114 protein-coding genes (1 of these 114 only partly in view) are annotated in these 115,343 nt (G+C 38.6%); 71 read left to right on the forward strand and 43 right to left on the reverse strand.

The window, feature by feature from the left end; genetic code table 11:
* The 6 genes from QCQ61_RS09815 to QCQ61_RS09840 form a co-directional block, all read left to right on the forward strand.
* Positions 1-197, forward strand: the 3' end of a protein-coding gene (locus QCQ61_RS09815) for an acyl-CoA carboxylase biotin carboxyl carrier protein subunit (protein ID WP_279447471.1). It extends 295 nt beyond the left edge of the window; only the last 197 of its 492 coding nucleotides appear in the window; its start codon lies beyond the left edge, outside the window; its stop codon occupies positions 195-197.
* Positions 193-1,632, forward strand: a complete 1,440-nt coding sequence (gene accC / locus QCQ61_RS09820; RefSeq protein WP_279450256.1) for an acetyl-CoA carboxylase biotin carboxylase subunit — start codon at positions 193-195, stop codon at positions 1,630-1,632. The genes QCQ61_RS09815 and accC overlap by 5 nt, the downstream gene beginning before the upstream one ends.
* 80 nt (positions 1,633-1,712) lie before the next feature.
* On the forward strand, positions 1,713-3,254 hold the full coding sequence (locus QCQ61_RS09825; RefSeq protein WP_279447472.1) for an acyl-CoA carboxylase subunit beta: 1,542 nt from the start codon (positions 1,713-1,715) through the stop codon (positions 3,252-3,254).
* A gap of 167 nt (positions 3,255-3,421) precedes the next feature.
* The gene (locus QCQ61_RS09830) at positions 3,422-5,944 is read left to right on the forward strand and encodes a cation-translocating P-type ATPase (protein ID WP_279447473.1); all 2,523 of its coding nucleotides are present in this window, start codon (positions 3,422-3,424) and stop codon (positions 5,942-5,944) included.
* Positions 5,945-6,045: 101 nt separating this feature from the next.
* Positions 6,046-6,624, forward strand: coding sequence for an outer membrane beta-barrel protein (locus QCQ61_RS09835; protein WP_279447474.1), 579 nt, complete (start codon positions 6,046-6,048; stop codon positions 6,622-6,624).
* Between the two features lie 27 nt (positions 6,625-6,651).
* Positions 6,652-7,740, forward strand: coding sequence for a DUF6544 family protein (locus QCQ61_RS09840; RefSeq protein ID WP_279447475.1), 1,089 nt, complete (start codon positions 6,652-6,654; stop codon positions 7,738-7,740).
* A gap of 94 nt (positions 7,741-7,834) precedes the next feature.
* Here the strand turns inward: QCQ61_RS09840 and QCQ61_RS09845 are convergent, their stop codons facing one another.
* Positions 7,835-8,113 carry a hypothetical protein gene (locus QCQ61_RS09845; RefSeq protein WP_279447476.1) on the reverse strand — a complete coding sequence of 93 codons (279 nt, stop codon included), beginning with the start codon at positions 8,111-8,113 and terminating at the stop codon, positions 7,835-7,837.
* 58 nt (positions 8,114-8,171) lie between these two features.
* Here QCQ61_RS09845 and QCQ61_RS09850 point away from each other — a divergent pair, with 58 nt between their 5' ends.
* Complete coding sequence (locus QCQ61_RS09850) at positions 8,172-8,936, forward strand: exodeoxyribonuclease III (RefSeq protein WP_279447477.1); 765 nt, start codon at positions 8,172-8,174, stop codon at positions 8,934-8,936.
* Here the strand turns inward: QCQ61_RS09850 and QCQ61_RS09855 are convergent, their stop codons facing one another.
* Positions 8,937-9,707, reverse strand: coding sequence for a patatin-like phospholipase family protein (locus QCQ61_RS09855; RefSeq protein ID WP_279447478.1), 771 nt, complete (start codon positions 9,705-9,707; stop codon positions 8,937-8,939).
* Between the two features lie 206 nt (positions 9,708-9,913).
* Here QCQ61_RS09855 and QCQ61_RS09860 point away from each other — a divergent pair, with 206 nt between their 5' ends.
* From QCQ61_RS09860 to QCQ61_RS09890, 7 genes are all read left to right on the forward strand, one after another.
* Positions 9,914-10,696 (forward strand): MlaE family ABC transporter permease, encoded by a 783-nt coding sequence (locus QCQ61_RS09860; protein ID WP_272856368.1) that lies wholly within the window; start codon positions 9,914-9,916, stop codon positions 10,694-10,696.
* Positions 10,697-11,446, forward strand: a complete 750-nt coding sequence (locus QCQ61_RS09865) for an ABC transporter ATP-binding protein (RefSeq protein ID WP_279447479.1) — start codon at positions 10,697-10,699, stop codon at positions 11,444-11,446.
* A gap of 5 nt (positions 11,447-11,451) precedes the next feature.
* A complete protein-coding gene (locus QCQ61_RS09870) occupies positions 11,452-12,438 on the forward strand; it encodes an MlaD family protein (protein WP_279447480.1) in 987 nt (328 codons plus the stop codon).
* Between the two features lie 53 nt (positions 12,439-12,491).
* Positions 12,492-13,124 carry a Crp/Fnr family transcriptional regulator gene (locus tag QCQ61_RS09875; protein ID WP_279447481.1) on the forward strand — a complete coding sequence of 211 codons (633 nt, stop codon included), beginning with the start codon at positions 12,492-12,494 and terminating at the stop codon, positions 13,122-13,124.
* Between the two features lie 102 nt (positions 13,125-13,226).
* Complete coding sequence (locus QCQ61_RS09880) at positions 13,227-14,252, forward strand: c-type heme family protein (RefSeq protein ID WP_279447482.1); 1,026 nt, start codon at positions 13,227-13,229, stop codon at positions 14,250-14,252.
* Positions 14,253-14,255: 3 nt separating this feature from the next.
* The gene (locus QCQ61_RS09885; RefSeq protein ID WP_279447483.1) at positions 14,256-14,852 is read left to right on the forward strand and encodes a methyltransferase domain-containing protein; all 597 of its coding nucleotides are present in this window, start codon (positions 14,256-14,258) and stop codon (positions 14,850-14,852) included.
* A gap of 79 nt (positions 14,853-14,931) precedes the next feature.
* Positions 14,932-15,384 (forward strand): methyltransferase family protein, encoded by a 453-nt coding sequence (locus QCQ61_RS09890; protein ID WP_279447484.1) that lies wholly within the window; start codon positions 14,932-14,934, stop codon positions 15,382-15,384.
* Positions 15,385-15,515: 131 nt separating this feature from the next.
* Here QCQ61_RS09890 and upp read toward each other — a convergent pair whose 3' ends face one another.
* Entirely contained in the window at positions 15,516-16,184 is a 669-nt protein-coding gene (gene upp / locus QCQ61_RS09895) for a uracil phosphoribosyltransferase (RefSeq protein WP_279447485.1), read from the reverse strand.
* Positions 16,185-16,324: 140 nt separating this feature from the next.
* On the opposite strand from upp, the gene QCQ61_RS09900 reads away from it, so the two are divergent.
* From QCQ61_RS09900 to QCQ61_RS09935, 8 genes are all read left to right on the forward strand, one after another.
* On the forward strand, positions 16,325-16,723 hold the full coding sequence (locus QCQ61_RS09900; protein WP_279447486.1) for a hypothetical protein: 399 nt from the start codon (positions 16,325-16,327) through the stop codon (positions 16,721-16,723).
* A gap of 145 nt (positions 16,724-16,868) precedes the next feature.
* Positions 16,869-21,200: a CusA/CzcA family heavy metal efflux RND transporter gene (locus tag QCQ61_RS09905; protein ID WP_279447487.1), complete on the forward strand. Its 4,332-nt coding sequence runs from the start codon at positions 16,869-16,871 to the stop codon at positions 21,198-21,200.
* Between the two features lie 10 nt (positions 21,201-21,210).
* Entirely contained in the window at positions 21,211-22,371 is a 1,161-nt protein-coding gene (locus QCQ61_RS09910; RefSeq protein ID WP_279447488.1) for an efflux RND transporter periplasmic adaptor subunit, read from the forward strand.
* A gap of 112 nt (positions 22,372-22,483) precedes the next feature.
* Entirely contained in the window at positions 22,484-23,623 is a 1,140-nt protein-coding gene (locus QCQ61_RS09915; protein ID WP_279447489.1) for a geranylgeranyl reductase family protein, read from the forward strand.
* 66 nt (positions 23,624-23,689) lie between these two features.
* Positions 23,690-24,388, forward strand: a complete 699-nt coding sequence (locus QCQ61_RS09920) for a hypothetical protein (RefSeq protein WP_279447490.1) — start codon at positions 23,690-23,692, stop codon at positions 24,386-24,388.
* Between the two features lie 15 nt (positions 24,389-24,403).
* Positions 24,404-25,285 (forward strand): hypothetical protein, encoded by an 882-nt coding sequence (locus QCQ61_RS09925; protein ID WP_279447491.1) that lies wholly within the window; start codon positions 24,404-24,406, stop codon positions 25,283-25,285.
* Positions 25,286-25,406: 121 nt separating this feature from the next.
* Complete coding sequence (locus QCQ61_RS09930; RefSeq protein ID WP_279450257.1) at positions 25,407-25,778, forward strand: VOC family protein; 372 nt, start codon at positions 25,407-25,409, stop codon at positions 25,776-25,778.
* Between the two features lie 254 nt (positions 25,779-26,032).
* Complete coding sequence (locus QCQ61_RS09935; protein ID WP_279447492.1) at positions 26,033-26,782, forward strand: hypothetical protein; 750 nt, start codon at positions 26,033-26,035, stop codon at positions 26,780-26,782.
* Positions 26,783-27,018: 236 nt separating this feature from the next.
* Here the strand turns inward: QCQ61_RS09935 and QCQ61_RS09940 are convergent, their stop codons facing one another.
* Positions 27,019-28,491 carry a T9SS type A sorting domain-containing protein gene (locus QCQ61_RS09940; protein WP_279447493.1) on the reverse strand — a complete coding sequence of 491 codons (1,473 nt, stop codon included), beginning with the start codon at positions 28,489-28,491 and terminating at the stop codon, positions 27,019-27,021.
* Between the two features lie 322 nt (positions 28,492-28,813).
* On the opposite strand from QCQ61_RS09940, the gene QCQ61_RS09945 reads away from it, so the two are divergent.
* From QCQ61_RS09945 to QCQ61_RS09990, 10 genes are all read left to right on the forward strand, one after another.
* Positions 28,814-29,710 carry a hypothetical protein gene (locus QCQ61_RS09945; protein WP_279447494.1) on the forward strand — a complete coding sequence of 299 codons (897 nt, stop codon included), beginning with the start codon at positions 28,814-28,816 and terminating at the stop codon, positions 29,708-29,710.
* A 44-nt stretch (positions 29,711-29,754) separates the two neighbouring features.
* Positions 29,755-30,723: a 5'-nucleotidase gene (locus QCQ61_RS09950; protein WP_279447495.1), complete on the forward strand. Its 969-nt coding sequence runs from the start codon at positions 29,755-29,757 to the stop codon at positions 30,721-30,723.
* A gap of 1 nt (position 30,724) precedes the next feature.
* Positions 30,725-32,398, forward strand: coding sequence for a site-specific DNA-methyltransferase (locus QCQ61_RS09955; RefSeq protein ID WP_279447496.1), 1,674 nt, complete (start codon positions 30,725-30,727; stop codon positions 32,396-32,398).
* Between the two features lie 54 nt (positions 32,399-32,452).
* Positions 32,453-33,442 (forward strand): virulence RhuM family protein, encoded by a 990-nt coding sequence (locus tag QCQ61_RS09960; RefSeq protein ID WP_279447497.1) that lies wholly within the window; start codon positions 32,453-32,455, stop codon positions 33,440-33,442.
* 3 nt (positions 33,443-33,445) lie between these two features.
* Complete coding sequence (locus tag QCQ61_RS09965; RefSeq protein ID WP_279447498.1) at positions 33,446-36,094, forward strand: DEAD/DEAH box helicase; 2,649 nt, start codon at positions 33,446-33,448, stop codon at positions 36,092-36,094.
* Positions 36,095-36,170: 76 nt separating this feature from the next.
* Entirely contained in the window at positions 36,171-37,166 is a 996-nt protein-coding gene (locus tag QCQ61_RS09970) for a hypothetical protein (protein WP_279447499.1), read from the forward strand.
* A 294-nt stretch (positions 37,167-37,460) separates the two neighbouring features.
* The gene (locus QCQ61_RS09975) at positions 37,461-39,803 is read left to right on the forward strand and encodes a sensor histidine kinase (RefSeq protein WP_279447500.1); all 2,343 of its coding nucleotides are present in this window, start codon (positions 37,461-37,463) and stop codon (positions 39,801-39,803) included.
* Positions 39,793-40,890, forward strand: a complete 1,098-nt coding sequence (locus tag QCQ61_RS09980) for a hypothetical protein (RefSeq protein WP_279447501.1) — start codon at positions 39,793-39,795, stop codon at positions 40,888-40,890. The genes QCQ61_RS09975 and QCQ61_RS09980 overlap by 11 nt, the downstream gene beginning before the upstream one ends.
* Before the next feature lie 2 nt (positions 40,891-40,892).
* Positions 40,893-41,681, forward strand: coding sequence for a hypothetical protein (locus QCQ61_RS09985; protein WP_279447502.1), 789 nt, complete (start codon positions 40,893-40,895; stop codon positions 41,679-41,681).
* 9 nt (positions 41,682-41,690) lie between these two features.
* Entirely contained in the window at positions 41,691-43,589 is a 1,899-nt protein-coding gene (locus QCQ61_RS09990) for an Eco57I restriction-modification methylase domain-containing protein (RefSeq protein WP_279447503.1), read from the forward strand.
* 184 nt (positions 43,590-43,773) lie between these two features.
* On the opposite strand, the gene QCQ61_RS09995 is transcribed toward QCQ61_RS09990, so the two are convergent.
* Together QCQ61_RS09995 and QCQ61_RS10000 are read right to left on the reverse strand one after the other, a co-directional pair.
* The gene (locus QCQ61_RS09995) at positions 43,774-44,187 is read right to left on the reverse strand and encodes a helix-turn-helix transcriptional regulator (RefSeq protein WP_279447504.1); all 414 of its coding nucleotides are present in this window, start codon (positions 44,185-44,187) and stop codon (positions 43,774-43,776) included.
* A 647-nt stretch (positions 44,188-44,834) separates the two neighbouring features.
* The gene (locus QCQ61_RS10000; protein WP_279447505.1) at positions 44,835-46,262 is read right to left on the reverse strand and encodes an ATP-binding protein; all 1,428 of its coding nucleotides are present in this window, start codon (positions 46,260-46,262) and stop codon (positions 44,835-44,837) included.
* A 245-nt stretch (positions 46,263-46,507) separates the two neighbouring features.
* On the opposite strand from QCQ61_RS10000, the gene QCQ61_RS10005 reads away from it, so the two are divergent.
* The 7 genes from QCQ61_RS10005 (at position 46,508) to QCQ61_RS10035 (ending at position 56,666) form a co-directional block, all read left to right on the forward strand.
* Positions 46,508-47,188, forward strand: a complete 681-nt coding sequence (locus QCQ61_RS10005; RefSeq protein WP_279447506.1) for a hypothetical protein — start codon at positions 46,508-46,510, stop codon at positions 47,186-47,188.
* Positions 47,189-47,561: 373 nt separating this feature from the next.
* On the forward strand, positions 47,562-49,112 hold the full coding sequence (locus QCQ61_RS10010; RefSeq protein WP_279447507.1) for a hypothetical protein: 1,551 nt from the start codon (positions 47,562-47,564) through the stop codon (positions 49,110-49,112).
* Positions 49,113-49,478: 366 nt separating this feature from the next.
* Positions 49,479-51,086 carry a hypothetical protein gene (locus tag QCQ61_RS10015; RefSeq protein ID WP_279447508.1) on the forward strand — a complete coding sequence of 536 codons (1,608 nt, stop codon included), beginning with the start codon at positions 49,479-49,481 and terminating at the stop codon, positions 51,084-51,086.
* A gap of 446 nt (positions 51,087-51,532) precedes the next feature.
* Positions 51,533-53,956 (forward strand): TonB-dependent siderophore receptor, encoded by a 2,424-nt coding sequence (locus QCQ61_RS10020; protein ID WP_279447509.1) that lies wholly within the window; start codon positions 51,533-51,535, stop codon positions 53,954-53,956.
* A 58-nt stretch (positions 53,957-54,014) separates the two neighbouring features.
* The gene (locus QCQ61_RS10025) at positions 54,015-55,154 is read left to right on the forward strand and encodes a PepSY-associated TM helix domain-containing protein (RefSeq protein ID WP_279447510.1); all 1,140 of its coding nucleotides are present in this window, start codon (positions 54,015-54,017) and stop codon (positions 55,152-55,154) included.
* A gap of 317 nt (positions 55,155-55,471) precedes the next feature.
* Positions 55,472-55,828, forward strand: a complete 357-nt coding sequence (locus tag QCQ61_RS10030) for a hypothetical protein (RefSeq protein WP_279447511.1) — start codon at positions 55,472-55,474, stop codon at positions 55,826-55,828.
* A 49-nt stretch (positions 55,829-55,877) separates the two neighbouring features.
* The gene (locus tag QCQ61_RS10035) at positions 55,878-56,666 is read left to right on the forward strand and encodes a hypothetical protein (RefSeq protein WP_279447512.1); all 789 of its coding nucleotides are present in this window, start codon (positions 55,878-55,880) and stop codon (positions 56,664-56,666) included.
* A 469-nt stretch (positions 56,667-57,135) separates the two neighbouring features.
* Here the strand turns inward: QCQ61_RS10035 and QCQ61_RS10040 are convergent, their stop codons facing one another.
* The 3 genes from QCQ61_RS10040 to QCQ61_RS10050 form a co-directional block, all read right to left on the reverse strand.
* Positions 57,136-57,798, reverse strand: a complete 663-nt coding sequence (locus QCQ61_RS10040) for a nucleotidyl transferase AbiEii/AbiGii toxin family protein (protein WP_279447513.1) — start codon at positions 57,796-57,798, stop codon at positions 57,136-57,138.
* A 10-nt stretch (positions 57,799-57,808) separates the two neighbouring features.
* The gene (locus tag QCQ61_RS10045) at positions 57,809-58,291 is read right to left on the reverse strand and encodes a helix-turn-helix transcriptional regulator (protein ID WP_279447514.1); all 483 of its coding nucleotides are present in this window, start codon (positions 58,289-58,291) and stop codon (positions 57,809-57,811) included.
* A gap of 66 nt (positions 58,292-58,357) precedes the next feature.
* Positions 58,358-58,657 carry a hypothetical protein gene (locus QCQ61_RS10050; RefSeq protein ID WP_279447515.1) on the reverse strand — a complete coding sequence of 100 codons (300 nt, stop codon included), beginning with the start codon at positions 58,655-58,657 and terminating at the stop codon, positions 58,358-58,360.
* A 289-nt stretch (positions 58,658-58,946) separates the two neighbouring features.
* On the opposite strand from QCQ61_RS10050, the gene QCQ61_RS10055 reads away from it, so the two are divergent.
* Together QCQ61_RS10055 and QCQ61_RS10060 are read left to right on the forward strand one after the other, a co-directional pair.
* Positions 58,947-60,530: a hypothetical protein gene (locus tag QCQ61_RS10055; protein ID WP_279447516.1), complete on the forward strand. Its 1,584-nt coding sequence runs from the start codon at positions 58,947-58,949 to the stop codon at positions 60,528-60,530.
* Between the two features lie 534 nt (positions 60,531-61,064).
* Positions 61,065-61,520, forward strand: a complete 456-nt coding sequence (locus QCQ61_RS10060) for a hypothetical protein (RefSeq protein WP_279447517.1) — start codon at positions 61,065-61,067, stop codon at positions 61,518-61,520.
* 54 nt (positions 61,521-61,574) lie between these two features.
* Here QCQ61_RS10060 and QCQ61_RS10065 read toward each other — a convergent pair whose 3' ends face one another.
* The 5 genes from QCQ61_RS10065 to QCQ61_RS10085 form a co-directional block, all read right to left on the reverse strand.
* Entirely contained in the window at positions 61,575-62,162 is a 588-nt protein-coding gene (locus QCQ61_RS10065) for a DUF1989 domain-containing protein (RefSeq protein WP_431605813.1), read from the reverse strand.
* A gap of 10 nt (positions 62,163-62,172) precedes the next feature.
* The gene (locus tag QCQ61_RS10070; RefSeq protein ID WP_279447519.1) at positions 62,173-62,622 is read right to left on the reverse strand and encodes an MgtC/SapB family protein; all 450 of its coding nucleotides are present in this window, start codon (positions 62,620-62,622) and stop codon (positions 62,173-62,175) included.
* Positions 62,623-62,638: 16 nt separating this feature from the next.
* On the reverse strand, positions 62,639-63,307 hold the full coding sequence (gene gntA, locus QCQ61_RS10075) for a guanitoxin biosynthesis heme-dependent pre-guanitoxin N-hydroxylase GntA (protein ID WP_279447520.1): 669 nt from the start codon (positions 63,305-63,307) through the stop codon (positions 62,639-62,641).
* A gap of 113 nt (positions 63,308-63,420) precedes the next feature.
* Positions 63,421-63,681 carry a lipid-A-disaccharide synthase N-terminal domain-containing protein gene (locus QCQ61_RS10080; protein ID WP_279447521.1) on the reverse strand — a complete coding sequence of 87 codons (261 nt, stop codon included), beginning with the start codon at positions 63,679-63,681 and terminating at the stop codon, positions 63,421-63,423.
* Between the two features lie 2 nt (positions 63,682-63,683).
* Positions 63,684-64,205 carry a DUF421 domain-containing protein gene (locus QCQ61_RS10085; RefSeq protein WP_279447522.1) on the reverse strand — a complete coding sequence of 174 codons (522 nt, stop codon included), beginning with the start codon at positions 64,203-64,205 and terminating at the stop codon, positions 63,684-63,686.
* 260 nt (positions 64,206-64,465) lie between these two features.
* Between QCQ61_RS10085 and QCQ61_RS10090 the strand changes: the two genes are divergently transcribed.
* From QCQ61_RS10090 to QCQ61_RS10100, 3 genes are all read left to right on the forward strand, one after another.
* Positions 64,466-64,678, forward strand: coding sequence for a hypothetical protein (locus tag QCQ61_RS10090; protein WP_279447523.1), 213 nt, complete (start codon positions 64,466-64,468; stop codon positions 64,676-64,678).
* Between the two features lie 158 nt (positions 64,679-64,836).
* Positions 64,837-65,556 carry a leucine-rich repeat domain-containing protein gene (locus QCQ61_RS10095; protein ID WP_279447524.1) on the forward strand — a complete coding sequence of 240 codons (720 nt, stop codon included), beginning with the start codon at positions 64,837-64,839 and terminating at the stop codon, positions 65,554-65,556.
* Between the two features lie 223 nt (positions 65,557-65,779).
* Positions 65,780-66,367 carry a hypothetical protein gene (locus QCQ61_RS10100; RefSeq protein WP_279447525.1) on the forward strand — a complete coding sequence of 196 codons (588 nt, stop codon included), beginning with the start codon at positions 65,780-65,782 and terminating at the stop codon, positions 66,365-66,367.
* Between the two features lie 190 nt (positions 66,368-66,557).
* On the opposite strand, the gene QCQ61_RS10105 is transcribed toward QCQ61_RS10100, so the two are convergent.
* From QCQ61_RS10105 to QCQ61_RS10130, 6 genes are all read right to left on the reverse strand, one after another.
* Positions 66,558-67,154 carry a TlpA family protein disulfide reductase gene (locus QCQ61_RS10105; RefSeq protein WP_279447526.1) on the reverse strand — a complete coding sequence of 199 codons (597 nt, stop codon included), beginning with the start codon at positions 67,152-67,154 and terminating at the stop codon, positions 66,558-66,560.
* A 77-nt stretch (positions 67,155-67,231) separates the two neighbouring features.
* Positions 67,232-68,887: a bifunctional metallophosphatase/5'-nucleotidase gene (locus tag QCQ61_RS10110; RefSeq protein ID WP_279447527.1), complete on the reverse strand. Its 1,656-nt coding sequence runs from the start codon at positions 68,885-68,887 to the stop codon at positions 67,232-67,234.
* Positions 68,888-68,897: 10 nt separating this feature from the next.
* Positions 68,898-69,284, reverse strand: coding sequence for a sulfur reduction protein DsrE (locus QCQ61_RS10115; protein ID WP_279447528.1), 387 nt, complete (start codon positions 69,282-69,284; stop codon positions 68,898-68,900).
* Positions 69,285-69,296: 12 nt separating this feature from the next.
* Positions 69,297-69,716 (reverse strand): DsrE family protein, encoded by a 420-nt coding sequence (locus tag QCQ61_RS10120; RefSeq protein ID WP_279447529.1) that lies wholly within the window; start codon positions 69,714-69,716, stop codon positions 69,297-69,299.
* Between the two features lie 5 nt (positions 69,717-69,721).
* A complete protein-coding gene (locus QCQ61_RS10125) occupies positions 69,722-70,120 on the reverse strand; it encodes a DoxX family protein (RefSeq protein ID WP_279447530.1) in 399 nt (132 codons plus the stop codon).
* 110 nt (positions 70,121-70,230) lie between these two features.
* A complete protein-coding gene (locus QCQ61_RS10130) occupies positions 70,231-70,581 on the reverse strand; it encodes a hypothetical protein (RefSeq protein ID WP_279447531.1) in 351 nt (116 codons plus the stop codon).
* A 198-nt stretch (positions 70,582-70,779) separates the two neighbouring features.
* Between QCQ61_RS10130 and QCQ61_RS10135 the strand changes: the two genes are divergently transcribed.
* The 9 genes from QCQ61_RS10135 (at position 70,780) to QCQ61_RS10175 (ending at position 79,803) form a co-directional block, all read left to right on the forward strand.
* A complete protein-coding gene (locus tag QCQ61_RS10135; RefSeq protein WP_279447532.1) occupies positions 70,780-71,169 on the forward strand; it encodes a DUF302 domain-containing protein in 390 nt (129 codons plus the stop codon).
* Between the two features lie 32 nt (positions 71,170-71,201).
* Positions 71,202-71,774, forward strand: coding sequence for a cytochrome b/b6 domain-containing protein (locus QCQ61_RS10140; RefSeq protein WP_279447533.1), 573 nt, complete (start codon positions 71,202-71,204; stop codon positions 71,772-71,774).
* A gap of 206 nt (positions 71,775-71,980) precedes the next feature.
* On the forward strand, positions 71,981-73,285 hold the full coding sequence (locus QCQ61_RS10145) for a TolC family protein (RefSeq protein ID WP_279447534.1): 1,305 nt from the start codon (positions 71,981-71,983) through the stop codon (positions 73,283-73,285).
* A 130-nt stretch (positions 73,286-73,415) separates the two neighbouring features.
* Complete coding sequence (locus QCQ61_RS10150; protein WP_279447535.1) at positions 73,416-74,495, forward strand: efflux RND transporter periplasmic adaptor subunit; 1,080 nt, start codon at positions 73,416-73,418, stop codon at positions 74,493-74,495.
* Between the two features lie 2 nt (positions 74,496-74,497).
* On the forward strand, positions 74,498-77,710 hold the full coding sequence (locus tag QCQ61_RS10155) for an efflux RND transporter permease subunit (protein ID WP_279447536.1): 3,213 nt from the start codon (positions 74,498-74,500) through the stop codon (positions 77,708-77,710).
* Between the two features lie 112 nt (positions 77,711-77,822).
* Entirely contained in the window at positions 77,823-78,128 is a 306-nt protein-coding gene (locus QCQ61_RS10160) for a hypothetical protein (protein ID WP_279447537.1), read from the forward strand.
* 79 nt (positions 78,129-78,207) lie between these two features.
* Positions 78,208-78,414 (forward strand): YgaP family membrane protein, encoded by a 207-nt coding sequence (locus QCQ61_RS10165; RefSeq protein WP_279447538.1) that lies wholly within the window; start codon positions 78,208-78,210, stop codon positions 78,412-78,414.
* A gap of 241 nt (positions 78,415-78,655) precedes the next feature.
* On the forward strand, positions 78,656-78,955 hold the full coding sequence (gene hpf, locus QCQ61_RS10170) for a ribosome hibernation-promoting factor, HPF/YfiA family (protein WP_279447539.1): 300 nt from the start codon (positions 78,656-78,658) through the stop codon (positions 78,953-78,955).
* A gap of 11 nt (positions 78,956-78,966) precedes the next feature.
* On the forward strand, positions 78,967-79,803 hold the full coding sequence (locus QCQ61_RS10175) for a universal stress protein (protein ID WP_279447540.1): 837 nt from the start codon (positions 78,967-78,969) through the stop codon (positions 79,801-79,803).
* Between the two features lie 63 nt (positions 79,804-79,866).
* Here the strand turns inward: QCQ61_RS10175 and QCQ61_RS10180 are convergent, their stop codons facing one another.
* The 7 genes from QCQ61_RS10180 to QCQ61_RS10210 form a co-directional block, all read right to left on the reverse strand.
* Positions 79,867-80,313, reverse strand: coding sequence for a hypothetical protein (locus QCQ61_RS10180; RefSeq protein WP_279447541.1), 447 nt, complete (start codon positions 80,311-80,313; stop codon positions 79,867-79,869).
* Between the two features lie 42 nt (positions 80,314-80,355).
* Positions 80,356-81,165 (reverse strand): helix-turn-helix domain-containing protein, encoded by an 810-nt coding sequence (locus tag QCQ61_RS10185; RefSeq protein WP_279447542.1) that lies wholly within the window; start codon positions 81,163-81,165, stop codon positions 80,356-80,358.
* Between the two features lie 18 nt (positions 81,166-81,183).
* Positions 81,184-81,885 carry a purine-nucleoside phosphorylase gene (deoD, locus tag QCQ61_RS10190; RefSeq protein WP_279447543.1) on the reverse strand — a complete coding sequence of 234 codons (702 nt, stop codon included), beginning with the start codon at positions 81,883-81,885 and terminating at the stop codon, positions 81,184-81,186.
* On the reverse strand, positions 81,869-82,540 hold the full coding sequence (gene deoC, locus QCQ61_RS10195; protein WP_279447544.1) for a deoxyribose-phosphate aldolase: 672 nt from the start codon (positions 82,538-82,540) through the stop codon (positions 81,869-81,871). Before deoC ends, deoD begins: the two co-directional genes overlap by 17 nt.
* Positions 82,540-82,842 carry a thioredoxin gene (gene trxA / locus QCQ61_RS10200; RefSeq protein ID WP_279447545.1) on the reverse strand — a complete coding sequence of 101 codons (303 nt, stop codon included), beginning with the start codon at positions 82,840-82,842 and terminating at the stop codon, positions 82,540-82,542. Before trxA ends, deoC begins: the two co-directional genes overlap by 1 nt.
* A 154-nt stretch (positions 82,843-82,996) precedes the next feature.
* On the reverse strand, positions 82,997-83,863 hold the full coding sequence (locus QCQ61_RS10205) for an RsiV family protein (RefSeq protein ID WP_279447546.1): 867 nt from the start codon (positions 83,861-83,863) through the stop codon (positions 82,997-82,999).
* A gap of 72 nt (positions 83,864-83,935) precedes the next feature.
* Positions 83,936-84,340 carry a hypothetical protein gene (locus tag QCQ61_RS10210; RefSeq protein WP_279447547.1) on the reverse strand — a complete coding sequence of 135 codons (405 nt, stop codon included), beginning with the start codon at positions 84,338-84,340 and terminating at the stop codon, positions 83,936-83,938.
* A gap of 102 nt (positions 84,341-84,442) precedes the next feature.
* Between QCQ61_RS10210 and QCQ61_RS10215 the strand changes: the two genes are divergently transcribed.
* From QCQ61_RS10215 to QCQ61_RS10225, 3 genes are all read left to right on the forward strand, one after another.
* On the forward strand, positions 84,443-85,678 hold the full coding sequence (locus QCQ61_RS10215; RefSeq protein ID WP_279447548.1) for a PAS domain-containing sensor histidine kinase: 1,236 nt from the start codon (positions 84,443-84,445) through the stop codon (positions 85,676-85,678).
* Between the two features lies 1 nt (position 85,679).
* The gene (locus tag QCQ61_RS10220) at positions 85,680-86,732 is read left to right on the forward strand and encodes a response regulator (RefSeq protein ID WP_279447549.1); all 1,053 of its coding nucleotides are present in this window, start codon (positions 85,680-85,682) and stop codon (positions 86,730-86,732) included.
* 96 nt (positions 86,733-86,828) lie between these two features.
* Positions 86,829-87,668: a universal stress protein gene (locus tag QCQ61_RS10225; RefSeq protein WP_279447550.1), complete on the forward strand. Its 840-nt coding sequence runs from the start codon at positions 86,829-86,831 to the stop codon at positions 87,666-87,668.
* A gap of 29 nt (positions 87,669-87,697) precedes the next feature.
* Here the strand turns inward: QCQ61_RS10225 and QCQ61_RS10230 are convergent, their stop codons facing one another.
* Positions 87,698-87,976 carry a hypothetical protein gene (locus QCQ61_RS10230; protein WP_279447551.1) on the reverse strand — a complete coding sequence of 93 codons (279 nt, stop codon included), beginning with the start codon at positions 87,974-87,976 and terminating at the stop codon, positions 87,698-87,700.
* A gap of 97 nt (positions 87,977-88,073) precedes the next feature.
* On the opposite strand from QCQ61_RS10230, the gene QCQ61_RS10235 reads away from it, so the two are divergent.
* From QCQ61_RS10235 to QCQ61_RS10275, 9 genes are all read left to right on the forward strand, one after another.
* On the forward strand, positions 88,074-88,919 hold the full coding sequence (locus QCQ61_RS10235) for a universal stress protein (protein ID WP_279447552.1): 846 nt from the start codon (positions 88,074-88,076) through the stop codon (positions 88,917-88,919).
* Positions 88,920-88,938: 19 nt separating this feature from the next.
* Positions 88,939-89,784, forward strand: a complete 846-nt coding sequence (locus QCQ61_RS10240; protein WP_279447553.1) for a universal stress protein — start codon at positions 88,939-88,941, stop codon at positions 89,782-89,784.
* Between the two features lie 133 nt (positions 89,785-89,917).
* Positions 89,918-90,769 (forward strand): universal stress protein, encoded by an 852-nt coding sequence (locus tag QCQ61_RS10245; RefSeq protein ID WP_279447554.1) that lies wholly within the window; start codon positions 89,918-89,920, stop codon positions 90,767-90,769.
* Positions 90,770-90,858: 89 nt separating this feature from the next.
* Entirely contained in the window at positions 90,859-91,710 is an 852-nt protein-coding gene (locus QCQ61_RS10250; protein ID WP_279447555.1) for a universal stress protein, read from the forward strand.
* Positions 91,711-91,725: 15 nt separating this feature from the next.
* Positions 91,726-92,556 carry an ATP cone domain-containing protein gene (locus tag QCQ61_RS10255; protein ID WP_431605787.1) on the forward strand — a complete coding sequence of 277 codons (831 nt, stop codon included), beginning with the start codon at positions 91,726-91,728 and terminating at the stop codon, positions 92,554-92,556.
* A gap of 2 nt (positions 92,557-92,558) precedes the next feature.
* Complete coding sequence (locus tag QCQ61_RS10260) at positions 92,559-93,929, forward strand: MBL fold metallo-hydrolase RNA specificity domain-containing protein (protein ID WP_279447556.1); 1,371 nt, start codon at positions 92,559-92,561, stop codon at positions 93,927-93,929.
* A 335-nt stretch (positions 93,930-94,264) separates the two neighbouring features.
* Positions 94,265-94,855, forward strand: coding sequence for a YceI family protein (locus tag QCQ61_RS10265; protein ID WP_279447557.1), 591 nt, complete (start codon positions 94,265-94,267; stop codon positions 94,853-94,855).
* A 38-nt stretch (positions 94,856-94,893) separates the two neighbouring features.
* Positions 94,894-96,189 carry a hypothetical protein gene (locus tag QCQ61_RS10270; protein WP_279447558.1) on the forward strand — a complete coding sequence of 432 codons (1,296 nt, stop codon included), beginning with the start codon at positions 94,894-94,896 and terminating at the stop codon, positions 96,187-96,189.
* A 66-nt stretch (positions 96,190-96,255) separates the two neighbouring features.
* Positions 96,256-96,831 (forward strand): YceI family protein, encoded by a 576-nt coding sequence (locus QCQ61_RS10275; RefSeq protein WP_279447559.1) that lies wholly within the window; start codon positions 96,256-96,258, stop codon positions 96,829-96,831.
* A 538-nt stretch (positions 96,832-97,369) separates the two neighbouring features.
* On the opposite strand, the gene QCQ61_RS10280 is transcribed toward QCQ61_RS10275, so the two are convergent.
* From QCQ61_RS10280 to QCQ61_RS10345, 14 genes are all read right to left on the reverse strand, one after another.
* Entirely contained in the window at positions 97,370-97,942 is a 573-nt protein-coding gene (locus QCQ61_RS10280) for a Pycsar system effector family protein (protein WP_279447560.1), read from the reverse strand.
* 12 nt (positions 97,943-97,954) lie between these two features.
* The gene (locus QCQ61_RS10285; protein ID WP_279447561.1) at positions 97,955-98,797 is read right to left on the reverse strand and encodes a restriction endonuclease; all 843 of its coding nucleotides are present in this window, start codon (positions 98,795-98,797) and stop codon (positions 97,955-97,957) included.
* A 17-nt stretch (positions 98,798-98,814) separates the two neighbouring features.
* Positions 98,815-99,714 (reverse strand): hypothetical protein, encoded by a 900-nt coding sequence (locus QCQ61_RS10290; RefSeq protein WP_279447562.1) that lies wholly within the window; start codon positions 99,712-99,714, stop codon positions 98,815-98,817.
* Positions 99,711-100,103, reverse strand: a complete 393-nt coding sequence (locus tag QCQ61_RS10295; protein WP_279447563.1) for a hypothetical protein — start codon at positions 100,101-100,103, stop codon at positions 99,711-99,713. The genes QCQ61_RS10290 and QCQ61_RS10295 overlap by 4 nt, the downstream gene beginning before the upstream one ends.
* Before the next feature lie 11 nt (positions 100,104-100,114).
* A complete protein-coding gene (locus QCQ61_RS10300; RefSeq protein ID WP_279447564.1) occupies positions 100,115-100,864 on the reverse strand; it encodes an LOG family protein in 750 nt (249 codons plus the stop codon).
* Positions 100,864-101,985 carry an ABC transporter permease gene (locus QCQ61_RS10305; RefSeq protein ID WP_279447565.1) on the reverse strand — a complete coding sequence of 374 codons (1,122 nt, stop codon included), beginning with the start codon at positions 101,983-101,985 and terminating at the stop codon, positions 100,864-100,866. Before QCQ61_RS10305 ends, QCQ61_RS10300 begins: the two co-directional genes overlap by 1 nt.
* On the reverse strand, positions 101,985-103,091 hold the full coding sequence (locus QCQ61_RS10310; protein WP_279447566.1) for an ABC transporter permease: 1,107 nt from the start codon (positions 103,089-103,091) through the stop codon (positions 101,985-101,987). Before QCQ61_RS10310 ends, QCQ61_RS10305 begins: the two co-directional genes overlap by 1 nt.
* A gap of 140 nt (positions 103,092-103,231) precedes the next feature.
* Positions 103,232-103,966 carry an ABC transporter ATP-binding protein gene (locus QCQ61_RS10315; RefSeq protein ID WP_279447567.1) on the reverse strand — a complete coding sequence of 245 codons (735 nt, stop codon included), beginning with the start codon at positions 103,964-103,966 and terminating at the stop codon, positions 103,232-103,234.
* Complete coding sequence (locus QCQ61_RS10320; RefSeq protein ID WP_279447568.1) at positions 103,966-104,868, reverse strand: ABC transporter ATP-binding protein; 903 nt, start codon at positions 104,866-104,868, stop codon at positions 103,966-103,968. The genes QCQ61_RS10315 and QCQ61_RS10320 overlap by 1 nt, the downstream gene beginning before the upstream one ends.
* Positions 104,869-104,954: 86 nt before the next feature.
* A complete protein-coding gene (locus QCQ61_RS10325) occupies positions 104,955-105,455 on the reverse strand; it encodes a hypothetical protein (protein WP_279447569.1) in 501 nt (166 codons plus the stop codon).
* A gap of 20 nt (positions 105,456-105,475) precedes the next feature.
* Positions 105,476-105,874 (reverse strand): VOC family protein, encoded by a 399-nt coding sequence (locus QCQ61_RS10330; RefSeq protein ID WP_279447570.1) that lies wholly within the window; start codon positions 105,872-105,874, stop codon positions 105,476-105,478.
* A gap of 93 nt (positions 105,875-105,967) precedes the next feature.
* Positions 105,968-106,855, reverse strand: coding sequence for an HlyD family secretion protein (locus tag QCQ61_RS10335; protein ID WP_279447571.1), 888 nt, complete (start codon positions 106,853-106,855; stop codon positions 105,968-105,970).
* Positions 106,856-106,864: 9 nt separating this feature from the next.
* Positions 106,865-108,127, reverse strand: a complete 1,263-nt coding sequence (locus QCQ61_RS10340; RefSeq protein ID WP_279447572.1) for a TolC family protein — start codon at positions 108,125-108,127, stop codon at positions 106,865-106,867.
* Positions 108,124-108,738 carry a TetR/AcrR family transcriptional regulator gene (locus QCQ61_RS10345; protein ID WP_279447573.1) on the reverse strand — a complete coding sequence of 205 codons (615 nt, stop codon included), beginning with the start codon at positions 108,736-108,738 and terminating at the stop codon, positions 108,124-108,126. Before QCQ61_RS10345 ends, QCQ61_RS10340 begins: the two co-directional genes overlap by 4 nt.
* 227 nt (positions 108,739-108,965) lie before the next feature.
* Here QCQ61_RS10345 and QCQ61_RS10350 point away from each other — a divergent pair, with 227 nt between their 5' ends.
* Positions 108,966-109,598 (forward strand): putative periplasmic lipoprotein, encoded by a 633-nt coding sequence (locus QCQ61_RS10350; protein ID WP_279447574.1) that lies wholly within the window; start codon positions 108,966-108,968, stop codon positions 109,596-109,598.
* Between the two features lie 13 nt (positions 109,599-109,611).
* Here the strand turns inward: QCQ61_RS10350 and QCQ61_RS10355 are convergent, their stop codons facing one another.
* Positions 109,612-110,439 (reverse strand): universal stress protein, encoded by an 828-nt coding sequence (locus QCQ61_RS10355; RefSeq protein WP_279447575.1) that lies wholly within the window; start codon positions 110,437-110,439, stop codon positions 109,612-109,614.
* 224 nt (positions 110,440-110,663) lie between these two features.
* Here QCQ61_RS10355 and QCQ61_RS10360 point away from each other — a divergent pair, with 224 nt between their 5' ends.
* The 5 genes from QCQ61_RS10360 to QCQ61_RS10380 all read left to right on the forward strand — a co-directional run bounded on the left by QCQ61_RS10360 (position 110,664) and on the right by QCQ61_RS10380 (position 115,169).
* Positions 110,664-111,167 (forward strand): c-type cytochrome, encoded by a 504-nt coding sequence (locus QCQ61_RS10360; protein WP_279447577.1) that lies wholly within the window; start codon positions 110,664-110,666, stop codon positions 111,165-111,167.
* 71 nt (positions 111,168-111,238) lie between these two features.
* On the forward strand, positions 111,239-111,814 hold the full coding sequence (locus QCQ61_RS10365) for a fasciclin domain-containing protein (RefSeq protein WP_279447578.1): 576 nt from the start codon (positions 111,239-111,241) through the stop codon (positions 111,812-111,814).
* A 32-nt stretch (positions 111,815-111,846) separates the two neighbouring features.
* On the forward strand, positions 111,847-113,817 hold the full coding sequence (nosZ, locus tag QCQ61_RS10370) for a Sec-dependent nitrous-oxide reductase (RefSeq protein WP_279447579.1): 1,971 nt from the start codon (positions 111,847-111,849) through the stop codon (positions 113,815-113,817).
* 202 nt (positions 113,818-114,019) lie between these two features.
* Positions 114,020-114,637, forward strand: coding sequence for a hypothetical protein (locus tag QCQ61_RS10375; protein WP_279447580.1), 618 nt, complete (start codon positions 114,020-114,022; stop codon positions 114,635-114,637).
* 100 nt (positions 114,638-114,737) lie between these two features.
* Positions 114,738-115,169 (forward strand): nitrous oxide reductase accessory protein NosL, encoded by a 432-nt coding sequence (locus tag QCQ61_RS10380; protein ID WP_279447581.1) that lies wholly within the window; start codon positions 114,738-114,740, stop codon positions 115,167-115,169.
* Positions 115,170-115,343 lie beyond the last annotated feature (174 nt).

Below are 115,343 nucleotides of genomic sequence, written 5' to 3' on the forward strand. Positions count from 1 at the left end.
CGGGCATTATTTTGGAGGTAAATGTCGCTGAAGGCGATAAAGTTGAAAAAGGCGATTTCCTCTGTGTTTTGGAGGCGATGAAAATGGAAAACACCCTGACTGCCCCGCGGGATGGCGTTATAAAATCTGTAAATATTTCCAAAGGCGAAACGGTAGATAAAGGGAAATTGCTAATTGAATTAGAAAACAATGATTAAAAAAATATTGATTGCCAACCGTGGCGAAATAGCGTTGCGCATAATGAAAACCGCCCAGAATATGGGTATTAAAACCGTGGCTGTATTTTCGGAGGCCGATAGAAATGCGCCCCACGTAAAATTTGCCAACGAAGCCGTTTGCATTGGGCCGCCGCCTTCAAACGAATCGTATCTTTTGGGCGATAAAATTATAGAAGTTGCCAAGGAATTAAAGGTTGATGCCATTCATCCGGGTTACGGGTTTTTGAGTGAAAATGCCGAATTTGGCGAAAGCGTGGAAAAAAGCGGGATGATTTTTATCGGCCCTAAATCGCACGCCATTCGCGTTATGGGCAGTAAGCTCGCTGCAAAAGATGCAGTAAAGGAATACAATATACCAATGGTTCCCGGCACCGATGAAGCCATAACAGATGTTGCTGCAGCGAAGGAAATAGCAAAGGAAATTGGATTTCCAATTCTTATAAAAGCCTCTGCCGGCGGTGGAGGAAAAGGTATGCGTATTGTTGAAAACGCCAAGGAATTTGAAGACCAAATGAAACGCGCCATCAGCGAAGCCGAAAATGCCTTTGGCGATGGTTCGGTTTTTATTGAAAAATTTGTCACTTCGCCCCGCCATATTGAAATTCAGGTTTTAGCAGATAATTTTGGGAATACGGTGCATCTTTTTGAGCGCGAGTGCAGCATTCAGCGGCGCCACCAAAAAGTGGTGGAAGAAGCGCCATCTTCAGTGTTAACTCCAGAATTGCGCAAACAAATGGGCGAGGCAGCGGTAAAGGTTGCCAAGGCCTGCGATTATGTGGGCGCGGGAACGGTAGAGTTTCTTTTGGACGACCAGCACAATTTCTATTTCCTCGAAATGAATACGCGGCTGCAAGTAGAGCATCCCGTTACCGAACTTATTACGGAACTCGATTTGGTGGAGCAACAAATAAGGATTGCCAAAAACGAAAAACTTGCCTTTTCGCAGGACGATCTAAAAATCACCGGCCACGCTTTTGAGCTGCGGGTATATGCCGAAGACCCGTTAAACAATTTTATGCCAAGTGTGGGCAAACTAGAAGTGTATCGCCCACCGAGCGGAAAGAATATTCGCGTGGACGATGGGTTTACCGAAGGAATGCAAGTACCCATCCAATACGACCCTATGCTCTCAAAACTTATAACCTACGGTAAAACGCGAAACGAAGCCATGCAAACTATGTTAAAAGCTATTGCAGATTACAACGTTGAAGGGGTTAGTACCACGCTGCCCTTCGGAAAATTTGTTTTTGAGCACGAGGCTTTCCGAAGCGGAAATTTCGACACCAATTTTGTAAAGAAATACTATTCCGAAGAAAAGCTTCAAGCCATCAATGAAGAGGAAGCTAGAGTAGCTGCACTTTTCGCATTAAAACACTATTTAAAAGATACAGAGAAACTCAGATTGCCAAAATAAATCCTTTGCGCACTCCGCGCCTCCACGGTGCATTTTTTACCGCAAAGCGGCAGAGGACTCAGAGAAAAAATATTAAAAGAATGACCGACAACAATAAAAAACTGCAAGAAATACTTTCCGAAGCCAAAATGGGCGGCGGCGAAAAACGCATTGCAAAACAACACGAAAAGAAAAAACTCACCGCTCGCGAGCGCGTGGAATATCTTTTAGACGAAGGCTCTTTTGAAGAGATGGGCATACTTGTAACCCACAGAACCACCGACTTTGATATGCAAAAAGAAGTGTATTACGGCGATGGGGTGGTTACTGGTTACGGCACCATTAACGGGCGTTTGGTGTATGTTTTTGCACAGGATTTTACGGTTTTTGGGGGCGCACTTTCAGAAACACATGCCGAGAAGATTTGTAAAATTATGGATCACGCGGTAAGCGTTGGCGCGCCGGTAATTGGTTTAAACGATTCGGGTGGGGCTCGCATTCAGGAAGGCGTACGATCTTTGGGCGGCTATGCCGATATTTTTTATAGAAATGTACAAGCTTCGGGTGTGGTGCCGCAGATTTCGGCAATAATGGGACCCTGTGCTGGTGGGGCCGTGTATTCGCCGGCGATGACCGATTTCACTTTAATGGTGCAGGACAGCAGTTATATGTTTGTTACGGGGCCGAACGTTGTAAAAACGGTAACCAATGAAAATGTTACTTCCGAAGAATTGGGCGGGGCACGAACCCATGCTACCAAAAGCGGAGTGACGCATTTTACCGCGGCAAACGATATTGTGTGTTTGGAACAGATTAAAACCTTGCTCAGCTACCTTCCACAGAACAACAAAACCATTACTGATAAACTTCCTTTTGAAGTTGGTGACGAATTTCGGGATGAATTGGAAACTATTGTCCCGGATTCCGCAAACAAACCTTACGATATGCACGACGTAATTAAGGGGATAATTGATGCGGATTCGTTTTTTGAAGTGCATAAGGATTATGCGGACAACATTATAGTCGGTTTTGCGCGATTGGGCGGCAGAAGCATTGGCATCGTCGCAAACCAACCGATGAGTTTGGCGGGAGTATTGGATGTGGATAGTTCAAAAAAAGGAGCTCGTTTTACGCGTTTCTGCGATTGTTTTAATATTCCACTGTTGGTTTTGGTGGATGTACCGGGTTTTCTTCCGGGCACCGATCAGGAATGGAACGGCATTATTCTGAACGGCGCAAAATTGCTTTATGCTTTAAGCGAAGCCACCGTGCCGCGGGTTACGGTAATTACAAGAAAAGCTTACGGTGGTGCTTACGACGTGATGAACAGCAAACACATTGGCGCCGATATGAACTACGCATGGCCAACCGCCGAAATTGCAGTGATGGGCGCAAAGGGTGCCAGTGAGATTATTTTCAGAAAGGAAATCGCCGAAGCTGCAAATCCCGAATTGAAACTTTCAGAAAAGGAAGCGGAATATGCCGAAAAATTTGCCAACCCTTTTAAAGCTGCACAACGCGGGTTTATCGATGAGGTAATCCAGCCCCGCGAAACCCGCAGAAAATTGCTGAAAGCTTTTGCCATGTTGGAAACTAAGGACGTTCCGCGGCCAAACAGGAAGCATGGGAATATTCCTTTGTAAATTTTTTTAGTGATATCTATGTCCTGTCGAGCCTACCTTCCTACGGAGAGCAGGCAGCCGCAGTCGAGACCTCGTTTTGGGAAATTTTCTTTTTTTAAATGATAGTTATCATAAATGAACGGGTGGGAAATTCATAATTTTAATGATTAACTAAGCCCGTTCCAAAAATGCCCATAACCAACTTCAACATAAAAGGTCTAACCGACGCCGAGGTCTTGGCTTCGCGGAAAAAATTCGGCAGCAATGTTCTTGAATCAAAAAAGAAAAACCACTTTCTTGAGGCTATAAAGGGCTTGGCAAAAGAGCCGATGGTCATTTTATTGCTGGTCGCCGCAACCCTCTACTTTTTCACGGGAAATACTGGTGACGGTATTTTCCTCGCCGCCGCCATTCTTTTGGTCGCTGCCATTTCACTTTATCAGGATGCAAAAACCCATAACGCCCTCGAAAAACTAAAGGAACTCTCCCAACCGCATTGTAAGGTAATCCGCAATGGGGAAGTCATTGAAATAATGAGCCAAGACGTGGTGGTGGGCGATTTTTTAATGGTCGAGGAAGGTTCAACCATTGTGGCTGATGGCATTATCGTCCATTCCAATGACTTTTCGGTAAATGAGTCCATTTTAACGGGGGAATCCTTCTCCGTTGAAAAAGATGCAAATTCCGCCGACAATAAGATTTATATGGGAACCCAAGTGGGGGGCGGCCTTGCCATTGCCGAAATAACCGCAATAGGCAACCAGACCAAGGTCGGGAAAATAGGGAAGAGCATAGAGGATATTTCTTCCGAAAAATCGACGCTTGAGCTCCAGATAAACAATTTCGTAAAAAAGATGGTAATCGCGGGAGCGGTTGTTTTTCTCTTGGTTTGGGGTATCAATTATTACAATTCCGAAGACGTTTTGGACAGTCTGTTAAAGGCACTTACCCTTGCCATGAGCATCTTGCCGGAGGAAATCCCGGTTGCCTTTACCACCTTTATGGCCATTGGCGCGTGGCGGCTGATGAATATGGGCGTGATCGTAAAACAGATGAAAACCGTGGAATCCCTAGGTAGTGCCACGATAATCTGTGTGGATAAGACGGGAACGATTACGGAGAACAAAATGCGGCTCGATAAAATTTTCACGCTGGAAACCGATAAGATTACTTCGGTAAAAGATGTACTTTCCGCCAGTGAAAAGGAACTCATAATTACTACCATGTGGGCCAGCGAGCCCATTCCTTTTGACACCATGGAGCAATCGCTGCACCGTTTTTATGAAACAATTTCTGGAAACGATGAAAGGCCCAATTTCAAAATGGTCCACGAATATCCTTTGGGGGGCAAACCCCCGATGATGACCCATATTTTTGAAAATGACAGGGGCGACAGAATCATCGCTGCCAAAGGCGCGCCCGAAGCTTTGATGGCAGTTTCAGGTTTAAGTGATAGTGAAAAGGAAATTTTAAAAAAGACCATAACTGATTTGGCAGCCCAGGGCTATCGGGTTTTGGGCGTGGGTATTTCAAATTTTGAAGGAATCGATTGGCCAAAAAAGCAACAGCATTTCAAATTTGAATTTAAGGGCCTCGTCGCTTTTTACGATCCGCCCAAGGGAAACATTTCAAAAGTATTCCAAGATTTTTACAATGCGGGCATTGCGGTTAAAATCATCACTGGCGATATTGCCGAAACCACTGCGGCCATTGCCAAAAAGGTAAATTTCAGGGGCAGTGGGGAGGTTATTGCGGGTGATGACCTTGTGCATCTGAGCGATTCGGAACTGGCAAGGATCACTTCGGAAAAAAATATTTTCGCGCGGATGTTTCCCGAAGCGAAACTTAAAATAATCAACGCCCTAAAAGCGCAGGGCCACATAGTGGCGATGACTGGGGATGGTGTAAACGACGGCCCGGCGCTAAAAGCCGCAAATATCGGGGTGGCAATGGGGAAGAAAGGCACCGAAATAGCCAAACAATCCGCCTCGCTTATCCTTGTGGACGACGACCTTTCCAAAATGGTGGAGGCCGTGGCGATGGGCAGAAAAATCTATTCCAACCTAAAAAAGGCCATTCAGTATATCATTTCCATCCACATTCCTATCATTCTTACCGTTTTTATCCCTTTGGTCTTGGGCTGGGTCTATCCCAATATCTTCACGCCCGTACACGTTATTTTGTTGGAATTGATAATGGGCCCCACCTGCTCGATAGTTTATGAAAACGAACCGCTGGAAAAGGATTCCATGCTTCAAAAACCTCGGCCTTTTTCCAGCACCTTTTTTAATTGGAGCGAGCTTTTTACCAGTATTGTCCAAGGATTGGCGATTACGGCCGGCGTGCTTGCGGTATATCAAATTGCTGTAGGCAATGGCGCAAATGAAGCGATAACCCGAACTATGGTATATACCGCGCTCATAACCGCCAACATTGTGTTGACCTTTGTAAACCGCTCTTTTATCTACTCCATTTTTACCACTTTCAAATATATAAACAACTTGGTGCCAATCATAGTGGGCATTACCGTGGGCATTACCCTTTTGCTCCTTTTTGTACCGCCCTTCACTAAGTTTTTTCAATTTGAAAGACTTGATATAAACCAGCTCGGCATCAGTGTTGGGATCGGGATGTTGAGTGTGTTGTGGTTTGAAATCGTGAAATGGTGGAAACGCAAACAAATTTCAAAAACAGTTATTTCCTCTTCTTAATTGGATTTAAGTTATTGATAAACAATAATTAACTGATTTTTGTCATAGTAAAAAACTGCGTTCCAATGTAAATTTGAGTGTTTCACGAAAACCTAAACATTATGAAAAAGTTCAGTTTTTTGTTTGTTGCCACCATGCTGCTGTTTTCAATTGGCGCGGAAGCACAGGAAAAATGGTCGTTGGAATTCAGGCCTGGACTTAATTTTACCACTGGTGACGTGGGCAATACCGACACTAAAATTGGCTTTGGTTTCGAACTTATGGGAGCCTATAAAATTATGCCCCATTTAGCAGCTTATGCGGGTTGGGGCTTAAACGAGTTCAAAGGTGAGGATAGTTTTTTATTGGAGGATATTACCTTAAAGGAAATGGGATACACATTCGGTTTTCAAATCATAAAACCTATCGGCACTTCCGCATTTTCTTACTTGGCAAGGGCTGGAGCGGTTTACAATCATATAGAAATTGAAAATAACAGCGGTAGTTTTGCCGCCGACACTTGCCACGGATTTGGTTGGCAAATTGCTGCAGGAGTAGATTATGAGTTTGCTCCCAACCTCGCGCTGCGCCCCATGCTTCGCTACCGTTCGCTTTCTAGGGATATAACGATTGAAAATACTTCAACTGAATTAAAACTGAATTATATCTCATTTGGAATTGGTTTGGCTTTGGACTTTTAAGACTGAAATCACGAAAAGTATTTTAAAATGAAAATCGCATTCTTCATTCTTCTTTTACTCCACGGGCTTATTCATTTGATGGGCTTTTTAAAGGCTTTTGGCTTTGCTGAAATTCCACAATTGTCACAAAATTTCTCAAAACCGCAAGGTCTTTTATGGCTCGCGGTCGCTTTGACTTTTATAACGATAGGAATTCTATTTCTGTTAAAAAACAATCTTTGGTTTTGGATCGCCGTAGCAACGGTTGTAGTATCTCAGGTCTTGATTATTGTGAATTGGCAGGACGCCAAATTTGGCACTTTCGCCAATTTGATCGTTCTTATTGTAGCCCTATTGGCAATGGCGAGCTGGAATTTTGAAAGGGAATTTAAAAAAGATATTTCCCAGTCCTTTAAAAATGTTGGTATTTCCGAAGAAATAATCTCCGAAGCCGATGTTGCCCAACTTCCTATTCCGGTTCAGAACTACCTGAAATACGTCGGGGCAATCGGTAAACCTAAAATAAAAACTGCGAAAGCCACTTTTAAAGGCGAAATGCGGGAAAAGGGAAAGGATTGGTTTGCGTTCACTTCGGAACAGTATAATTTTTTTGAAAATCCCACGCGCTTGTTTTTTATGAAAGCCAATTTCAAAGGCTTGCCCACCCAGGGTTACCATCGGTATAAAGAGGGAAAGGCATCGATGCTCATAAAACTGCTGTCCGTTTTTCCTGTGGTAAATATCGCGGAACCCGAAATGTTCAAGACCGAGACCGTCACTTTTTTTAACGATATGTGCCTTTTTACGCCAGCAGCCTTGACTGATAAAAGGATCGATTGGCACACCTTGGATAATAATTCGGTAAAGGCTGTTTTCCATAATGGAGAAGTTTCAGTATCGGCGATTTTGAAATTCGACGAGAGTGGGCGATTGATCAATTTTATTTCGGAAGACAGGGTGGATGTGAATTCCAACCAAAACGTCCCGTTTTCAACCCCCGTTACCGAATACGGTACGGTCAATGGCTATAAACTGCCCGTTGCTGCCGATGCCGTTTGGCACTTTCCCGAAGGCGATTTTGTTTACGGAAAGTTTTATTTACAGGATGTTCAGTACAATTTGAAAATTTCAGATTAGGAAAATGGCCTATTCAAAAAACAAGAAACTGCTGTTTATAAAAAGCCTCCACACGGTTATTTGGCTGTTTTTTAATGTGGTGATTTTCTATCTTTTATACGCCGCCATCGTCAATAAAATTGACAAATGGGTCTGGATCTGCATAGCCATTGTTTTGTTGGAAGGCTTGGTTTTGCTGGCTTTTAGAATGTTTTGTCCGCTTACGGTTATTGCCCGAAAGTACTCTGACTCCTCCAAGGCCAACTTCGATATTTTCCTTCCCAATTGGTTGGCGAAATACAATAAATTGATTTATACTACCATTTTTGGTATTGCGGTGATTATTGTAATTTATAGATGTGTCGCTTAAGTTGTGCAATTGCGAATATTTCACAGGTATATAATTGCAATTTCTCTCCACCTTTCAGATATTTACAAAAAGAACAGATGCTATGAAAATAATCTCGTGGAACATCAACGGCGTAAGGGCGATAACCAAAAAGGATTTCTTTGACGATTTTTCAACCATGGACCCAGATATTATCTGCTTTCAGGAAACCAAGGCCCAAGATGACGAGGTAAAAACGGCCTTGTCTAAAATTACCCACTATCACCAATATTACAATTCGGCAGCGCGGAAAGGTTATTCGGGCGTTGCGGTCTTGAGCAAAAAGGAACCCTTGGCAGTTACGTACGATATGGGCGTTGCGGAACACGACAACGAAGGCCGGGTAATCTGTTTGGAATTTGAGGCTTTCTTTTTGGTCAATGTATATGTTCCCAATTCCGGTCAACAACTGGAAAGGCTGGATTATAGAAAGACTTGGGATGACGACTTCCGAAGCTATCTCATTAACTTGAAAAAATCAAAGCCTGTAATTCTTTGCGGCGATTTAAATGTTGCCCACCGTCCCATCGACCTTAAAAATGACAAGGCCAATTACAACAAAACGGCAGGCTATACCCAAATTGAAATTGACGGAATGGACAACTTGCTCAACGCAGGTTTTGTGGATACCTATCGGCATTTCCATCCTGATAGCGTAGCCTACACCTACTGGAGCTATCGGTTTAAGGCTCGGGAGCGCAATAGTGGGTGGCGCATAGATTACTTTTTGGTAAGTGAACCCTTGCTCGAAAAAATAATAAATGTAGCGATATTATCGGAATATTATGGCTCCGATCACTGCCCAATCCAACTTGAAATTGAATTGTAGTCAATTCTTAAATAGGTTTTCGTTTTCCTTTAAAGCGGCCATCGCTTCAGAATACCCCATTTCAAAAATAGCATCTGTATTGCTCATACCGAATATGGCAAAGCCTCCCACATCTTTGGGCGCAATAACCAAATCGCATTCGGGGAATTTTCTTATAGAATCTGAAACCGCCCTAATTTTAAGCGCCCTATCGGCAACATTATAGGAATGGTTCAAATCCTTGATGCTGATTTTCTGTAGGGAGTTGATATACACCCCAATAATTGTATCACAGTGTTGCTTTAGCGGCTCCACGGGAAAGTTATTCAGTATTCCCCCATCTATATAGTACGAACCATTAATCTCGGTTGGGGTAAAAACGCCCGGAAAGGAAGCGGAAGCTATAACCGGTTTTATAAGCTGCCCTTTGCTGAAAATCTTTAAATTTCCCGAAATCACATTGGTCGCGGTTATAAAGAGCGATTTTTCAAGGGCGTCAAAATTATCCCTCGGGAAAAACACTTTTAGGTCGTCATAAAACTTTTCGGTATCCAAAAACCCCGGTTTGTTAAAGGCGAATCTTTTGGTGGTAAAAATTGAAACGGTTTTAAAGAATTTTAATATTTCAGACCAATGGACCCCCGCCGAATATAACGCCCCCACAATGGCGCCCACACTGGTGCCCGAAACGTGGGTGGGTGAAATGCCGTGCTCCTCCAATGCCTTTAATACCCCGATATGCGCGGCGCCCCTTGCTCCGCCACCGGAAAGGACTAAACCAAGATTCGTCATTGTTCTAAATTTTGATAACAAAATTGTAAAAATTAAAGCAAATAAACCCTGACCAAAATCATAATCGAGCTCAAAATTGATAGTTAAATTTGGATGGTATCTGTTTGCTAAGAATAAGATTTTGAATCTGTTAATTAAATTTATTGCTGATGTTTGTCATAGTTATTCCCTATTCGTAGGATTATCTTTGATTTTCCCTGTTGTATATGAAAAAAGAAAACTCCCTTATAACCCGCACAAAATCGTTTTTCGCTGAAATAGGCGATATGACCTTATTTGCCGGACGTTTTTTTCGGGAATTGTTCAGTCCGCCATTTGAATTTAGGGAATTGATACGTCAATGCTACAATATGGGCATTCGCTCCCTGTTTTTGGTAATGGTGACGGGTTTTATTTTGGGCTTGGTCTTTACGCTTCAATCGCGCCCCACTTTGACCGATCTTGGCGCGGCCTCGTGGATGCCATCCATGATCAGTATTTCCATAGTGCGGGAAATCGGCCCGGTAATAATCGCCTTGATCTGCGCGGGAAGGATTGGCTCCGGAATTGGTGCGGAACTCGGCTCCATGCGTGTAACCGAGCAGATAGACGCAATGGAGGTCTCGGGCACCAATCCGTTCAAATATTTGGTGGTTACCAGAATATTGGCGGTTACCTTAATGTTGCCCTTGCTCGTAATTGCGGGAGATACCGTCGCATTATTCGGATCTGCGATAATCGAGAATTTAAAGGGAGATGTTTCCTATACGCTCTATTTTAATAAGGTTTTTGATGCCTTAAGCTTTAGCGATGTGCTTCCCGCAACCGTTAAGACCGTATTCTTTGGTTTTGCCATCGGCCTGGTGGGTACCTACAAAGGCTACAATTGTTCCAAAGGTACCGTGGGGGTAGGGGAAGCCTCAAATTCAGCGGTGGTTTATTCCTCTATGTTATTGTTTATAATAGATTTTATTGCCGTATTTGTTTCGGATATATTTTTTGAAGTTTAAATGAAAAAAGAAAACCAAACCCCAGTCCTTGAGTTAAAAGATATCCACAAGAGCTTTGGCGAAAACCATGTGCTCAAAGGTTTCAATCTTCAACTTTTTGAAGGGGAAAATCTGGTGATTATGGGCAAATCTGGGTCGGGGAAATCGGTTATGGTCAAGTGTATTGTGGGCTTGATCCAGCCCGATAGCGGAAGCATTACCATTAACGGTCACGACATAATCACCATGGGCCAAAGGGAACTGGATTTTCTGCGGACGCAAATCGGTTTCCTCTTCCAGGGCAGTGCTTTGTACGATTCTATGACCGTTCGGGAAAACTTGGAGTTTCCATTGCGAAGACACAAAGATAAAATTGAGGATTTCAAAAGTACGGAACAATCCGTACATGATGCGCTAAAAAGCGTGGGACTGCTGCACACAATCGATTTGATGCCTTCCGAACTTTCCGGTGGAATGCAACGTAGGGTAGCACTGGCACGGGCGTTAATTTTAAAGCCGAAAATAATAATGTACGATGAGCCCACAACGGGCTTGGACCCTATTACGGCAAACGAGATTATCCAGCTTATGCGAAGCATCCAAAAGGAGTATAACACCTCCTCCCTCATTATCACGCACGATGTGGATTGCGCAAGGGTAATATCGAATAGAATAATATTACTGGTAGATGGAATCAACTATGCCGAGGGCACTTATGATGACCTGTCAAATTCCAGCGATCCCCAAACCCGGGCATTCTTTAAAAACTAAAAATTATGGCTAAATCAACTTCCCAAAAAATAAAAGTCGGCCTTTTCGTAGTGGTGGGCACCGCCATTCTTATTGCGGCGCTCTATTCCATCGGTAACCGACAGCATATTTTCAGCAAAAACATTGAGCTCTACGCTACCTTTGGGAACGTAAATGGTTTGATTATAGGCAACAACGTGCGTTACTCCGGTATAAACGTGGGCACCGTAAGCAAGATTGAAATGATCGAGGAGGGAAGCATCACCATCCAAATGATGATTGAGGAAAAAACGGCAAGATTCATTAAAACCGATGCCATTGCTTCCATCGGTTCCGATGGCTTGGTGGGAAGCATGGTCGTGAACATTATTCCGGGGAAAGTTGCCACTGCCAAACCCGTAATTTCCGGCGATACCATCCAGTCTTACAGCAAGATTGGCGCCGACGATATGCTCTCCACCCTGAACACGACCAATGAAAACGCCGCCTTGCTCACCGCCGATCTGCTTAAGATTACCAATAAAATCCTTGAGGGCAAAGGCACTTTGGGCGCTTTGGTAACCGATACCTTGTTGGCCCAGGATTTAAGGCAGACGGTAATTGAACTCAAACAAACGGCTGCGGGTACTTCCACGGCGGTTTCGCGCATCAACGCCCTTATTTCAAAAGTCAATTATGATGAAAGTGCCGCGGGCGTGCTTTTGAGCGATACGGTTTCTGCCAACCAAATAAGGGGCGTATTTAGCAATCTTGAAAAATCGAGCGAGGACATTAATGAAATAAGCCAAAATCTCGATGCCTATCTCTCCGAAATAAAATCGGGAAAAGGTGCTTTGAATTACATCACGCAGGATGAGGTTTTGGTCAAGAATATCGATTCCACGATGCTTGATATAAAGGAAGCTGCAGAGAAATTGAACGAAAATATGGAGGCGCTGCGGCACAATTTCCTTTTCCGTGGCTATTTCAGAAAACTGGAGCGACAGGAAAGGCGGGAAGCCAGGAAAAATTAATTTTAAAATCGGTATTTTCGTAAGTCAAAAAAAACCAACCAAACAAAGTGATAATGCTCGATAATTTAAAGGAAAACTTCTCCCATATTTTTGAGGACGCCCTAATTGAAGAAATTGGCCAAGTAGGTGTTTTAAAGGAAGTAAAGGAAGGCGAAAAGGTAATTGAGATTGGCGATTACGTCCGCTCCATGCCCTTGCTCCTCAAGGGGGCCATAAAAATTTTAAGGGAAGACGACGACGGCGATGAACTGCTTCTCTATTTTTTGGAGCGCGGCGATACCTGCGCCATGACCCTAACCTGCTGTTTGGGACAGACCAAAAGCGAGATCCGCGCCATCGCAGAGCTCGACACCACGTTGATAATGATACCCATCCAAAAAATGGAGGAGTGGACGGGCAAGTATAAAAGTTGGCGCAACTTCGTCTTTCAAAGTTACCACGGCCGCCTTACCGAAATGCTCGAAACCATTGACAGCATTGCATTTTACAATATGGACGAGCGCTTGGTGAAATACCTTCAAAACAAAAAAAAGGTAACCAATGATTCCCTGATCAATTCCACGCATCAGGAGATTGCGTATGAGCTTCACACCTCGCGCGTGGTGGTGTCGCGTTTGTTGAAGAAGTTGGAATCCATGGGGAAAATCGAGCTTAACCGAAATAGTATTAAAATAATCGCACTTTAGTTTTAAGATGACATATTTAAACCGTTGAAGTGTAACTTTTGTTACTGTCAAGCGTGAAGTTTCCCTTTATTTTTGAAGTGTCCACAACTTTATACTCAAAATATGAAACTTTTAGTCACATTATTTTTGATCAGTTTATTCACTTCCTGCAATACCAATACTCGTAAGGAATATTTGGCGATTGCCGAAAATGCAGAAAACTTAATACTTACAAGCCCTCAAGAACATCCCGGCAAGAAGCTGATGGAAAACAATTGCTACGTTTGCCACAATCCAAAAACTGCCGAAGATGCAATGATTGCCCCACCGATGGTAGCCGTAAAGATGCATTATATTTCTGAGGAAACTTCAAAGGAAGAATTTATTGAGGCAATGGTGGCGTGGGCCAAGAATCCTTCCGAAGAAAAATCAAAAATGCCGGGCGCGGTCAAGAAATTTGGCTTAATGCCCTATCAATTCTATCCGGAGGAAACTATCAAACAAATTGCAGATTATATGTTTGATAACGATATAGAAGAGCCCGAATGGTTTGACGCCCACTACAAGCAAATGCACGGCGACAGACCACAGATGAAGGGCCGAATTGGTCGCGGAATGGGAAATGGTAAAGGGATGGGTAAAAACCAAAATACAAATGCTCAACCTTTCGTAAAGGAACGCGGCATGCAAATGGCACAGACCACGAAGGCCGAATTGGGGAAAAATCTGATGGGCCAGATCCAGAAAAACGGGGTTATTGCCGCTTTGGACTTTTGTAATGTTCAGGCTATGCCAATATCGGACAGTATGGCTACCGTCCATAAGGCCCAAATAAAACGCGTTACCGATAAACCGAGAAACCCACAAAACAAGGCCAATGCCGCAGAACTGCAATATCTGGAAAACTTCAAAAAGCAAGTGGCTGCCGGAGACGAGGTAAACCCGATTGTGGTGGATATGGGCAGGGAAACAGAATTTTATTACCCCATCGTTACCAATTCCGTGTGCTTAAAATGCCACGGCACGCCCGGAAAGGAACTGGAAACGCTCACCTTGTCCAAAATACAGGAGTTGTACCCAATGGATAAGGCAACCGGTTACGGCGAAAATGAAGTGCGCGGCATTTGGAGTATCCGTTTTGAAAATTAGCATATGAATTATTACGAAGCTTTCTGGAACCACAAATACCTCAGTGGCGAAACAGGCTGGGATATAGGCCAGGTTTCCACACCCATAAAGGAATACATCGACCAACTTTCAGATAAAAATTTAAAGATTTTGATCCCCGGCGGCGGTAATTCGTATGAAGCGGAATATCTTTTTAACAACGGGTTTACCAATGTTTTTGTGGTAGATATTTCGTCTATTCCGTTACGGAATCTGGCCAAACGGCTACCATCATTTCCAAAGGAAAATTTATTGCACGCAGACTTTTTCGACTTGGAAGACAGCTTTGACCTTATTTTGGAACAGACGTTCTTTTGTGCTTTGCAGCCTGTGCTGCGGGAGGATTACGTAACTAAAATGCATCAGCTTCTAAAGCCGGAAGGGAAATTAGTCGGACTTCTTTTTAATATTCCTTTGAATAATGACAAGCCTCCGTTTGGCGGGAATAAAGCTGAATATAAAAATCTTTTTTCCGAAAGATTCAAGATACAAATAATGGAAACAGCTTATAATTCCGTTATGCCCCGTGCGGGGAATGAACTATTTATAAATTTTAAAAAAAGGGGAGAACAAATAGAATAATTAATACAAAAGCTGGATTGTATTAGCGGGACAAATTCCTAAAAGTGGTTATATTCGGTAATAATTTAAAAATGCATCCTTGAGAATTCCAATTGCAGATATAGTATTTGTTTTGCTACAATTTGTTTTGTTTGTGGCATTTGTGTTTGATGTTGGGTCAATGCGCATTTACTTTCCAGAATGGTTGTTTTGGATTGGGGTGCTACTGCTAATTTTAGGGGCGTTAACTACGCTAATTGCCGTTTTACAACTCAATGTGCATCTATCGCCTTTTCCGAGTCCGCTACCCGGATCAAAACTGATAGTTACGGGAGTTTATAAATTTATCAGGCACCCGATATATACAGGAATTATGATAGCTTTTTTTGGGTTTGCCATTATTGCCGACTCGGGATATAAATTATTGATAACATTACTGCTAATAGTTTTATTTTACTTTAAATCCAAATACGAAGAGAGGCGTTTAGCAGCTATATTTCCAGGTTATTTGGAATATAAAAGGAAATCGGGACGGTTTTTCCCCGGGTTGTAAGCCATCGTTTTTTATGGTGAAAACATAGGTTGTTAGTTATATTTAGCTAGGCTCACGAAGCTGCACAAGAAAGTAAGTAAGTATATTTCCGCCGAAGGGTGTATAAAGTTCTGAAGCTAATTTCAAAATCACTAATCATTATTCCCATCGAGGCGTGGGCCATAGCAAAGATCGCCGGCATCGCCGAGGCCGGGAACAATATAGCCACGTTCGTTTAATTGGTTGTCCACCGCTGCAATCCACAGTTCGGTATCTGAAGGGAAAACAGTATCGGCCAAAAAGATTCCCGCTTTGGCACCGATAATGGATATTAAATGAATTTTCTTTGGAATACCGTGCGTTTTTAGGGCGCGCAATACATTTTCAAACGTACGTCCGGTTGCCAGCATGGGATCTGCAAGGATTAGTGTTTTTCCTTCAATAGACGGGGAGGCGAGATACTCTACCTGTACTTCAAAATCGTCTGCTCCATTTGGGTGATGCCTATAGGCAGAGATAAAAGCATTTTCAACCCCATCAAACACATTGAGAATACCTTGGTGCAATGGCAATCCTGCGCGTAATACGGAACAGAGCACTATATCGGCATTTGGTACAGATACTTCCTTAGAGCCAAGGGGAGTTTTTACGGTGGTTGTTTGGTAGGGCAAGCTCTTGCTCATTTCGTAAGCCAGCAGTTCGCCCACGCGTTCTACATTTTTTCTAAAACGCAGGTAATCTTTTTGGATGGTAACATCGCGCATCTCGCGGATGTATTGATTGAGGAGGGAATTCTGTTTGCTGAAATCGTGAACTATCATGAGCGTAGGGTGTTTATGCGAATTTAAGGATTTATTCGGAATTTTAAAATAGTGGTTTTTAAGCTTGTCGGTTCTATTTAATATATAAAATTGACAACTATCATAAACCGATTGAAATAGATTTCATATTTTTGGAACTAGTGAAAACTATAATCGCCATATCGCTTTCTTTCCTCGTTTTATTTCAAAGCGCAGGGATTGGCGTAAACGATATTTTACTATTGGGGCATTTTATGGAACATGCCGAATACCACTCCGAAAATTACGGCGATGATTTTCTCACTTTCTTTGAAAAGCATTACGGGTCGTTAAAATCTGAGCACGAAAAAAATCACAAAGAGGAAAAGCAGGAACATGAGGAGTTGCCTTTTCAACATGCATCCTGCCATCACTTAAGTACCGATGTAGTGGTTTTTCCTTATGAAATTTCAATTTTAAGAGGAGAGATTCCCTTAAACCACAGCCACACTTTTTACTATTTAAACCTATATTCTTCCTTGGAGAGAGTTTCTATTTTCCAACCTCCAAAATCTGCATAACTAAATAGACCGTTTTTGGAAATACTATTTCCAAAATTTATTGCGGTCGGGTTAATTCTATCCCATGATTTGGGATGGCTTTAATGAATTCCATTGTTTCATTTTTTACAGGTTTCGCTGTTAAAATTCAAAGATCAATTTAGTTATGCTTTCTAAAATTATTCAATTCAGTATAAACAACAAGCTCATTATTGGGCTGTTTACCCTTTTGTTGATAGGCTTTGGCGTGTTTTCGCTAACGCAGTTATCCATTGGAGCCGTACCCGATGTTACCAACAATCAGGTGCAGGTAATTACCACTTCCCGCAATCTTTCTACCCAAGATATGGAGCAGTTTATAACCTATCCCGTGGAGTTGGAAATGGCCAATTTGCCGGGGGTGGTTGAAATTCGTTCTGTTTCCAAATTTGGACTTTCGGTGGTTACCATAGTCTTTGAGGAAGAAATGGGCACCTATTTACCGCGGCAGCTTATTGCCGAAAAGATTAAATCGGCCGCCGAAAATATTCCCGAAGGTTTCGGTTCGCCACAAATGGGTCCCATTACTACCGGCTTGGGCGAAATTTACCAATATATACTCGATGTAAGACCGGAGTTTAAGGACAATTATTCAATCACCGAGCTGCGAACCATTCAGGATTGGATAATTAAAAGGCAACTCTCGGGAATTCCGGGGGTGGTGGAGGTCAATACTTGGGGCGGCCATCTAAAACAGTACGAGGTAGCCATAAATACCCAAAAGCTGGCGGCCATGAATATTACGGCTTCTGAAATTTTTACCGCTTTGGAAAAAAACAACAGCGTGTCTGGTGGGGGTTATATTGAAAAGGAAAACCAAGCCTTTTTTATTCGGGGTGAAGGTTTAATTTCCACTTTGGCGGATATTGAAAATATAGTGGTAAAGAGTGAAAACGGCTTCCCTATTTATGTGAAGGATATCGCCAAAGTACAATTTGGCAGTGCGCCGCGGTTTGGGGCAATTACAGGAAATGGGGAAGGCGAAAAAATTCTCGGGCAGGTTATGATGCTCAAGGATGGCAACTCAAACGAAGTAATTAAAGCGGTACAAGAGCGGGTTGCCGAAATTGCAGAAACGCTGCCGGAAGGAGTTTATATAAATCCGTTTTTAGACCGGAGTGTGCTAATTGAAAAAACCACTTTTACCATAGCCGAAAACCTGATTCTCGGAGTGCTTATCGTAATTTTTGTAGTGGTGCTATTGTTGGGGAATTTCCGTTCCGGCTTGGTAGTGGCTTCGGTAATACCATTGTCGTTACTCTTTACGCTCTCTATGATGTATCTTTTTGGGGTAGATGCCAATTTGATGAGCATGGGCGCAATAGACTTCGGAATTATCATAGACGGCGCCGTGATTATCGTTGAATTTGTAGCTTTTAAAATCAGTTCCAATTCGTTAAAATTAAACGCACTGCCAGCTGCTGAAAGGCAAGGGGCAAAAGATGAGCTCACTGTAAAGAGTTCTTCAAAAATGATGAATTCCGCCATCTTTGGGCAGTTGATTATTTTAATTGTATTTATCCCCATTCTTTCGCTCAGCGGGGTAGAAGGGAAAATGTTTATCCCCATGGCGCAGACCTTTAGCTTCGCATTAATAGGAGCTATGTTGCTTTGCTTTACGTATGTACCGGTAGCTGCCGCTGTGTTTTTACGCCCTGTTTCAGCTTCAAAAAATAATATTTCCGTTCGTTTGATGGGGGCTTTAAACCACTTTTACGAGCCAATTATTCGCTGGGCTTTGGGTGCACGAAAATTGGTATTGGTTGCAGCGGGGCTTATACTAGCTGCTACCGTTTACCTTTTTACAACTATGGGCGGGGAGTTTATCCCTACGCTGGATGAGGGCGATTTTGTAATCCAACCCGTTCTAAAAACGGGGACGTCCCTCAGTAATACGATTGCGATTACAACGCAAATTGAAAATATATTACTTGATAATTTTCCCGAGGTAGATCAGGTGGTTAGCCGGATTGGCGCCGCCGAAGTACCTACGGATCCAATGTCTATGGAAGAAAGCGATGTTATAATTACTTTAAAACCCAAAAAGGATTGGGTTACTGCCAAGAGTAAAAATGAATTGGCAGAAAAGTTTAAGGAAGCCTTGGCGATAATTCCGGGGATGGAAGTAGAATTTACCCAACCAATTGAGATGCGCTTTAATGAGCTAATTACGGGAGTTCGCGCCGATATAGCCATTAAAATATTTGGGGAGGATTTAGATGTTTTGAGCAGCAAGGGCAACGAAATAAAGAATCTCGTTGAGAATGTGGCGGGGGTAGATGATATTATAGTTGAAAAAGTGGCGGGCTTGCCAGAGATGAACGTGAATTTTAAGCGGGCCAAAATTGCGCGCTACGGATTAAATATCAAGGATTTAAATGAAATGATAGCCATGGGATTTGCAGGAAAATCTGTGGGCAGCATTTTTGAGGGGGAAAAGCGTTTTGATTTGGTAGTGCGATTGGACGAAAACCACCGTCGCGATCTTTCAAATTTGCAAAATATGTATGTTGATACCCCTTCCGGGGAAAAAGTACCTCTGCGCGAACTTGCGGACATACAGTACGCTAAAGGCGCAGCACAGATTTCACGCGACGACACCAAACGCAGGATTGTAGTAGGAATAAACGTGCGAAGCCGCGATTTACAGAGTGTGGTGGACGAGGTACAAAAGTTAATAGACGATAATATAAAACTGCCTGTGGGCTACACCATTGATTACGGTGGGCAATTTGAAAACCTACAAAGTGCTAAAGAGCGACTTTTGGTGGCGGTTCCCGTAGCCTTACTTTTAATTTTTGTACTGCTTTATTTCGCCTTTAAATCTGTAAAGGAAGCATTGATGATATACTCTGCCATTCCGTTAGCGGCGGTGGGAGGTGTTTTGCTGTTGTGGCTGCGCGACATGCCATTTAGCATTTCGGCGGGAGTTGGGTTTATAGCGCTCTTCGGAATTGCCGTCCTCAACGGAATAGTATTGATAGAACATTTTAAAGAACTTAAAAAGGAAGGTATGAACAACACAACGGAACGTATTGTACAAGGCACCAAAGACCGTTTGCGTGCGGTTTTGCTCACGGCTTCGGCTGCGGCACTCGGGTTTTTGCCTATGGCAATTTCAACCAATGCCGGGGCCGAAATTCAAAGACCGCTAGCTACCGTAGTTATTGGCGGTTTAATAACGGCTACTGTTTTAACATTAATTGTTTTACCGGTGCTGTATTCAATTTTTGATTCGGATAAAACAACAAAACCCAAAAGATTGAAGAAGAAAACCCTACCAATAACGGCAGTTATTTTGCTGCTTGGTTTTTCGGGAATTTCGCAGGAGTCTCCTAAATCCTTGACAGATTTACAACAAATGGCATTGACGAATAACGCCGGGTTAAAGGCGGCTTCCCTAAAAGTAGAAGAGGCCGATGCCCTAATTGGCAGTGCTTTTAACTTCGAAAAAACTACCGTATTTTATGAATTTAACGAAAATGATTTGGGGCCCAATAACGAGCCGCTGGAAGTTTTCGGACTGGAACAAAGCTTTCTGTTTCCCACGGTTTATTTTGCCGAACGGAATGTAAATAAACAGCAGTATAAAATGCAGACGAGTACGTTGGAACTTCAAAAACGCAAAACAGAAGGATTGGTTGCGGCTGCGTATTATCAGTATCAATTTGAAAAATACAAGGAAGGGGTTTACAAAAGTTTAGACAGCTTATATGTAAATTTTGCCCATGCCGCCCAGCGTCGTTTTGAACTTGGGGAGACCAATTATTTGGAGAAAATTACTGCCCGTGCCAAGCAGAAACAGTTGCAAACCGATTATCAGAAGAGTAGGGAAGGCGTGCAGATTGCACTGGAGCGTCTAAAAATGTTGGTACAGACAACAGACAGTTTGCAGATTGCCGATGTGGGATTAGAAAAAGTACAGCTTTTGCTACCTACTTTAGAGGCACATCCCGCCTTAGCGTATTATCGGGATAGGAACGAATTTTTTGAAGCCAAGGAAAAACTCGAAAAGCAGCACTTACTGCCGGATATAAGTTTTTCCTATTCGTTGGGAAGCAATTCGGGCTTGAGCCAAAATTTATACGCCTATCAAGTTGGGCTTAAGATTCCGTTGTTGTTTAGTGGAAATGCTTCCAAGATAAAAGCGTCCAAAATTGCAGCGGAATTCAGCAAACAAGAGGCGAAGGATTATGAAATTCACTTAAAATCGAAAAGGGTGCAATTGCTAAAAACGGTGACAAAATACAGAGAGGTGCTTCAATATTACGAAGGCGAGGGAAAATCGCTTTCGGAGGAAATATTAAAAACCGCAGACATCGGTTTTAAAAACGGCGAAATAGATTTCTTTCAATATATCCAAAGTCTTGAAAACGCTTACGAAATTGAATTGCAACATTTAGAAAATCTAAACAACTACAACCAGGCGGTTATCGCTTTCAATTATTTAACACTTTAAAAAAAATGTTATGAATTATATAAAATCACTTTTGTTGCTTTCCATTTTCGTTTTGGCAGGTTGCAACAATTCAGAAACTGAAAGTTCGTCATTAGCCGCTTCAGAGGAAAAGGATGACCTTATTCACCTTTCAAAAGCACAGTTTAAAAACGCCAATATGGAGATTGGGCAGCTTACCGAAAAACCTTTTGCCACAACAATACAAAGCAGCGGGATGATTGACGTACCGCCACAGAGTAGGGCGGTGGTGAGTGCTTTTGCGGGCGGATATATTAAAAACGCTCCTTTGTTGGTTGGCAGTAAGGTTGCCAAAGGACAGCGGTTGGTAACCATTGAAAATCCGGAGTTTATTACCATGCAGCAAAACTATATGGAAACCGTGGCCCAGCTTTCGTATTTAAATTCGGAATACGAACGGCAAAAAATTATGTTGGCCGAAAAAATTACGTCGCAGAAAAGTTTTTTAAGGGCCGAAAGTGACTATAAAACGGCTTTGGCACGAAGCAATAGCCTAGAAAAGAATTTACAAATGCTGAATATTAATCCCGCGGCCGTGGCGGCTGGGACTATTGTTTCGCAAACGCATATTTACAGTCCGATTGAAGGGAGCGTAACCCAAGTTTTTGTGAATACGGGAAGCTATGTTTCGCCGGCCGATAAGATTATGGAAATTATAAACACGGACCATATTCACTTAGAATTAAAGATTTTTGAAAAGGATCTGCTGCAATTAAAAGAAGAGCAGGAAATTCAATTTACGGTGCCCGAGGCCTCGGACGATACGTTTAGTGGGGTGGTGCATTTAATAGGAACTTCAATAGATCCGAACAGCCGTACGTCGTTGGTTCATGGCCATATAGCCGAAGAGGACGAAAGCAATTTTACCGCTGGAATGTTTGTGGACGCACATATTGTTACAGGAGTTGAAAAACGAATGGCCCTGCCAGAAAATGCTGTGGTTGCAATGGATGGGAAGAACTACCTATTACTGATAGAAAATGAAACCGAAGCCGAATTTGAAATCCATCCCCTTGCGGTAAAAACGGGACCTACCTACAACGGATTTACAGCCATTGAAACTATAGATAAGCTGAATGCCAATAGCAAATTTATAACCAAGGGAGCCTTTGTACTATTACAAGAAGAAGGCGGCGGTGGGCATAGTCATTAGTAGTTTTGAGGGTTTTGAGCAACAGGGATAACTGAGAATTTATAAAATGCATTTTATAATCCGACAATAAATTAACCTCAAATACTATATTTACAACACGAAAATATAGTTTATGAAGCATTTTGACGTAGCTGTTATTGGCAGTGGACCTTCGGGAGCTACAACCGCATTTTATCTGGCAGAGGCGGGGATTTCGACTGTAATTATTGAAAAGGCCACCTTACCACGTTATAAAACCTGTGGGGGCGGACTCGTATTTCGCGGCCGCTATAGCCTGCCTTTTGATATTAGTGAGGTGGTAGAAAAGGAATTCCATAGGGTAGATATATTTTTAGGGGAAAAACTTCACTTTAAAACCTATAGGGAGGAGCCTTCCATTACTATGGTAATGCGCGATAGTTTTGATAAACTGGTAACCGACAAGGCACAAGCCGCGGGCGCAACATTATTGGAAAATCACAAATTGCAGTCCCTTACTTTTGAAAACGACCTAATAACCCTGATAACATCGCAAGGTATATTAACCGCAAACTTTGTGATTGCCGCCGACGGCGCATTGAGCCCCACGGCCAAATTAGCAGGATGGACAGAAGATACGCGGAAATTAATTCCCGCGCTAGAATATGAAGTAGAAGTAAGCGATGCAGATTTTGAGCGGCTCTCGAAGGAAGTGCGTTTTGATATTGACGCCATTCCTTACGGTTATGCTTGGAATTTTCCTAAAAAGAAGCATTTATCTATAGGCGTTGCTTCGGCCCGAAGGACTAAGATAAATTTAAAAAAATACTACCAGGCCTATTTAGAAACCTTGGGGATTACTGAAATTATAAGTGAATCGCAACACGGATTTCAAATTCCTGTGATGCCGCGTACCGATGGATTTGTTAAAAACAACGTTTTTTTAATCGGCGATGCCGCAGGATTTGCAGACCCCATTACCGCTGAGGGAATTTCGAATGCTATTTACAGCGGCAAGTTGGCGGCTGAGGCCATTCTTGAAACAGATATGCATTTACAAGAAGCAGGGGCTTTATATACAGCGAAACTGGAGGCTGGGTTATTGCCCGAGATACAGACGGCGGTATGGCTTTCAAAATGGTTTTATGAACAGAAGACGGTTAGAAATCTATTGGCCAAAAAATACGGGCAGCGTATTGTGGAGGAAATGCTGAATGTATTTCACGGAAAGCGAAGCTATCCCAAAAATGTGAAACAAAAGCTGAAAGCAAAGATTAAGGAGTTGGTTTTTTAGTGGATACGGAGAACTGAATAAAACGCAATGCAATCGCGCACCAGCGAAGTTATAACAAAAAAATAAATGAGTATATTTTCGTATCATCTTGTTGAATTACCGCGGGTAGTAGCGATTAGAGGCATGTTTTTGAAGCCAATAGCCAAGAACACCAAGGGCTTAATTCACGCGGAGTATATGATGGCTATGACATTGGGGTCGCCAATTTTATCACCTTCCCGAATTTTAATTAAACAAATTGCCGTTTTCGCACAATGGGAAAATGAATCAGCCCTGGACGAATTTTTGAGAGGGAATAAATTTGGTAGAAGGCTTGCAAAAGGCTGGCAGGTGCGTTTAGAATTTTTAAGACAATGGGGTAAGTATGACGCTTTTAAAATACCGGAACAAACAGCGAAAGTGGAAGACACATCTCCCGTAGTTGCTGTAACTATTGCAAGAATGAAACCCTTAGAAGTACCGAGATTTATACATTGGGGAAGGCCCGTAGAAAAATTAGTACGCGACCATCCGGGCACCACGCTTTCATTGGCGTCGTATAGTTTTCCGCATACGGTTTCAACTTTTTCAATTTGGAAAACGGAAAAGGAAATGACCGATATGGTGCATGGGCATAGTGCCATACGTAAACCGAAGCGCCATGCCGATGCAATGAAGGAGAGAGCGCGCAAAAACTTTCATTTTGAGTTTACAACCCTAAGATTTAAACCCATTGCGGAATTTGGCACATGGCGGGGTCAGCAAAATATTGTTCCAAAGCTTTAATCCAATTTGTATTAAATGGGAAGTCCACATAAAAAACAAAAGCTTCAAGATTGGCTTACCCAGCAATGGGTTATTCTTTTTGGTAGAAAAATAGACAAAACAGAGGAAGATTGGTTATTGGGACCGTTTGGAGGCACCCAGGGTATTGGTTTAAAATTTATAAACCAATTAGCGGAAAAGGAGCAGCTTATAATTGACACATCCCAAAAAGATAAAGGTTTAATTGAGTCTATTGAGCATTTGAACTTACCTGCAAGTCAATTAAAGTTATTGTCTAAAAATGTAATTGATTTTTACGAAAACACATCAAATTACGAATTCGATTTAAAAGTTAAATGGAATCCACTTTTTAAAAATTTTGGACGGTTGTTAAGGCTGCTATTTAGCAACAGAATAGAGCAATTGAATGTTCCGATTGAAAACATACCAAATTCACGAGGGCTCACCAGTGAAATAATACAATTACGGGATGCGCAAACCAAGAAGTTAAAACGCACCCTTTGGTTAAGAACCTTTAAAGCTAGTGGCAAAATAGTGTATTCCGGGGTTTATGAAACCTGTACGCTTCCGTCCGGGAAAAGTTGTATCAAGGCAATTTTCCCTTTGCCAAATGGTAATGCCACGGTTATTTTAGCGCCTATGGTAGGTAAGAAGGGGGAACTGATTTTAAGTTCGGCCGGGAAGCAGTTTGGGGATAGTGGCTTTTACTTTTTGCTGAACGATAGTAACGGGAAGCTATGGGCTAAGTATATTAAATCGTTTAAAGATAGATTGGTTGCTAAAACCGAGGATGAACAGATTCTGGTTAAACAAACCTTGACTTTATGGGGACTGAAGGTTTTAATATTTGAATACAATATTAGAAAGCGAAGGGATTTGGATGATTTTTCTCAATAATGAATAGAGGCATGGAACGCGAGGGAATCGCGCATTGGCATTTGGATACAATCGCGCATTGGCCGGAATGAAATTAAAAATAAATAAAACAACGAACTAAAATTAAAAAATGATGAACAATATGAAATTAGGTGCATTTTCGGTAAGCCTTAGTGTAAAGAACATTCAAGCTTCAAAAGAATTTTACGAAACATTGGGTTTTAAAGTGTTTGCGGGCGATATGGAGAAAAACTATCTTATAATGAAGAATGAAGACTCCTTGATTGGCTTGTTCCAGGGGATGTTTGAGGGTAATATACTTACCTTTAATCCGGGCTGGGATTCTGATGCGAAGAAGGTTGAAAAGTTTGATGATGTTCGGGAAATACAAAAAACATTAGAAGATAGCGATGTACAATTAATTAGGCGAGCAGACGAAACCACTTCAGGCCCAGCCAGTATTACCTTATTGGATCCAGATGGGAATGTTATCTTGATAGACCAACACGTTTAGAAAAACGAGGAAGCCATACTAAAGTATTTGCGATTGCGATAGCTCAATAGAAAAAGTGAGTGATGCGATCGCGCCCTAGCGATCTGAAAAATATAGAATATAATGAGGAGGTTATATGCCTTTAATTAGGGTTTAATACGCTATAAACACGCTATAGATCCGCTATAAATACACTTTAAGTACGGTATATATATGCTATATATTTTTTTTTGGGTGGATTATTATGTATATTAGCTACTTAAAATCAATGAGTTGTGGCTAAACAGACAGGAGTTATAAAATTAAAGGGAACAATCGGGGACATTAATTTTTACAATAGAGAAGGCGAAAACCTGGCCAGAAAGGCCGGGGGTGGGTTTAATGGGGAACACATTAAAACCAAGGAAAGCATGGCGCGGGTGCGTGAAAATGCAGGGGAGTTTGGACATTGTAGTGCTGTAAAAAAGCAATTTAAAAGAAGTTTGAATCCGTTTTTATGCGTTCGGAAGGATGGAGAACTTCACGGGCGGATGGTGCAATTGTTTACCAAGTTAAAGGATCTGGATTCTGTGAACAGCCGAGGAGATAGGAGGGTAAAGCGTGGATTGGAGACTGCTAAGGGCCAGCAGTTACTTAGGGATTTTGCTTTCACCCCTTCGTGTAGTATTGCGGAAGTATTGGCTTGTTCGTTTAACTATGAATTTGAATCCCGAACCCTAAGGGTAACGAATTTTGATATAAAAAATGTTGCTTTTCCCGCGGGGGCTACCCATATGGCACTTACATTGGGGCTTTTACATTTCGATTTTGACACTCTCGCCTATGGATTGAAGTGCAGTACGCCACTTTATATGGATAAGGACCACAGTGCTACTCAGTTTGATTTGAGTACCGAATTACCTGATGTTGCTGGTACAGCGATTGCTGTTTTGGGACTGAAATTCTATCAGAAAGTGGAAAATACGTATTATTTATTTAAGAGTGCGAATGCTGTGGGAATGGATGTATTGCGGATTGGGGGATGATTTTTTTTAGTTGGAGGGAAAGAGATTGTGGACCTAGATCCTCGACTGCGCTCGGGGCTTGCAGGTTACGGAATACGCTAAGGACAGGCGCCAGCGCCAGGGAAGCATCGCCTGGGATTAGGCCTCTCTAAACCATACATTACCGCATATTAACCCCGGCATACTCTAAATATTACTACACCTTTTAAAGAATGCCCTAGCTGGTTGAAATTAGGTTTTATTTAGGTTTTTAGCTATTAATCTACAATTAGTTCCTGTATGGCTTCTCCCTGTTCACTTCGCACATGGATGAAGTAGGTACCGCTGCTTAGGTCCGCAATATTTAAATTGGTGGTCTTTGTTGTTTTTAACAATTGGCCATTCGTATTAAAAATGCGGGTGTCATGAAGGGTATTGGTTGGCGCCAATTGTACAATACAGTGTGTGCTGGCGGGGTTAGGGTATATGGCATATTGGAATGGGATTTTAGATGGGGTGTGCAGTAAGCCACTTATATCGAATACTCTAACTTGGCCCGACTTGTAGCCATTGCCATTGCTATAGGTTGATCCAATGGCGACCGTAGTACCTTCCCCATTTATGGATAGACCAAGGCCGGAATGGTCATCGCTGGCTTCGCCTTCAATATCCTCACCAATTTGTTCCCAAGTATCATTGTTGTTTGCATATAATTTTACGTGCCCTGCATACTGGCCATTATTGTTATTAAACGGTGCTCCCACTGCCAAGATGCTGCCATCGCCGCTAAGGCCTAATGCAAAACCCGCGCGGTCGCCGGGGGCATCCCCAAAAATATCCTGACCGATTTGAGTCCAAGTGCCTGAACTGTTCCTAAAAATTTTTACCTGGCCTGAGGCCGTTCCATTGCCGTCATTGGCTTGGGCCCCAATGGCAATTATATTGCCATCGCTACTGAGTTTGATGGCATAGCCAAAATCGTCGTTGCTTGCATCACCTACAATTTTTTGTCCTATTTGCGTCCAAGAGCCACCGATATTCTGAAAAACCCGTACCTCGCCATTGCCATCGGTATTGGCAGTGTTGCCCGTACTTCCAACGGCAACGATGTTGCCCGTTGCATTTAGGACTACCGTGCGCCCGCAACTATCCCTGGAATTTTGGCCATCGATATCCTCCCCAATTTGTGTCCATATTCCCGCATTGTTTCCAAACACCCGTACATGCCCCGAGTGAGGGCCGTTGCCTCCATTTAACCAAGCGCCAATGGCTACTATGCTACCATCGGCACTTAAGCTAATTGACATACCCGATTGATCCCCTGGGCTTTCTCCATCAATATCCTGACCTATCTGGGTCCAAGTGTTATTATTGTTTTGATAGACCCGTACGTGTCCGGAATCGTTTCCATTACCATCGTTCCATCTGGAGCCAATGGCTACTATGGTACCATCACCACTTAAGCTGACCGACATGCCAGATGCATCGCCCGCATGCTCTCCATAAATGTCCTGACCTATTTGATCCCAACTCCCGCCGGTGTTGTGAAATATCCTTACCTGACCTGAATCTGTACCGTTGCCATCGTTGTATATTGCGCTCACGGCCATGATAGATCCGTTATCGCTGAGGCTTATGGATATACCAAACTCATCTTCGGCGGCTTCTCCATAAAGAGCCTCCCCAAGCTGTATTTGGGAATAGGAGGTAATTGAAAGGCAGCATAGAAGGATGCAAATACTTTTTATCATTTATTTTTATTGATGGTTTTCGGTTTTATTGGCTCTTGGCTCTTGGCTCTTGGCTCTTGGCTCTTTGCTCTTCGCTAACTTCCGGATTGCAATTTACTATAGTAGGGGATTATTTACTGAATTTCATTACCTTTTTTTTGGAATTTTATTTATGCGGTACAATTGTTCACTACCGATGCGCTTGTATAGGAAGTATAATTTTTTGTTGCCGTACTTTAAATTTTAATATCTTTACTTTTCTCCCCTTTAATTGGTTCCAATGCGGATTTCCGTAGTGGGATAAGTTTTCATTGTTATATATTTGAAAAAACATATTAGTAAAATGAATATTAATTTAATTCGACCTGAAAAGGTTAATTTAAAAGGCCATCCTGTTCTTACGGAAACTTGGCTACAGGATATAATTGCAAAAGACCCGGAAATTATTGGACTTGGTGAGTTAATTTTAAAAGATAAAGAACGAAAGCAATTACGTGCGGGAAGATTGGATATTTTATTACAGGATCCAGAAATTAATAAACGCTACGAAGTTGAAATCCAACTGGGAAAAACGGATGAAAGTCATATTATTCGAACCATTGAATATTGGGATATAGAAAGAAAGAGATATCCACAATATGAGCATTGTGCAGTTATAATTGCAGAAGAAATAACAAGTAGATTTTTAAATGTAATAAGTCTTTTTAATGGAACAATTCCATTAATCGCCATACAGTTAACTGCGTACAAAAATAATGATGAATACTTCTTAACCTTCAACAAAGTTTTGGATGAAATGAATTTGGGATTAGTGGATGATGATGAAGAAATAAGTGAAATAACCGATAGAAATTATTGGGAAACCCAAGTAGGAAGCCCCAAAACTGTAAAGATTGTTGACGCAGCCCTTTCTTTAATTAGAGAAGTCTTGCCCGGCTATGAATTGAAATATAACAAATTTTATATTGGCTTGGCAAAAAATGGGAGACCGGATAATTTCGTGATATTTAGGGCGCTAAGAAACTTTACACGTATGGAAATTAAACTTGAAAAAGACGAGGTATTAGAAAATAAAATTGAAACCTCGGGCCTCGATTTAATGGATTATGACAAAAGAGAAGGTAGGTATAGAATAAAAATATCATCAGCTGACCTTAATAGGCATCGCGATTTAATAAAGGATTTAATAAAAAGAGCAAAAGGGATTGTAGCAGAATCAGAAATGATTACTGGAGAATAATCAATTTTTTTGTTTCATAAATTTTAGCAAAGGAATTTAAATAGATGCCTGTAGACTTTTCAAAAATATTAGTAGTTGGTGTTTCTTCGAGGGCACTTTTCAATCTCGAAGAAGAAGAGCAAATTTTTAGAGAACAAAATATTCGTGGTTTTCGGGAATACCAATTAGCTAATGAAGGTAAGTTACTTAAAAAAGGAACTGCATTTCCACTGGTTGAAGCATTACTAAAATTAAATACACATGTTGACAAGAAAACCCCAATTGTTGAGGTGGTAATTATGTCTAAAAATAGCCCAGAAACAGGAGTAAGAGTGTTAAAAGCAATTGAACACTATAATCTTCCTATTTCAAGATGGGCATTTTCAGCAGGTGAACCTTTAGCCCCGTTTATAAAAGCATTTAACGTTGATTTGTTTCTTTCAAAAGAAGAAAAAGATGTTCAAAAAATAATCGACACATCAAACTGTGCAACAGCATTAGTTTTTGACCCACCTGAAAATTACAAACCAGAAACTGACCGTGTGAAATTTGCTTTTGATGCTGACGCTGTTGTTTTCTCAGAAGAATCTGAAATAATATTCAAAGAAAAAGGTCTTGAGGAGTTTTGGAAACACGAAAAGGAAAATGAAGATGTTCCTTTGAATGATGGTCCATTTGCGGCCTTATTGAGGAAATTATCTTATATCCAAGATTTTCTGCCAGTTGAAAAAGAACTGTCCCCTTTAAGAATTGCAATAGTTACGGCAAGAAACTCACCTAGTCATATGAGAGTCATAAAGACCTTCCGAAAATGGAATGTATATGTTGATGAAGCTTATTTTATGGGTGGATGGCCTAAAGCACCAGTTTTAGAAGCAATCGGGACACATATTTTTTTTGATGACCAGGATAGTCATTTATGCGACTCAATGACAAAAGTACCTTGTGGCAAGGTATTGTATAAAACGAATTCCATTCTCAAAAATTACGAGAAGGAAATTATTGTAGAATCTAAGAAAATAAAAGAGAAATAATATGCCAACACTCAATTGGATAGGAAAAGAAAAAGTGGTGAGCCACCACCAAGCTGTGCCATACAGAGTTTTGGAACACAAATACGGATTTACAGCCGACCCTTCGACAGGCTCAGGGCAAGAACAAACCGAACCGACCAACAGCGGAAACAAAATAATACACGGAGACAACCTTGAAGCCTTAAAAAGTTTACTCCCTGAATATGAAGGAAAAATAAAGTGCATTTATATAGACCCACCTTACAACACAGGAAATGAAAGTTGGGTATATAACGACAATGTAAACCATCCGAAAATAAAAAAATGGTTGGGCGAAGTGGTAGGTAAAGATGGCGAAGACCTTAGCCGACACGACAAATGGCTATGTATGATGTACCCACGATTAAAATTACTTCACAAACTACTTGATGATAATGGTGCGATTTTCATCAGTATAGATGACAACGAACAAGCGAATCTGAAAATGATTTGTGATGAGATTTTTGGAATTAGGAATTTTGTTGGAACATACTTTTGGTATAAATCAGGAACACCACCTAATTTATCACACAAGATTAAAAGAAATATTGAGTATGTACTTTGCTACACTAAAACCTTAAATTCAAATAAATTTCAAGGGGTTCAAAAAACTAGTAAAAGTGATGACCCAATTACTAAGCCCCAAAATTCATTCAAAGAACTAAGATTTAAACCAAAAAGCTTAAATATTGGATTGAAAGATAGGGTAATAAAAAAAGGAATTTATGGAACTGCAAAATTTCCTAATGAATTACTGAACGACTTAATTATAAAAAATGGAACTAACGAAAATGAAGTAACATTTAAAAATCGATTTATATGGGTTCAAAATAAATTAGATGAAGAACTTGAAAACAACACCTTAGTTAAAATCAACTCTAAATCTCTAGTTATTTCATATAAGAAACAAAACTATGCAAAGGAAGTTCCACCAAACTTCATTGATTCTTCTGTTGGTGTTGATACAACTGAAAATGCAGGTAGAATGCTTCACGAAATTTTCGGAAAGAAAGTTTTTGATTTCCCTAAAACACCTTCTTTAATTGAATATATAATCAATTTCTTATGTAACGAAAATGATATTATCCTCGACTCTTTCGCAGGGTCAGGCACCACCGCCCACGCAGTTTTAAACTTGAACAAACAAGACGGTGGCAATCGCAAATTCATTTTGGTAGAAATGGAAGATTACGCCAATGATATTACAGCTGAGAGAGTAAAGCGTGTAACCAAAGGTTATGGTTCAGGCAACAAAAAAGTGGAAGGTACAGGCGGAGCATTTGACTTCTATGAACTCGGATTGCCATTATTTGATGAAAACCAAAACCTAAACGAGCAAGTAGGCTTGGCGAAAATCAGAGAATACATTTGGTTTTCGGAAACCCGAACTTCACTTAAGGAAGGATTAACCGCAAAGGCGCAAAGCGCGCAAAGAATAAATGAAAATTATAAATTGGGAGTAAAGGACGGTACGATTTATTATTTCATTTACGAGAAAGACCGATTAACAACCTTAGATTTTGATGCTTTGGAACTCATAAAAACCAAAGGCGAGCAATATGTAATCTATGCCGACAATTGCTTGTTGCCAAAGGATTTTATGGCAAAGAAGAATATCATATTCAAGAAAATACCAAGAGACATCACAAGATTTTAATGATGAATTGAGCTATTTCCATTTTGGAAACAACTGAAAAAAGAATAAACGAATATGAGTGATTTAGTACCAAACCAAAACAGCTTTATACTCTACACCACTCCCGAAGGTGAGGTAAGGTTGAATGTACTATTGGAGAACGAAACCATTTGGCTTACCCAAGAGCAAATGAGTCAGCTTTTTGACCGTGAAAGAAGCGTGATTACCAAGCACATAGGTAACGTTTTTAGCGAAGGTGAATTGGAAGAAAAAAGCAATGTGCAAATTTTGCACATTAGTGGTTCAGACAAGCCCGTGAAGTTCTATAATCTTGATGTTATTATCTCTGTTGGCTACCGTGTAAAATCACAGAGAGGCACACAATTTAGAATTTGGGCTACCAAAACCCTGAAAGAATATATTATTAAAGGTTTTGTGTTAGACGACAACCGATTGAAACAAGGTGAAGCAGTCTTTGGCAAAGATTATTTCAAAGAGTTATTGGAGCGTGTTCGTTCCATCAGAGCCAGTGAACGCAGGATTTATCAGCAAATCACAGACATTTTTGCAGAATGCAGCATTGATTACGACCCAAAAGCTGAAATCACCAAGAATTTTTATGCAATGGTGCAAAACAAATTTCATTTTGCCATTACAGGACAAACAGCCGCTGAAATTATTTATAAAAATGCCAATGCAAAAAAAGAAAATATGGGTTTGACCACTTGGAAAAACGCACCTGAAGGCAGAATCTTAAAATCTGATACCACTATAGCCAAGAACTACCTACAAGAAAAAGAGATAAAGCAATTGGAACGCACAGTAACAGGCTATTTTGATTATATCGAAAACCTGATTGAGCGAGAAAACACATTTACAATGGAAGGTTTGGCAAACAGTGTAAATAAGTTTTTGAACTTTAACGAATTCAAAATTTTAGAAGGCAAAGGAACAAAGTCGCACGGGCAAGCTATTTCCAAAGCAGGCAAAGAATATGACCAGTTTAATAAGACACAAAAAATTATTTCTGACTTTGATAAACAAATCAAGAAATTGAAAAAATAGGCTATGGAATTAAAAAGTTATCAGCGAAAAGTTATTGAGAATTTGGAAGAATACTTGACTTATGTTCAAGAGCATAAAAGTTTATCCAAAGCCTTTAACCAATATTGGGAAGACAAAATCGGCCCATACAATCCATTGGATGGTACAGGTATGGAACCTTATAAAAACAACATTCCTAATGCAGCCCACGTTTGCGTTAAAGTACCAACAGCAGGCGGTAAAACCTTTATAGCTGTTAATGCTTTACATACCATTTTTTCTGCTTACGATTCCGCAAAACCCAAGGCGGTTATTTGGTTAGTGCCTTGGAGTAATCTTTTGCAACAAACGGTTGATGCACTTTCCAATCCCGAACATCCTTATCGTCAAAAACTCAATTCGCTTTTTAACAACAGAGTAGAAATTTATCAAAAAGCAGATTTGTTGCAAGGTTCAAACTTCAACCCAACGGTGGTAAAAGACCAGTTGAGCATTTTTGTAATGAGTTTTGCCAGCTTAAGAGCAAACAACAAAGAAGATAGAAAGGTATTTCAGGAAAACGGACAGTTAGAAGCCTTTGTGTCGCAATACAAAAACAGCGAACATATTTTGAGTGGTGTAGACGATACTGCACTAATCAATGTTTTACGTTACCTCAATCCTGTCTTAGTAGTGGACGAAAGCCACAACGCAGAAAGCGATTTGAGTGTAGATATGCTCAAAAACTTAAATCCGTCTTTCATTCTTGATTTAACAGCAACGCCAAAAGACAATAGCAATATTGTAAGTCTCGTTCCAGCTATTGAATTGAAAAAGGAACATATGGTAAAACTTCCTGTAATTGTCTATAACAACCACGATAAAACGGAAGTAATCAACAACGCTTTGCATTTGCAACGCAAATTGGAAAATCTTGCAAAAAAGCAAGAAGCCGAAGGCGGTAAATACATTCGTCCAATTGTATTGTTTCAAGCACAACCCAAAACCAAAGACGACAACACCACTTTTGAAAAACTAAAAGAACAATTGTTAGGTTTAGGTATTCCCGAAAGTCATATCAAAATCAAAACCGCCAATATTGATGAATTGAAAGGCATTGATTTAATGAGCAAGGAATGTGAAGTTCGTTACATTATTACCATCAACGCATTGAAAGAAGGTTGGGATTGTCCGTTTGCATACATTTTGGCATCATTGGCTGATAAGTCAAGTGCAGTAGATGTGGAGCAAATTTTAGGTCGTGTGTTGCGTCAGCCATATGTACAAAAGCACAAATCATTTCAATTAAATCTTTCTTATGTACTTACTGCATCTGCCAAGTTCAATGAAACTTTACAGAGTATTGTAAAAGGATTGCAAGAATCAGGTTTTAGCGAAAAAGATTATCGCAAAGTCGATAAAATGACGGAAGAAGAGAAGAAAACGGTTACAACTGACCCAGTTGAATCTTTCCTTTTTCCAGAGCAACAAGCCGAAGAACAAGAAGAAGCGATAGACAAAAACAGAGTAACGTTTGACCCATCCCGATACCTATCGGGAGCAGATGAAGAAGAAACTGAAACAACTTCGGTAATTACAGAAATTGAAACCATTGCAGAAGAGCAAAACCGACAATTGGAAGAGCAAATTAAAGAACAGGAAAAACAACCTGTTGACGAAAATATATTTCAAGAAATGGGCACAAAAGTAAAACGCTATAAAGTCAAGGATTCCAATAAGGATTTCATTGACAAAATTGAGTTTCCGCAGTTCTTCATTAAAGTAACAGCAAGCGACATTTTCGGTACAGAAGAAGAATTGCTAAATCGTGAATCCTTGCTCAAAGATTTTAAACTTTCAGATGAAGACATCAAAATTGACTTTGACCAGATTTCAGCTGACTTGTATAAAATTGATTTAGAAGAATCTAAAAAGAACGAATATAGACCATCTTTTACCAAGATTGAAGACAATATGGTAAAAGACCCAATTGCAGAATACATTTTAGCCAAGCCAAAAGACAACCAAATAACTGACATCACGCATCAAATGATGCAGATTATTGGAAATATGTATCCAATTCCCGACCAAGAAATCAAGGTTTACATTGGGCGTATTTTGAAAAGTATGAACACCGAACAACTTCGAGATATTTTGGTTAGAAAGTGGAGTTATACGGATAAAATAAAAGGAAAAATTCGCCAATTGGCTGACTCGTATGCAGAAGGTCGTTTTATGGACTTATTGAAATCCAAAAAAATAAGTACCAAAGCAAATTGGAAATTGGGCAACGAAATTGTGCCGGGAAATATAGGCTCATCTATTGGAAATTCACTTTACGAAAGAGAAGGTTCAATGAATGGATTTGAAGAGCGAGTAGCAATGGAAATCGGAACTTCCTCAAATGTTGCATTTTGGCATAGGAATTTAGAACGTGGGAAAGGTTTTAAATTAAATGGTTTTGTTAATCATTATCCAGATTTTATTTTCCAAACTAAATCGGGAATAACTATTATATTAGAAACAAAAGGCGATGATAGAGATAATAGTGATAGCGAAAGGAAATGTAGGCTAGGTAAAGAATGGGAAAATCAAGCAGGTGAAAAATTTGCATACTTTATGGTTTTTGATAAGAAAGAAGTGAACGGTGCATATACATTGGACAAAGCAAAGGAAATAATAGGTGGTATGTAATATTCAACTTATAATAAATTCAGTTCTTGTTGTATGTTTTCACTATAGCCTTAAATGATTTAAATATTTTATTATAATGCAACCCGAATCTTTTAAAAAAGGAGACCTATTCGAAAAATTTGTTGAGAATGAATTGTTCAAAGCCTCTGATTATGTGCTGGTTTCCAGAACCAATAGCTATGATCAAAATAAAAACAGATATGCAGAAGATACCTTACGGCCCGATTTTAAATTCAGATGTAAAAAAACAGGCCAAGAGTTTTATGTAGAAGCCAAATACCGTTCCCGCTTTAATGCAGAGAACAAGCTTGAGGTAATAAGCTACACCCAAATAGAGCGTTTTAAGGGTATCCAAAAGGAGGAAAGCATCCCCATTTTTATAGCCATTGGGTATGGAGGAAGTCCCGAGAACCCAGATAGTGTAAGTTTAATTCCTCTGGAAAAATTAAGCTATTTAGAGCTTTACCCTTCATTTTTAAAGCGGTTTAACGTTGAAAAGGGAGCGATAGACCACCATGCTTTAAACCTCCCAATAACACAACGGGCTGCGGCATATAAAAGATCCCCACAATCGCAGGGCCAACAACCAGTTCCATCAGAAATAAAAGCTAAGTTGCCATTTTTTAAGAACAAAAAAATAATGGTAGCTATTGGAATGGGTTTTGTATTGGTAGCCTTTTTGTTGTTCAAGACTTTTAATACCTCCATAGAAGATACCTTAAAACAAAAAACAGCCGAATATTACACAACCATACATTCTGGAAATATAGATGGCTTGGAAGATTTTATAAGTCCGCGAGTTGATAAGTGGTACAGTCGCTCTGATGTTACATTTTCAGAAATCAAGGAAGATACCAAAAGATATATAAAGCGTCATCCGTTAACAAGTACAAATATACAATGGGACACATTTAAAGTCACCCCTCTTAATGATAGCTATTCTGTATCTTACAACATGGTTTACAAACTGTTAAGAGAAAACAAGGGCAAGGATATTATTTATCATTTAAAGATACATGTGGTTTGGGATAAGGATTTAATGATTACTAGTATGTATGAAGAAAGGATTTAAAAACACGGAGGAAACATGGGCGGGACGCCCGCGCCAGCAGAGGGAACGCGATACAATCGCGCACTAGCGGGGGGTCGTATTGCAAATGCTACACGTAGATGGACACGCTTTGCAAAATCGCGCCCGAGGGAATATGTATGGAGTCGCGAGAGCAAACTAGCCGCGCGGAATAAAGATTAATTGATAATTAATATAAATATAGTATCTTATCAAGATATTATTTCCCAAATTAAGTCAATATATTTGATAACTCAATTAAAATATGAGATAATGGATTGATGCAATTTATATTATATGCATAATACTTTAGACATACAAAAAGAATTACAAAAAATATTAACAGAAGAGCCTAATAATATCAACAAGATTCTAAAACTGACAAATGAATTAGCAGGATTAGATAGAGATAATGTTAGGTTTTCAGTAGATGCTGGAGTAATTGACAGGCTAGGGAAAGAACTTGTTGCTAGACATGAAACTGCTGTTTCTGAATTAGTAAAAAACTCATATGATGCGGATGCAACCATTGCCTCTTTAAATTTTGAAAATGTAGATGTTGCCGGAGGCACACTTACTGTTAGCGATAATGGTAATGGTATGACTAGAGACCAGCTTATAAATGGTTTTATGAGAATATCATCTACTGATAAAATTCACGAACCTGTTTCTCCAGTATATAAAAGAAAACGTGCCGGAAGAAAAGGAATAGGTAGGTTTTCAGCTCAAAGATTAGGAAATAAACTTACAATTATTACACAAACTTCATCTAGTAGGTTAGCCTTAAAAGTTGTAATTGATTGGAGTAAGTATGAAATGGATGAGGATTTGTTCATGGTGCAAAATAGTATTGAAGAAATTCCTAAAAATAATGATATCGTTAGTGGGACTACCTTAATTATTGAAAATTTGAGAGACTGGTGGTCTGAGGCTATGATTAAAAAAGTATACAGATATGCCTTAGATGTTATTCAACCATTTCCAATATCAAAAAAGAAAATTCTTGACAATAAAATACTAGATGTAGGATTTAAAGTGGAATGTTTTAAGGACAATGTTCCAGTTGCAACTTTGGATTCTATGTTTCACAATCATGCAGTTGCAGAAATTAATGGATTTACAAACGATAATGGGATTGCCTTTTGGGAAATTGAAAACAGTAAAGTTGAAGGGGTACAAACAAATCATCCTCAACCTATTAGCAGTGATGATAAAAAAGAAAATATTCCATATAAATATTTAAAAGATGTAAAAATAAAAGCTTATTATTTTGTTTATAATGTAGGTCTAATACCTAAACAAGTTGAGAGTTATATTCGAAGCGTTTCAAATACACAAGGAGGAATTAGAGTATACAGAAACGGATTTAGAGTTTTACCTTACGCTGAACCCCAAAATGATTGGTTAGGATTAGACGAATCAGTTAGAAAAAGAAAAATTTTAGCAGTACATGGAAATAATAACTTTTTTGGATTTGTTGAGATAAATGATAAAAACAAAAATTTTATAGAATTATCAAGCAGAGAAGGTTTATTTAATAATGATGCTTATCAAGAACTAGTTGATTTTGCATACAAAGTAATTGCTTCTGCGGTCTCAAGAATTGCTTCACAAAGAGGAATAAAAGTTACAACTGATCAGAAAGATTGGGATGCAAAATATTCAAGAGACCCAAAAGAAACTTTATTAGATACAGCACAAGATTTGGAGGATTTGGCAGATGATATTGAAGACTTTATAATTGATGATGAAAAAGATGAACGGCAGGATCTTGACGACGATTTAAATAAAAAAAAGGAAGAAAAACAAAAGCAAAAAGAAAAAGCAAAAAAAATAAGAGATAAAGCTAAAAGTATTAGAGATGCCGTTGAACATATTGAGGAGTTTAATATGTTACGTGTACTGGCTGGTTTAGGTTTGATTATTGGTGAATTTACACATGAAATAATGCAGTACCTGTCTGCTTTTAAAATAGATTCGAAGTACTTAATTGATAATTTGAATGAATCTACAGAAGAATATAGGAGAGCCATTAGATTGAAGGAAACATTTTCATCTTTTGAAGTTTATGCTTCTTATTTTGACGAAACAATTTCACAAAATGTAAATAGGGAATTGAAACCTATTGAATTGAGAGATGTGATTAAACCTTTTGTGAATTCCATAAATCCAGATTTAGCCAGAAATAATATCCGATTAGAAACTGAGTTTAACGGCTATGATTTATTTACCTGTAAAATGCATGTTTCAGAATGGAGTTCTATATTATTCAATCTTTATAGTAATGCAAAGAAAGCTATAAAGCGAAAAGGCACTAATGATGGAAAAATATTGATAAAAGTTAGCAAAGATGATGAAAATATTATGTTTGAATTTCAAGACAATGGAGATGGTATTCCACCGGAAAATAGAGAGAAGATATTTAATGCCTTTTTTACTACATCAACTCCAAAAGGCCATAAAGCTGAGATGAAAGATGAACTTTCCGGAACAGGTTTAGGTCTTAAAATTTTAAGCGATATTATCAGAAGTTATAAAGGAGATATTTCTTTAGGGAGTGCGGAACCGGGATATAATACAAATTTTATAATTGAATTACCAATAGCAACAGAAGAAGATATAAATGATTATGGCTTATAACTTAATTTATGTCGATGATGAAGTAAACAAAAGGGACACTTTTGCTGATAGTTTGTCTGATAAAACTAAGCTTTTAATTAAAACTTGGTCTCCTAGTAAAATTGAAAAGACTAGAGATGATTTAATTAGTAAAAAAAATACAATTGATGGTATAATATTGGACTTGAAACTAGATGGCATTAAGAATGAGGAAGATACAGCAAATTATACTGCTCCAAGTCTTGCGCAAGCTATACGTTCAAAATTTGCAGAGGAAGGTTTTAAATATGAGATTCCCATTTTTTTATTAACGTCACAGGATAACTTAGAAAAACTTTACAAATATGATTTGACAAGTCATGATTTATTTGACTTTTTATTCTTTAAACAAAAATTGGGAGAGGTAAATAATTATACTAATAAAATTGTTTCTATAATTACTGCATATAAAACCATCGCCAGTGTCAATAAAAATTTAGATAAAATATTAAAAATAAATATTGATGAATTAGGAATTATTGTCTTTTCATCGAAATACTATAGTCCTGAAGCCACAATTTATGATATTTCTAAATTCATTTTAAGAAAAATAATTTTATTAGAAGGTGTTTTGATTTCTGAAAACCTTTTAGCCGCAAGGCTGGGCATTGACACTGAAGCTTCTGGCAAGGGGTGGTTACAATTGAAGGAAAAATTGACGCCAATGAAATATGAAGGAATCTATTCAGATTGTTGGGAACGTTGGTGGAATCATAAATTAATCAATATTTGGAGAGAATTTTTTCCCCATTCACAACCTTTAATTCGCTTAAATGCAGATGAAAGAGTGGCTCTTCTATCCGAAAAATTTAAATTAAAGAACTTAATTGCCGCCAAACCAATCAGTAAGGCAAAGGGCAATAGATTTTGGACGGTATGTAAAGTTTATAAAAAACCTTTAGATATAAGGGATGGAATTATGATAGAAAGTTTACAGGAAGAATCTTGGCATGATAAGAGTTATATTTCTCTTGAATCCGTATTAGAAAGAGATTATACTGATAAGAACTTTATTATACATCCAACAGAAATTAATAGAGTAAAGGAACTAAAAAAGCTCATTAATTAATTATGGTTATTCCTCCAACTGTTTTAAAACAACGTAAAGCTATTGCAAATGATTTACATCTGTTTATGGAGATAGTTTGGAAAGAACTTCCCAATTGCGATTTATCTGGTATAACAGCTGCAATAACAGAGTTAAACAATTCAAAATATATCCCTCAAATAAATAATAAAAAATCTGATCCAAAAAGGTGGGGTTATGATGCTCCAGATTTATTATTTAGATTTCCTGCTGATCCAGAAAAGTCGAAACCTCATCCTTTAAAGGATGTTGAACTGTCATTTAGCGTGGCGGTTAGAGGTAATACAGATTATTTAAATACGTTTAATGATCCTTTCGAAAGCTTAAATTTCGATATAATTATTACTGGCAAACATAAGGAGAGAGAAATGATAACTTCATATCATTTAGATCGACATATTTTCGAAGATGGGGATAATCCTTCAAAAGAATCACATCCGTGTTATCATTTCCAATTTGGAGGAAAAAAAATGATTGATGAACATGGTAAAGCTGTAGATTGTGGTAGTTTAATGTTTTTAGAACCACCTAGAATATCATATCATCCTATGGATTTAATACTTGGAATCGATTTTTTACTTTCAAATTTCTTTCCTCACAATTGGACTAACCTTACCAACAATTATGATGAATACAATAATTTGGTCGAAAAACACCAACGATTATTTTTAAAACCTTTTGCGTTGAGCTTTGCAAGTTACTGGGATAAGAGGGTATTAAACGGCGATGAAATTAATTGGAGCGCTTTGACAATTCATCCGCAACTTAAGTAGAATGTATTAATGAGCATAAATAATAATATACTTAAATATTTAGAAGGTTATTCATCTGACATCGACAAAATAAATAGATTAGTCACTTCTACTTTTTGTTTCTTGAATCTTATTGAAGTAAAAGCTAATAAAAAGGTTCTTAACCTTTTAATTAACCAAAATGAACAAGAAGACTATACTGCTTTTCAAGAATTCTGTAATTTATTTGTTGAACATAATCAAGAATTTACTTTTGAACAGTTAATTGAGTTATTTGAGTTTGTGATTTCGCCTAGTGATAAAATTGTCAATGGAGCAGTATATACCCCAAAATACATAAGGGAATATATTGTAAAAAGTAGCACTAGAAATGAAGATAATATTCTTGATGCAACTGCTTGTGATATAGCCTGCGGATGTGGTGGATTTCTTTATGAATTTGCTTTGAGATTGAATAAATTAGGAAAGAGTTATGTAAATATCATTGAAGAAAATCTTTATGGAGTTGATATCACAGATTACAGTATCGAACGAACGAGGATATTACTTTCTTTATTAGCACTCAAAAATGGAGAAGATGTTAAAAAAATCAATTTCAATTTATTTGTCGGGAATTCATTAGATTTTGATTGGCACAAAAATTCAGAGAGAATAAAGCAAGACGGTGGTTTTCGTTATATCTTCAGCAACCCTCCCTATGTGGGTTCATCAAACTTGGATACTCAAACTAAAGATCTGATGAAAAATTGGCAAGTAGCATCCACAGGGAAGTTAGATTTATATATTCCTTTTTTTGAAATTGGATTGAAATGGTTGTCAGAGGGAGGAACATTAGGGTATATAACAGTTAATAATTTTTATAGAAGTTTAAATGGACGAGCTTTGCGCAAGTATTTATCGAATAACGAATTCCAGTTTAATTTTATTGATTTTGGAGCTGAACAAGTTTTTAAAGGTAGGCTTACGTATACTTGTATTTGTGAAATAAAAAAAATGAAAGGTGATATTTTATACACAGCTTCAACATCTTCACAAATTAATGATTTAAAAAAATCGGATTTTATTGAGTTAAAATATCAAGATTTAGATGATTTTAATGGTTGGCAATTGGATGATGTAAATGTCAAATTGAACCTAAAGCGTATAGAGAATTCTGGCAAGAAACTTATTGAATTATTTGAAATAAAAAATGGTTTTGCTACATTAAGAAATAAAATATATTTATTCAAGCCGATAAGAGAGGATAAACTATTTTATTACTTTGAAAAAAAATCTCAAATATTTCAAATAGAAAAAAATGTTTGTGTCGATGCCGTTAAACCAAATATTCTCAAAACTGAATCTGACCTTGTAAGTCTTAATGAAAAACTAATTTTTCCTTATACTAAAGTCGATATAGATAACAACGATTTGTTTATAAATAAATCTAAACAATTAGTAAAACCGATTAAAGAAGTTATACTCAAAAAAACGTTTCCTTTTGCGTATAAATATCTTAAGACTGAAAAAATAGAGCTTTCCAATAGAGATATTAGGAATGGTAAGGAGGATGCTTGGTTTGCATATGGTAGAAGTCAGGCTTTGAATATTAAAGGCAAAAAATTACTTTTTCCATACATATCAGATAAACCATATTTTGTTTATACTAACAAACAAGATTTATTATTTTATAATGGATATGCCATAATTTCTGATTCAGAAGAGGAACTAAAATTTGTTCAAAAAATATTAACTTCAGAAATATTTTGGTACTATATTAAAAATACAAGCAAACCTTATTCAGGAAATTATTTTTCTTTAGCGAAAAATTACGTAAAAAATTTTAGTATTCCAGAATTTACAAATTCAGAAAAAAGACGTTTTATGCTTTTGAAAAAAGAAACTAGTGTAAAAAAATTTCTGGAAAAAAAATATAAAATATCGATTTAGGTAAACAAAGGGATGAGATTTTGTCTAAACAAATATCCCATTCAGAAAAAGCTTTGGTGAATGAAGTAAATGTAACTATATATTGATGATTTTAATCGGTAATGACTCAACCTCTAACACCCACTTAAACCACTCAGCCGAATAATTCCTCTCCAAAAAAGCATTGGCACTTTTTTAAAAACTACTATCTATTTTTTATCAACTTCTCCAACCGCGCCATCATCTCATCCTTCTCTTTTAGCATACGCTCATACAGGTCAATTTTCTCATCGTGCAATTTTTTAATCTCTTCAATCGGATTAATATTAAACGTAGGCTGTGAGTTACCAATATAAGCGTCCTTTTCGACATTAAAAGTATTGGAAATAATATTCACCGCCTGTTCCTCATCAAAATTCTTAAAAGCCTCGACGGGTATATGCAGCACTTGGGAGATTTGCTCGAGTAGGGGAGTGTCCACTTCCTCTTTTTGTTCCAGCAAAGAGATTTTCTTTTGGTTCCATTCCTCGCCCAGCTCATAGGCCAGCGCCTCCTGCTTGATGCCAAGCATCTCGCGAAAGCGTTTTATGTTGCGGCCTTGGTGTATTTTTGTTTCCATCTTCTGTTATCGGTTGTCTGTTGTCGGTTGTCTGTTTAAATCGTGATTCGTGATTCGTGATTCGTGATTCGTCGCTCGTACCTCGCGTATTTCGTGCTTCGTATTTCGTACTTCCTACTTCGTAATTCCTACTTCGTACCACGTCGCTCTTGTCTCTTGTCGGTTCTCGATACATTTTTAGGTTTCGCTGTCGCTTACCCTAAAAACACTCGAACTGACAGTGCTGTTGTCTGTTGTCTGTTTAAATCGTGAGTCGTGAGTCGTGATTCGTGATTCGTGATTCGTGATTCGTGATTCGTGATTCGTCGCTCGTACCTCGCGTATTTCGTGCTTCGTATTTCGTACTTCCTACTTCGTACTTCGTAATTCCTACTTCGTACCACGTCGCTCTCGTCTCTTTTCTGTTCTCGATACAATTTTCTTTTTTGCAAGCTCAAAAAAAAACCACTCGAACTGACAGTTATCAAATTTACCAAATATTTCAATAAACCCAGCCTTGCTTTCTTCTAAAATATCCCCACTAAGAGGATAAATTACAAATCACAAATCACAAATTCCAAATTCCAAATCTCAAATTCCAAATTCCAAATTCCAAATTCCAAATCACAAATCCCAAATCACAAATCACAATTCCAAATCCAACGATTTTATTTCTTCCGTTCCAAGGTATTTTTGCCCACTATGTAGGCATAGGTAGCGCAGGGGACAAACTGTAGGGTAACCCCTTGAAACTCTTTCTGTGCTTTTAAATCTATAGTGGAAACCAATCCGGAAGCTAATTTATTGCTATTGCAAAAATCCAGGAGGCTCTTTAATTCATTTGGTTTTTCAAAATACCGATTGCTCCATTTTATTTCCAATGCCCAAATAGGTTTTAGGGAGCCCTCATCAATGCCCACCATATCCACCTCTCCCTTACCCCAATGGGCGTAATATGGGTTTACCCAGTCCCTGTGCATCCATTGTGAATAGATAGCGGTTTCTACCAAGTTGCCCATTCTTTTTTCATCCGTAATAGTAACCGGGGCAAACAAAGCAGCGTATAGCGAGGGGTTGGATAAATAGATTTTAAACTTTACCTCACGCTTAAATTTTTTCCCCGACTGATCCAGGCGATTAATTTTTTTTATAAGAAAGGCCGATTCCAGATATTCAATGTAAGTTTTTATTAAATGCTTCTTGACCCCAGAGGTACGGCTCAGTTCTTCATAATCAAATTCGTGGGCCGTATTAAAACAGATGGTCGTAAAGAGCCTGTTGAGTTCCTGTACGTCCTTAATACCATACAAACTGGGTAAATCGCGCAATAATACCTTATCTACTATATCCTGTTTAATATAACGGCCGGGATTCAATTGCATCTGTGGCGAAAAAATGATTTCCGGATATCCGCCGTAATTAATGTATTTTACAAAATGTTCGTTGAGCAGTTTGGGTTGAAGTGTATCATAAAAGGGAATGGTTTTACTTTGCCATAGCAAAGTGCTCTCTTGCATGAGATGGCTTAATTTATTAATATGTATATACTCATAAAAGGTTAGGGGGGGAAGGAGAAAGTCCGTAAACCTACCCGCTCCGCTTTCATTACTTTTAAATTTTAAAGCCGCGGCCGCACTGCCCGACACCACAAATTTGGTATTGCGATAACTATCAACCAATGTTTTTAAGTGTATTTCCCAATCCTTTAAATATTGTATCTCATCAAAAAATACGTAAAAACCTTTGGTTTCTTCGGTACCCAGGGACTTTAATGCCAATTTAAAAAGTTCTTCCAATCCTATATTAATATAGATGGGATTTTCCACAGTTATAAAAATTATTTTTCGTGGCGAAACTCCATTATCAATCAATTCTTGAACGGTATGGTGCAATAGGACTGTTTTGCCCACTCGTCGTGGACCCATAAGCACTACGGCTCTTTTTATATCATTGTTTAGTACCATAGGCTTGAATATCTCAAAATAAAGCCTTCGCTCCATGTTGAAATAATCCTCCTCAATACGATTATGATTCCACCAATAATTTTCAAATTGAATTCTTTCAATAACTTGGGAAAAAGAAACTTTTTCAATCATATTGTTCTATATTGTCTTATAATGTAAAAATAAGAAAAAAAATTTTGTCTATTTTATCATTTTATATATAAATAGTAAATAAATTGGAATTTTAGTTGCTTATTTTTATTAAATTCCAAATTCCAAATTCCAGCCTTCCTTTCAACTAAAATATCCCCTAGTAAAGATAAATTATACATCCTTAGAATGGTATATCCGCTCCCTGAGAAAGAACTTCACGGCTCTAATCCATTAAAAAGTACGGTATGAAAGTAGGGAAGGAGAATAAAAAAAAACAAGGATACCTGTATGTAACCAATATGCAACAGGCGAAACTGGTTCTTCGAGAATTATTTGAGGACCAAACTGAGGATAGCTTACAGGAGGGTATTTTGCTATGGTTAAGAAGCATGGATGATTTAGAAGCCTATGATCTCTATTTGAATATTCCCGAAATTCTGGAGGAAGGGGAATATTCAATAACGGATTTTTTGGAGGCAGAAATGGATTTTCCGGGTATAAGCAATAAACAAATACTAAGATCGGTGGGTTTGGCAATGCTGCTTGTACTTTTATTAAGTGAATGTTGGCGGCTGTTTGGAAATAGATTGTATGGTAAACCGGAGGGGGATTGGCCCAGATTTGAGATTCCCATAACCATGAGGGTGGCTATCACCTTAATATCTCTTGAGGAATTTCAACAGGAATTGGCAGCATCCATGGTGACCATAGTGGGCAAACCCTATTATGACAGATTGCTTGAAAAAATAACAATTTTTGACAGACCCATAATCCCAAAACAGAGGCGGGCTTTTGAAAATGATCCGATTCTTAAAAAACATTTGTCCTTGGTAATGTGGTTTACGCTTATGCGGGTTTTTTTGGATGCTATATATTTCTATATTGAAAAAAATAAGGGTGCTAGCCCGATATTGCGAGGCCGATAAGTCGTGGCAATCTTTTGAGGGTACTGGTAACATCCCCCTAACCCTCCCTCGCCGAGCTCGGGACAGGCTCTTCAAAGGGGGGATGAGCTTGACTACACCACAACAGATTAACCACGTTGAATTTTTGATTTGTTTCAGTCAATCCTTTGGTCGCTTCTTCGCAATGACGCTACCAAGGGTGGGCAATGGGAGGCTAACATACTAAGCTATAATCGTTCCATCTACCTAAATTATATGGGAATATTCTTACGTGTTATGACTTCTAAATCAATCAATCAACATTTTAACGATTTTATAAACGGTTATATCGAAAAGATTTAGAGGAGTTTATAAGGGATAGTAGGTTTGCACACCCAAATCAATTAAATATAAAATGAAGACTCCCTACATCTTTTTAGTATTATTCCTTTTATCCTTTTTAAGTTTTTCACAAGTTGGTATTAATACCACTTCTCCAGACCCATCAAGTATGCTTGATGTTTCGGCCACCGATAAAGGCGTACTCTTTCCACGTATAGCGTTAACGGGCACTGCAGACAACAGTACAATTTTAAACCCAGCCGTTAGCCTTCTTGTCTATAATACCGCAACAACAGCCGATCTTAATCCAGGTTTTTATTTCTGGAATGGCAGTGGGTGGAATGCAATTTCTGCAGGTTCATCCGGTACAGGTGGCGGTAGTGATGGCTGGTCTTTGAATGGAAATAATGTGGATGGATCCAAATTCTTAGGCACTACAAATTATTTCGCGCTTAATTTTAAAGTAAATAACAGTAGGTTTGCATTATTTGATCCCCACGGCGGGATGGCATTGGGGTATGGAGCCGTAGCAAATGAAAACAACTCCATTGCAATAGGTACAAACGCCAACGCAGCAAACAGCAATCAAGCTACTGCAGTGGGTGCCTCAGCAACCGCTTCGGGCTATCAGTCGGCGGCCTTGGGATATAACGCAAAGGCAATAACAAGCAACAGCACGCTTGCGCTGGGCAATTCAGCAACCGCATCCAGTTTTCAGGCTACGGCAATTGGCGTAAATGCTAAAGCTACCACTAATAACAATACACTTGCGGTGGGCACCAATAGTGAGGCAACGGGTGAAAATAGTTCTGCAATAGGCACTTCTTCAAAGGCAACAGGGCAATATGCAGTAGCAATTGGAACCAGCAGCCTTTCAACCGGCGCTAACAGCTCTGCCTTGGGTAATAATTCGAACGCGAGTGCACAAAATGCAGTAGCAATAGGAAATGGTTCCATAGCCAATAATCCCAATACAATAATTATAGGAAATAATTCAAGTCTGTCATCATGGGATGCCAGCAAAGTTGGGATAGGAACCAGTAATCCTACCGAAAAATTGGAGGTTAAGGGAAATATTAAGATAGACGGTACTTTAAAACTTCAGAATGGAACGCTTAAAATTTCGGATGGAACCCAAGGGGCGGGCAAGATTTTAACTTCAGACGCCAGTGGAAATGCAACTTGGACCTCATATCCTCAATTGGGAAATACAGCTTATGCCGATATATATGCTTCAAATACACAAAATTTGAACCCATGGAATCCAATCAATTTTGGAATAACAGCTGTTTCAGAGAATATTACTGTTAGTTCAAATAATGTTAAGGTTATTAAAGCGGGTATATATCGTGTAACCTATGCCGTTGCAATAGAAAAAACAGGAGGTAGCGATTTAAATATAAAGTTCAGCCTTGCCAAGGGATGGAATTCTAACTTTATTCCAGGCTCGGCGACCTACGTTTTTATGGGGAATGGGGATAAGGTTTCGGCTAACCTAACTAAAATGGTTTATTTTAACGCCAATGAGGTGGTTTATATTTTTACGGATGCACCACAAGACAGTAACGTGAGAACCATTGCCGATGGCACTTACTTAAATATTGAATTGGTAAAGGCAGATTGATAAGGTAGTAGTAAGTAGTGAGAAGTGAGTGAAGTTGATAAATCGTGAGTCTTGAGACGTTTGCTTCGACACTTCGACTTGCTCAGTGCAGGCTTAGCTCAGCATGACAAGGTCGTGAATCGTGGTTCGTAACACTTCGCTCTTGACTCTTGGCTCTTGGCTCTTAGTTCTTGGTCCATGTCACTTTTCGCTTTTTCCTTCTACAAAATTCTAATTTCCACTTACTAGTTTCGTTTTTCAAATTTCGTAATTCGTCGTGCATAATTCGTCATTCGTACCTCCCACTTCTAAGATATCCCTTCGCAAACTTGAATATGCCTGGCCTTTTAAAGAGCTTTATGAAAGCAATCTTTAAAAACGCACGTCATGGAAACAATTCAAAACCAAACATTTCAGTCCCTGCCGCCAGAATTGGCAGCCAAACTGAAACAGCTAACAAAAGAACTTACTATTGAACAGGTATTTTATTACGCACCCACGGCCAAAGCTCCTGGCCATCTTATACTAATTTCGGGAAGCACTAAGAACATAGAGGTAATAGCAGCCAGGAAATGGCTTCGGAATGCTTTTAAGAAGTACCAGGTGTTGCTTCACGTATTAGGTTCAACGCCCATGCGGTATGGCTATAAAAATGGGCATCCCTTTATAGCGGCCTACTGTATTACTGCTGCAAAGGTGTATCAAAATAGCGAATATAAATGGAGCCCATCAAACACATGGAAGGACTTTAAAAAGCGTTACAAAAAATTTGAACGTGACTATTTTTACGAACACGATGTTTTAATGACGATGAACAATGAATTTTATAAACTAGAGGCACGAACCAGCGTTTTTCTAACTTATATTTCCTTGTATGAACATCATCTTACCTATTTGGAGAAGCTTTATATAGGTCAAAGTACGCTTTTTAAATCCGTCACCCAACGAATAAAAACCTTAATCCCATATCTTCCATCTATTGAGGGTTTGTTTGTAAAAGAAAATGGAGATACGTACTACCTGATCGCACAACTGGAAATGGCTAGACAGGCGGCGGCGGAGGGAGACGAAATCTATATAAATTGGGATATGTACCATGCCATTAAAGAAGTAGAGGAGCAATTGTACACTATGGTCTCGGATCGCTTTCTGGCGTTGAAAAAAAGAATCAAATGCAATAAGCCCAGTACCGGTACACCCATTGCGGTAGCAGAAAATTCGCCCATGGACAAACAATTGTTTGAAGTGGTAAGCCAAATAAACAAGATAAAACAGCCGGAAGAGATATACATATTCCACAAGAACCATACTGATTCCATAACATACTACTATTTGCTGTTGGTGGGCGAGGGGATAGGGACAGCAATGTTAAACAATATGCAACAGGCCGTAGAAGTGAAATTTAAGGGTATTTGTCAGGTCATTCTAATAGCCCACAGTCGATTATGGATTCAGAAGAATCTATTTTTCCATCAGGACTTTTTTAAGAAAATAATGACTCCGGAAAACAGGGTTTTTAAATGTCCGAATAAAATTTTTACCCTACATTGGGAAGAACCTTATACGGCTCCTTATGGCGATCTGGATTATATGTATAGGGCAACGGAGAATCTGGTTTTACAATATTTTGTACTTCGTGAGCATGCCGCTGCCGATAATGCGGAAGGTTTGAAATGTATGTTTAGCACAGCGCTATTGAGAGCTTTTAGAACATTTACCTATGCCAAGTTATCCTATAGGCCAAACCATCTTTCCGCCCGCAATCTATGGATGCTGTGCGTGTATGCGGAACCTAATTTAAGGAATATAGAATATCTTTTTGAAAAGCTGCAGGGGGATGCATTTTTTAGGGATGTGGATTCCCACACTAGATTCCACCATCGTAATTCCATTATCCCTGAAGAAAAGGCGTTGGTTATGGATGAAATATTGAAGGTATTAAAAAATGAATTAACGCCAGCAGTTGAGAAAGTAGGGGGTATGGGTAATGAATAAGTTGCTTCATTTTAAGTGGTCGTAAAAAAAATTAAATATACATAATTTTCATATTTGGATGGAATAATTTAAATGGACAGTTGAAGCCAAAGCAAATTAAATTATTATACCTTGCTATGAATGACATTTTGTTGTGGCTCATTAATTACATGTACTCTTACAGGACTGTTGGCCTCAAATTAACAAGGTTGATGATTTTTTAGGGTTAATTACGAAGAAGTTGGACTGAAAAGTTCCACCCTTTTTTAAATACAATCTTTATAACTAAAAACTATAAAAGCTTTCCATAATCGGCGGCTATTTCATAATGCTTAGCCAATAACTATTCACCAAATCAATATCTTATAAGTTATTATTTAGATTTATTATAAATAATTTGTATTTACTGTTTTTGACAAATATATTTGCCAAAAATTATTATTTATATCTAGTCTAAATAAAGAACAATGAAAAGCCAACTACTCACCCTCTTTACATTTCTCATTACAACTTATACCTTCGCACAAAATGCATCCGTTTCGGGCATTATAAAAGATAATAATCAGAATCCGCTTTCGGGAGTAAATGTGTTTATCAAAAATGGTACTAAAGGAACGCAATCCAATGACAACGGGACTTTTAGAATCGAAAATTTAACGAACGGCAATTACATTCTTTCCTTTTCCTATTTAGGTTTTAAAACTAAGGAAATTAATTTTTCGCTTTCAGCCAACCAAAATCTGGAACTAGAAAGCATAACCCTATACGAAGGAAATGAAATTCTTAATGAAGTGGTTATAGAAGGGGAGCGAACCAATAAGTTCTCAAGAAAACAGACGGCCTACGTGGCCAAACTTCCCTTAAAGGATATAGAGAACACCCAAGTATATAGCACCATCACTACCGAACTTTTGGAATCGCAGGTAATTACAAATTTTGACGATGCCCTAAAAAATGCCACGGGCGTAGAACAGCTCTGGGCATCCACTGGGCGTGGGGGCGATGGGGCAGGATATTATTCGCTACGTGGGTTTTCGGTGCAACCGCAATTGGTAAATGGGTTGCCCGGCTTAACCAATGGAACTATCAATCCTGCAAATGTGGAGCGCATTGAAGTGCTAAAAGGTCCTTCTGCAACCTTATTCGGAAATGCGGTAAGCTCTTATGGCGGACTTATAAATGTGGTGACCAAAAAGCCTTATGTGGGAACAGGAGGGGAGTTGTCGTTTACTTCCGGCACTTATGGATTAAATCAAATTATTGGCGATTTCAATACTGCGCTAAGTAAGGCAGACAATCTATATTTCAGAATAAATACGGCCTATACTACTGAACAAAGTTTTCAGGATGCAGGTTTTAGAAAATCCTTTTTCGTAGCGCCCTCCCTTTCCTATAAAGTGAACAACAGGCTTTCTTTTTCGCTATATGCTGAAATTACGCAAGCTGAACAAACCAACCCTATGTTTTTGTTCCTAAACAGAAGTGCGCCCACCGAGGCAAGCAATCTGGAAGAATTGGGGTATAACAACAAACTGTCTTTTACAAGCAATGACCTAACCCTTAAAAATCCAAACCAGAATTACCGTATTGAAATGGATTACAAGCTGTCTGATACTTGGCAATCGCAAACGTTACTTTCAAAAAGCACTACTTCCACAACCGGATATTATTCCTATCTGTTTGATTATGGCCTTTTGGGTAACAATACGTTTTCCCGCTTTATCAATAAACAGAACGCGAATACACAAACTACCGATATCCAACAAAACTTTATAGGCGACTTTAAGGTTGCCGGGCTTCGAAATAGAGTCGTTATCGGGTTGGATTATTTTAATGCCACCCAAACGGATAATGGTACGGGGTATGCTTTTTACGGAAATATTACTCCTGAAGGTGGGGCCAACGGGGACAATCCCTTTACCCCGGAGGTTGAAACGGATCCATATCCCCTCTCCACAGCCGGTGTTGATGCGGTGTTGGCGTCACAGGCGGTGGGAAACAACAAATCCAAATACCATATTTACAGTGTGTATGCTTCCGATGTATTAAATATTACTGATCAACTTTCCGCTATGGTAGGTTTGCGTTTGGATCGATTTGACAACGAAGGCGATTTGACAACTACCGAGGATGATTATGACCAAACAACCCTATCCCCAAAATTTGGCGTATTATACCAGCCAATAGCCGATAGGCTTTCAATCTTTGCAAACTATCAAAATGGCTTTACCAACGTAGCGCCCCAATTGGTTGGAAATCCAGAGGAAGGCCCACAAACCCTGAAGACTTTTGATCCGGAACAAGCCAATCAATTGGAATTTGGAGTTAAGACAAACCTTTTCAAAAATAGATTGAACATTACTGCAAGCTATTATGACATTAAAGTGATAGACCGCGTAATCACAGATCCAGCATCGCCTTTCAATAAAATACAGGGTGGGGAAGTGGTTAGCAAAGGTTTTGAAATTGAAGTCAACGCCAACCCCATTCCTGGCTTAAACCTTCGTGCCGGCTATAGCAACAACGATAGCGAAACTACCAAGTCTGACAATACCGAAATCCTCAACAGACGTCCGCTAGAGGCTGGGCCGGAAACGCTTTATAACTTTTGGGCAAGCTATGAAATCCAAACAGGAACGCTCGATGGTTTTGGCTTAGGGGCCGGCTTTAACGGTGCCAGTGAAAGTTTTGCCATAAACTACGAATCTACTGGAGAATTTATGTTGCCCAGCTATACTGTAGTGAATGCTTCCGTTTTTTATCAGGCCAATAGATATCGAATAGGTTTAAAATTAAATAATGCTCTAAATGAAGAATATTACAAAGGCTGGTCTACCATTAACCCACAGATGCCCAGAGCATTGCTGGCCAATATTTCCTATTCGTTTTAATTAGCAAGTAAAAGGGCAGCCCACTATGTACAGGGCTGTCCTTTTCAATATCACTTACATGAACTTTAAAAAAATTATATTCCAACTGCATAAAATACTCGGCCTCTCTACGGGCTTAGTAGTTTTTGTGGTGGCCATTACGGGCTGCTGTTGGGCATTTCGCGAGGAAATTGAAAGCCTTTACGACGATTATAAAAAAGTAGAACCTCAGCAAACTGCAATCTTAACGCCCACGGAAGCAAAAGATATTGCAACCGCTGTCTTTCCCCAGCAAACAATTCACGGTACTCTTTTTAAAAAGGCTGATGATGCCATAGAGGTTATTTTTTATGACCCAGAACCCGAATTTTATCAAAGTGTATTTCTAAATCCGTATTCCGGGAAGGTTATCCAGGTTGACGATCACCTCTCTGGATTCTTTCCCTTTATGCTGAAAGGGCATATGCGCCTGTGGCTACCAAAAAAAATTGGGGAACAGGTAGTTGGGATTTCAATATTGATATTTATTGTGATCATCATTTCGGGCTTTATTTTATGGCTGCCTAAAAAGCGAAAAAATCTAAAACAGCGGGTAAAATTTGACTGGAAAAAAACCACCAAATGGAAACGCAAGAATTTCGATTTACACTCCATAATCGGTTTTTATGTATGTGCGCTCGCCTTGATTCTGGCATTTACAGGCTCGGTAATGTCCTATAACTGGCTGAAATATGTTGTGTATAAAACGGTTGGAGGGGAAAAGGAAGCGCAATTTATTATTCCTGAAAACAGAACTGCAGCCAGCAATAATGATAGCATTGTACCAATGGACTATTTGATAGTAAAACTTCAAAAGGAATCGCCGAATGCAACGGCCTATGAATTGCATTATCCAAAGACGCCTGAAGAAAGTATTTATGTGGAAGTATCCAATAGTGAGGGCCTGTATTATAATGCCGACTATCGGTTTTTTGACCAATACACCTTGGAAGAGATTGAGACTCCCGGAATCTACGGAAAATATAAGGATGCAAAACTTGCCGATAAAATTCTGAGGATGAACTACGATATCCACATAGGCGCTATTGGGGGAATAGCCGGTAAAATAATAGCTTTTTTTTCAAGCCTGCTCATAGCAAGTCTTCCGGTTACGGGAGTTTTATTGTGGTATGGACGCAATTATAAAAAGAAGAAGAAGAATAAGAAGAAAGACTCTTAAGGTGAAAGTTGTATGAACAGCGAACGTTTAAAAAAGCTTATGAAACTTTTGGTTTAAAATCTATAGTAATATAGGAGATTTTGTATGCAAACTGCTTAAAAACAGTACAATACCACAACAAAAATCCTTTATTAAATTCAGGTGGTTTATTAAGGGTGTTTCTTACTATTGTGAATAGGGTAAACCTCGGGAAGGCCAACCTAATCCACCCACTAAAGATCAAATTTATAACGATCCACCTAGCTGGCGCGCGTTTGCAACGCCTGGCAAAATAATTTCTTAACTGCGGCACAGCTATAATTAATTAAAAATAACAAATGAGTTTTTCAAGAAAGGAAATGGTGGCAAGTTATGTAGCCAAGGTGGGTAGTGGAAGTTTAGACTATTCACAAATAGCTGCGGAATTCAAAGCCAAGGGCATAGACCAGAAAGAAAGCACGGTTTTGCTAAGACGTATTGATAGGGATCTGTTGCGAATGGCGGAAATGGAAAAGCGTCGCCAGTCTGGAAAAAATATGATCTTGGTAGGGCTAGGGATTGCCTTAATTGGAGTTGTCTATACACTGTTAAGCTATATTCGTGTTTATGAAACTGGGGGTTCGTATCTTCTGTTTTATGGCCCTGTTTTAAGTGGCATTGGCATTGCTGTTCTAGGGAGGATGCGTATGGGGTAAAGTTGATTTGCACCATCAAGGGGGATTTATAATCTGTAAAAAAAAACTTATGAAAAACATACTTATATTATTTAACCTGTTAGTTATATCATTGAACTCCTTTGCCCAAAGTGAAATTACCTATGAAAAGGGGGAGCTCCACTCAGAAAATCAATTGGGGATTGATCTATTCTATTTTGTGCATCAAACATTTGCGGATGCTTTTTATATGACAGATTTATACAAACAACTTAGTGATGATGAAATGTATTCCATTTTGCACACTGCCTATTATTCAGTTACAAAAGACCAAAAGGTGTTGGTAAAAATAAAACAGCCAAAAGGAGCAGTTGCTCGGTTGGGTTTTAATTTTATGGGCAATACTGAAAAACTGGGGGATATATTGGTGCTAGCTACCAATTTTAACAGAGAAAGCCGCACTTTCGAAAAAAAAGTTGATCCAGAACAATCTATTTATAGATGGTATAAAATTGAACAAGGAAAATTGGTGTATCGAAAAGATTTATATTCAAAAGAAGCAGAAAAAGAAAACCGTGAAAAGAATTCATATTCCCTAATAGGCATGTATTTATTTGATGACAATTTTGAGAATGATGATAAAGTGAAACCATTATTGGATGAATTACTGGCCTCAGATAAAGAAGATATAGAGAAACTATATGGTTATTTATATTTAGGGGAATATTGGATTTTAAATAACAACTTGACAAAAGCGGAAGAAGCTCTTAATAACCTTAAAGATCTATTGAGGAATAGCGAATCTATTCCTAAAGGTTATTCTTTAATTGCAAATATGGCAACTACGGAGTTGGAGATGATGAAAAGATTCAATAATTAAGCTAAATGACAGAATTTACGGAGTTATACCAACGGCTCTCGAACAGGGAGCTTTTTTGTTACTGAAGTATCTAAATTTAATGACTTTTTGAAGCGGAGATAAGTGGATTTATCGAGTTACAATTTCCTAACATATAGTGGAATTGACCCATTCATTGTTTGTAAAAGTGTACGCGGCAAGACACGGGGGAGACGCCCGCGCCAAGGACTTAGAATATTCCATAAGATTTTGGAAATTGGTTGGAGTACTTTAAAATAGAGTAACAATGTAAATGCTATGTGTTAATGGACACGCTTTGCAAAAGCGCGACACGAGATGATAATTAAAGACCAATGAGTTATGCTATTGAGGTGCAGAAGTAGTTCTTGCTTTAATTCTATCTATTGAGGACATGAGCGGGACGCTCGCGCCAGCGGGGGGGGAGATGTTGTGTTTTGCTCTATTTGTAGCCATAGATTTATTTTCCGATTTAGTCAAATCCATTTTTAGTATTTCTAAAAGCTTCAATATTAGTAACTATATCATCCTTTATAAACTCCCAATATTTACCTAACAGACAAATGGGATCAAAATCATCATCTGCCTGTGAAAAATCTATGAAATTTTGGAGTATTAGTGTTGCATCGTGAGTATATGGATGCCGCTGCTTGTGTAATGCTAGCATTTGTTCAATTGTGTAGTTGTCAAACAGCGCATGCAAATCCCAAAAATCCTTTTTTCTTCCTCCACGCTGGACCACATCTATTTTCATTGCAATGATTTCCGGTACTGACGCTAGACGAATTGTATCGATTAATAACAGGGGTTCTATAAAAGTATCAGTATGGTAAACATCAAGCTTTACAGCATTATTCTCATTTTTACCTATAAAATAAGACTTACCGATTGCAGGAGCTATATCTAAGTGGTCAACATATGGAAAATGCGCTTGTAGATATGCTGTTATCTCTTCAAAATCTATTGTGCCATAGGGAACATCACTAAAAAGATCAATATCTACAGACTCCCGATGGCCTATTTGAAGACTAAGGGAAGTACCACCAACAAGTCTGAAGCTATTGAACTCTTTGGCAGTCATTAACTGTAATAAGCAATTGCGAAGTAAATTGCTTACTGTGTTGTAGTGTAGCATCTTCCAAAGTTTAGTTGGCGGAAAGTGTATAAGGTTTTCTGCTTATTGAATTCAATACATCATCTACTTTCTGTTTACCATAAAAACGAATAATCTCACTTTTCTCAGTTTTATTACCACGTTCAAATATTCTTTTAATAGCTGCTTTATATTGTTTTTTCCAATCAATATGCTTTATATCAGTATCCCAAAAAAGTGAATTGCGCAATAAAGCAAGATTAGGGGTTTCAGTTTGTTGTTTTTCTTTTTCTATACGGATGTCGTAATAAGTCTGTAAGATTGCCAAGATACCTTCTTCCAATCCCATCTTTTCCTCAATTTTAAGCGCCAAAGCTGTGTTTAGATTTCTCTTGCCTTTCGTAATGGCATTCAAGGTTTGTGGATGCTCATTTATAGCAATTGCAAAGGGGCGTTGTTTTAGGGAACGCTTTTTAAATTCACGTTCCAAAACAATCCCTGGGTGTATGCCTTTGTATTTTAGTAGCGTATCCACACTACAAATATAAACAAATTTGTTTACACTTTATATGCAATGTTCCTAACACGCAAAGTTTATAGCCTAAGTTCTAGTGTTAGGGTTGAGGTTTTCGGTTGTCGGTTGTCGGTTGTCGGTTGTCGGTTTTCGGTTGTCGGTTTTCGGTTGTGGGTTGTCTGTTGTCTGTTGTCGGTTTTCGGTTTTCGGTTTTCGGTTTTCGGTTTTCGGTTGTGGGTTTTCGGTTGTGGGTTTTCGGTTGTCTGTTGACTGTTGTCTGTTGTGGGTTGTCTGTTGTGGGTTGTCTGTTTTCGGTTGTGGGTTGTGGGTTGTCTGTTGTCTGTTTTCGGTTGTGGGTTGTCTGTTGTGCGAACTGACAGGTATCAAATTTAATATTTATTTTGATAAATTGGTGTGTAGTGCCTTCTAAAATATCCCTTTTAGTTGGACAAATTATCTGGTTTGATTATTGGAAAACCAAATTTTAATTGGTGACCGATTCAATTTTAATATGCAAAGCGCAATTAAAATTAGGATTGAGGTCAGCATGACATCAGTGCTTAAACTCCACATCCCTTGTTGATTGAGCTTCGTACTTCTAAAATACCCTTTTTCAAACTTGAATATGCCCATACTATAAAAGAGCTTTGTTATTGTAAGCCTTAAAAAATATGTTATGGAAACAATCAATAACTTATCATTTGAATCATTGCCAGAAGCAATTGGTTTAAAACTACAGCAGTTAATAAAGGAACTTCCTATAGAGAACATTTTCTTTTATCCCGCCACTGCCACAACGCCATCCCACCTTATAATTACTGCAATTGATGGTGTGAATATGGATGTTATCGAAAGCAGAAAATGGCTGCGTTTGGCCTTAAAGGATCGGCAGGTACTGTTTCATGTACTAGGTTCCCGCCAAATGCGGTTTGCCTATAAAAATGGTAATCCATTTATTCCTAGTTATTGTACCAAGAGTGGGTTGCTTTATCAAAACCCAGACTTTACAAAACAACTGTCAACAACTTGGAAAAGCTTTAAAAGGCGCTTTAAAAAATATGACCATGAATACTTTCATCAGCATGATATACTGATGACGTTAGCGAATAAGTTTTATGACCTTGAGGCCCGAACAAGTGTATTTTTAACCTACATTTCCATTTTTGAGCATCACCTTACCTATTTGGAAAACTTATATATTGGGCACCGTTTCTTTAATACGCCAACCCAAAGAATAAAATACCTAGCCCAATACCTACCGTCTATTGAAGCACTGTTTGTTAAGCAAAATGGAGAAACCTTTTATCTTATTGCCCAACTGGAAAAAGCCAAAGAAGCGGCTAAGGAAGCAGATGAAATTTATATTAACTGGGAACTCTATACAGCAATCAACGAGGTGGAAGGACAATTGTACGCGATGGTCTCCGATCGTTTTGGGGAGCTAAAAAAGCGTATAAAAGCCAATAAATCAACAGATGAAACCGTAGAAACACCATCCATAATAAATACTGTTGACCAACAGTTACTTCAGGTTATTTCCCAAATAAACAAAATAAAACAGACGGAAGAAATTTTCTGCTTCCACAAAACCCAAACAGCATCAAAAACCTATTATTATCTGCTTTTAATAGGGAAGGGGCTTGGTACGGAAATCTTAAATAGTATGCAACAAGCTGTAATGGCTATGTTTAATGATGCCTATAATGTAATCCTTATAGGGCATAGCCGAATATGGATTCAAGAACGCAACTTTATTCATCAAGACTTTTTTAAAAATATAATGATACCTGAAAACCGGGTTTATACATACCAAGAACAAAACTTTACTATGCATTGGGAACATCCGTATAAAGCCAATTACGGCGATCTGGATTATATGTATAAAGCCACAAATGGCACGATTTGTAATTATTTTGTATTAAGGGAAGGGGCAGAAAAGGAGAATGGAGAAGGTGTATATGAATTATTTTCAAATGCTATTCTCAGATTTTTTAGAACCTATGTGTTTGCAAAACTATCCTACCAACCGCATTATCTATCTGCTTACAATTTGTGGATGTTATGCCTATATGCACAACCCAAGCTTGGGAAAATAGCCTATTTATTTGAAAAGCTGAGTGGGGATGCTTTTTTTAAGGAGGTGGATTACAACAGCAGATTCCATCACGGTTTAAACAGAATGACTGAAGAAAAGGGAGTACTTATGGATGAGATATTGAAAGTGTTGGGGGAGGAATTGAAGGTGGTTTTGGAGGGTTAGAATTTTTGAAATTTAGGGTGGGATTCTGGCCATGAATGCTTTTTCTGGCCACGAATGCTTTTTCTGCCACGAATGCACCTAACTTTTTGCCACTAATGCACGAATTTTATTTAAACTGAATGGATTGGAGCGGGGGTTTATTGCCACGAATGCGCACTAATGTTCTTATTGCCACGAATGCACGAATTATATTGGAATCTGATCGGATTGGAGCGGAGTTTTATTGTCACGAATGCGCACTAATGCTTTTTTATTGCCTCGAATGCACAAATTTTGAATTAAGCTGAATGGATTGGAGCTGGGGTTTTTTTGCCACGAATGCACGTATTTTGATGGAAGCTGAATGGATTGGAGTGGGGGTTTATTGCCACGAATGCACGAATCTTATTTAAACTGAATGGATTGGAGCGGAGGTTTATTGCCACGAATTCTCGAATTGTTTTTAAAGGTTTGTTGGGGTGGGATTGGGTTTAGTATGGGGTTTAACTATATAATTATTATATTTTTAGTCTTAATTAATTATTCATATTAGGAATGAATACTTTTTGCACTATGAAATGGTTTGTGATTTGCTTTTTATTGATGGTTCCGTTGATTGTTAATGGGCAAACGTATATTCGAGAGGGGAAGGGAGATTATAATACCGTAATCGCTACTTGGGATGGCAAGTATTTAAGACAGGGGAAAGGGAATTACAGTACCGTATTATACACCCTTACCGATAAATATATACGGCAAGGGAAAGGCGATTACAATACGGTGTTGGCTACTTGGGATGGCAAGTATTTAAGACAGGGGAAAGGCGATTACAATACAGTGCTATACACTTGGGACGGAAAGTATATACGGCAGGGGAAAGGCGATTACAATACGGTGCTTTACACCTTTGACGGCAAATACGTACGACAAGGCAAAGGGGATTACAACACGGTTTTATATACCATTTCTGGGGAAATGCCTATTGAGATTTTACTATTTTCTTTATTGTAAAGTCGGTTTTTAAAAGGGCATAATCTTTTAAATCAGCTTTTACTTTTCTCAGCATTATCCCTTATGGCTTATAATTTTATAGTGAATTGGTTTAAAGGTTCCACCATTACTATCTTCAGCAGAACAGGCGGTGAGACCCACTATTAGGTCCATTTGCGCTTCAAATAACACATAATCATTTGGCTGGCTCATAGGAGGTAGTACCGAGAGCTTGCCCTTACTGTTAAATTGTACATTCATAAAAATATTAAAGGCCGTGGGGATGTCGTCTGGCAAAATATTGTAGGCCGCCAGATTTGTATATAGATTTTCAAAGCAACTGGGGTGATATTCGTGGTTGTTATACATAATCTGAAAGGTTTCGGGGCTACAGGGCGCCAACAGAAAATCGTTACGACCGTTGGTGTCTTCCAACAGTTTTATCATTTTACGACTTCGGTTGCTCCACAAATAGTTGCCTTTGCTTATAAGAATGGATTCTTCAAAATCTAAAGTTTTCCCCGATGAAATCTTTTCGCGGATATCGTGCTGGTTAAAAAGTACCATATCGCTAACCTGCATTCCCTGCGGATCGATTACCTGTAATTGTTCGCCTTTTTTTAGGGTAAAGGCAACTCCCGTTTGCGGCGCTATTTGCTGAATTATATTCACTTTAGTTTTCAATTTTATTTTTGTGATTATTCTTATAAATCTTTCTATTGTAATACCCCATCACCAAATTGATTATAACAATAATTAGCGTACTGGCGGCCAGTTCAATATACATTCCCATTCCCGCCAAACACCCTAGGGCGGCACTACACCAAATAGCAGCCGCGGTGGCAAGTCCGGAGATTTCCTTTTTTCGCTTAACGATAACTCCGGCGCCCAAAAATCCAACACCCACAACTATCTGCCCTGTTATTCGGCTTAAATCTACGTATTCAACATGAATATATTGAAATGATATTCCCATAAAAATGGCAGCACCAACTGCCACCAAGGCGTTGGTTTTAAGTCCTGCATTTTTATCTTTCATCTGTCTCTCAATGCCCACGCAAACGCCGGATATCATTGCAATAACAGCATTTAGAATAAATTCGATTGTAGTTACTGGTTCCATTTATATATGGCGAATATTATTTATGGTGAAATGGGCATTTCCACTTTTCCTCTACTTTACGTCCGCTGTACTGTCGCGCTTCACTTTCCTTTCCAAAATCCTGTAATACGGGGTTTATACTGCCTTGTAGTTGGGCATCGCGTTCCCGAATTTTATCCCGCACTTTGGTATATACCCCCATTTCGCGCAATTTTTCGAATTGGTGATGCAAATTAAATACAAGTGTTGGGTAGGGGGCTCTACGGGCTTTTCGGCTTGCTTTTGGGTGTAGGCCCACAACGTAAAACGCTTTCCCAGCAATACTAAAACTAAAGTTGGGATCTTCGGGATCTTTGCTTACGGTGGCATCCCACGCCTCGGTATCTCGATCGTGAAGAAACTGTAATTGACGCCATAACAGGTTTTCAAATTCAATTTCGCTCACGGGTTCATCTTCCGGAAATACAGCGATAAACGATTCAAAATCTTTGCTTTTAAAATCGTAAGCCGAAATATAATTTGCTAAATCGGTTATCAAGGTGCGGGCGGTAGTTTTACTTCCCAATTGATCATAAACCTTTAGATGGAATTTTTCCATAGAAAACACCGTATTCGCCATAATACACGGGTGGTTATCTGCAATGATAAAGTCTTTAAAGTCGCGCGTAATTATATCGGTGGTGGGAGAATGTACTGATGGTTCCATAGCTTTTTTTTGAAAAATATTAAATATGTTTTGTGCAGGCTATGTATTTAATATTTTCTTAGTAGCTATTTAGTGCCTTTTTAACAAGATTAAGCTAGCGGAGTGCAATAGTGTTAATCTTCCGACTTATAGCGCAACATAATTACCAACATAGATAGGTTTAGTAAAAATGAAATTCCGTTAGTAAGGATAATGGGATAATCTGTTTTAATAATTCCATATACCACCCATAGGCCAATGCCGCCCAAGAGCAATACAAACATAAAAGGCGAAATATCCATCACCTTTTTGGTTTTCCACGACTTTATTAGCTGTGGCAATACGGCTACGGTAGTTAGTATTCCTGCAATAAAGCCTATTATTTGGTCTTCCATATTTATACGGCTACATCGGTTAAGAGCCACGATTTTAGATTGTTGTTGATGTTTTTACTGTGCAAGACGGTAATATCGCCTGTGGTTTCAAATACTACCGCCTCAATTTCTGAATAGTCGCTAACATTTGCTTTCCGCAATTGGGCACGTAAATCGCCTTCGGTTACTCGGGCTTTTTTTAAGTTGTTATACAGAATAATATCTTTCTCCATTAGCAATAAAGGGGTGTTGTCTATAGCCTTTCTAAAGGATTTATAGCGCCTAAAGAAAGCTGCCGTAAGCTGAAAAAAATAAATGGCGAGCAAGCCGAGTGCTCCTTCTGCCAAGGAAACGGTACTGGACAATACGGTGGTTGCAATGAGCGAACCCACGGCAACGGTCATTGCGAAGTCGAAACTAGACATTTTAGAGAAACTGCGCTTTCCGAAGATGCGGGTAAAAAGTATTACCAATAGGTATATTCCCAGGCAGCTTAGCACAATTGTATAGGCGCCGGAAAGTGAGATATTTAAGAGGTTGTCCATCGTAACATAATTTTGTGAAATTTAACTGCCCCGGAATCCAGGATTGGCTACTTGTTTTGAATTATTAAAAGCACTGATGAATTAAGGGCACGTTTTATTTTGATTAAATTATTGATCTAAAAATAAAAATCGTTGTGCATACATAAAACTGCTTTATCAATGTTTTAACGCTTTTATAGTAAATGCGGTAGGGGTATAGATTTTGAGATTATACTTTTGACCGAATTGAAAGATACGTGACAGCAAAACCCTAACGATGAATGAGACATTTTGAAATTCAGGGCATGGATACGGAATATTTAGGAAATACAGATGCCATTTCAGAAGAAGTGATCTATGATGACCAGGAGGGTACAGTTTATTACAAAGGCACCGGTCTTATTCTGAAGTATCTTAATGGGGAGGAAGAACCTGTTATTATTTTAGGACAGGATCGGATTAAAATTGCCAATGAGGAATACGAAAGGATTTAAAGTGCAATGGGGAAGCCGATGCAATCGCTTTCTATTTCTTGGGATGAGCATATATATTTGTGGAATATTTTTAAAGGAAACTAAGATATAGTTCTTATATTTATAATAGTATATGCTTGAACCAATATAAAATGTTCTATCCCAACCTAAGTAAAGCTATGAAGTTCATAAGAATAATACTTCTATTTTTCGTAGCGCAGTTTATAGTAATATCGTGTTCCGAGGACAATTTACCAATAGATCCAATTCCGCAAGAACAAGAACAAGCACAATATTTTAAATACACTATTGGCGAAGGACCCTTTGTTTATTTTGAAGACCTGATTTTTAAGGAACTGGTATTAAACAATTTTGAGATCAACACCAATAAGGACAATGAAATCAGTTTTCAGGAAGCCAATGCATTTAAGGGTACAATAGATGTATCGTTTAAGGGTATTCAAAGCTTGACCGGTATTGAAAAATTTGTGAATATAGTAGCATTGAATTGCGCTAATAACAAGTTAAGCACGCTGGATGTAAGCGGTAATCTCAATTTAGAATTTCTCGGCTGTGGAAATAATCCACTTACCGAAATTGACCTTAGCTATAATGTAAAATTGAAGAACCTCGACATAAGAACAACCAAGCTTACGCACTTAGACCTTAGCGATAACACAAATCTTGTGAGCATTAGGGCTATGTGCAATTACAGCTTAAAGACGGTTGATGTTGCCAACAACAATAACGATAAAATCCTGATATTCTTTTTTGGGCTTCAGAATAGCGCTTTGGAGTGTGTTCAGGTAGATAATGTGGCATATTCAAATACCGCGACCAATTGGAGGATTCCGGAAACGGCAATCTATTCGTTGAGTTGTTTTGATAGCGTACTTTAAAAATGATCCCAACATCAGCTGGAGCTTTTCGCTCATGTCCTTTTGAGCAACAGATTTACCCATTTATAGCACTTTCGGTTTTAGCCCTCCCAAACTTTTATATTTATACAGACTGCTCCCTTAACTTTCCCTAATTAGCTACTTGGGGCGTCGAGTGATAATGATTTACTGTAATTTTGTAAAATTCCGTATCTTAAGCCTTCATTTAAAAAAACATGCAATTATGAAGAAACTAGCGATTTTACTCGTATTTATGATAAGTATTTCGGCTTTAGCACAGGACAAAATTCTGCCCAAGGACATTCAAATTAAAACAGCAGTTCTCGCTGCGCCTGAAATGTACCGCGATGCTGCCACTGTACTCGGCTATAATGAAGAAGGTAAACTAATTACCTTACGCGAAGGAACCAATGGGATGGTATGTCTGGCAGACGACCCCAAAAAAGAAGGCATAAGTGTAGCCTGTTATGGCGCCGAACTGGAACCCTTTATGGCGCGTGGTAGAGCTTTGATTGCCGAAGGTAAATCTAACGAGCAAAAGCAAGAAATTAGAAAGCAGGAAATTAAGGAAGGGACGTTGAAAATGCCAGCGGAACCTTCTATGGTGTATGTTTTGGCGGGGGAAGAAAAGGATTTAAACACCGAAACCGGCGAGCTTTTAAAAAGCAGAATCCGCTACGTAATCTACAAACCTTATATGACAGGTGAAAGCACAGGCTTACCCACAAAACCACAAACCCCCGGAATGCCGTGGTTGATGGATGCCGGCACGCACCGCGCGCATATTATGATTACTCCTGCTAATAAGTAAAACAATTGCCGCGAGCTTCAGCTCGCGGCAATACTAAAATGAGCTAAAGCTTTTAACAACACTAAATATTGAGCTAAAGTATGTGGCAAAATCAATTGCCACGTGCTTTAGCTCGTGGTAATTAAATAGAGGTAGAGACCTGGGCTTTAGCCCAACTTCCAGCACCCCGCATGCAATCGCGCACAAGCTGTTAAAGAGTCTTTAAAAAATCTTTAAAATCCTGACGGTTGTAATCGGCCATGCCTTTGTGTGTAAAAATCAACTCCCCTTTAGAATTTATAATAAAAGTAGTGGGGATGCTGGGCGAATCATACATTTTCGGTATTGCCGCGGCTGGGGCGTAAACTTCAAAATTGAAATTATTTTTGTCTTTGTACTTAATAGCTTTTTCAAACTTCTGATCAAAAGAAACCATTAGCACTTCAATTTTATCTTTGTCAATATCGTTGTACATTTTGTTTATACTTGGCATTTCAGCAACGCAGGGAGGGCACCACGTAGCCCAGAAATTGATAAATATTACTTTCCCTCTATATTGCTCCATTGAAACCCGTTCGCCTTTAGAATTCATCAATTGCAAGTTGAAATCGGCTTTAGTTGCAGTTAGCTTATTGGCTTCAGAATTCTCTTCAATTTGTTCTACATTGGGGTTCATTACACCAGTGGCTAACAAGCCACGTTGCGCGAAACCAATAATCTCGGTATGCAACCCTGAAAAGTAAATTCCAAGAATAATTATTCCGAAGAGTCCGTATTCTATGATATGTTTTTTAAGTTTCTTATTCATAATTGTATGTTTTTAGTTCTCTACTGCGCTCGAACTAACAAGTGAGCGCCTTTAAAAACTTGTTTTTGGATTTTTATTTATTTAAAAATGTAATCGGTGCCAGGCACGGTTGAAAAGGATTTTTCACCTAAATAATCACAATACGCGCGCTTATCCATTCCTGGACTAATAGGCGAATGTAATTTTAAATATTCTTCCACCACTTCGTGAATTGTGTAATCTTTAGTTTCCACATCTATCACATTCGGCATTCTGCAAAGCAAATCTTCGGGATCTCCCGGGCGCTCGCAGGCTGAAATTGTATAATACCTGTTTTCGTCAATTGGTTCGCCGTTAATTTCAACAGATTTTATACGTTGGTTTTTTTCATTCTGACTGTGAAATTCTACTTTCATCCCCGAAAATCGGACCAACCAACCCCCAAAGCGTTCGGTAGCATTTTGGGCGAATGCGTTGTGCATTTCTTTTTCTAGCCACGTTTTAATTTGTTTCCCGGTAGCTTTGCCTGTTTTTACTGGTTCATTCACAGGCATCAGATTCCAAAGATTAGCGCGGGTAATTGGCGCTGGTTTTCCGTTTTCCGGCACTATGGGATTTCCAAATCTAAACCCATTACTGATAGCTATATCGGCTCCAGTTTTCCATCGAGCGGCATCGGTAATTAAATTGTCCATTGGGTTTTCAACGGTTAAATATCTGTACATTGGTGTGTTGGTATAACCCACAATAGTCTCCAGATTTTCTTTATACGGCGCTTTATTTTTATCTACAATGGCCTGTATTTTGGGGTCTGCGGGATAAATTTCTGGATCTACATCCATCAATTCGTAATCGTCTTTCACCAATTTATTATCGACAAAATACAAATTCAGTTTCCCCACAAACGACCCAAAAGCACCGGGTTCAGTAACTTTTGCGTACTTGCCCTGTATAGGTTTGCGCACACGCTCGTGGGTATCATTGCCCAAAATATAATCTACATTTTCAGCTATCGGACTGCTCGCCAGCTTAACTTGCTTGTAAATGCCAATATGGGTGATGAGAAACATTACATCTATTTTCTCTTCAACTTTTATCCGGTCTATCAATGTTTTTACACTGTTATCAACATCGGTGAAATTGATGCCTTTACTAAAAATAGGGTTTTGTCTAACAGGAACTTGTGGGTCGTTAATGCCAACGAAACCAAGCCGAATACCAGCAATCTCCTTCACCATATACGATGGAAATAGATTCTCGTTTGAATCTTCGTGCAACATATTTTGAACAATAGTTGGCGTATCAAATTTTTTATAGACTTCCAGCATTCTCTTTTTCCCATAGATCACCTCCCAATTACCGGGAACCAGTAGGTCGTAATTCATGTTTTTAATCACATCTGCCATAACTTCTCCTTCAGAAAACGCTACGTAACCGCTACCTTGTATCAAGTCGCCGCCGTCAACGATAAAGGTTTTACCGGGGTTTTTAGCGCGTTCTCTGTCAAACAAGGTTTTTATTTGGGCTAATCCGCCGCGTTCTTTGAAGACAATTTCTTCATTTTCCCAAAACAATTCGGGGTGCGGGTCCATTTGCCCGTGAATGTCTGCCGTTTGAAGAATCGTAATTTTTAAAGTGTCTTGTTTATGGCTGTTGAATTCACTTTTCTCTATTATTGACGGGCTTTTCCAAGCTAATACAGCTACAAGACCGATTAGAGGAATTATATATTTGAATGATTTTTTAAGTTTCATTTTTACTGTTTTATAAGTTTAAAATTTTATATCCCGCTTTTTGAAGTTGGAAGGCGTACAAAAAAGCATTGTCAACCACGTTTATTTCCTTCGGAAGTGTATTCGGGTTAATCTGCAATCGGTCTAAAGACATTTTGCAAACATTAACCTTCACATTAGACTTTCCTGCCCAGCCGATAAATTTTTCGGTTTCAGGTTTGAGTATGTCTGCAACGTTTTTTCCGTAGAGCACTATTTCAAAATTACCGTCCGTAGCTAATTCATCGGCAGCGAGGAGAATAGGTTTTAATTGCTCCACTTTGGTGGTGAGCACCATAAAATCCTTTGGTTCACTAGCTTTTTGCGCCATTGCGCCGAGGCTTAATACCAGAATAAATATTTGAATGATTCTTTTCATAATTCTTATGTATTAAAGTTCTAAGCTTAAATAGCCTTTTTTCTGAAGTTCTAAATTGTGGAGAATTCCGTTGTCCACAATTTTTATATCCTTCGGAAGTTTTTTAGCATCAACATGAAACTTGTTGAGTGAAAAACCGCAAGCAATGATGTTGGCGCCAACTTTTTCGGCTGCTTCTAAATGTGGTTGTAGCTTTTCAAGATCGGTTAAATTGCCTATTTCCTTTCCGCAGACAATGATTTCAAATTTGCCAAAGTTGGCGCCGTCTTCTTTTGCTAATGCTGTTGCAGCGAGTAGAATGGGTTTTAGTTGCGCTACTTTTTTTGTGAGTACTACATAATTGTGGGTTTCGGTTTCTTGTGAAAAAGATTGTTGCGTATTTCCAAAGATGAAAAAGGCAGATAATATAAGGGTTGAAAGCATAGTTTTCATAATATTTATTTTTTAAAAGTTTGTATATCGTTTAAAATAAAGAACAAAAGACCGCCAGCAATGGCTATATTTTTAAATAAAGGGCCAAGACTGGTAATTTGTCCCACTTGAATTGTTATTGTAATAGGTAGCAGAATAAGCAGCAGTACAATGGCAGCCCAACGTGTTTTAAAACCTATTAGAAGGCTAATTCCCGCTATTAGCATAACAATGCCAGAAAGAATTACCATAAGCTCTAAGTTTCCGAAAAAGAGTGCAAAACCTTTGAAACTTGCCATTTCAATGCGCTGAACGGTTTTTTCAATATTGATTAAATGACCGAAGCCAGCTACTAAAAATATTCCGCTCACCATAATACGGAGCAATTGTACAGAACGCTTGCTCACCGTTATAATTGGAGTCATAATTATAAAGTTTAAATAAGTAATGTGTAATTTATTGGTCGAGGAATAGATTTAGAATGTTCAAAATCTAATGGGTTCGCCAATAAGAATAAATTAACTAAAGAAGAGAGTTAAACTCGTGGAGGAATATAAAAACGTTCTGCAAAAAGATTTATGTGAAGTGGCTCTGCAAAAACATAAGCCTTAAAATTATCTTCGGCAGTAACGAAGGTAAAAGAAGTAGTTTTAAAGTCGAAAACTGTCGTGCAAATTGCTGAAATCTCGAAGGAACTCGCTGCCGAATTATCTACCTTAAAGGAAGTAGTTTTATTTGAATTGCTTTTCGCTTTTTTACAAAAAGGATGAACAACAGTAACCGCTTTTCCCGTTAAAACTTGCAGCAATTCACTGGATTGTGAAAGTGTAAGGTTCATCAAAAAAAGTCCCGCTAAAAAAAAGACTATTAAGTTCTTTGCGTTCATTAAAAGCAAATTTAAGAATTTAAGATTGTTAGAGTGTAACATTGGTTACAAAGCACCGGAATTAAAGAATAATTAACAGCTTGTGACTTACATTTCAAAGAAAATAAATAAGATTCGCCTTGTGTAATCTTTGTTACAGAACAATCCAATTTAAAGACTTAAATTTGAATTAAGTTATTCATTTAAAACAATTAAGCTATGAAATATTATATAAGCACCACATTAAAAAACACAAGTTTTGAAGATGCCATTGAAAAAACAACTGCAGCTTTAAAAGTAGAAGGTTTCGGGGTGTTAACCGAAATAGATATTAAAGCCACTTTGAAAAAAAAGCTGGACGCCGACTTCTATAATTACACCATTCTAGGCGCCTGCAATCCGCAAATGGCACACCAAGCCCTGCAAGCCGAAAACAAGATTGGTACCATGTTGCCCTGTAACGTTATTGTGCAAGAACGCGAAGCTGGAGTTATTGAAATTTCGGCAGTAGATCCCGCGGCTTCAATGATGGCGGTAGAAAATAATTCTTTGGCCGATATTGCTAAAGATGTTCGGGAAAAATTGACCAAGGTCATTAAAAGTATCTAGAAACCTTAGCGTTTCAGCCTAAATCTACCATTATGGAAACTGTAAAATATTCAAAAACCTACCGAGTTATACATTGGGCTATTGCAATTACATTCCTGCTGTTGTTGATCACTATTTTTTTGAGATTGACTTGGATGAATAAATACAATATGGCAGAAATCATTCAAACGTACCTTAGCGGTACTGATCAAACATTATCACAGGAGCAGCTTATCGATCTGGCAAAGCAAATAAGAAAGCCAATGTGGAACTGGCATATTTATTTGGGTTATGTATTAACGGGTTTATTTAGTTTGCGTTTTATACTGCCGTTTTTTGGAACGATGAAGCTTCAAAATCCGCTAGCTAAAAACCTATCAATAAAACAAAAATTCCAGAAATGGGCGTACATCGTTTTTTACGTATGTGTGGTAATATCTTTGGTTACAGGGCTTGTAATTGAATTAGGACCCAAAGATTTAAAAAAGCCAATGGAAGAAATTCACGTGCTGGGCATTTATTATCTAGTGGCATTTATTGCCATACATATTGGCGGACTGCTAATTGCTGAATTCACAAATGATAAGGGAATAATCTCAAGAATTGTTCGTGGTTCCAATGATTGATTAGAATGAAAACATAAAATTGTATTGAAGATATTAGCGAAAGCTACAAAAGTGTTTAGGAGCGTTTCTTGGTTGGTTCGTTCCTAAAGAGTGCAGATTATTTGGTTAGTGAAAAGCACCTTGAAAGAGGTGCTTTTTCTTTGGTAACATTAGTTACTGACCGTTGTTAAATTCTGAACTATGTTTGCATCAAATTAATTTAAAAAATGAAAATCAACAAGTTTTTTCTATTTCTCGGTTTCTTGCCCGCACTGGTTTTTGCTCAGGAAACAATCCCAATTTCCAAAGCTGAGGTTTTGGAAAAGGTTAGTACACAAAACAATCAGCTAAAAATAGGGGAGCAACAGGTGCTTGCGGCTAAAGGAGATTATAACCAAACCAATGCGGTTTTTCTTCCAAATATTACTGCTTCGCATACCGGAATGGCTACAACTAATCCGTTGATGGCTTTCGGTATTAAACTGAATCAGGAAATAGTTACGCAAGCAGATTTTGATCCAAATATGCTGAACAACCCTTCGCAGATTCAAATGTTCGCTACAAAATTTGAAGTGCAGCAACCCCTTATAAATGTGGACGGTATCTTCCAAAGAAAAGCCGCCAAAGCCAAGTGGAACGCAACTCAACTGCAATTGGCACGCACTGGCGATTATATGGTTTTGGAAACTGAAAAGGCCTATATGCAACTGCAGTTGGCTTATAAAAGTGTAACCGTTTTGGAAACTGCATTAAATGCTGCGAATGAAAATCTTCGTTTGGCCGACAATAGTTTTAAGCAAGGTTATTTACAACAGAGTGATGTGTTGGCAGTGAAAGTGCGCGTTACCGAAGTTGAAAACCAATTGCAATACGCAAAAAGCAACGTGATTAATGCTTCGGAATATTTGGCTGTGTTGATGAACGAAGCGGTTTCGGGAGTATTTAAACCAACGGATTCGCTAAGGGTTGCTACGGAATTGAGTTCCGCTGAAACCTTTTCCAATTCCCGAGCAGACATACAGGCAATGGAGTTTGCTGCCGAAGCCTACAAACAAAATTACAAAGCCGATAAATTGACGTTCCTGCCAAGGCTGAATGCTTTTGGAAGCTATGAACTGTACGACGATGAAATATTTCAGGCAGGTGCCAATGGCTATTTATTTGGCGCCGCGTTGACGTGGAATCTTTTTGAGGGCTCAAAACGCTTCGGAAAAACCCAAAAGAGCAAGGCCGAATTCAACAAGGCAAACCTTGAATTGGAACAGTACAAAGCGGAAAGTCAGTTAGAAGTAAACAAGGCAAAACGAATGTACCAGGATGCAAAAAACAATTTGACATTAACTGAATTGGCACTTGAGCAATCAAAAGAGGCTTTGCGCATTCGCACCAACAGATTTAAGGAAGGCCTTGAAAGAACAACCGATTTATTAAGCGCGGAAACACAGTATTCACAGAAACAATTGGAATATTACAGCACCGTTTTTCAACATAATTATGCTTTGGCGTATTTGCGATTTTTAACGGAGGAATGAAAATGAAATCGAAATCGAAATCGAAATCGAAATCGAAAACGAAAATGAAATCGAAAATGAAATCGAAATCGAAATCGAAATCGAAATCGGAAATGAAATTGAAATTGAACAAGATTTAAAAGATATAAATATGAAATTAGTATATACAAGTTTGTTTTTTTTAGGGGTATTGGGCCTTTCTAGCTGCGGCAATTCTTCGGAAGAAAAGAAAATTGACAATTCCCCTGCTGTTCCAGTAACGGTGAGTTCCGTAGCTGCAGAAAACAATACGCCATTTTTAACCGCCAGCGGAAAAATAGAAGCCGCAAACAGTGCCACCCTTAGTACGCGAATGATGGGCTTTGTGGATAAAGTACATGTAAATGTGGGTGAAAAAGTTACAAATGGACAGTTATTGGTAAGTATCAACAATTCAGACCTTTCAGCAAAACAAGCGCAGACCAACGCCGGAATTACGGAAGCGCAAGCTGCTTTTAACAATGCCGAAAAAGATTATCAACGCTTTCAAAATCTCTTTGCGGATAATAGTGCAAGCCAAAAGGAATTGGATGATCAACGCGCGCGTTACGAAATGGCAAAGGCCAGACTGGAAGGCGCAAAGCAGATGAAAAACGAAGTACAATCGCAGTTTGCTTATGTAAATCTACGGGCGCCTTTTAACGGGGTAGTTACCAATAAATTTATTGATGCTGGCGATATGGCAAATCCCGGTGTTCCTTTAATTTCGGTGGAAGGTCCAGGCAATTTTGAAGTAACCGCTTCCGTGCCTGAAAGTGAAATCTCAAAAATAAAATCCGGTACCGAAGTACAAGTAATCGTAAAATCGATGGATAAGGTAGTGCCCGGAACGGTAACCGAAGTAAGTACTTCGGCTAAAAATACCGGCGGACAATATTTGGTAAAGATAGCATTGGCCGAGACTGAGGCTAATATACTTTCGGGTATGTACGCGACGGTGCAGTTTCCTGTGGAGAAATCTACCGATGTAAGTTTGGTTCTAGTCCCGGAAGACGCTTTGGTAAAACGCGGACAACTCACCGGTATTTACACGGTAAGCCAAAGCAATACCGCTATTCTTCGTTGGGTAAGGGTTGGCCGTAGTTATGGCGATCAGGTAGAAGTGTTGTCAGGTTTGGCGGCAGACGAAAACTATATTATTGATGCCGAAGGAAAACTCTATAACGGGGCGAAACTAACCATTAAACAATAATCATGAAGGACGGATTAGCAGGCAAAATTGCCAAGTTATTTATAGATTCCAAACTTACCGTATTGTTGATGATTGTGTTTATGGTCGTTGGCGTTTACAGTTCGTTTTTAATACCGCGTGAGGAAGAACCGCAAATTGATGTGGCCATGGCCGACATCTTTGTGGGCTATCCGGGCGCCTCGCCAACCGAGGTAGAATCTAGGGTGGTAAAACCTTTGGAAAAATTGGTTTCCAATATTCCCGGGGTGGAGTATGTGTATTCAACTTCTTCAAAAGAAGGGGCAATGGTAATCGTCCAGTTTTATGTGGGCGAAGATATTGAGCGTTCGTTTGTAAAGCTCTATAACGAAATGAACAAGCATATGGACCAAATGCCTCCGGGGGTTACCATGCCGCTTGTAAAACCCCGTGCCATTGATGATGTGCCTATGTTGGGGGTTACGCTTTGGAGTGAAACGTACGACGACTTTCAACTAAAACAAATTGCAGACGAACTCACCCAGGAAATTGAGGAAGTAAACGATGTTTCGGCTACCCAAAAAATAGGGGGGAGAAACAGGCAGTTACGGGTGGTTTTGGACAAAGATAAATTAGCTGCAAGTGGTTTGGACTTTTTAGGCGTTGCCGAAATGATCAAGGCAAGCAACCAGCAAATGAGTTCGGGTAGTTTTGATAAAAACGATACTGAGTTTCTGGTCACTACCGGAAATTTCCTTAAATCGGTTACCGATGTTGAAAACTTAGTGGTGGGCGTACAGCAAAACCAACCCATTTATTTAAAGCAGGTTGCCAATATATTTGACGGACCTGAAATAGCGAGTAAGTACGTGTCTTTTGGTTTTGGGGGAGCTAGTGAAAATGTTTCAAAATACCCTTCGGAATATCCTGCGGTTACCATTTCGGTAGCAAAGCGAAAGGGGGCCGACGCCATGAAAATTGCCGATGTAATTATAGACAAGGTAAATCATTTGCGAAGCACTTTAATTCCCGATGACGTGCACGTTGAAATAACGCGAAACTATGGCGAAACAGCTTCCCAAAAAGTCTCGGAGCTGTTAATGCACCTTATGGGCGCCATTATTGCGGTAACTTTGGTGGTAATGTTGGCTATGGGCTGGCGTGGTGGTTTGGTGGTTTTTCTCTCAGTACCAATCACCTTTGCGCTGACCCTTTTAAGTTACTATTTACTGGATTATACGCTAAACAGAATTACGCTTTTCGCCTTGGTATTTGTAACCGGAATTGTGGTTGACGACTCCATTATCATAGCCGAAAATATGCATCGCCATTTTAAGATGAAACGCTTGCCGTTTAAACAGGCCGCTATTTACGCAATTAACGAAGTGGGTAACCCCACCATTTTGGCAACTTTTACGGTAATCGCTTCCGTCTTGCCGATGGCCTTCGTTTCTGGGTTGATGGGGCCGTATATGTCGCCTATGCCAATCGGGGCTTCCATTGCGATGATACTTTCGTTGTTTGTGGCACTAACGATTACGCCTTATTTGGGATATATATTTCTTCGTGAAAGGGAGAAACCTGCCCGCCGAGGTGGGAAGGGAAAAGCGCCAAAGGAAGAAAAATCTTTAGAGAGCAGCCTTATATTTAAAATTTATTCGAAGTTGGAAACGCCTTTGATTGAAAACAAAAGAACGCGTTGGTTGTTTTTGGGGATTACCGTGGTGATGCTATTGGGTTCGGTTTTGATGTTTTTTACCAAATCGGTTGCCGTGAAAATGCTTCCTTTTGACAATAAAAACGAAATGCAGGTTGTGATCGATATGCCCGAAGGTACTACTCTGGAACGTACTGCGGTGGTAGCCAAGGAAATTGGGCAATATTTATCGCAACAGCCATTGGTGGTTAATTACCAAAATTATGTGGGCACCTCGGCCCCGATTACCTTTAACGGCTTAGTGCGCCATTACGATCTGCGGGGCGGTAGCAATATGGCAGACATACAAGTGAATTTGGTAAAGAAGGACGATAGAAAATTACAGAGTCACGATGTTGCCAAACTATTGCGGCCAAAGATTCAGGAAATTGGTGCAAAATTTGGCGCCAATATAAAAATTGTTGAAGTTCCACCTGGGCCGCCAGTGCTTTCAACTATCGTAGCGGAAATTTACGGCCCCGATTATGACAAGCAGATTGCAGTTGCCGAACAAGTTGAAAACATTTTAAATGAAACCCAAGATGTGGTAGATGTAGATTGGATGGTGGAAGCGAACCAAAAAGAGTATCAATTTGTTATTGATAAAGAAAAGGCCATGCGTTATGGTGTGGCGCCACAGCAAATTGTATATACAATGAATATGGCGCTTTCAAACAGACCCGTAACCAATCTATATGCCGAAAACGCTACCGAACAGGTAGGAATTGTTTTGGCTTTGGCCGAAAAGGAAAAATCTACAATTCAGGATATATCACAATTGAAGATTGCATCAAAACAGGGCAATATGGTTTCTGTGGGCGATTTGGTAACTGTGGAAGAAAGCACTCGGGCAAAAAGCATTTATCGCAAAAATCAAAAACGCGTTGTGTATGTACTTGCAGATATGGCTGGGGAATTGGAAAGTCCGGTATATGCTATTTTAGGAATGACCGATAAGTTGAATACTATCGATCTGCCGGCGGGATATAAAATGAACGAATTGTATTTGCAACAGCCCGAACACGAAGACGATTTCACCGTAAAATGGGATGGAGAATGGCAGATTACCCTCGAGGTTTTCCGCGATTTGGGGATTGCCTTTTTGGGGGTCATCATCATTATTTACATTTTAATTGTTGGGTGGTTTCAAAACTTTAAGGCTCCGGTGGTGATGATGGTGGCTATTCCACTTTCATTAATAGGAATTGTACTGGGCCATTGGATAATGGGAGCATTTTTTACCGCAACTTCCTTTATTGGGATGATTGCCTTGGCGGGAATTATGGTGCGAAACTCGGTATTGTTAATCGATTTTGTAAACCTGCGAACCGCAGAGGGCATTCCGTTAAAACAGGCCGTAATTGAAGCCGGTGCCGTACGGACAACCCCAATTTTATTAACCGCGGGAACGGTGGTTATTGGTGCTTTCGTAATATTATTTGATCCAATTTTTCAAGGTTTAGCCATTTCGCTTATGGGTGGAACAATTGTTTCTACCGTATTAACGCTGCTTGTGGTGCCGTTGGTTTATTATATGATTGAGAGTAGAGGTGAGGGGTGAGATTTGAGACGTGAGATTTGAGACGTGAGATGTGAGATGTGAGATTTGAGATTTGAGATTTGAGAAAAATTGGTTTGACTGAAAATAAATACTAATTAATAATACTAATCTGATGAAACTATTAATTGTAACGGTTGTTGATGAATTTCAGAAGGAGGTGCTGCAACTATTTAAACAAGCGAATATTGAGAGCTACAGCGGTTCTGATATTGAAGGTTATAAAAATGCATCGTCGTTTATGATGAACGCCAATTGGTTTCCCTCACAAAAGAGTGGGGCGGACAGCAGTTTGTTTTTTTCCTTTACCGAGGATAAAAAGATTGATGTGTTTTTTAGTTTGGTGATTCAGTTTAATGAAAGTTTGGAAACCAACAACCCGATTCACGCGGTGGTGGTGCCTATAGAACGGAGCGTTTAAGCACAGACGCTTAAAGAGTTCTCGACTGCGCTCGAACGGACATAAGGAATTAAATATTAAACATTTAAAATACAATAATATGATTAACAGATATATCAGGGCAATTGCCGGGACTTTTATTTTAATTAGTCTTTTGCTAGCGGTTTATGTAAATATTAACTGGTTATGGTTCACGGGTTTTGTAGGTATTAACTTGCTACAATCGTCACTTACACGGTGGTGTTTGATGGAGAAAATACTTAAAAAACTTGGCGTAAAAGACGATGGGGAGAGCTGTTGTGCATAATAGATTTTTTTATAAAACGATTTTAAGAAAATTCCACATATGCAACATTTTGTGGAATTTTTTTTAGCTTCTGAAATTGATTTGGAACGTTTTATAAATGCGCCATTCATTTAAAAAAAATCAAAATGCCCAATTCGATTAACAACGAACAACAATTCAAAATAATCAATTATGACAACGGTCATTATAAAACCCATGAATAAGAGGTATATTTGAAAATATAAACCAATTTAGATTAGTTATGACTGTAAACATCCAATATGTAAAAATGCCCACAAGCGAGGCCATGAACGAATATGTAGAACAAAAACTGCAGAAAATTGCCGAAAAATACGAGTGGTTAATACGAGCCGATGTAAGTTTTAAAATGGAGAATAATGTATATGGTAAAGGCAATATATGCGAGATTGAACTGAGTTTGCCCGGGCCTAAAATTTTTGCAACTTCTAAGGAATCCTCTTTTGAAGCTGCGGCGAAGGAAACTATTTCGGATCTGGAAAAACAACTTAAAAAACGCAAGGCAAAATTTGCCACGCACTAAAAGTAAAAATCATGAAAAAAATATTAGTTCCCGTAGATTTTTCGAAACATTCTGAACACGCAATGGAGGTGGCGGCTGCAATTGCTAAAAAGCAAAATGCCGAAATCGTCGCGCTGCACATGATGGGCTTGTCTGATGCGGTTGTAACTCGCAACCAATCGAAGGAAGTTTTTGAGGCAATGTATTATATGCGTTTGGCAGAAACTCGGTTTGCCGAATTTTTGGATAAAGATTACCTAAAAGGAATTACGGTAACAGACACCGTGCATAACTACACCATTTTTAGCGAAATAAACGATGTTGCTAAGGAAATGGAAGTAGATTTAATTGTTATGGGTTCGCACGGAACTACTGGGTTTCGCGAGGTTTTTGTAGGTTCAAATACAGAAAAAGTGGTTCGTACTTCTGAAATTCCTGTTTTGGTCATCAAGCATCAGGCAACAGATTTTAATCCGCAACTTGGTGTTTTTGCCTGCGATTTTTTACCGAACTCCATTGAGCCCTATAAGAAGGCGAAGCGGATGTTTGAGATTTTAGGAATTAAAATGCAGCCATTGTATATAAATCTTGCGGGAGATTTCCGAAATACACGGGAGATTGAAAAGCGCATCTTAACTTTTATGAATGACGCCAAAGATCCTAACCCGCTGGAGAGTTTAAATAGTGTAGTTCAATATAACGACTATTCGGTGGAGGCGGGAATATTTGCCTTTAGCCAGCTTACCGGAGCAGATATTATAGCTTTGCCCACGCAAGGCCGTCAAGGTTTGGCGCATTTCTTCTCGGGAAGTATTGGCGAGGATGTAGTAAACCATTCAGATTTACCGGTAATGACCTTTAAGGTTTAGTTAATTGCTATCGACATCAATTAACAACAAAAAGCAGGTTTTCAACTTTGGATTCCTGCTTTTTTATTTAAATTTTTTATACGAAAGTCTCAAGCCAGCTCGTATATTCAGCCCTATCAAACTCAAATTAACGGCCCCGAGCAGTAACTCAATACCTTGAACGGTGAAAAACGTGGTGTCAATAGTTTTAAAATTGGCGTGATAGTAAAGATAAATGGCGAGTGAAATCAATAATAAACCGTTAATCGCAACAAATTTCATTCGTTTTTGCTTTTGGAGAACAAGAGGGTTTATGGATTTCCCGGCCAATCTTTTACCGGAAAGTGCGAGCAAGGGCATCGCAATTATTAAAACGGGAAGACAATACAGAATAACCGTTTTCACTTGTTTGATAAAATCTGCATCGCCGATAATTTCAGCAATTAGTGAAAAGGTGAAGAAATTCGCAATGGTCAGTGCCGCAATAACAGTTGTTGCAATATGGATTTTTATAAGTTGCTTATGTTTCATTTCTTTTCAATTTCACAAACAAAACTATGTAGTTTCATGCTCTTAAAATTGTAGGAATCGGAAATCGGGCAGGTTTTCGCGAATCTTTTTGGGACTTTGGTCGGTAAGGTTTTTAATGGTGTTGGAAAAATATGCTTGATCGGCAAAATTTTGATCGTAGGAAAGTGAAGTTAGCGAGGAAGGATCGTTCTTCATTTGGAAGACAGACTGCTTTAATTTTACCAATTGTAAATAGTCTTTCGGAGAACAGCCGATGTATTTATAGAAATAATTCCGAAGCGTTCTGCTAGTAACGCCAACCGTATCGGCGAGAAACGAAATTGACACACTTCCTCTTGTGGCTTCAATTGTTTCCATTACGATTTCAATTTGCGAGAGATCTTTCGCTAAAACCGTATTTTGGAAGATTTTTTCCACCTCGGTAAACATTTCTTTGGTTGAGCCGCAGGTATCAATTTTTTTCTGGAATGATTCGGCTTTCTTTCCAAATAATTCCTTCGTATTTATAATCCAAGGCAATTCGGAAACATTTTTATTCGTGAGATAGGCCAAGGTAAAGGGTTTTACGTGCGCACCCAGTATTTTCACGCGATCGGTCAATGGCGCAACCGAAATTTTATCTGTTGAAATTCGCGAAATGATCATTTCCGCAGTTTGCGATTTATTTTTTGAATGATTCGTTACCGAAAATGGGTGTTCGAAAAAATAACCAAATGTTAAGCGTGGAAAGGGAAGTACATACTCCTCTTTCATTACTAATTGGGAAACAGGAATATCTATAAAAAAGTAGTAGTCGACTAATTTTTGTAGAAAATGGTTTTTGGGCAGTTGAATCTGAAAGCCATTCTCCATTTTTTAAATAATTAAATATTATAAAACAGTATTCAGTGCAATCTCTACCATCTTTGAAAAACTGCCTTCGCGCTCTTCGGCGGTAGTTGTTTCGCCAGTAACCAAGGAGTCGGAGATGGTTAAAATGGCCAATGCCTTCACCTTAAATTTGGCGGCAATGGTATAGAGGCCGGCGGCTTCCATCTCTACGCAAAGCACTCCAAAATCGGCCCACTTTTTATAATTATTGAAATCGTCTTCGTAAAACTGATCGCTCGATAATACATTGCCAGCTTTTATTGGAATGTTGTTTTCCTTAGCATAGTAAGCCGCTTTCATAAACAAATCGAAATCGGCAGTAGGCGAGTAGTCGCTATTGATAAAACGGGTGTTGTTAATGCCAGAATTAGACGATGCCGCCATGGCAATTACAATATCACGAAGGTTTATATTTTTTTGATAGCTGCCCGCGGAACCCACGCGAATTAAATTTTTTACGCCGTAATCGTTTATAAGTTCGTGGCAGTAAATTAAAGCTGAAGGAATGCCCATGCCCGTGCCTTGCACTGAAATTGGTTTTCCCTGAAAAGTTCCAGTATAGCCCAACATACCGCGTACATCGTTATAGCATTTGGCATTTTCGAGAAAGGTTTCTGCTATCCATTTGGCGCGCAAGGGGTCGCCGGGCAGTAAAACCGATTCGGCAATTTCGCCTGCTTTGGCTTCAATATGAGTGCTCATCTGTATTGTTTTTTGTGGAGGTAACTATTTCAATTCCTGAAGAAGTTCCAATTCTGCTCACTCCCAAATTAATATATGCTTTTGCGGTTTCGAAATCCCGAATTCCGCCAGAGGCTTTAATTTTTAAACTGTCGCCCACTTCTTCAACCATTATTTTAACCACTTTTTCGGAAGCTCCGCCCGTGCCAAAACCGGTTGAGGTTTTTACATAATGGGCCTTGGCATTTTTACAAAGCTGGCATGCCTGGCGTATTTCGGCTTCAGTTAAATAGCAAGTTTCAAGAATAACTTTTAAGGTGCGGCTACCAATAGCTTCTTTTACCGCGGCAATTTCGTCCTGCACTTGGGAGTACAATTGGGCTTTAAGCAACCCTATGTTTAGGACCATATCAATTTCGTCGGCGCCGTTGTTTACAGCTTGTGATGCTTCGCAAATTTTAGCGTGCTGGCTCATTGCGCCTAATGGAAATCCCACTACCGAAGCAATTTTAACATCGGTATTTTTTAATTGGTCGGCGGCTAATGCAACGTAACCGCTGTTTACACAGACCGCATAAAAATTATACAATTTGGCTTCATCGCAAAGTTGAACGATGTGCTCCGGCAGGGCGGTGGCTTTTAAAAGGGTATGGTCTATGTAGCGGCTTAGGTCCATTAATTTTTGTGTTGGTTTATGATGGTCACCAATTCATTTTTCTGGAGCACACCGCTTTGGCGCCACAGTTGTTTGCCGTTTTTAAAGAGAATCATGGTGGGAACACCGCGAACTTGGTATTGCGCAGCCAAAGGTTGATTTTTATCGACGTCTATCTTTACAATTTTTACTTCGTCGCCCAATTCGTCTTTTACTTGTTTTAAGATAGGAGCGAGCATTTTGCAGGGACCGCACCAATCGGCAAAAAAATCGACTAGTACAGGGGTTTCGGAATTGATTATGTTTTTAAAATTGCTTTTCATTGTCGGTTGTCTGTTTTCGGTTGTGGGTTGTCTGTTTTCGGTTGTCTGTTTTCGGTTGTCTGTTGTGGGTTGTCGGTTGTCTGTTGTGGGTTGGCTGTTGTGGGTTGTCTGTTGTCTGTTGTGGGTTGTGGGTTGTGGGTTGTGGGTTTGGGTGTTAGCCTAGTAATGGGTTTTTTTTGAATTTCCGTAGTACGGGCATTAGCATTTCCAAAGGAATTTGAATGGAATAGGTTCCGGTGTAGGAGGGGCAAATAACGCAGTCGTCAAAGTAAAATTCTACCACTGAATCGTTTACTACAAAATTGTTTTTGGCGTTAAAGAAATCGTCTGTGGAAATTGCCCAACAATCGTAATACAATTCGCCCGAATTAATTTTTTCCTTTAAAAGGGAGTTTAAAATTTCACGAACTTCTTCTTCGGTCCCGTCATTAAAAAAGTCTTCAAAATTCATAAAAACGGCACGCTCCAAATCGAAATTTAAACATTGAAACGTATAGGAGGCGTGTGCGGCACCGGTGTAGTGGTTTTCTTTATAAAACAGCACGCTAATGAGTCGGTCGTTGAGATTGTAAATTTTATAATCTACGAAACGCTTTTCGTTTTGGCGTGGAATTCCGAGGGAATCGCACAGTCGTTGTTCTTCTAAAATTTGTTGTTCTATCCCTTTGGCATCTAGAAATTTAGTGGCGATATATTCGTTAAAGACCTCGAATTGCGGTTTAATTTTTTCGTTGAGATAGGGGTATTTAAAATCTAGGGTATAGTCGTTATTCTCCTTTAAAAACGACTTGGAAATAAGTAAGTTTTCCAGTTCTGCTTTTGAATCCTTTTTCTCGAGTAATTCTGTTCGTTTTAAGATAAGGGTTTTTTGTTGTTTCTCTAAATTTTCATTTGAAAGCTTTAGGGAGTCAACAATTTCTTCCTGGACGTTTAGCGGATCTACTTTAATTTCTTCGTTTTTGCGATCGTCTTTACAACCAAAAAATAAAAGGATAAAGATTACGGGCAGTAGGTTTTTCATTTCAATCGGATTTATCGTTTAAAAATACACAAACCTTTGTTTATGCCGAAAAGTGACAGGTTTTTTTTTGAATTACTGGCTCAGCAGCATCTTTAGTTTTGCGAGCATGACCACTTCGCTTTTGTTTTTACCTGCAAAGGAACTGGCAATGGCATCTGCGGTTTCCCAAATAAGTTTTTTTCTTTCAGCGGTAAAAAGGTTTGGGTTTTCTTTTTTGTAATCTGCAAAACTCTCAAAACAATCGTTGGCGTCTAGCTGTTCGTAATCAAACCAATCAAAAACAATTTCAATTTGGTAGGCTGCATCGGTATGAAAAGGGTCTTCGTATTCGTCGAGGTTTTTCCATTTTTCGGCAACTATATTTTTTAAAGTATCGTATTCAGTCTTTCGCACTACATTATCGGCAGCCGCAATTGCATAAAAAAGTTCGCCCATTTTTTGGTAAAAAAGCAATTGGGGCTTATTTGTATTTTCCATAACGTTATAATTTTTAAGGATGTAAATTTATATTGTTTTCTTTGGAATTTTTATGATAAAAATCAGTTCAATAAAACTGTTTAAATTCGTTACTTTTGGGGGATGAAGGTGTTTGAAGAAAAAAAGGACAATATTTTTAAAATTCTTTCTGAATCTATTTCAGAAGGGATTGTAATTGTAAACGAAAAGCAGGAAATTGTTACTTCAAACGAAGCAGCAGACCAAATGTTTGGCTATGAGCCTGGTGAACTTTTGGGGCAAAACCTCAATGTTTTAATTCCTCAAAAATATCATCGAAACCACCACCATCAAGTGGATGAGTTTATGGAAAAGAGCGATCCGCGGCAAATGGGGCATGGGCGCGATCTGTATGGAAAACGGAAGGACGGAAGTACCTTTCCGGTAGAGGCGGGCTTAAACCCTTTTGAAATTTACAACAGCAAATACGTAATGGCGTTGGTAACAGACATTACGGTTAGGAAAAACCAAGAGTTGCAAATTATAGAGCTTAACTCGCAGTTGGAACATAAAATTGACGCGCGCACCAAAGAGCTAAAACAAACCATTTTAGAGCTAGAGGAGGAGGTAACCAAACGGCAGGAGGCAGAACACAAGATAAAGGAATCGCTGCGAAAGGAACGCGAGCTTAACGAGCTAAAAACAAAGTTTTTATCGTTGGTGTCGCACGAGTTTAAAACACCTTTAAGCGGAATTCTCACATCGGCCACCTTGGCGGGTAAATACACCGAAACCGCGCAACAGGATAAGCGCGATAAGCATTTAAAAACCATTCAAAGCAAAGTAAAATACTTAAATAATATTCTCAATGATTTTCTTTCTATTGAACGTTTGGAATCCGGGAAAGCCACTTATAAATTTGATACCTTTCCGTTAAGCAAGGTAGTGAATGAGGTAATTTACAATTCGAATATGCTTTTAAAGGATGGCCAACGAATAAATTATCCGAATAATATTGATGATATTACGGTAAATTTTGATGAGAAAATCTTAGAACTGGCGTTGACCAATTTAATTAACAATGCCATAAAGTATTCGCCAGAATTTACAAAGATTGATGTGGTTGTGCGGCCTAATAACACTTCGTTGAGTATTGATGTATTAGATGAAGGAATGGGTATTCCCGCTAAGGAGCAAAAACATATCTTTAACAGGTATTTCCGTGCCGAAAACGCCTTGCTCAATCAGGGTACCGGTATAGGTTTAAATATAGTGAAAAGCCATTTGGAGAGTCTTGGTGGCACTATAGATTTTGAAAGCGAAGAGGGTAATGGCAGTAAGTTTACCATTACTTTCCCCATAAATAACAACACAAATTAATATGAAAAGAATACTTCTTATTGAAGACGATATTGCTTTAAGGGAAAACACCGCCGAACTATTGGAGCTTTCCGGGTTTATGGTTTTTACCGCGGCAAACGGCAAAATTGGCATTGAGAAAGCAAAAAAGGAAATTCCAGATATTATTGTTTGCGATATCATGATGCCCGAGATAGATGGCTACGGGGTATTAGAAAGTATGGCGTCTGAAGAAAAAACCAAACATATTCCGTTTATATTTCTTTCGGCAAAGACGGAACACAAGGAAATACGCAAGGGAATGGATATGGGGGCAGACGATTACCTCACCAAACCTTTTGACGAAATGGAGCTAATAAGCGCTGTGGAAAGCAGATTGGCTAAAGCAACTATTTTAAACTTGCGTGAAAATTACAAGGCGAATGATACAGCCGAAGATGACGAAAATCTTCAAAATTTAAACCAGTTAAAAAACTATTTTTACGACGAAGGTGAAATTGCCAAATACAAGAAGGGAGAGGCTATTTACCAAAATGGGGACCATTCCAACAATATGTTTTTAATTTTAAAAGGAGTGGTTAAAACGCATACCATGGATGCCAATGCCAAAGAGCTTATTACCGGGCTGTACAAGGCCGATGATTTTCTGGGTTTCACTTCTTTTGACGATAACATTCCATATACCGAAACCGCTACTGCAGTAGAGGAGACGGAAGTGGCCGCCATCTCCAAAAATTTTGTGAGGGATATTTTAAAGAAAAGCCAAGATGTTTCGCTTGAGTTGATGAATTTGCTTAGCGACAATCTTTCGGAAATAAAACTGCAATTGGTAAAAATGGCTTATAGTTCGGTACGTAAAAAAACGGCCAACACCATTTTACAATTTGTGGACGTTATGAACAAAAAGCCGGAAGCAGCCCTTAAAATATCGCGTAATGACCTAGCAACTACGGCGGGTATTGCAACTGAGAGTTTAATACGAACGCTTTCAGATTTTAAAAGAGATGGTATTATTGAAATAGAGGGGCGCGACATTCGAATTATAGATTTGGATGGCCTGCGAAATATTGAATAGGTTTTGTTACAAAGTAAGCCCTAGTTTTTAAAACTGATTTATATCATTTTCTATACCTAGCCGTTCAAATACATTTGTCAGTATTAAAAGATAATAATGATGAACGTATTAATTCCAACGGATTTCTCCGAAAATTCACATAATGCCATTCGGTATGCTTTGGATTATTTCGCAGCTATTCCTGTGAATTTTTATCTGCTTCACATTTCGCCCAATACTGCTATGCCTGCAGACGATGATTCAGATTTACTGTTTAATACGGCAGCTTCCCAAGGCACGGCGCAAGGGTCTATTACAAGTTTACGGGAAGAAATACTGCACTTTAAATTATTGGCTAAAAACGCTGGACATCAATTTTTTGCCATTCACGAAAACATGCTTTTGGTTGAAGCAATTCGCAAACAAATTGATGCAAAGGAAATTGACTATGTTTTAATGGGCACCAAGGGGGCTTCAAAAAACAACAGGAATGAAATAGGGAGCAATACCAGTGAAGTAATTACCAAAGTAAAGTGCCCAATCTTTGTGATTCCCGAAAATGCCAGGTTTAAAAAGATAAAGAACATTTCGTTTTTAACAGATTATAACTGTATTTATAGAAACAAGGTAATAAATGGGCTTTCGCAAGCGCTACTAATTCAGAAAGCTGCATTAAGGGTGTTGCATATTCGATCGCAAAATACAATGCTCAGCGCCGCACAAACAGATAACAAAGGGTTTTTACATTATTTTTTTAAGGATATAAAGCACAGTTTTCATTTTTTGGAAAATAAAAATATTGAGGCCGGCGTACAGGATTTTGTTGAAACTTGGGAAATAGATTTAATAGCCGTAGTTGCAAAAAATTTAAACCTTACCCAACGCCTTCTTTTTAATAGAATTAACCCGGCTATTTCATATCCATACGAAGTGCCTTTTTTAATACTGCACGAATAGCTGCTGCAAAGAGTACAAAAAACGAACTTTTACCTAAAGTTGTTTCTTTCTGAAATTGGGAAATCTTCATAAAAATCTTCGAAGGTTTTATCTGTGGTATAGTTATCTTTTAAAACGTTTACTACGCTATAAATTAGGGTAACCTGCCCTATTACCGTAAGATAAAATACGAAGCGAAACGGAAAATCGAGTGCGGCAAAAATGGCTACGGTAAGCAATATTCCGGTAACTATCAGTAAATATGTTAGGGCGGAGGCTTTCATTTGTTTTTTATTACAAAATACAAAATTGAGGGCCGAATTTTTCATAAGAATTCATTAAAATTGGTGGCAATGGTTGATAATTGTCATATTTTAACGAAGTGATAATCACTATCTTTACGTAGTTGAACTTAAACAAGTTTCCATGCAAAAAATATTAATACCTACTGATTTCTCTGAAAATTCGCTAAACGCCGTTCTTTACGCTACCGAACTTTTTAAACACAATCCGGCCGAAATATTTTTACTTCACGCTTTTGCCGATCAAGTTTACGAAGAGAAGTCGCGATTTGCCGATGAAATTTTTGAAGAACTGCAGCAAAAAGCGCTTACAAAAGCGAAGGAAGCTCTGAACGATTTACAAACTAAGGTTAGTGCTATTTCGCCAAACCCAAAACACACCATCCATACTATTGCCGAATTCGGTTTGTTGGTAGATACCACCAACGATTGGGTGGAGAAGGAAAATATAGATGTAGTGGTTATGGGCACCAAGGGCGAAACGGCAGACAAGCAAATAACTTTTGGCAGTAATACGCTGCAGGTTATAAAATATGTAAAATGCCCTGTACTTGCCATTCCTTCGGGATATAACGATATACACCCTAAAAACATACTGTTTTCAACAGATTACCTTTTGCCTTTTAAAAGGCGCGAATTAAAATTGGTAAGCACTATTGCCAGGTGCTTTGCTTCAAAAGTAGAATTCTTTTTCGCTTCCAAATTTGAATCGCTTTCGTTGCGACAGGAAGACAATAGAAATTTTCTAAAAGCTTCGTTTGCCGATAATCAAATTGATTTTATACAAAAGGACGATACAAATATCACAAAAGCAATTAACACATATATTATTGAAAACCCAATAGATATGCTGGTTATGGTTAATACCCGCCATTCGTATTTAGAAAATATTCTGTATCAATCTACTATTGAAAAAATAGGCTTGCATATTGATATTCCTTTTTTAGTACTTCAAAACTTACCTAGATAAATCTTTAATACATTTTTAAATGAAAAAAATACTCGTTCCCACCGATTTCTCGAATAATGCTTATGCGGCGTTGTTTTACGCTACTAAACTTTTTAGTGATGAAGCCTTGCAGATTACCATTCTCCACTCCTTTAGTGACGAAATAGGTAAACTCACCAGCCGAGTAGATATTGGCCGTTCCGATGTTATTATTAAAAAACTGTACAAACAGTCTGATGAAGATGGCGAACAATTGGTGCATAAAATAAAATTAGACTCAGCCAAAGTAACCCATAAGTTTGAGGTGATTTCCACTCCGGCGAGTTTGTCGAGAACTATAAATCAGTTAGTTGCCGCTGAAGGCTTTGACCTAGTGGTAATGGGTAGTAAGGGACGTACGGGAGCCGAAGATGTGCTTATGGGAAGTACCACAATTGCCATTACCAAATCTTTAGAAGGTTGTCCGTTACTTATAATTCCCCGCGAGGTAGATTTTGTTATTCCTACAAACATAGGCTATGCTACGGATTATAACGATTTTTATCAGTTGTCTAAATTAAGGCCTATCGTCCGGTTGGTGCGGCAGTATAATTCTAATTTACATATAGTGCATGTGGGCGATGAGAAAGAGTTGGATTCTAAGCAACAACAAAATCTGGAGCAATACAGAAACGACCTCACGGAATACGATACTGAGTTTCATTTTGTTAAAAGAACCCAAAACGTTTCAAAATCACTTCACGGTTTTGTTGACAGTAAAAATTTAGATCTTTTGGCATTGGTTTACCACAAGCATGCATTTTTAAAGCAGTTGTTCCGCGAGCCGGTGGTAAGCAGGGTGGGGAAGCATACGCACGTGCCTACTTTGGTAATTCCTTTAAAATAGCGGGTGTTTAGTTAAGTCGTAAAAAAACCGTAATTTAATGATCTAAATTTCGGAATGCTATGGCACTTATAAATCATGTAGTGGTGAATTACCCTAGCATTCCTGTATTCACTTTATTAAATATTTTATACCGATGAAAAAACGAATATTGATTCCCACAGATTTTTCGAGAAATGCGTTTAACGCCATTAAATATGCCATGGCGCTTTACAAACGAGAGTTTTGTGAATTTATAATTTTACATACCTACTACCATTCTGGATATTCTAAAGACAATTTTTTAATTCCCGAACCTTCCGAAAAAGCGCATAAAGCTGCCAAGGAATCTTCCGAAGAACGGATGAATAAACTAAAGCAACAGATGGGGCTTTACGAAAAAAACGACAATCACGACTTTCAATTTTTAAGTGAATTTGGGTCATTTTTTGAGGTTTTAAAGAAAGTCATAGAAAAGGAAGATGTAAAACTGGTAGTGATGGGAACCCGTGGGGAAACAGACGATAATTCGGTGATTCTAGGTAGTAATACGGTAAATGCCATGGAAAAGGTGCGCAATTGTCCGGTATTGGGCATACCTGCAAATACTGCATACAAGGATCCTAATGAAATTGTATTTCCCACCAGTTTTAAAACACATTACAAAGAACGCGAATTGGAAACCTTGGTAGAAATTTCGCGAATAACGAATGCGCCAATACGTATCCTGCACGTTAAAAAAGGTAAGCAACTAACAGAAGACCAAGAAAAAAACAAAGAACTTTTAGAGCGAATATTAGATGCCGCTGAGTTTACCCATCACAAACTTTACGATATAGATTTGCAGGAAGGGGTGCGTTGTTTTGTACAAAGTCGGGAAAGCGAAATGATTGCCTTTGTTAATAAAAAGCACAATTTCTTCGGAAGTATTTTCTCCAATCCCATGGTTAAGGAGCTCGGAATGCACACTACCGTGCCTTTATTGGCTATGCACGATTTGCGAAACTAGATTGTTTCTTTTTTTACAAGTGAATTTTAAAACTGTGGTAAACGCCATTGCAACAGTAAAACCACGAATATATTTAGCGAGATAGAATTATGCAAAAACATATTTTAATACCCACGGATTATTCTAGAAATGCATTTAACGCTATTGTTTATGCTTTTGAGCTTTTTAAGAAAGAGGAATGTGTTTTCCATATTTTCCATTCCTATTTTTTGTTCCGTTCCGCACAGGGAAACATTTTGTTTCCGGAACCCGAACCCCATGAATACGATGCGGTAGCCCGCGCATCTGGGGCAAGTATGCTGCAATTAAAAAACAAGGTAGAACTCTTGGCGGATAACCCAAAACATACGGTATATTTTGATCATAAATTTGGTACCCTGATTGAATTATTGGAAGAAAAGGTAAAGCGAAATAATATAGACCTTATAATTATGGGAACCCGTGGTATAACTGATGATACAAAGGTAGCCTACGGTCGTAATTCAGTAAATGTAATTGAGAGTATAACCGGGTGTGCCGTTCTGGCCGTTCCCGCAAATGTACATTATAAGCGAATTAACGAAATTGTGTTTCCCACCAATTTTAAAAGTGAATTTAACGAGCGGGAGATAAATACTTTTGTAAAGATTGTACAATTGGAAAAATCACCAATTCGGATTTTACATATTGGCAAGGAAGCCGAATTATCTGAACGGCAAAGAAGCAATAGAAAACAATTAGAATCGTATTTTGAAGGATTGGAATACAGCTATCACTGGCTTGAGAAAACAGGTGTTAAAGAAGGGGTGCTCTCCTTTGTGGACGATAGAAATAGTGGAATGATAGCTTTTGTAAATAGAAAGCATTGGTTTTTTGGCAGTATATTTTCAAATCCGTTGGTTAAAAGTTTGGGCGTGCATTCCAAAGTACCCATTTTGGCTCTTCACGATTTAAGGAATTAACTTAAAATAAAAATAGTGGTTGAAGTTATAAAGCATTCCGGGGAACGGTCTCAGTTTTCAATTGATAAACTAAAATCTTCGCTGCGGAAAAGTGGGGCAGACGAAGCATTGGTAGCCGAAATTGCCAATAACGTCCGCGACGAATTGTATCAGGGTATTTCAACCAAGGAAATCTACAACCGCGCCTTTGCGCTTCTCAAAAAGAAGAAAAGAGGCTATGCTTCAAAATATAAGTTAAAGAAGGCTATTTATGAATTGGGTCCCACTGGTTTTCCGTTTGAAAAATTTGTGGCTGCAATTCTTTTTTACAGCGGTTATGAGGTTAGAATAGGTCAGTTTTTACAGGGAAAATGCGTCACCCATGAAGTTGATGTAGTAGCCCATAATAACGGTATATATGTAGTTGCCGAATGTAAATTCCACAGCGATGAAGGGCGAAATTGCAATGTAAAGATTCCGCTTTATATCCATTCGCGCTATCGCGACATTCTAAATTTTTACGGTGATGAAAACAATGGCGATAAACCGAACGAAGGGTGGGTAGTTACAAACACGCGTTTTACCGAAGATGCCATAAAATATGGTACCTGCGTAGGCCTTTATCTTTTAAGTTGGGATTACCCGAAAAACAACGGCATAAAGGATCGGATAGACCGGTTGGGACTTTATCCGGTTACTGTTTCAACTTTGCTCAGCAAGCGCGAAAAACAGTTTTTACTCAGTCGCGATGTGGTGCTCTGCAAACAATTAATAGACGATCATTTTTATCTGGATCATTTGGGAGTTTCTGACAACCGAAAAGTCCGAATTTTAGAGGAAATAAATATTTTGTGCCAAAACCATTAAGTATGCAAAAGATAAAAATCCATTTTCTCGGCGCCGCGGGAACCGTAACGGGTTCTAAATTTTTAATTGAAACCCCCGAACACAATATTTTGATTGATTGCGGGATGTTTCAAGGTATAAAGGAATTGCGCGAAAAAAACTGGCAAGAGTTGCCCATCAATGTTTCGAAAATAGATGTGGTGCTGCTTACGCACGGGCATTTAGACCATACAGGATATTTGCCGCGATTGGTAAAACAAGGTTTTCGAGGCAACATAATCGGAACTGCGCCAACGCTTGCCATTGCTAAAATTATTTTGCATGACAGCGCTAAAATTCACGAAGAGGAAGCAGAAAAGGCCAATGATGAAGGCTATTCCAAACACAAGCCTGCGGAGCCCTTTTACAGCGTACGGGAAGCTGAGGTAACCCTCGGATTTTTTAAGGCGGAAGAAAGAGACCAATGGCTTGAACTTTCAGAAAATATAAAATATCGATTTAAGTATAACGGGCATATAATTGGTGCTACTTTTATTGAGCTTCAAATCTTTGGAAAAACTTTTGTGTTTTCGGGAGATATTGGTAGAGTCCACGATTTACTGCTTTTTCCGCCCGAAAAACCAAAATGGGCAGACTATCTTTTTATGGAAAGTACGTACGGAAACAAGCTACATCCGGAGGAAAGCGTTTCGGACAAATTGGTGGAACTCATCAATAAAACCATTCACAACCGCGGAAATCTGATTATCCCCTCTTTTGCGGTGGAACGTTTGCAAACCTTGATGTTTTTGCTTTGGAAACTGTACAATGAAAACCGAATTCCGAACATCCCAATATTTATTGATAGCCCAATGGGCAACAATGTACTTTCGGTGTTTCAAAATTTTCCGGATTGGCACAAAATACCAATGAAGGAATTTAACGCAATGAACAATCGAATGCGTATAATTACTTCCTATAAAGAAACCTGGGAAACTATCGATAATCCGCAACCAAAAGTGGTTATTGCCGGCAGTGGCATGGTGACTGGCGGAAGGGTTTTGACCTATTTAAAACAAATGATAGACAAAACCAATACAACGGTTTTATTGGTGGGCTACCAAGCTGAAGGTACTCGTGGCCGCCAAATGCTGGAAGGTGCGCAGGAACTTAAATTCTTCGGAAAACAGCATCCAGTAAAAGCTGAAATAAATCATATTGAAAGTCTTTCGGCACATGCAGACCAGCGGGGACTTTTAGATTGGACCAGCAATATTAAAAACATTCCGGAGGAAATATTTCTTATTCACGGAGAGGATGAAGCACAGCATGCTTTACGGCTAAAACTTCAGGAAACTTATGGATGGCAAGTAAGTATTCCTAAACTTTTCAGTGTTAAAGAGATTTTAGTTTAGTAATTTTTGACTTCGCACTTTTGAACTCGTATTTACGTTCCGCAAATTTTCAACCTACATTTTTCTTTCTTTACCTATATATTATATTTCAAAATAGCGAAAGCATTTTATTTATATAAAAACCGTTAATATCCAATTTAGAAACATTCTATATTTAATCGTTTCTTCTTCACGTGAAATGCGGTAATGCAGTGTTAATAGGAGCTGCCGAATGTAAGAAAAATCGCGAAATATCCTTCCTCTAAATATGGTACGAATACCTGTGTTTACTGACATTCGTCATAATTTAAGGGGTGTGTAAGATTTATCTTTATATCAAATTAAAAAGGTAGATTATGAAAACTCCAAAACAATTAAAACTCGTATTTGTAAGCCTCATGATGATGGCTTTTTCTACACAAATTTCTGTGGCACAAACATATCAATTGAACAATGTTTCTTCCACATTAACCGTAGATGGAACTTCAAATATTCACGATTGGCAGATTACTGCAGAGAACCAAAAAGGCAAGATTTCAGTGGAATTTGAAAATGGACAACTCATTAAAATACAGCAGTTAGATTTCACCGTAATTGCCGAAAGTTTAAAAAGTGGAAAAGGTTCCATGGACAAGAACACTTATAAAGCTTTAAATACAGGAAAACACAAGCAGATTGTTTTTAAGCTAACTAAGGTGCAGCGTATAAACTGTACAGCCAGTAATAGCTGTAAAGTGGCTGTAACCGGCAATCTAACAATTGCTGGCACCACCAAACCAATAGACCTCACTTTTGAACTGAAGAATGGCAATTCAGGAATAACTCTTTCGGGAAGTAAAACAATTAAAATGACCGATTTTGGAGTAGATCCGCCAACGGCAATGTTTGGAACTATTACAACGGGCGATGCGCTCGACATCAAATTTGAATCAAATTTTAAAAAATAATTTAATAATAAATCTAACCCCAGTTTAAAACTAATAATATGAAAAAAGCAATTAATTATTTCAGCACGGTATTACTGATACTGTTTGGATTTCAGGCGCTCGCGCAGGAAAATGAAGCTCGCGATTTAGATAATTTTAGATATCGAGACCAACGCGGAATTGAACAATTTGAAGCCAAAAAAGACACAGCAACTTCGTTTGACGGGGTGAAAGTACGCATAGGTGGGGCATTTGCAATTCAATTTCAAGCCATCGATCACGAAAGCACGGGTACGCCTGTAAATTCTGATGGCGACCCAGTTTCATTGATTGAAATAGGTAGTAATTTCAACTTACCTACTGCAAACCTTGACCTTGATGTGCAATTGTACGATGGTGTTTCTATGCATTTAAGAACTTACCTGTCTTCACGTCACCACCCAGAACCGTATGTTAAGGGAGGATATATTCAAATTGACAAACTAGATTTTGTAAGTGAAGGTTTTATGGAAGACTTGATGCAGAATGTTAGAATCAAGATTGGTCATATGGAAAATAACTATGGTGATGCACATTTTAGAAGGACTGATAATGCCTTAGCAATTTACAACCCATTTGTTGGAAACCTTATAATGGACGCTTTTACCACAGAAGTAGGTGCAGAGGTATATTACTTTAAAAGTGGCTTTATTGGTATGTTAGGTGTAACCAACGGAAAATTGAACCAAGGCGTTGATAACCCTAAAAAAACAGATCCATCTATTGTTGCTAAACTAGGGTATGACGATTATATAAATGATGATTTAAGACTTAGACTCACAGGATCCGTTTACCACACCAATAAAAGTGCAAACGCCTATTTATACAGCGCAGATAGAGCCGGATCAAGATATTATTTTGTAATGGAAGAAGAAGGAGCTAGTGCTAAAGGTAATTTTACTTCAGGTAGATTCAATCCTGGATTGCGAAATGAACTTACAGCATTTATGATAAATCCATTTGTGAAATACCATGGACTTGAATTCTTCGGAACTTATGAAATGGCTAAAGGTAAGGCTGATGCAGAGCTTGAAACTAGAACTTTCAACCAGTATGCTGCCGAACTTATTTACCGCTTCGGAAATAACGAAAACTTATATGTAGGTGGACGTTACAATCTAGTTGATGGCGAAATGGCCGGTGGAACAGAAGTAGATATTACTAGATTTAACCTTGCTGCCGGCTGGTTTATGACTAAGAATATTATGGCTAAATTAGAATATACAAACCAAAAATACGATGGCTTCCTAGCTTCTGATATCAGAAATGGAGGTAAGTTTGACGGGGTTGTATTTGAAGCTGTAATTAGTTTCTAAACTGCTAAACCAATAAAACAAAGGTGGAGGAACTAAAATTTCTCCACCTTTATAAATTACAGAATTATGAATCGTTTTGGACTATATTGCTTGGTTTTTATGTTCAGCCTTAATGGTTGGGCACAGAACGATTTTATTACAAAATCCATTGAAATCCTTGCTGGTAGCGAACTTTCAATTAAAGGAGATACCAACATTAGCGAGTTTGGTTGTGAATTCAGTACCTATTATTTGGAGGAATGTAGAGAGGTGGTTTATAAGCGAATCGGGAATAATATTCATTTTAAAAATGCTGTTCTTTCTTTAAAAAACAAAGGTTTTAATTGTGGTCATAAAATTATAAATAAAGATTTTCATGCCCTGCTCAACACCAAAGAGTATCCAAATATTACCTTAGAATTAAACGAAATTACCTTTAATAAAAGTAATGAAAAAGTAGCGCACGTTCTAATTACAATTGCAGGAACGCAAAAGGAATACACTTTTCCGATAGATGTAATTTCTTCATCTTTAAATCGTTTTGTTGGGAAGCTGAAATTAAATATTAATGATTTTAATTTGGAACCTCCAAAAAAAATGTTCGGTTTAATTGTGATAAAAGATGAAATTGAAATAGATTTCAACCTAGTAGCCAGGCTATAATTTTGGAAGACGGCAACAAGAAAATACTCTTTAGAACTTGCGATTGCAATACGATTTTTTAGTCTAGATTAAACCTTTGTAGTATAAAAAAACAAACAAAACAATGCTCTGTTCAAACCACTTTATGTACTTTTAAAACGCATCAAGGTATGGTTGGCTCCGTGTCTATATAGCGTTCATGCTATTTCTATGTACTGTTAAGCCTAGTCTAATGCTACTCTAGTGCTACCTTTTCCCTACTCAAAGGCTACTATAAGCCTAGTATCATGTATATATGTTAAAATTAGCTGCGTTTCTAAAGTATGACAATAACCAAAAAAATCAGTTTTCATTTTATCGTCCAAAAATTACTATTTTTCCACAATAACAGATGCACTATCTTTCCATTTTGCAAAGGATAAAAGAATTCAGTAGTTATATAAAATACCAATACCTATCACTTGACTTATAGCTTGAATTGATATTTTGTGTGGGCCTACAAAACACGCTTGGGTAGTTTATTATTGTTATTCGAAAGCATTAGCTCGCTTGAAACCGTTTAAGCAAATTCCACCACCCCATTGATAAGTGAATAGACGATTGCACTTGCCAACCCAATTAAAAAGATAATAACCGAAATATAAAGAAGCCGCTGTTTACGGGCGATACTTTTTCCCAGAAAATAAAGATCGGCTATCATTTCGTCATAGATGTTTTGTCCTTTTATCATGATTCGTTCAAATTCTACTTTAAATTCAGAAAGGGATAATTTCGCAAAATTTTCGGCATACAGTGTCCCTTTATATCCGCTCTGTTTATAAGCCGATCCAAAATACCGATAAGGCAACATACTGAACAGTGCAAAAATCATGGAAAGCATACTGCAGACGATTAATATTCGCACGCCGATATCTAATGGTGCTGTTTCTGATTGTGGAGCCACAAACAGGAATCCTAAGAGCAGCGAGGTGATGATTGAGTTAACCGTAAGAACTATTCTGGCCTTATTGTCCACCATTTTCAATAAATTGTAATGGTTTCGGGAAAGGGTTTTAAATAAGGTTTGTACGCCCCGGGAATCGTACTTCTTCAATTTTTCAGATTTGTCGTCTATATTAATTTCTTCTTCCATAGGACTGTTAAATTATAAATTACAAAGTTTTTTAATTTCATTTAAAACTCTATTTTTTCTCACAGGCGAGATCCCTATTTTATCCAGTAAAAAGGACGATTCATAAAGTTCTTTGGTGAGGATAATATTCTTTTCAATTAGAAGGTGTTTTTCGTGTTTGGTCAAAGTTGTTAATGTGGTGATAGGGTAGAGGGCAAACTTATCTACGTTTTGTTTTATTCCGTTGTTTTCGGGATAATCCCAACTCAACAATTGAAGTTCCACGCATTGGGAATAGTCAATGGCATCTTTAGTAAAACGGGTGTTTGTTACCAACCACCCTTGTTTTAAATGCGATGTTTTCGCAGCGTCGCTGTTCCAGCGTTTTTGAATGTCTAGAAAGCGGGAGTTTATGTATAGCGGGACTTTCACATTGCTCACGGCCTTTGGGTCTGAATGGAATTTACATTCCACGGCATACGTATTGCCGTCTTTTTCAGCTAAAACATCCACCTCGTGGGTAACACATTGGCCTTGAAGCGTAACGCCTACTTGGGTTTCGTACCCGTGATGTTTTAGCAATGCGCCAATCAATCGTTCAAAAGGAAAGCCAGTCGGCCCAAGATCTAAAATTGCCCGTTTCAAACTGTATTTTGAAGCTGATATTCTATTGCGTTTTTTTAACAGTGAAAAGGCCTTTTTGTAGATTTCTTTGGAAGGAATGCCGTTGTAAAGCGTGGGCATTATGTTTTCTACAATTTCGTCTATTTCACTTTCGGAAGCTTTGCTTCTTCTAAGTGAAGTTTTTAACTTTTCAACCTTAAACTCTTCAACCTCTCCATTGAATTTTTTAATCGATATGATTTTAGTTTTCATATAATTTCCACTTAAATTTAAAATCGCAAAATTTCCGTCATTAACCCAAAACGGATGATATCCAGTTGATGCCTAAAGTAAATATTGTAATAATCCAGACCGTGATAAAACTTGACAAAAAAACCAATATCCTCAAAAAATTTGGGATGGTAATAAAATGTAAAAGCCCCACTAAATCGTTTTGTGTCAAAAGTTTTCCAATCATTTATTTCATCCAGCATCCAAGTGGTTTCAATTTTTAATGAAAAATTAGCCTTTCTTTTCTTACTGAAAAAATCACGATCTAAAGGAAGCTTGTAAGCAAAAAACGAATTGTGCCATCTAAGTCCGCTGTACTGTCCTTGCAACTCGTTCAGCATCCAACTTTTGGGATGGATTTCCAAAGAGCTTTTAAAAAATTTCACTGCATTTACTTGCGAGCCGTATGAGGTGTCTATAAATCCTATTTCAAGAAAATTGGTAGCAAAGTTCCCCGATTGCAAATTGATGGAACCATCACCATTGTAAAAATCGCCATCCTGCCCGTTGGAATGATGAGCTATTCTTCCGAACAAAGTAGTGTGATGTGCCAATTCAGGATAACCGAATAAATAATACAAGGAAAGCTGCGGAATATAGCTGGGCGTTTTTACGGGGTATGAGTCCGCGTTAAACATCCTAATAGTAATTTGCGGCGTAAGTACCATCATCAATCTTGAATCTGCTCGCTTTCTAACTACAAAATTTGGGTTGAGGTTGGCTTCAAACATAAGTGGCTCTATATTGCCGATGTCTGTGGGAAATGTAATATAGCTATCACTTTGATTAATGTGCGCAATTTGCGAGAGATAAAGGCGCGGTAGGGTGTCAGTTTTTTGTTGTGCAAAACCACTAGTTATCCACAAAAGAAATAGTACTATGTGGAATGAGCGGCTCATATTTTTTTATTAGTACTTAAATTAATAAGACCGGCTATTATTAGGGTGAACGCAATCCTGAACGCCATTGCGCCAATGGTTTTGCTTTCGTAAAGCCCACCAGCGTGAATATGAATATAAAATGCGGCGAATGCAAAAAGCAGAATGAGAACTGCCGAAAGCATCAGCCAAAAGGGCCATTTTTTCGCCTTTAAAAAACCATAAGCTGCAATTAAATACAGAATACCCATTATTAGATTTGTCTTTACAATAAATGGCACATAATTTCCTTCTTTTGCTCGGATGCCAAACCAATCGAATAAAACGGAGCTACTCATAAATATGGTAAGTAAGGCGAAAGCAATTAGTATTCCTGCAATTATGTATTTGAATATTTTATTCTTTTTCATGACTTAACCTTTTAAAATTTCCTTCGGTTTTCCCCGTACCACCATTTTGGTTTGTATTGTTCTTTAACCAATCCAAATCTTTTAATAGCGTGAATTTTTATATGCTCCACTACTTCTTCTGCGGAATCGGTCACGAAGATTAAATCCATATCCTCTGGGCTGATGCTTTCTTGTTTGACCATTAACTCAATATGTTCAGTCAATTCTTTGTGATATGTTTTATCGAAAATAACAATTGGGAAATGCTGGATTATCTTAGTTTGTATCAATGTAATCGCCTCAAAAAGTTCATCTAAAGTGCCCATTCCGCCCGGCATTACCACAAAGGCGTAGGAGTATTTCATCAATAGGAATTTGCGTACAAAGAAATACGGAATATCAATCCACTTGTGCAAATATGGGTTTGGTTTTTGCTCAAAAGGAAGAATAATATTTACGCCAACAGAATATCCACCAGCGTCATAAGCCCCTTTGTTGGCGGCTTCCATAATGCCGGGACCGCCTCCGGTCATAATGGTAAACCCTAATTTTGAAAGTTCGGCACCAATCTTTTCAGCATTTTTATAGTGTTCGGAATCTGGTGTAAACCTTGCGGAGCCGTAAACTGTTACACAAGGACCAATAAAGTGCATTTTACGGAATCCTTTTATAAAGTTGTACTGCACTTTAAATGTAAACCATAGCTCCTTGAACCGAGAACGCGGTCCTTTTAAAAATGGAGATTCGGTTTTTTGCAAATGATATTTAGGGGTTTTTTCCATTAGTTTACTTTTTTATAACTCCAAACCGCCAAAAGGTTCATAAGTATTGCAAAAAGCAGCGTCTTCAACATTTGCGGTAAAATGTCGCCCAAGCCAGATCCCTTCAGCAGAACCATTCGCACAACCTCTACAAAGTACTTTATGGGGTTGAATTCAGTAATTATCTGTGCCCATTTTGGCATGCTTTCTATTGGCGTGAACAAGCCGCTCATTAAGATAAAAATCACGACAAAAAACCAAGCGATAAACATGGCCTGCTGCTGCGTATCGGTGAAATTTGAAATAAGCAGGCCCATCCCGAGAATTACTAAAATATAAATAGAAGTGTAGGTATAGAGTAGTATTAAACTGCCCAGCATGGGCGTATTGAAAATTACTTTTGCCAGTATAAGTCCAATGGTCAGCAATCCTATTCCAATAACCCAAAAAGGGAAAAGTTTGCCAGTAATAAACTGACTTTTGCGAATAGGTGTTACGTTAATCTGTTCTAATGTACCTATCTCTTTTTCGCGGACAATATTCATTCCAGAGAGAAAAAGGGTTATCATCGTTACAAGTAACACTAATATTCCCGGCACCATAAATGTTTTATAATCTAAAGTAGTATTGTACCAAAACGACGGAATACTTGCAATTGACACTGGCTGATCAGTTTTTTTTGAAATGTTCATTATAGACATTTTCACATCTTTATTAAAACTTTGAACAATCTGATTTACATAACCACTTGTAACCCCGGCAGCTGCGCCGTCAATAGCATTAATGGAGATAGACAGACCGGCGGTTTTTTCCTTTAGTAGATTTCGTTCAAAATTATTGGGAATTTCCAGGACCACATCAACCTCTCCAGTTAACATCGCGGAACTTGCTATTTTCTGTGAAGGAAAATTGGTTAAAACATCAAAATAGGTGGAAGCGTTAAACTTCTCTAGTAAGGTGCGGGAAGTAGTGGTGCGATCGTAATCTATATAGGCGAATTTTATGTTTTTTATTTCATAGGTCGCGGCATTAGACAAGATGACCAGTTGCAAAATGGGCAGGATAAAAATAATTGGCAACATCCCTTTATTTCTAAAGATTTGCTTAAATTCCTTTTGTATTATATAACCGATGGTCTTCATTATTCCAGTCGTATTTTATATTTCTTTATACTTAGTCCAATAAAGAAAAGGGTCATTCCTATCAGAATCAACGTTTCTTTCCAGATATACGCCATTCCCACACCTTTCAGCATTATGCCTTTTATGATGATGATAAACCATTTTGCGGGTATTATGTTGCTGATAATTTGAAGCGGTACCGGCATACTCGAAATTGGAAATATAAAGCCAGAAAGCAGTATCACGGGGAGCATCAAACCCATCAAGGAAATCATCATTGCGGCCTGTTGGGTTGCGGCGATGGTTGAGATTAAAATCCCCAGTGCCAAGGAAGTAATTATAAAAAGAACGCTTTCCAATCCCAGTAAAAAAAGACTTCCCTGTACGGGCATTTTAAAAATGAAAATGCTCAGAAGTACTATTACTGCTGCATTTATGACAGATAGAAAAATATATGGAACCACTTTCCCGATAATAACCTGAAAGGGTTTTAAAGGGGAAACCAAGAGAATTTCCATCGTGCCCAATTCCTTTTCGCGAGTAATGGAGATGGAAGTCATCATGGCCGAAACCAGCATTAAAATGATAGTCATTACCCCAGGCACGAACATAAACACGCTTTTAAGTTCTGGGTTATAAACCATTCGGGTTTGGGGAATTATTTGATACTCAATTTGGATCCCTTTATTTTTTTCCTGTTGATAATTTTGAAGTATTGCATTGGTATAATTGGTGATGGAATTGGCCGTGTTTGGGTCGGTAGCGTCTGTTATAATTTGAATAGTGGCGTTGTGATCCGCGATTAGATTTTTGCTGAAATCTTTTTCAAAATTTAAGACGGCTTTTATTTTTCCTTTTTTGAAAGTGGATTCTATATCGGCTTCATGGGCAATCATTTGTTTTATGGTGAAGTATTTTGAAGCCGAGATTTTATTGATAATTTCTTCGGTTGAAGCGTCTTTTGAATGATCTAAAATGGCAATATTTACGTTGTTTATTTCATTTGTAATTGCAAATCCGAAAAGCAATATTTGGGCAATAGGCATTCCGAAGAGTATAAAGAGCGATCGCCTATCCCGAAAGATATGGTAGAATTCCTTTTTTATAAAACCTATAAATCGTTTCATTTTTATTTAATCAACAATTTTAATTGTCTGGTCGAGCCCTTCGGCGTTGCTCAGGATAAACTAAAGACGAGACCTAATTGACAAATCCGAATTTTAAAGTTCTCGACTGCGCTCGAAATGACAGAAGGATTTTTCTAATCTTATTCAATATTTCTCGCAAGCTTCAGAAACACATCATTCATCGATGCTACTTTATATTGTTCTTTCAGTTTTTTCGGGGTGTTCAAAGCTTCTATTTTTCCATCTACCATTATTGAAACGCGGTCGCAGTATTCGGCTTCGTCCATGTAATGCGTGGTTACGAAAATTGTGGTGCCCTGGTCTGCTGCTTTGTAGATCATTTCCCAAAATTGTCTGCGGGTTATGGGATCTACGCCACCGGTGGGTTCGTCTAAAAAAACAATCTTTGGGTCGTGTAAAAGTGAAACCGAAAAGGAAAGTTTTTGTTTCCAGCCCAAAGGCAGAGAGCCGACCAATTTATTGCTGATGTTTTCCAAACCCAATTCCGAAACTAATTGCTCTCTTTTCTCCCGTATTTTTTTTCTCGACAGGCCGTAAATCCCACCAAAAAATGTGATGTTTTCCTTTACCGTTAAATCGTCATAAAGTGCAAATTTCTGGCTCATATAACCAATGTTTTTTTTAATGGATTCGGTTTGTGTATAAACATCAAAACCTGCAACATTTGCTTGACCTGAAGATGGCTTGGAAATTCCTATCAGCATTTTTATTGCTGTTGTTTTTCCAGCGCCATTGGCACCTAAAAATCCAAAGATTTCACCTTTTTTGACTTGAAAACTGATTGCATTTACAGCTTTAAAATCGCCAAAAGCCTTTGTTAATTCTTCGGCTACTATTACATTTTGCGTCGTCATTATTTTGCTAATTCCATAAAGGCATCTTCAATATTGGGTTGGGTTATTTCTATGCTAATGCTTGTTAAACCTGCCTTTTCTAAATGTGACTTTAGATCGGTTACTTTAAAAGAATTCCTTTTATCTGTGTAATGCACAAACTCTCCAAACGGAAATACACTGTACAAATGTTCGTAATTTTGAAGCGTTTGAATTAGTTTGTACATATTATCGGCGCCCACATTGTAAATGGTTTTTGGGAATTTGTTTACAATGGCCTCGGGGGTGTCAATCTCTAATATTTCGCCTTGCTGTATCAAGGCAATTCTGTCGCATAATGCAGCTTCGTCCATATATGGCGTTGAAACCAAAATGGTAATTCCTTTTTTCTGCAAGCGTTTTAGCATTTCCCAAAACTCTTTCCGCGAAACTGGGTCAACGCCGGTGGTGGGTTCATCTAAAAAAAGAACTTTAGGCTTGTGAATTAATGCGCAGCAAAGGGCGAGTTTCTGCTTCATTCCGCCCGATAGTTTTCCTGCACGTCGGTCTTTAAATGGGGCGATTTGAACATATATTTCTTCGATTAAATCGTAGTTTTCCTCAATGGTAGTTCCGAAAATTGTAGCGAAAAACGTTAGGTTTTCCTCCACCGTTAAATCTTGATAAAGTGAAAACCGCCCCGGCATATAACCCACGGCGTTTCTAATTGCCTTATAGTTTTTTACTACATCAAATCCTGCGACAGAAGCACCACCTTCATCAGGAATTAACAGGGTTGTTAAAATCCTGAAGATGGTAGTTTTTCCTGCGCCATCGGGGCCAATTAATCCAAAAAGTTCGCCTGGCGCCACAGTGAATGAAATGTTCTGGACTGCTTTTACCTTTTTATAGGATTTACTGATATGGTTTAACTGTATACTCATCTGTAATAAAGAGTGGCCACTGTTTCCATCAGAATTAAAATCCGATGCAATAAAATGGCTTGCGCCGTTGACGCTTTTGTTTTATACTACATAAAGTAGTTGTAGTAGCCTTCTAGGTTTTCTTTGATGCTCGCTGTAATTTCAGAGCCTTCATCTGTGGTTGACACTTTTCCCAAAGCTTCAATTTTTTCGATAAGTGGGTGTAAGAAAACATGTAAGTTATCGTGTGAAGGACCTTCCATTGTACATTCTTTGACAACAAAGTTTTTTACCTCGTTTAGTTTTGACGCCAAATTATGATAGTCATCAACAGTATTTGTTTCGCTGGTTTTAACCATGTTCAGCATTTTGTCAACGCCTTCGGTGGTTTCCACATTGGCTTCCCATTTGCTGCCGTTGTCTAGTTTTATTTCATCTACCCAAGCATTGTTTATTGCATGGGTTTCGGCAGCCATTTCTTCCATATGGTGTTCGTGGGTTTCTTCGGTGGTTTTAACCGCATCGGTACTTTCGTGTTTGTGTTTTGTGTCGTTACAGCTTACTAATACTGCTGAAATGATTGCTAATGATAAGATTGTTTTTTTCATAATGTAAAATATTTAAGTGTTTATAGTTTAGCGTTTATTTTTGTTTTGGCGAAAGCAATTATATGACCATCCAGATCTGCTATATATCCCACGGTATCGCCCCAATCGCGGGTTTGTAATTCACTGATATTTTTTGCGCCCATCTCGATTCCACGTTTTAAATAATCGGCGGGATTTGTTACTTTTAAATATAGTTCGCAGCGCGGAATACCATTGGCGGTTTTGGGATGCGGCATTGCCGGGCAAATAATGTTCGAAATCCCGCTCTCCGGCATCAACCCCAGCTGCACGGTTTCCGAGAGGTTGAATTCCGTCATTCCTGGCACATTCAAAGTCGGAGTTAAACCAAGCAATTTTTCGTAAAATTCAGTACTCCGCACTTGATTAGAAACATATAATATAAATTCAACTGTTTTCATAATTTTTCCATTTTTTCTACCGCCAACAGACAACCGACAACAGACAACCGCCAACAGACAACCGACAACAGACAACCGACAACAGACAACTGACTACCGACTATCAACCCACATCTCCGCAGGCATTCCAATTTTTAGGCTACCGTCATTTTTTACGGTAACCTTTACTGCGTAAACAAGGTTTACTCGTTCTTCTTTAGTTTGAATTATTTTTGGGGTGAATTCTGCCGAAGCGGAAATCCAACTTATTGTTCCTTCGTAATCTTTCATTTCTTCGCCAGCATCTATTTTTACGGTTACTTGCTGCGCAATTTTAATGTATGAAAGCTGCGTTTCACTTATATAAACCCGTAGCGTCATTTCCTCCATATTGGCGATTTTGTACAGCGGTTTTCCGAAGGAAACAATTTCGCCAGGTTCGGTATATTTTGTTAAAACCGTACCTTTTATGGGGTTTGTAACTTTACTTTTAATAATCTGATCATTGATTTGTGCCACTTTTGCTTCAATGGTTTTTACCTCATTAACAATAGGTGCGTTTTGGGTTTCTACATTCTTAATTTGCTTTTTTAAAACGTCCACTTGATTGTTGGCCTGATCTAATTGGCGTTGTGTTGCGGCCTTTTCAGTAAACATATTTTGAATGCGCTCTTGCTCGGTTTTTGCCGTTTGCAATTGTTGGTTTAAGACGCTTACTTGCGACCAAACGCCACCCGATTTAGATGCCACTGTTTCTTTTTGAGCAAGCAATTGTTGTTTGTTTAAATAAAGCTGAAGTGTATCAACCAGTCCCACTACGGTTCCTTGTTTTATAACCTGACCTTCTTCTAAATTTAGAAATTCGAGTTTTCCGTTTGCTTCCGAAGAAATTGTAATTTCAGTAGCTTCAAAGTTGCCGTAGCCATCGGCTTTTTCGCCGTTGGAGCAGGAGTAGATGCTTCCTATTAAGCCTGCCAAAAACAATATTTTTATATTTTTCATCGTAACTATTTAATTGAAACCTCCTTTAATTACTTTATAATTCGCCTTTGCCAGCGACAGTTGTATTTTGTGCAATTGTTCGTCAATTTTCGCTTCGTACAGATTGTTTAGTTCTGTTATATATTCTGAAGAAGTGATGGTGCCATTTTGCAATTGCGAAGTCGTGGCTTCCAAAACCTTTTCGCGCAACGCAATTATTTGAGTGTCTTTTAGTAACATTTTATCATATTTTTCAATGTCGTTTTCGGCTTCTTTTTGTCGCATTTGGTTGTTCAGCAAAAAGGTTTCTTTTTCGGTAGAAACTATTTCTTTTGAAATATCGAGCGTTTGTTTTTGCTCCTTTGTTTTTCCCCAATCGAAAATATTCCAATGCAATTTCAATCCAACCATATAAAAATCTTGAAATGAATTGTCCAGCATGTTCAGCCCCGGATTGCCGTAGCCAGCCTGCGCAAAACCCAAAAGTTTTGGGAAATTACTTTTTGAAATCACTTCTTTTGAAGTTTCCAGCTGCGTTTCCTGTAAGTCGAAAAGTTCCAACTCGGGACGTTGCGTTTCGATTTCCTGGGCGACCAAAATGTCTGGATTTGCCAGGGTTGTATTACTGTTTAAGTTTTGGGAAAGCAACAAAGCTAGGTTGTTGAGTGCTTTTTTTCTATCGAAATTGATCTGCGAAATCTGCTGCTCCAACTTTAGCTGCTCTGCTTTCAACACTTGTTCGGAAGCGGGGAGAACGGCGCCGTATTTCACACCCGTATTCACTTCCTTTAGGCGCGAATCGAGCTCTTCCAATTTTGAAAGAAGCAATTTTTCCCGTTCTTGAAAAAGCAACACATTAAAATAATTTTGATTTACTCGCGATTTTAAAGTGTACAGATTTACGGCAACTTGCTGTTGCTGGGTTGCTAATTGGGCAGTTTTTAATCTTGTGTTTGCCGCGATGTTTCCGCCGTTATAAATTAATTGGTTTGCATCTAACGTGGCGCGGTATTGGTCTTTGTTTGGCGGTATTACGGTTGAATTTGGTATTTGCAAAGGAAATTCAATCACGTCAGATTGATAGGTTGCTTGTGCGTTTAAATCTAGTTTTGGCAGTTTTTCCTTTTCCAAAACCTTAATTTCAGAGTTTGTTTTTTCTTCCAATAAAGCCATCTGTTTAGCCAACGGATAATTTTTTTCCGCTAAAACATAGCACTCTTCCAAGGTGAGCTTTTGTTGGGCAAATGCCAAAATGGGAGCGATTGCAAAAAGTATAAATAGAAACTTTTTCATTTTTTAATTGAATTGATAATAAACTCCGCTACTTCGGTTTTACGCCGTTCCATCAATTGTTTAAACGCTTTATCGTCAATTTTTAAAAATCCTTTTAACAATGGCGTTGCGACGAATGGGAAAATATTCAGCGAAATAATATTGATAAAAAGCTGCTCCCCGTCTATGGGTTTTAGCATGCCTTCTTCAACTTCTGCCGCAACCTGACTTTTAAATTTTTCCAATGTTGGAAACGCGGCATTTTGTTGAATTTTTTCAAAAAACTTTGGGTTTCGGTTTAATTCTTGAATTATGAAATTTGGCAAATAGGGATATTTCGATATAAAGGAAATATAGTTACTCGTGAAGTTTTTCACCTTGTCTTCAATTGAAGAATCGTCGTTTAAAATCTTGTTGAGTTGGGGTGCCAAAAGTGAAAATGCGTTGCTGAAAACAGCTTCAAAAAGCAATTGTTTGCTGCGGTAATAATAGTGGAGCATGGCTTTATTAATGCCGGCTTCATCTGCAATTTCCTGCATTCGGGCGCCGTCCATTCCCTTTTTCTGAAAAACGTTTTTTGCGGCATTTAAAATTTGCCCTTCGGTATCTTGATTTTTATTTGTCTTTGCCATTATTCAACTTTATGGTTTAACCATTTGGTTAACAAAGATAGATAATTTATCTTTACGGTGGGATATTTTGGAGATTTTTTGGAAAACGATGTATGGGTGGCACTATTATAAACAAATATAGAAGTGGTTATAAGCTAGTTTCAAGCTTCGGAAATGCAGGATTTTGCTTAGAAGAAACGTATCTTTACCTAAGGTTACTAGTTACTAGGTCTAATTAATTTACTACTATGGAAAAACTTTTTGTTTTGATTGCTTCCTTGTTTTTGCTTTATGGGTGTTCCAGCAGCCGTTTGGTAGATGAATACATAAATTCAGAAAGTCCAAATTTTCGGGCCAATAAGGTTTTGGTTGTGGGTTTAACGCCGGATGAGGGTTTGCAACGGCAGTTTGAATACAGTTTGGTAAATGCGTTGGGCAACGAAAATGTGATTGCCGTAAAGAGTGCGGAGTATTTTAAATTACCGGCGCTGGCAATTAATCAATCTGAAGAAAATCTTGCCAATCTTGAAAAGCAACTTTTGGAGGCAGGTTTTGATGCGGTACTTCTCTCTAAAATTACAGGGCAGGAGAGTAAGGTAACCATTGGGCAATCGTACCGAAATCTTACAAAATCCTTTGAATCGTTCAGCGATTATTACAGCGAAAATATACCGGTTTACCAGCCCGAGCCAATGGAAGCTTATCCAGTTTACAATACTGAAACTTCGTTGTATTGCCTTTGTCCCGGCGAGGAACGCGATTTAATCTGGCGCGGAAAAATAGACATTGTAGATCCTCCTGGAGCTGCATCTACCATTCGGGATTACGTTAAAACCTTGGTACAAACGCTTAAAAAAAACAATTTATTAATCGTAAAGTAAATTTGCTTTAACCTTATTCGTGAAGTACCAAAAGCGGCACGACGGTAGCATAACTAATTTTTGAACTTTCCGAGCCAAAAATAAAACGATCTAAAAAGCTTTTTCGTCTGGTAACCATGGCGTGCAGTTGAATGGGGATTATTTGTACAAATGAACTTATTGCCAATGGTGCTGGCACGTTTTTTATGGTATAGCGTTCAAAACCGTGTTTTTTAAAAACTGCCTCGGTATGGTTTTTCTGGGGCGAAACTACAATATCTGCTTCTTCAATATCTAGAATCTTAAGTGCGGCATTGTGCTTTTTTACGATATTTAATACAACTTCGAACGATTTTTGCAAAACGTCGTTTTGATAGTTTAGCGAGAGCAAAACGGAATTTATTTTTTCGAAAGCGTATCCTTCCGGAATAACGAGTACGGGGCAATTTACATTGCGTATAATTTTAATGGTATTACTGCCAAAAATTACTTCTTTTGCCCCAGTGGCGCCGTTGGTTCCCATGATTATTAGGTGTATGTTGTGTCTGGCAACTGTTTGGTTTACTGCGGCTTCAATATCATCAAAATCTATATTTGGAATGAAGGTGAAGTTTTCATTTTCCGAAATAGATTCACAAAAACGAACCATTTTTTCGAGTTCTGTTTTATTTTCCTTTAGAATACTGTCATAAACCGAAGTACCCGGCGTACTGTAAAGCATATCTGCAGTAAGGTAGCCTGTTGGTTTTTGAGTGTTTAAAATATGGAAAGTACACGTTTCACCTTTAAAAAACTGTAGCGCATACCTGATGGCATTCTTTGAATTTTTTGAAAAATCTGTTGGCAGAAGTATGTTTTTCATAGTCTCAGTTTTCCCAAAAGTACGTGATAAGTGTAAAATTTAAAATGATTTCTATCATAAATAATTTAGCATTATGCGGAATTATTAGGCTGTATAAATTTTTAAGTCCTCAGCATTTTAGCAGGGTAGCTAATCAAGGACAAATAAGTCTGATATATGACGAAAATCATATTCTATTTAATGCCTTCACCTTAGTTTTGTCCTGTTAATTAATTCAAACAACTATGAAAAACATAATGAAATCAATGGCCGCTTTAGCAGTACTAATTTTAGTTAGCTGTGGCGGAAAAGAAGAAAAAAAGAAAGAGGGCATTCAGATTGGCCAAAAACCAGCGGCGACTGAAACCCCAAAGGAAGCACCAGTTTCTGATGTAAAACCATCACAGACAATAGATTTAACGAATAAGGGAGTGGGCCCGATTAAGAATGTAGAAATCGCTGCTACCATTGATGATGCTATGGCTTCCAAAGGTTCTGAAATTTTTAAGTCTAAATGTATGGCTTGCCATAAACCAGACAAAAAGTTTATCGGACCGGCGCCAACAGGGATTTTGGAAAGACGTACTCCAGAATGGATTATGAATATGATTTTAAATCCTGAAGAAATGACGCAAAAGGATCCGCTAGCAAAAGCTCTTTTAGTAGAGTTTAACGGGTCGCCAATGGCAAACCAACACCTTACCGAGGAGGAAGCAAGACAAGTATTGGAATATTTTAGAACACTTTAATATATACACTTAAGCAACCAACCCGCCCTTGCGGGACGCAAAATCCTGCAAGGGTTAAAAACCAAACAACTATGAAAACAATCATTAAACTATTTTTTGTTTCAGCTGCAGTACTGCTGTTTTCAGCTTGTAAAAACGAAAAAACTACCGAAACTGGAGCTTCCGTAGAGAGTTCCACACCAAGCGAAGTTTCATCAAGCAATCAAGGACAAGCGTTTATTGAAGATGATGAATCTGCACCCAATGTGTTGCAAATCGCTATTGGATCGCCAGACCACACCACCTTGGTAGCAGCTGTACAAGCGGCAGGGTTGGAAAATTCATTAGTTAATGCGGGACCTTTGATGGTGTTTGCGCCTACCGATGAGGCTTTTAATGCGTTGCCAGCGGGTACTGTAGAAGATTTATTAAAGCCTGAAAATAAAGAAAAGTTAGCTTCTATACTGAAACATCACGTAACTCCAGGAAATTATTCGAAGGAATTTTTAAAGAAATTTAAGAAAGTAGGACAAGCCGATGGCAATGACGCTAAGGTAGAAGTTGTAGGCGATGATGTATTTGTAGGCGGTGCAAAAATAGTGGCCAGTGTAGATGCTGGAAACGGAATTGTACACGTAGTAGATAAAGTAATAGTACCGGCTAATTAATTATAAATCAATTTAATTTAAATAATAGGATAATGAAAAAAACAATTAATATTTTAATCGCCTTGATTATGGCTGCCGGATTGGTGAGCTGTAATAATGGGGGAGACCAAAAGAGCAAGAAAGGTGGTCAGGGAGGTTTGGCTACAAATGCTGCCGAGCGAGTTTATGTAGCGCCAGGTGAGCACGACGAATTTTACGGCTTTATGTCTGGTGGATTTAGCGGCCAGCTGGGTGTTTACGGACTGCCATCGGGTCGATTACTTAAAGTTCTTCCGGTTTTCTCACAGAACCCAGAGAACGGATGGGGTTATTCTGAAGAAACAAAACCAATGTTAAATACATCGTACGGGTTTGTGCCTTGGGACGATTCGCACCACCCGGATATTTCACAAACCAATGGGGTATTGGATGGTCGTTGGATATTTATAAATGGTAACAACACCCCGAGAATTGCACGTATTGGCTTAAAGAGCTTTAAAACTGAGGAGATCATTGAAATTCCAAACAGTGCGGGTAACCACAGTTCATCTTTTATTACTGAAAACACTGAATATGTAGTAGCGGGAACTCGTTTCTCTGTGCCGGTGCCTCAAAAGGATATGTCGATTAACGAGTACAAAGGAAATTTTAAAGGTGCCCTAACGTTTATTAATGTAGATCAAGAAACCGGAAGAATGGGAATTAAATTCCAGCTAATGATGCCAGGTTTTAATTACGATTTATCGCACCCTGGACGTGATAAGAGTCACGGTTGGTTCTTCTTTACTACTTATAATACCGAAGAAGCCCACTCCCTTTTGGAAGTTAACGCATCACAAAACGACAAGGATTTTATTGCTGCCGTAAACTGGAAAGTAATTGAAGAATACGTAAACAACGGTGGTGGTACAAAAGTACCTGCAAACTATGCGCACAACATATTAGATGAGCATACACACACGGCTACTTCAACTATGTTAAAAGAAGTTTTAACAGTAAACCCGATGGATGTACCGGGAGCGGTTTATTTTTTACCAACTCCTAAATCTCCACACGGTTGCGACGTTGATCCAACAGGAGAATACATTATTGGAAACGGAAAACTTTCTGCAGATTTAACTGTTCACAGTTTTACAAAAATGCTTGATGCTATTGAGAACAAGAAATTTGATGGAGAAGCTTATGGCATTCCAATCTTAAACTTTGAGGATATTCTTGCGGGAGTAGTAAAGCAACCAGGATTAGGGCCACTTCATACCGAATTTGATGGTAATGGAAATGCTTATACCACATTCTTTATCTCTTCTGAAGTAGTAAAATGGAAAGTGGGTACTTGGGAAGTTTTAGACCGTCAGCCAGTGTTTTATTCTGTAGGACACGGTATGATTCCTGGTGGAAATTCGCGTAAGCCATTTGGTAAGTATTTTGTTGCCTTAAACAAGATTACAAAAGATAGATACCTACCCACAGGTCCGGAACTTACACAGTCTGCCCAGTTGTTCGATATTACGGGCGATAAAATGGAGCTGTTGTTAGATTTCCCAACAATCGGGGAACCTCACTATGCTGCTGCGATTCCAGCCGAATTGGTTGCGCCAAATTCAACAAAAATCTTTAAGCTTGCTGAAAACAAACACAAGTATGCAGTTCTTCAAGATAGCGATGTACGAGTAGAGCGTGATGGAAAAGATGTTCATATTTATATGAATATGATTAGAAGCCACTTTAACCCAGATAATATTGAAGGTGTAAAAGTAGGGGACAAGGTGTACTTCCACATTACAAACCACGAACAAGACTTTGATGTACCACACGGTTTTGCGGTAATTGGTGCAAATAATGCTGAATTATTGATTATGCCCGGAGCTACCGAAACCTTACTTTGGGAACCAAAACAAGTAGGTGTTTGGCCGTTCTATTGTACCGATTTCTGTTCTGCACTTCACCAAGAAATGCAAGGATATATTCGTGTAAGCCCAGCAGATTCAAACATTGAATTGTCTTGGAGCTTAGGCGAAGATTAATAGGATGTTTTTAGTTGTGAAAATACTTAATTAGTGATTAATAGTATTTTCAGTAAAGACGGGGGTTGTTGATTTCCCCCGTCTTTTTTAAAAATTTGACGAACAATTTGTTCAAAATAAAAATCAACAACTACACAATCTGCACAAATACTTAAACTACAAACCAACCATACTGACGTTTAAGATTTTAAATTCAAACAAAATGAAAAAAGCAGGAATTATAATGATAATTGGGTCCTTGCTACTATTGGGTCTTTTTAAATTCCCATTGTGGAATATAATGCTAGGTGCGCCCCAATATCCAGATCCTTTGGGAATGGATATTTATATTGAAGGAATACAAGGTGTTGAAGAATTTGATATTCAGAATATTGACGGCCTTAACCATTATATTGGAATGAAAACCATTCCAAAAGTGGAAGATATGTGGGAGTTTAGCGTTTTTCCAAAAGTAATTGGAGCAATGGTGGCCCTTGGGGTACTTATTGGAATTCTTGGATTTTTGGGAAAAGTAAGTTACAAATGGTTCCTCGGTTGGTTCGTATTAATGTCTGTTCTCGGAATTCTGGGAATGTACGACTTTAACTTATGGCTTATAGATTACGGAACAGATCTAGACCCTAAGGCTATTATGAAATTAGAAAACCTTGACGGTACGCCAATGACCTATAAACCACCATTATTAGGGTATCAAAAAATGTTGAATTTTGATGTAGATTCCTGGCCTGGAACCGGTGCGTATATGATATTTGTTGGAATGATTCTTACCGTGGTGGCCTTTTTTGTAGGAAAAAAGGAATATAAAAAAAGTAAAGCCTAAATAAATACTCCTTCTTCTTTTTTAGAAGAAGGAGGCTTTATAAAACGTTGAAAGAATTTTGTAATGCCTGAAGGTGAAAACCTTTTAAAATTTTGGAAATATGAAAATTATACAACTCTTGGTTATTTTAGTACTCTTTACAGCCTGTACAGTAAAACCACAACCTATAAATTACGGCTCAGACGTGTGCCACTACTGCAATATGACTATTGTAGATAAACAGCACGCCTCACAAATGGTTACTGCAAAAGGAAAAGCTTTTAAGTACGACGCCATAGAATGTATGGTCCATTCGTTACAGGATGAGTTTAAAGACACCGAAATGGCGCACCAACTAGTGGCAGATTTTTACCAACCGGGCGAGTTGATTAATGCGACAGAAGCTAGCTATTTGGTGAGTGAACAACTGCAAAGTCCAATGGGAGCAAATCTATCGGCGTTTAAAAATACAGAGAACGGACAAAAAGCCCTGGAAGAATTTAGCGGTAAAATATACACTTGGAAGGAAATACAAGAATATTTAAAATTGTAAAATCATAAAAATCACTTCGGCGGTTTTTAACGGGTTGCTCAACTTTTTATTTTCCCGAAATCAATTTTTAGCATCCTTTTTATTGTACTGTTTTCCACGACTGTAGATTTAAAGTACCGGAATCATCATTAATTTAAGTATCTTCAAATTTTTTAAATTTCCGCGATAGCGAAT

The sequence above is a fragment of the Aequorivita marisscotiae genome (assembly GCF_029814825.1).
GTDB lineage: Bacteria > Bacteroidota > Bacteroidia > Flavobacteriales > Flavobacteriaceae > Aequorivita > Aequorivita marisscotiae.

Coding starts and splice junctions, on each gene's coding strand:
- QCQ61_RS09825 (WP_279447472.1), top strand. CDS start 1,713: ATGACCGACAACAATAAAAAACTGCAAGAAATACTTTCCGAAGCCAAA.
- QCQ61_RS09830 (WP_279447473.1), top strand. CDS start 3,422: ATGCCCATAACCAACTTCAACATAAAAGGTCTAACCGACGCCGAGGTC.
- QCQ61_RS09835 (WP_279447474.1), top strand. CDS start 6,046: ATGAAAAAGTTCAGTTTTTTGTTTGTTGCCACCATGCTGCTGTTTTCA.
- QCQ61_RS09840 (WP_279447475.1), top strand. CDS start 6,652: ATGAAAATCGCATTCTTCATTCTTCTTTTACTCCACGGGCTTATTCAT.
- QCQ61_RS09850 (WP_279447477.1), top strand. CDS start 8,172: ATGAAAATAATCTCGTGGAACATCAACGGCGTAAGGGCGATAACCAAA.
- QCQ61_RS09855 (WP_279447478.1), bottom strand. CDS start 9,707: ATGACGAATCTTGGTTTAGTCCTTTCCGGTGGCGGAGCAAGGGGCGCC.
- QCQ61_RS09860 (WP_272856368.1), top strand. CDS start 9,914: ATGAAAAAAGAAAACTCCCTTATAACCCGCACAAAATCGTTTTTCGCT.
- QCQ61_RS09865 (WP_279447479.1), top strand. CDS start 10,697: ATGAAAAAAGAAAACCAAACCCCAGTCCTTGAGTTAAAAGATATCCAC.
- QCQ61_RS09870 (WP_279447480.1), top strand. CDS start 11,452: ATGGCTAAATCAACTTCCCAAAAAATAAAAGTCGGCCTTTTCGTAGTG.
- QCQ61_RS09875 (WP_279447481.1), top strand. CDS start 12,492: ATGCTCGATAATTTAAAGGAAAACTTCTCCCATATTTTTGAGGACGCC.
- QCQ61_RS09880 (WP_279447482.1), top strand. CDS start 13,227: ATGAAACTTTTAGTCACATTATTTTTGATCAGTTTATTCACTTCCTGC.
- QCQ61_RS09885 (WP_279447483.1), top strand. CDS start 14,256: ATGAATTATTACGAAGCTTTCTGGAACCACAAATACCTCAGTGGCGAA.
- upp (WP_279447485.1), bottom strand. CDS start 16,184: ATGATAGTTCACGATTTCAGCAAACAGAATTCCCTCCTCAATCAATAC.
- QCQ61_RS09905 (WP_279447487.1), top strand. CDS start 16,869: ATGCTTTCTAAAATTATTCAATTCAGTATAAACAACAAGCTCATTATT.
- QCQ61_RS09910 (WP_279447488.1), top strand. CDS start 21,211: ATGAATTATATAAAATCACTTTTGTTGCTTTCCATTTTCGTTTTGGCA.
- QCQ61_RS09915 (WP_279447489.1), top strand. CDS start 22,484: ATGAAGCATTTTGACGTAGCTGTTATTGGCAGTGGACCTTCGGGAGCT.
- QCQ61_RS09920 (WP_279447490.1), top strand. CDS start 23,690: ATGAGTATATTTTCGTATCATCTTGTTGAATTACCGCGGGTAGTAGCG.
- QCQ61_RS09925 (WP_279447491.1), top strand. CDS start 24,404: ATGGGAAGTCCACATAAAAAACAAAAGCTTCAAGATTGGCTTACCCAG.
- QCQ61_RS09930 (WP_279450257.1), top strand. CDS start 25,407: ATGAAATTAGGTGCATTTTCGGTAAGCCTTAGTGTAAAGAACATTCAA.
- QCQ61_RS09940 (WP_279447493.1), bottom strand. CDS start 28,491: ATGATAAAAAGTATTTGCATCCTTCTATGCTGCCTTTCAATTACCTCC.
- QCQ61_RS09945 (WP_279447494.1), top strand. CDS start 28,814: ATGAATATTAATTTAATTCGACCTGAAAAGGTTAATTTAAAAGGCCAT.
- QCQ61_RS09950 (WP_279447495.1), top strand. CDS start 29,755: ATGCCTGTAGACTTTTCAAAAATATTAGTAGTTGGTGTTTCTTCGAGG.
- QCQ61_RS09955 (WP_279447496.1), top strand. CDS start 30,725: ATGCCAACACTCAATTGGATAGGAAAAGAAAAAGTGGTGAGCCACCAC.
- QCQ61_RS09960 (WP_279447497.1), top strand. CDS start 32,453: ATGAGTGATTTAGTACCAAACCAAAACAGCTTTATACTCTACACCACT.
- QCQ61_RS09965 (WP_279447498.1), top strand. CDS start 33,446: ATGGAATTAAAAAGTTATCAGCGAAAAGTTATTGAGAATTTGGAAGAA.
- QCQ61_RS09970 (WP_279447499.1), top strand. CDS start 36,171: ATGCAACCCGAATCTTTTAAAAAAGGAGACCTATTCGAAAAATTTGTT.
- QCQ61_RS09975 (WP_279447500.1), top strand. CDS start 37,461: ATGCATAATACTTTAGACATACAAAAAGAATTACAAAAAATATTAACA.
- QCQ61_RS09980 (WP_279447501.1), top strand. CDS start 39,793: ATGGCTTATAACTTAATTTATGTCGATGATGAAGTAAACAAAAGGGAC.
- QCQ61_RS09985 (WP_279447502.1), top strand. CDS start 40,893: ATGGTTATTCCTCCAACTGTTTTAAAACAACGTAAAGCTATTGCAAAT.
- QCQ61_RS09990 (WP_279447503.1), top strand. CDS start 41,691: ATGAGCATAAATAATAATATACTTAAATATTTAGAAGGTTATTCATCT.
- QCQ61_RS09995 (WP_279447504.1), bottom strand. CDS start 44,187: ATGGAAACAAAAATACACCAAGGCCGCAACATAAAACGCTTTCGCGAG.
- QCQ61_RS10000 (WP_279447505.1), bottom strand. CDS start 46,262: ATGATTGAAAAAGTTTCTTTTTCCCAAGTTATTGAAAGAATTCAATTT.
- QCQ61_RS10005 (WP_279447506.1), top strand. CDS start 46,508: ATGAAAGTAGGGAAGGAGAATAAAAAAAAACAAGGATACCTGTATGTA.
- QCQ61_RS10010 (WP_279447507.1), top strand. CDS start 47,562: ATGAAGACTCCCTACATCTTTTTAGTATTATTCCTTTTATCCTTTTTA.
- QCQ61_RS10015 (WP_279447508.1), top strand. CDS start 49,479: ATGGAAACAATTCAAAACCAAACATTTCAGTCCCTGCCGCCAGAATTG.
- QCQ61_RS10020 (WP_279447509.1), top strand. CDS start 51,533: ATGAAAAGCCAACTACTCACCCTCTTTACATTTCTCATTACAACTTAT.
- QCQ61_RS10025 (WP_279447510.1), top strand. CDS start 54,015: ATGAACTTTAAAAAAATTATATTCCAACTGCATAAAATACTCGGCCTC.
- QCQ61_RS10030 (WP_279447511.1), top strand. CDS start 55,472: ATGAGTTTTTCAAGAAAGGAAATGGTGGCAAGTTATGTAGCCAAGGTG.
- QCQ61_RS10035 (WP_279447512.1), top strand. CDS start 55,878: ATGAAAAACATACTTATATTATTTAACCTGTTAGTTATATCATTGAAC.
- QCQ61_RS10040 (WP_279447513.1), bottom strand. CDS start 57,798: ATGCTACACTACAACACAGTAAGCAATTTACTTCGCAATTGCTTATTA.
- QCQ61_RS10055 (WP_279447516.1), top strand. CDS start 58,947: ATGGAAACAATCAATAACTTATCATTTGAATCATTGCCAGAAGCAATT.
- QCQ61_RS10060 (WP_279447517.1), top strand. CDS start 61,065: ATGAATACTTTTTGCACTATGAAATGGTTTGTGATTTGCTTTTTATTG.
- QCQ61_RS10070 (WP_279447519.1), bottom strand. CDS start 62,622: ATGGAACCAGTAACTACAATCGAATTTATTCTAAATGCTGTTATTGCA.
- gntA (WP_279447520.1), bottom strand. CDS start 63,307: ATGGAACCATCAGTACATTCTCCCACCACCGATATAATTACGCGCGAC.
- QCQ61_RS10080 (WP_279447521.1), bottom strand. CDS start 63,681: ATGGAAGACCAAATAATAGGCTTTATTGCAGGAATACTAACTACCGTA.
- QCQ61_RS10085 (WP_279447522.1), bottom strand. CDS start 64,205: ATGGACAACCTCTTAAATATCTCACTTTCCGGCGCCTATACAATTGTG.
- QCQ61_RS10090 (WP_279447523.1), top strand. CDS start 64,466: ATGAGACATTTTGAAATTCAGGGCATGGATACGGAATATTTAGGAAAT.
- QCQ61_RS10095 (WP_279447524.1), top strand. CDS start 64,837: ATGAAGTTCATAAGAATAATACTTCTATTTTTCGTAGCGCAGTTTATA.
- QCQ61_RS10100 (WP_279447525.1), top strand. CDS start 65,780: ATGAAGAAACTAGCGATTTTACTCGTATTTATGATAAGTATTTCGGCT.
- QCQ61_RS10105 (WP_279447526.1), bottom strand. CDS start 67,154: ATGAATAAGAAACTTAAAAAACATATCATAGAATACGGACTCTTCGGA.
- QCQ61_RS10110 (WP_279447527.1), bottom strand. CDS start 68,887: ATGAAACTTAAAAAATCATTCAAATATATAATTCCTCTAATCGGTCTT.
- QCQ61_RS10115 (WP_279447528.1), bottom strand. CDS start 69,284: ATGAAAAGAATCATTCAAATATTTATTCTGGTATTAAGCCTCGGCGCA.
- QCQ61_RS10120 (WP_279447529.1), bottom strand. CDS start 69,716: ATGAAAACTATGCTTTCAACCCTTATATTATCTGCCTTTTTCATCTTT.
- QCQ61_RS10125 (WP_279447530.1), bottom strand. CDS start 70,120: ATGACTCCAATTATAACGGTGAGCAAGCGTTCTGTACAATTGCTCCGT.
- QCQ61_RS10130 (WP_279447531.1), bottom strand. CDS start 70,581: ATGAACGCAAAGAACTTAATAGTCTTTTTTTTAGCGGGACTTTTTTTG.
- QCQ61_RS10135 (WP_279447532.1), top strand. CDS start 70,780: ATGAAATATTATATAAGCACCACATTAAAAAACACAAGTTTTGAAGAT.
- QCQ61_RS10140 (WP_279447533.1), top strand. CDS start 71,202: ATGGAAACTGTAAAATATTCAAAAACCTACCGAGTTATACATTGGGCT.
- QCQ61_RS10145 (WP_279447534.1), top strand. CDS start 71,981: ATGAAAATCAACAAGTTTTTTCTATTTCTCGGTTTCTTGCCCGCACTG.
- QCQ61_RS10150 (WP_279447535.1), top strand. CDS start 73,416: ATGAAATTAGTATATACAAGTTTGTTTTTTTTAGGGGTATTGGGCCTT.
- QCQ61_RS10155 (WP_279447536.1), top strand. CDS start 74,498: ATGAAGGACGGATTAGCAGGCAAAATTGCCAAGTTATTTATAGATTCC.
- QCQ61_RS10160 (WP_279447537.1), top strand. CDS start 77,823: ATGAAACTATTAATTGTAACGGTTGTTGATGAATTTCAGAAGGAGGTG.
- QCQ61_RS10165 (WP_279447538.1), top strand. CDS start 78,208: ATGATTAACAGATATATCAGGGCAATTGCCGGGACTTTTATTTTAATT.
- hpf (WP_279447539.1), top strand. CDS start 78,656: ATGACTGTAAACATCCAATATGTAAAAATGCCCACAAGCGAGGCCATG.
- QCQ61_RS10175 (WP_279447540.1), top strand. CDS start 78,967: ATGAAAAAAATATTAGTTCCCGTAGATTTTTCGAAACATTCTGAACAC.
- QCQ61_RS10180 (WP_279447541.1), bottom strand. CDS start 80,313: ATGAAACATAAGCAACTTATAAAAATCCATATTGCAACAACTGTTATT.
- QCQ61_RS10185 (WP_279447542.1), bottom strand. CDS start 81,165: ATGGAGAATGGCTTTCAGATTCAACTGCCCAAAAACCATTTTCTACAA.
- deoD (WP_279447543.1), bottom strand. CDS start 81,885: ATGAGCACTCATATTGAAGCCAAAGCAGGCGAAATTGCCGAATCGGTT.
- deoC (WP_279447544.1), bottom strand. CDS start 82,540: ATGGACCTAAGCCGCTACATAGACCATACCCTTTTAAAAGCCACCGCC.
- trxA (WP_279447545.1), bottom strand. CDS start 82,842: ATGAAAAGCAATTTTAAAAACATAATCAATTCCGAAACCCCTGTACTA.
- QCQ61_RS10205 (WP_279447546.1), bottom strand. CDS start 83,863: ATGAAAAACCTACTGCCCGTAATCTTTATCCTTTTATTTTTTGGTTGT.
- QCQ61_RS10210 (WP_279447547.1), bottom strand. CDS start 84,340: ATGGAAAATACAAATAAGCCCCAATTGCTTTTTTACCAAAAAATGGGC.
- QCQ61_RS10215 (WP_279447548.1), top strand. CDS start 84,443: ATGAAGGTGTTTGAAGAAAAAAAGGACAATATTTTTAAAATTCTTTCT.
- QCQ61_RS10220 (WP_279447549.1), top strand. CDS start 85,680: ATGAAAAGAATACTTCTTATTGAAGACGATATTGCTTTAAGGGAAAAC.
- QCQ61_RS10225 (WP_279447550.1), top strand. CDS start 86,829: ATGATGAACGTATTAATTCCAACGGATTTCTCCGAAAATTCACATAAT.
- QCQ61_RS10230 (WP_279447551.1), bottom strand. CDS start 87,976: ATGAAAAATTCGGCCCTCAATTTTGTATTTTGTAATAAAAAACAAATG.
- QCQ61_RS10235 (WP_279447552.1), top strand. CDS start 88,074: ATGCAAAAAATATTAATACCTACTGATTTCTCTGAAAATTCGCTAAAC.
- QCQ61_RS10240 (WP_279447553.1), top strand. CDS start 88,939: ATGAAAAAAATACTCGTTCCCACCGATTTCTCGAATAATGCTTATGCG.
- QCQ61_RS10245 (WP_279447554.1), top strand. CDS start 89,918: ATGAAAAAACGAATATTGATTCCCACAGATTTTTCGAGAAATGCGTTT.
- QCQ61_RS10250 (WP_279447555.1), top strand. CDS start 90,859: ATGCAAAAACATATTTTAATACCCACGGATTATTCTAGAAATGCATTT.
- QCQ61_RS10260 (WP_279447556.1), top strand. CDS start 92,559: ATGCAAAAGATAAAAATCCATTTTCTCGGCGCCGCGGGAACCGTAACG.
- QCQ61_RS10265 (WP_279447557.1), top strand. CDS start 94,265: ATGAAAACTCCAAAACAATTAAAACTCGTATTTGTAAGCCTCATGATG.
- QCQ61_RS10270 (WP_279447558.1), top strand. CDS start 94,894: ATGAAAAAAGCAATTAATTATTTCAGCACGGTATTACTGATACTGTTT.
- QCQ61_RS10275 (WP_279447559.1), top strand. CDS start 96,256: ATGAATCGTTTTGGACTATATTGCTTGGTTTTTATGTTCAGCCTTAAT.
- QCQ61_RS10280 (WP_279447560.1), bottom strand. CDS start 97,942: ATGGAAGAAGAAATTAATATAGACGACAAATCTGAAAAATTGAAGAAG.
- QCQ61_RS10285 (WP_279447561.1), bottom strand. CDS start 98,797: ATGAAAACTAAAATCATATCGATTAAAAAATTCAATGGAGAGGTTGAA.
- QCQ61_RS10290 (WP_279447562.1), bottom strand. CDS start 99,714: ATGAGCCGCTCATTCCACATAGTACTATTTCTTTTGTGGATAACTAGT.
- QCQ61_RS10295 (WP_279447563.1), bottom strand. CDS start 100,103: ATGAAAAAGAATAAAATATTCAAATACATAATTGCAGGAATACTAATT.
- QCQ61_RS10300 (WP_279447564.1), bottom strand. CDS start 100,864: ATGGAAAAAACCCCTAAATATCATTTGCAAAAAACCGAATCTCCATTT.
- QCQ61_RS10305 (WP_279447565.1), bottom strand. CDS start 101,985: ATGAAGACCATCGGTTATATAATACAAAAGGAATTTAAGCAAATCTTT.
- QCQ61_RS10310 (WP_279447566.1), bottom strand. CDS start 103,091: ATGAAACGATTTATAGGTTTTATAAAAAAGGAATTCTACCATATCTTT.
- QCQ61_RS10315 (WP_279447567.1), bottom strand. CDS start 103,966: ATGACGACGCAAAATGTAATAGTAGCCGAAGAATTAACAAAGGCTTTT.
- QCQ61_RS10320 (WP_279447568.1), bottom strand. CDS start 104,868: ATGAGTATACAGTTAAACCATATCAGTAAATCCTATAAAAAGGTAAAA.
- QCQ61_RS10325 (WP_279447569.1), bottom strand. CDS start 105,455: ATGAAAAAAACAATCTTATCATTAGCAATCATTTCAGCAGTATTAGTA.
- QCQ61_RS10330 (WP_279447570.1), bottom strand. CDS start 105,874: ATGAAAACAGTTGAATTTATATTATATGTTTCTAATCAAGTGCGGAGT.
- QCQ61_RS10335 (WP_279447571.1), bottom strand. CDS start 106,855: ATGAAAAATATAAAAATATTGTTTTTGGCAGGCTTAATAGGAAGCATC.
- QCQ61_RS10340 (WP_279447572.1), bottom strand. CDS start 108,127: ATGAAAAAGTTTCTATTTATACTTTTTGCAATCGCTCCCATTTTGGCA.
- QCQ61_RS10345 (WP_279447573.1), bottom strand. CDS start 108,738: ATGGCAAAGACAAATAAAAATCAAGATACCGAAGGGCAAATTTTAAAT.
- QCQ61_RS10350 (WP_279447574.1), top strand. CDS start 108,966: ATGGAAAAACTTTTTGTTTTGATTGCTTCCTTGTTTTTGCTTTATGGG.
- QCQ61_RS10355 (WP_279447575.1), bottom strand. CDS start 110,439: ATGAAAAACATACTTCTGCCAACAGATTTTTCAAAAAATTCAAAGAAT.
- QCQ61_RS10360 (WP_279447577.1), top strand. CDS start 110,664: ATGAAAAACATAATGAAATCAATGGCCGCTTTAGCAGTACTAATTTTA.
- QCQ61_RS10365 (WP_279447578.1), top strand. CDS start 111,239: ATGAAAACAATCATTAAACTATTTTTTGTTTCAGCTGCAGTACTGCTG.
- nosZ (WP_279447579.1), top strand. CDS start 111,847: ATGAAAAAAACAATTAATATTTTAATCGCCTTGATTATGGCTGCCGGA.
- QCQ61_RS10375 (WP_279447580.1), top strand. CDS start 114,020: ATGAAAAAAGCAGGAATTATAATGATAATTGGGTCCTTGCTACTATTG.
- QCQ61_RS10380 (WP_279447581.1), top strand. CDS start 114,738: ATGAAAATTATACAACTCTTGGTTATTTTAGTACTCTTTACAGCCTGT.